120 protein-coding genes, 1 tRNA gene and 1 riboswitch (2 of these 122 running past the window's edge) are annotated in these 115343 nt (G+C 42.9%); of the genes, 23 read left to right on the top strand and 98 right to left on the bottom strand.

Going from position 1 to position 115343, the window contains the following annotated elements; translation table 11 throughout:
• The 8 genes from NSQ26_RS14235 to NSQ26_RS14200 all read right to left on the bottom strand — a co-directional run.
• A protein-coding gene (locus NSQ26_RS14235) for a YIP1 family protein (protein WP_499718652.1) crosses the window boundary here: on the bottom strand, window positions 1-69 show its 5' end (the start). It extends 510 nt beyond the left edge of the window; the window shows 69 of its 579 coding nt (coding positions 1-69); its start codon is at window positions 67-69; its stop codon lies beyond the left edge, outside the window.
• Window positions 70-197: 128 nt separating this feature from the next.
• Window positions 198-365, bottom strand: coding sequence for a hypothetical protein (locus NSQ26_RS14230; RefSeq protein ID WP_499718651.1), 168 nt, complete (start codon window positions 363-365; stop codon window positions 198-200).
• A gap of 131 nt (window positions 366-496) precedes the next feature.
• Window positions 497-1870, bottom strand: coding sequence for a DUF6612 family protein (locus NSQ26_RS14225; RefSeq protein WP_499718650.1), 1374 nt, complete (start codon window positions 1868-1870; stop codon window positions 497-499).
• Between the two features lie 14 nt (window positions 1871-1884).
• Complete coding sequence (locus NSQ26_RS14220) at window positions 1885-2088, bottom strand: hypothetical protein (protein WP_499718649.1); 204 nt, start codon at window positions 2086-2088, stop codon at window positions 1885-1887.
• A 32-nt stretch (window positions 2089-2120) separates the two neighbouring features.
• Window positions 2121-2723, bottom strand: a complete 603-nt coding sequence (locus tag NSQ26_RS14215; protein ID WP_499718648.1) for a T7SS effector LXG polymorphic toxin — start codon at window positions 2721-2723, stop codon at window positions 2121-2123.
• Between the two features lie 61 nt (window positions 2724-2784).
• Window positions 2785-3369, bottom strand: coding sequence for a T7SS effector LXG polymorphic toxin (locus NSQ26_RS14210; RefSeq protein ID WP_499718647.1), 585 nt, complete (start codon window positions 3367-3369; stop codon window positions 2785-2787).
• A gap of 13 nt (window positions 3370-3382) precedes the next feature.
• Entirely contained in the window at window positions 3383-5257 is a 1875-nt protein-coding gene (locus NSQ26_RS14205; protein ID WP_499718646.1) for a DUF6792 domain-containing protein, read from the bottom strand.
• Window positions 5257-5853, bottom strand: a complete 597-nt coding sequence (locus tag NSQ26_RS14200) for a YvcA-related protein (protein ID WP_499718645.1) — start codon at window positions 5851-5853, stop codon at window positions 5257-5259. Before NSQ26_RS14200 ends, NSQ26_RS14205 begins: the two co-directional genes overlap by 1 nt.
• Before the next feature lie 650 nt (window positions 5854-6503).
• On the opposite strand from NSQ26_RS14200, the gene NSQ26_RS14195 reads away from it, so the two are divergent.
• Window positions 6504-7609, top strand: a protein-coding gene (locus NSQ26_RS14195) for an IS3 family transposase (protein ID WP_499718015.1) whose coding sequence is annotated in 2 segments (ribosomal slippage) — window positions 6504-6753 and window positions 6753-7609 — 1107 coding nt in all. Because the reading frame shifts where the segments join, the coding sequence is not laid out codon by codon here.
• On the opposite strand, the gene NSQ26_RS14190 is transcribed toward NSQ26_RS14195, so the two are convergent.
• The 3 genes from NSQ26_RS14190 to NSQ26_RS14180 all read right to left on the bottom strand — a co-directional run bounded on the left by NSQ26_RS14190 (window position 7556) and on the right by NSQ26_RS14180 (window position 9842).
• Window positions 7556-8008: a hypothetical protein gene (locus NSQ26_RS14190; protein WP_499718644.1), complete on the bottom strand. Its 453-nt coding sequence runs from the start codon at window positions 8006-8008 to the stop codon at window positions 7556-7558. The genes NSQ26_RS14195 and NSQ26_RS14190 overlap by 54 nt on opposite strands.
• Before the next feature lie 130 nt (window positions 8009-8138).
• Window positions 8139-8552 (bottom strand): hypothetical protein, encoded by a 414-nt coding sequence (locus NSQ26_RS14185; RefSeq protein WP_499718643.1) that lies wholly within the window; start codon window positions 8550-8552, stop codon window positions 8139-8141.
• Between the two features lie 69 nt (window positions 8553-8621).
• A complete protein-coding gene (locus tag NSQ26_RS14180) occupies window positions 8622-9842 on the bottom strand; it encodes a hypothetical protein (RefSeq protein WP_499718642.1) in 1221 nt (406 codons plus the stop codon).
• Between NSQ26_RS14180 and NSQ26_RS14175 the strand changes: the two genes are divergently transcribed.
• Together NSQ26_RS14175 and NSQ26_RS14170 are read left to right on the top strand one after the other, a co-directional pair.
• The gene (locus NSQ26_RS14175) at window positions 9815-10207 is read left to right on the top strand and encodes a type VII secretion EssA family protein (protein ID WP_499718641.1); all 393 of its coding nucleotides are present in this window, start codon (window positions 9815-9817) and stop codon (window positions 10205-10207) included. The genes NSQ26_RS14180 and NSQ26_RS14175 overlap by 28 nt on opposite strands.
• Window positions 10208-10388: 181 nt before the next feature.
• Window positions 10389-11039: an SMI1/KNR4 family protein gene (locus NSQ26_RS14170; RefSeq protein WP_499718640.1), complete on the top strand. Its 651-nt coding sequence runs from the start codon at window positions 10389-10391 to the stop codon at window positions 11037-11039.
• Between the two features lie 861 nt (window positions 11040-11900).
• Here the strand turns inward: NSQ26_RS14170 and NSQ26_RS14165 are convergent.
• From NSQ26_RS14165 to NSQ26_RS14135, 7 genes are all read right to left on the bottom strand, one after another.
• Entirely contained in the window at window positions 11901-12245 is a 345-nt protein-coding gene (locus NSQ26_RS14165; RefSeq protein ID WP_499718639.1) for a hypothetical protein, read from the bottom strand.
• A gap of 16 nt (window positions 12246-12261) precedes the next feature.
• Window positions 12262-13371 (bottom strand): AimR family lysis-lysogeny pheromone receptor, encoded by a 1110-nt coding sequence (locus NSQ26_RS14160; protein ID WP_499718638.1) that lies wholly within the window; start codon window positions 13369-13371, stop codon window positions 12262-12264.
• A gap of 203 nt (window positions 13372-13574) precedes the next feature.
• Complete coding sequence (locus tag NSQ26_RS14155; protein ID WP_499718637.1) at window positions 13575-13706, bottom strand: hypothetical protein; 132 nt, start codon at window positions 13704-13706, stop codon at window positions 13575-13577.
• The gene (locus tag NSQ26_RS14150; protein WP_499718636.1) at window positions 13703-14842 is read right to left on the bottom strand and encodes an AimR family lysis-lysogeny pheromone receptor; all 1140 of its coding nucleotides are present in this window, start codon (window positions 14840-14842) and stop codon (window positions 13703-13705) included. The genes NSQ26_RS14155 and NSQ26_RS14150 overlap by 4 nt, the downstream gene beginning before the upstream one ends.
• A gap of 687 nt (window positions 14843-15529) precedes the next feature.
• Window positions 15530-15958, bottom strand: a complete 429-nt coding sequence (locus NSQ26_RS14145; RefSeq protein WP_499718635.1) for a YqxI family protein — start codon at window positions 15956-15958, stop codon at window positions 15530-15532.
• 554 nt (window positions 15959-16512) lie between these two features.
• Window positions 16513-16677, bottom strand: a complete 165-nt coding sequence (locus NSQ26_RS14140; RefSeq protein ID WP_499718634.1) for a hypothetical protein — start codon at window positions 16675-16677, stop codon at window positions 16513-16515.
• Between the two features lie 18 nt (window positions 16678-16695).
• Window positions 16696-17859: an AimR family lysis-lysogeny pheromone receptor gene (locus NSQ26_RS14135; protein WP_499718633.1), complete on the bottom strand. Its 1164-nt coding sequence runs from the start codon at window positions 17857-17859 to the stop codon at window positions 16696-16698.
• Between the two features lie 242 nt (window positions 17860-18101).
• Between NSQ26_RS14135 and NSQ26_RS14130 the strand changes: the two genes are divergently transcribed.
• Window positions 18102-18392: a helix-turn-helix domain-containing protein gene (locus NSQ26_RS14130; RefSeq protein ID WP_499718632.1), complete on the top strand. Its 291-nt coding sequence runs from the start codon at window positions 18102-18104 to the stop codon at window positions 18390-18392.
• 65 nt (window positions 18393-18457) lie between these two features.
• Here the strand turns inward: NSQ26_RS14130 and NSQ26_RS14125 are convergent, their stop codons facing one another.
• Both NSQ26_RS14125 and NSQ26_RS14120 read right to left on the bottom strand, forming a co-directional pair.
• Complete coding sequence (locus tag NSQ26_RS14125; protein WP_499718631.1) at window positions 18458-18922, bottom strand: hypothetical protein; 465 nt, start codon at window positions 18920-18922, stop codon at window positions 18458-18460.
• Window positions 18923-19005: 83 nt separating this feature from the next.
• The gene (locus NSQ26_RS14120) at window positions 19006-19413 is read right to left on the bottom strand and encodes a YqxI family protein (protein ID WP_499718045.1); all 408 of its coding nucleotides are present in this window, start codon (window positions 19411-19413) and stop codon (window positions 19006-19008) included.
• A gap of 681 nt (window positions 19414-20094) precedes the next feature.
• Between NSQ26_RS14120 and NSQ26_RS14115 the strand changes: the two genes are divergently transcribed.
• The 5 genes from NSQ26_RS14115 to NSQ26_RS14095 all read left to right on the top strand — a co-directional run bounded on the left by NSQ26_RS14115 (window position 20095) and on the right by NSQ26_RS14095 (window position 22829).
• Entirely contained in the window at window positions 20095-20895 is an 801-nt protein-coding gene (locus NSQ26_RS14115) for a DUF4240 domain-containing protein (protein WP_499718630.1), read from the top strand.
• Between the two features lie 211 nt (window positions 20896-21106).
• A complete protein-coding gene (locus NSQ26_RS14110; protein WP_499718629.1) occupies window positions 21107-21529 on the top strand; it encodes a hypothetical protein in 423 nt (140 codons plus the stop codon).
• A gap of 209 nt (window positions 21530-21738) precedes the next feature.
• A complete protein-coding gene (locus NSQ26_RS14105) occupies window positions 21739-21972 on the top strand; it encodes a hypothetical protein (protein WP_499718628.1) in 234 nt (77 codons plus the stop codon).
• A 91-nt stretch (window positions 21973-22063) separates the two neighbouring features.
• On the top strand, window positions 22064-22297 hold the full coding sequence (locus NSQ26_RS14100; protein WP_499718627.1) for a DUF7447 family protein: 234 nt from the start codon (window positions 22064-22066) through the stop codon (window positions 22295-22297).
• A 157-nt stretch (window positions 22298-22454) separates the two neighbouring features.
• Window positions 22455-22829 carry a hypothetical protein gene (locus tag NSQ26_RS14095; RefSeq protein ID WP_499718626.1) on the top strand — a complete coding sequence of 125 codons (375 nt, stop codon included), beginning with the start codon at window positions 22455-22457 and terminating at the stop codon, window positions 22827-22829.
• A 126-nt stretch (window positions 22830-22955) separates the two neighbouring features.
• On the opposite strand, the gene NSQ26_RS14090 is transcribed toward NSQ26_RS14095, so the two are convergent.
• The 13 genes from NSQ26_RS14090 to NSQ26_RS14030 form a co-directional block, all read right to left on the bottom strand.
• Entirely contained in the window at window positions 22956-23858 is a 903-nt protein-coding gene (locus NSQ26_RS14090; protein WP_499718625.1) for a hypothetical protein, read from the bottom strand.
• 146 nt (window positions 23859-24004) lie between these two features.
• Window positions 24005-24661: a VC0807 family protein gene (locus NSQ26_RS14085; protein WP_499718624.1), complete on the bottom strand. Its 657-nt coding sequence runs from the start codon at window positions 24659-24661 to the stop codon at window positions 24005-24007.
• Between the two features lie 65 nt (window positions 24662-24726).
• The gene (locus NSQ26_RS14080; RefSeq protein ID WP_499718623.1) at window positions 24727-25701 is read right to left on the bottom strand and encodes a hypothetical protein; all 975 of its coding nucleotides are present in this window, start codon (window positions 25699-25701) and stop codon (window positions 24727-24729) included.
• Window positions 25702-25731: 30 nt separating this feature from the next.
• Window positions 25732-26121: a hypothetical protein gene (locus tag NSQ26_RS14075; RefSeq protein WP_499718622.1), complete on the bottom strand. Its 390-nt coding sequence runs from the start codon at window positions 26119-26121 to the stop codon at window positions 25732-25734.
• Between the two features lie 10 nt (window positions 26122-26131).
• Window positions 26132-26932: a hypothetical protein gene (locus NSQ26_RS14070; RefSeq protein WP_499718621.1), complete on the bottom strand. Its 801-nt coding sequence runs from the start codon at window positions 26930-26932 to the stop codon at window positions 26132-26134.
• A 2-nt stretch (window positions 26933-26934) separates the two neighbouring features.
• On the bottom strand, window positions 26935-27963 hold the full coding sequence (locus tag NSQ26_RS14065; protein WP_499718620.1) for a hypothetical protein: 1029 nt from the start codon (window positions 27961-27963) through the stop codon (window positions 26935-26937).
• A gap of 71 nt (window positions 27964-28034) precedes the next feature.
• A complete protein-coding gene (locus tag NSQ26_RS14060) occupies window positions 28035-30059 on the bottom strand; it encodes a T7SS effector LXG polymorphic toxin (protein WP_499718619.1) in 2025 nt (674 codons plus the stop codon).
• A 12-nt stretch (window positions 30060-30071) separates the two neighbouring features.
• Entirely contained in the window at window positions 30072-30335 is a 264-nt protein-coding gene (locus NSQ26_RS14055) for a DUF5344 family protein (RefSeq protein WP_499718618.1), read from the bottom strand.
• 7 nt (window positions 30336-30342) lie between these two features.
• Entirely contained in the window at window positions 30343-30747 is a 405-nt protein-coding gene (locus tag NSQ26_RS14050) for a YwqH-like family protein (protein ID WP_499718617.1), read from the bottom strand.
• Between the two features lie 128 nt (window positions 30748-30875).
• The gene (essC, locus tag NSQ26_RS14045; protein WP_499718616.1) at window positions 30876-35354 is read right to left on the bottom strand and encodes a type VII secretion protein EssC; all 4479 of its coding nucleotides are present in this window, start codon (window positions 35352-35354) and stop codon (window positions 30876-30878) included.
• Entirely contained in the window at window positions 35354-36664 is a 1311-nt protein-coding gene (gene essB, locus NSQ26_RS14040; protein ID WP_499718615.1) for a type VII secretion protein EssB, read from the bottom strand. The genes essC and essB overlap by 1 nt, the downstream gene beginning before the upstream one ends.
• Before the next feature lie 26 nt (window positions 36665-36690).
• Window positions 36691-36939 carry an ESX secretion system protein YukD gene (gene yukD, locus NSQ26_RS14035; protein ID WP_499718614.1) on the bottom strand — a complete coding sequence of 83 codons (249 nt, stop codon included), beginning with the start codon at window positions 36937-36939 and terminating at the stop codon, window positions 36691-36693.
• Window positions 36940-37003: 64 nt separating this feature from the next.
• Complete coding sequence (locus NSQ26_RS14030; RefSeq protein WP_499718613.1) at window positions 37004-37294, bottom strand: WXG100 family type VII secretion target; 291 nt, start codon at window positions 37292-37294, stop codon at window positions 37004-37006.
• 434 nt (window positions 37295-37728) lie between these two features.
• Between NSQ26_RS14030 and esaA the strand changes: the two genes are divergently transcribed.
• Both esaA and NSQ26_RS14020 read left to right on the top strand, forming a co-directional pair.
• The gene (esaA, locus tag NSQ26_RS14025; RefSeq protein ID WP_499718612.1) at window positions 37729-40740 is read left to right on the top strand and encodes a type VII secretion protein EsaA; all 3012 of its coding nucleotides are present in this window, start codon (window positions 37729-37731) and stop codon (window positions 40738-40740) included.
• Window positions 40730-41200: a type VII secretion EssA family protein gene (locus NSQ26_RS14020; protein WP_090774726.1), complete on the top strand. Its 471-nt coding sequence runs from the start codon at window positions 40730-40732 to the stop codon at window positions 41198-41200. Before esaA ends, NSQ26_RS14020 begins: the two co-directional genes overlap by 11 nt.
• A 228-nt stretch (window positions 41201-41428) precedes the next feature.
• Here NSQ26_RS14020 and NSQ26_RS14015 read toward each other — a convergent pair whose 3' ends face one another.
• Entirely contained in the window at window positions 41429-41812 is a 384-nt protein-coding gene (locus tag NSQ26_RS14015; protein WP_499718611.1) for a hypothetical protein, read from the bottom strand.
• Between the two features lie 489 nt (window positions 41813-42301).
• Between NSQ26_RS14015 and NSQ26_RS14010 the strand changes: the two genes are divergently transcribed.
• On the top strand, window positions 42302-42433 hold the full coding sequence (locus NSQ26_RS14010; RefSeq protein ID WP_499718610.1) for a hypothetical protein: 132 nt from the start codon (window positions 42302-42304) through the stop codon (window positions 42431-42433).
• A gap of 316 nt (window positions 42434-42749) precedes the next feature.
• On the opposite strand, the gene NSQ26_RS14005 is transcribed toward NSQ26_RS14010, so the two are convergent.
• The 33 genes from NSQ26_RS14005 to NSQ26_RS13845 all read right to left on the bottom strand — a co-directional run bounded on the left by NSQ26_RS14005 (window position 42750) and on the right by NSQ26_RS13845 (window position 72502).
• On the bottom strand, window positions 42750-43478 hold the full coding sequence (locus NSQ26_RS14005; protein WP_499718609.1) for a peptidoglycan recognition protein family protein: 729 nt from the start codon (window positions 43476-43478) through the stop codon (window positions 42750-42752).
• A 2-nt stretch (window positions 43479-43480) separates the two neighbouring features.
• Window positions 43481-43870: a phage holin family protein gene (locus NSQ26_RS14000; RefSeq protein WP_499718608.1), complete on the bottom strand. Its 390-nt coding sequence runs from the start codon at window positions 43868-43870 to the stop codon at window positions 43481-43483.
• Between the two features lie 61 nt (window positions 43871-43931).
• Complete coding sequence (locus NSQ26_RS13995) at window positions 43932-44951, bottom strand: hypothetical protein (protein WP_499718607.1); 1020 nt, start codon at window positions 44949-44951, stop codon at window positions 43932-43934.
• A complete protein-coding gene (locus tag NSQ26_RS13990; protein WP_499718606.1) occupies window positions 44948-45964 on the bottom strand; it encodes a phage tail protein in 1017 nt (338 codons plus the stop codon). The genes NSQ26_RS13995 and NSQ26_RS13990 overlap by 4 nt, the downstream gene beginning before the upstream one ends.
• An 11-nt stretch (window positions 45965-45975) precedes the next feature.
• The gene (locus NSQ26_RS13985) at window positions 45976-46812 is read right to left on the bottom strand and encodes a phage tail family protein (protein ID WP_499718605.1); all 837 of its coding nucleotides are present in this window, start codon (window positions 46810-46812) and stop codon (window positions 45976-45978) included.
• Complete coding sequence (locus NSQ26_RS13980) at window positions 46805-51430, bottom strand: phage tail tape measure protein (RefSeq protein WP_499718604.1); 4626 nt, start codon at window positions 51428-51430, stop codon at window positions 46805-46807. The genes NSQ26_RS13985 and NSQ26_RS13980 overlap by 8 nt, the downstream gene beginning before the upstream one ends.
• 228 nt (window positions 51431-51658) lie before the next feature.
• Window positions 51659-52015 (bottom strand): phage tail assembly chaperone G, encoded by a 357-nt coding sequence (gene gpG / locus NSQ26_RS13975; protein ID WP_499718603.1) that lies wholly within the window; start codon window positions 52013-52015, stop codon window positions 51659-51661.
• An 89-nt stretch (window positions 52016-52104) separates the two neighbouring features.
• Complete coding sequence (locus tag NSQ26_RS13970) at window positions 52105-52674, bottom strand: major tail protein (protein ID WP_499718602.1); 570 nt, start codon at window positions 52672-52674, stop codon at window positions 52105-52107.
• Between the two features lie 20 nt (window positions 52675-52694).
• The gene (locus tag NSQ26_RS13965) at window positions 52695-53084 is read right to left on the bottom strand and encodes a hypothetical protein (RefSeq protein ID WP_499718601.1); all 390 of its coding nucleotides are present in this window, start codon (window positions 53082-53084) and stop codon (window positions 52695-52697) included.
• Window positions 53081-53455, bottom strand: coding sequence for an HK97-gp10 family putative phage morphogenesis protein (locus NSQ26_RS13960; RefSeq protein WP_499718600.1), 375 nt, complete (start codon window positions 53453-53455; stop codon window positions 53081-53083). The genes NSQ26_RS13965 and NSQ26_RS13960 overlap by 4 nt, the downstream gene beginning before the upstream one ends.
• The gene (locus NSQ26_RS13955; RefSeq protein WP_499718599.1) at window positions 53456-53788 is read right to left on the bottom strand and encodes a phage head closure protein; all 333 of its coding nucleotides are present in this window, start codon (window positions 53786-53788) and stop codon (window positions 53456-53458) included. It lies immediately after the preceding gene.
• Window positions 53775-54065, bottom strand: coding sequence for a head-tail connector protein (locus NSQ26_RS13950; RefSeq protein ID WP_499720082.1), 291 nt, complete (start codon window positions 54063-54065; stop codon window positions 53775-53777). Before NSQ26_RS13950 ends, NSQ26_RS13955 begins: the two co-directional genes overlap by 14 nt.
• Window positions 54055-55056 (bottom strand): Ig-like domain-containing protein, encoded by a 1002-nt coding sequence (locus NSQ26_RS13945; protein ID WP_499718598.1) that lies wholly within the window; start codon window positions 55054-55056, stop codon window positions 54055-54057. Before NSQ26_RS13945 ends, NSQ26_RS13950 begins: the two co-directional genes overlap by 11 nt.
• An 85-nt stretch (window positions 55057-55141) precedes the next feature.
• Window positions 55142-56281 carry a phage major capsid protein gene (locus tag NSQ26_RS13940; protein ID WP_499718079.1) on the bottom strand — a complete coding sequence of 380 codons (1140 nt, stop codon included), beginning with the start codon at window positions 56279-56281 and terminating at the stop codon, window positions 55142-55144.
• Complete coding sequence (locus NSQ26_RS13935) at window positions 56282-57007, bottom strand: head maturation protease, ClpP-related (RefSeq protein ID WP_499718080.1); 726 nt, start codon at window positions 57005-57007, stop codon at window positions 56282-56284. It lies immediately after the preceding gene.
• Between the two features lie 34 nt (window positions 57008-57041).
• Window positions 57042-58241 (bottom strand): phage portal protein, encoded by a 1200-nt coding sequence (locus NSQ26_RS13930; RefSeq protein ID WP_499718081.1) that lies wholly within the window; start codon window positions 58239-58241, stop codon window positions 57042-57044.
• 22 nt (window positions 58242-58263) lie between these two features.
• Window positions 58264-59973, bottom strand: a complete 1710-nt coding sequence (locus tag NSQ26_RS13925) for a terminase large subunit (protein ID WP_499718597.1) — start codon at window positions 59971-59973, stop codon at window positions 58264-58266.
• Window positions 59951-60268 (bottom strand): P27 family phage terminase small subunit, encoded by a 318-nt coding sequence (locus NSQ26_RS13920; RefSeq protein WP_499718596.1) that lies wholly within the window; start codon window positions 60266-60268, stop codon window positions 59951-59953. The genes NSQ26_RS13925 and NSQ26_RS13920 overlap by 23 nt, the downstream gene beginning before the upstream one ends.
• 106 nt (window positions 60269-60374) lie before the next feature.
• Window positions 60375-60710 carry an HNH endonuclease gene (locus NSQ26_RS13915; RefSeq protein ID WP_499718595.1) on the bottom strand — a complete coding sequence of 112 codons (336 nt, stop codon included), beginning with the start codon at window positions 60708-60710 and terminating at the stop codon, window positions 60375-60377.
• Window positions 60685-61446: a DNA-methyltransferase gene (locus NSQ26_RS13910; protein ID WP_499718594.1), complete on the bottom strand. Its 762-nt coding sequence runs from the start codon at window positions 61444-61446 to the stop codon at window positions 60685-60687. The genes NSQ26_RS13915 and NSQ26_RS13910 overlap by 26 nt, the downstream gene beginning before the upstream one ends.
• Before the next feature lie 429 nt (window positions 61447-61875).
• Entirely contained in the window at window positions 61876-62253 is a 378-nt protein-coding gene (locus NSQ26_RS13905) for a hypothetical protein (RefSeq protein ID WP_499718086.1), read from the bottom strand.
• 4 nt (window positions 62254-62257) lie between these two features.
• Window positions 62258-63625 (bottom strand): SNF2-related protein, encoded by a 1368-nt coding sequence (locus tag NSQ26_RS13900; protein ID WP_499718593.1) that lies wholly within the window; start codon window positions 63623-63625, stop codon window positions 62258-62260.
• Window positions 63622-63900 (bottom strand): VRR-NUC domain-containing protein, encoded by a 279-nt coding sequence (locus tag NSQ26_RS13895; protein ID WP_499718592.1) that lies wholly within the window; start codon window positions 63898-63900, stop codon window positions 63622-63624. Before NSQ26_RS13895 ends, NSQ26_RS13900 begins: the two co-directional genes overlap by 4 nt.
• 365 nt (window positions 63901-64265) lie before the next feature.
• Complete coding sequence (locus NSQ26_RS13890; protein ID WP_499718591.1) at window positions 64266-66668, bottom strand: virulence-associated E family protein; 2403 nt, start codon at window positions 66666-66668, stop codon at window positions 64266-64268.
• Window positions 66669-66680: 12 nt separating this feature from the next.
• On the bottom strand, window positions 66681-68618 hold the full coding sequence (locus NSQ26_RS13885; RefSeq protein ID WP_499718590.1) for a DNA polymerase: 1938 nt from the start codon (window positions 68616-68618) through the stop codon (window positions 66681-66683).
• Window positions 68619-68678: 60 nt separating this feature from the next.
• The gene (locus tag NSQ26_RS13880; RefSeq protein WP_499718589.1) at window positions 68679-69221 is read right to left on the bottom strand and encodes a DUF2815 family protein; all 543 of its coding nucleotides are present in this window, start codon (window positions 69219-69221) and stop codon (window positions 68679-68681) included.
• Between the two features lie 17 nt (window positions 69222-69238).
• Window positions 69239-70012, bottom strand: coding sequence for a DUF2800 domain-containing protein (locus NSQ26_RS13875; RefSeq protein ID WP_499718588.1), 774 nt, complete (start codon window positions 70010-70012; stop codon window positions 69239-69241).
• The gene (locus tag NSQ26_RS13870) at window positions 70009-70314 is read right to left on the bottom strand and encodes a hypothetical protein (RefSeq protein WP_499718587.1); all 306 of its coding nucleotides are present in this window, start codon (window positions 70312-70314) and stop codon (window positions 70009-70011) included. Before NSQ26_RS13870 ends, NSQ26_RS13875 begins: the two co-directional genes overlap by 4 nt.
• Entirely contained in the window at window positions 70311-71075 is a 765-nt protein-coding gene (locus NSQ26_RS13865) for a phage antirepressor KilAC domain-containing protein (RefSeq protein ID WP_499718586.1), read from the bottom strand. The genes NSQ26_RS13870 and NSQ26_RS13865 overlap by 4 nt, the downstream gene beginning before the upstream one ends.
• Window positions 71076-71213: 138 nt before the next feature.
• Complete coding sequence (locus NSQ26_RS13860) at window positions 71214-71627, bottom strand: Rha family transcriptional regulator (protein ID WP_499718095.1); 414 nt, start codon at window positions 71625-71627, stop codon at window positions 71214-71216.
• Between the two features lie 60 nt (window positions 71628-71687).
• Window positions 71688-71909 carry a hypothetical protein gene (locus NSQ26_RS13855; protein WP_499718096.1) on the bottom strand — a complete coding sequence of 74 codons (222 nt, stop codon included), beginning with the start codon at window positions 71907-71909 and terminating at the stop codon, window positions 71688-71690.
• A gap of 94 nt (window positions 71910-72003) precedes the next feature.
• Window positions 72004-72225: a helix-turn-helix domain-containing protein gene (locus NSQ26_RS13850; protein ID WP_499718097.1), complete on the bottom strand. Its 222-nt coding sequence runs from the start codon at window positions 72223-72225 to the stop codon at window positions 72004-72006.
• A gap of 67 nt (window positions 72226-72292) precedes the next feature.
• On the bottom strand, window positions 72293-72502 hold the full coding sequence (locus NSQ26_RS13845; protein ID WP_499718098.1) for a helix-turn-helix domain-containing protein: 210 nt from the start codon (window positions 72500-72502) through the stop codon (window positions 72293-72295).
• A 203-nt stretch (window positions 72503-72705) separates the two neighbouring features.
• Here NSQ26_RS13845 and NSQ26_RS13840 point away from each other — a divergent pair, with 203 nt between their 5' ends.
• Entirely contained in the window at window positions 72706-73359 is a 654-nt protein-coding gene (locus NSQ26_RS13840) for a helix-turn-helix domain-containing protein (protein WP_499718585.1), read from the top strand.
• Between the two features lie 23 nt (window positions 73360-73382).
• The gene (locus NSQ26_RS13835) at window positions 73383-74591 is read left to right on the top strand and encodes a tyrosine-type recombinase/integrase (RefSeq protein ID WP_499718584.1); all 1209 of its coding nucleotides are present in this window, start codon (window positions 73383-73385) and stop codon (window positions 74589-74591) included.
• A 94-nt stretch (window positions 74592-74685) separates the two neighbouring features.
• Here NSQ26_RS13835 and NSQ26_RS13830 read toward each other — a convergent pair.
• From NSQ26_RS13830 to NSQ26_RS13805, 6 genes are all read right to left on the bottom strand, one after another.
• Window positions 74686-74758 (bottom strand) — tRNA-Ala (locus NSQ26_RS13830).
• Between the two features lie 83 nt (window positions 74759-74841).
• Window positions 74842-75012, bottom strand: coding sequence for a hypothetical protein (locus NSQ26_RS13825; RefSeq protein WP_176763772.1), 171 nt, complete (start codon window positions 75010-75012; stop codon window positions 74842-74844).
• A gap of 50 nt (window positions 75013-75062) precedes the next feature.
• Window positions 75063-75479 carry a YugN family protein gene (locus tag NSQ26_RS13820; protein WP_499718583.1) on the bottom strand — a complete coding sequence of 139 codons (417 nt, stop codon included), beginning with the start codon at window positions 75477-75479 and terminating at the stop codon, window positions 75063-75065.
• A gap of 97 nt (window positions 75480-75576) precedes the next feature.
• A complete protein-coding gene (locus NSQ26_RS13815; protein WP_499718582.1) occupies window positions 75577-76929 on the bottom strand; it encodes a glucose-6-phosphate isomerase in 1353 nt (450 codons plus the stop codon).
• Window positions 76930-76982: 53 nt separating this feature from the next.
• A complete protein-coding gene (ddlA, locus tag NSQ26_RS13810) occupies window positions 76983-78080 on the bottom strand; it encodes a D-alanine--D-alanine ligase (protein WP_090774840.1) in 1098 nt (365 codons plus the stop codon).
• A gap of 28 nt (window positions 78081-78108) precedes the next feature.
• Window positions 78109-79272 carry an iron-containing alcohol dehydrogenase gene (locus NSQ26_RS13805; protein ID WP_499718581.1) on the bottom strand — a complete coding sequence of 388 codons (1164 nt, stop codon included), beginning with the start codon at window positions 79270-79272 and terminating at the stop codon, window positions 78109-78111.
• A gap of 179 nt (window positions 79273-79451) precedes the next feature.
• Here NSQ26_RS13805 and NSQ26_RS13800 point away from each other — a divergent pair, with 179 nt between their 5' ends.
• Window positions 79452-79685 carry a DUF378 domain-containing protein gene (locus NSQ26_RS13800; protein ID WP_090774838.1) on the top strand — a complete coding sequence of 78 codons (234 nt, stop codon included), beginning with the start codon at window positions 79452-79454 and terminating at the stop codon, window positions 79683-79685.
• A gap of 36 nt (window positions 79686-79721) precedes the next feature.
• Here NSQ26_RS13800 and yugI read toward each other — a convergent pair whose 3' ends face one another.
• Together yugI and NSQ26_RS13790 are read right to left on the bottom strand one after the other, a co-directional pair.
• Window positions 79722-80126: a S1 domain-containing post-transcriptional regulator GSP13 gene (gene yugI, locus NSQ26_RS13795; RefSeq protein WP_090774837.1), complete on the bottom strand. Its 405-nt coding sequence runs from the start codon at window positions 80124-80126 to the stop codon at window positions 79722-79724.
• A 93-nt stretch (window positions 80127-80219) separates the two neighbouring features.
• A complete protein-coding gene (locus NSQ26_RS13790; protein WP_499718580.1) occupies window positions 80220-81359 on the bottom strand; it encodes a DEAD/DEAH box helicase in 1140 nt (379 codons plus the stop codon).
• A 150-nt stretch (window positions 81360-81509) separates the two neighbouring features.
• Between NSQ26_RS13790 and NSQ26_RS13785 the strand changes: the two genes are divergently transcribed.
• On the top strand, window positions 81510-82061 hold the full coding sequence (locus tag NSQ26_RS13785; protein WP_499718579.1) for a cysteine hydrolase family protein: 552 nt from the start codon (window positions 81510-81512) through the stop codon (window positions 82059-82061).
• Between the two features lie 47 nt (window positions 82062-82108).
• Here NSQ26_RS13785 and NSQ26_RS13780 read toward each other — a convergent pair whose 3' ends face one another.
• Window positions 82109-82579: an S-ribosylhomocysteine lyase gene (locus NSQ26_RS13780; protein ID WP_499718578.1), complete on the bottom strand. Its 471-nt coding sequence runs from the start codon at window positions 82577-82579 to the stop codon at window positions 82109-82111.
• Between the two features lie 114 nt (window positions 82580-82693).
• Here NSQ26_RS13780 and NSQ26_RS13775 point away from each other — a divergent pair, with 114 nt between their 5' ends.
• From NSQ26_RS13775 to NSQ26_RS13765, 3 genes are all read left to right on the top strand, one after another.
• Window positions 82694-83515: a YihY/virulence factor BrkB family protein gene (locus NSQ26_RS13775; protein WP_499718577.1), complete on the top strand. Its 822-nt coding sequence runs from the start codon at window positions 82694-82696 to the stop codon at window positions 83513-83515.
• Window positions 83516-83594: 79 nt separating this feature from the next.
• Window positions 83595-83867: a non-specific DNA-binding protein Hbs gene (gene hbs / locus NSQ26_RS13770; protein ID WP_090774832.1), complete on the top strand. Its 273-nt coding sequence runs from the start codon at window positions 83595-83597 to the stop codon at window positions 83865-83867.
• A 260-nt stretch (window positions 83868-84127) separates the two neighbouring features.
• Window positions 84128-85489, top strand: a complete 1362-nt coding sequence (locus NSQ26_RS13765) for an IS4 family transposase (RefSeq protein ID WP_499718298.1) — start codon at window positions 84128-84130, stop codon at window positions 85487-85489.
• Between the two features lie 5 nt (window positions 85490-85494).
• Here NSQ26_RS13765 and NSQ26_RS13760 read toward each other — a convergent pair whose 3' ends face one another.
• Together NSQ26_RS13760 and NSQ26_RS13755 are read right to left on the bottom strand one after the other, a co-directional pair.
• On the bottom strand, window positions 85495-85764 hold the full coding sequence (locus tag NSQ26_RS13760; RefSeq protein ID WP_090774831.1) for a hypothetical protein: 270 nt from the start codon (window positions 85762-85764) through the stop codon (window positions 85495-85497).
• Between the two features lie 22 nt (window positions 85765-85786).
• On the bottom strand, window positions 85787-87274 hold the full coding sequence (locus NSQ26_RS13755) for a leucyl aminopeptidase (protein WP_499718576.1): 1488 nt from the start codon (window positions 87272-87274) through the stop codon (window positions 85787-85789).
• A gap of 177 nt (window positions 87275-87451) precedes the next feature.
• Between NSQ26_RS13755 and NSQ26_RS13750 the strand changes: the two genes are divergently transcribed.
• Window positions 87452-87916 carry a divergent PAP2 family protein gene (locus tag NSQ26_RS13750; protein ID WP_090774830.1) on the top strand — a complete coding sequence of 155 codons (465 nt, stop codon included), beginning with the start codon at window positions 87452-87454 and terminating at the stop codon, window positions 87914-87916.
• Between the two features lie 230 nt (window positions 87917-88146).
• On the opposite strand, the gene NSQ26_RS13745 is transcribed toward NSQ26_RS13750, so the two are convergent.
• Both NSQ26_RS13745 and NSQ26_RS13740 read right to left on the bottom strand, forming a co-directional pair.
• Window positions 88147-88473, bottom strand: coding sequence for a YuiB family protein (locus NSQ26_RS13745; RefSeq protein ID WP_090774829.1), 327 nt, complete (start codon window positions 88471-88473; stop codon window positions 88147-88149).
• 80 nt (window positions 88474-88553) lie between these two features.
• A complete protein-coding gene (locus tag NSQ26_RS13740; RefSeq protein WP_499718575.1) occupies window positions 88554-89762 on the bottom strand; it encodes an NAD(P)/FAD-dependent oxidoreductase in 1209 nt (402 codons plus the stop codon).
• Between the two features lie 241 nt (window positions 89763-90003).
• Here NSQ26_RS13740 and NSQ26_RS13735 point away from each other — a divergent pair, with 241 nt between their 5' ends.
• A complete protein-coding gene (locus NSQ26_RS13735) occupies window positions 90004-90996 on the top strand; it encodes an NAD(P)/FAD-dependent oxidoreductase (RefSeq protein ID WP_499718574.1) in 993 nt (330 codons plus the stop codon).
• A gap of 109 nt (window positions 90997-91105) precedes the next feature.
• On the opposite strand, the gene NSQ26_RS13730 is transcribed toward NSQ26_RS13735, so the two are convergent.
• Entirely contained in the window at window positions 91106-92407 is a 1302-nt protein-coding gene (locus tag NSQ26_RS13730; protein ID WP_499718573.1) for an NCS2 family permease, read from the bottom strand.
• Between the two features lie 54 nt (window positions 92408-92461).
• Window positions 92462-92563, bottom strand: a riboswitch (purine riboswitch).
• Window positions 92564-92808: 245 nt separating this feature from the next.
• Window positions 92809-93945, bottom strand: coding sequence for an IS200/IS605 family element RNA-guided endonuclease TnpB (tnpB, locus tag NSQ26_RS13725; RefSeq protein WP_499718572.1), 1137 nt, complete (start codon window positions 93943-93945; stop codon window positions 92809-92811).
• Window positions 93946-94205: 260 nt separating this feature from the next.
• On the opposite strand from tnpB, the gene aceA reads away from it, so the two are divergent.
• Window positions 94206-95492: an isocitrate lyase gene (gene aceA, locus NSQ26_RS13720; protein ID WP_499718571.1), complete on the top strand. Its 1287-nt coding sequence runs from the start codon at window positions 94206-94208 to the stop codon at window positions 95490-95492.
• 50 nt (window positions 95493-95542) lie between these two features.
• Here aceA and NSQ26_RS13715 read toward each other — a convergent pair whose 3' ends face one another.
• Together NSQ26_RS13715 and NSQ26_RS13710 are read right to left on the bottom strand one after the other, a co-directional pair.
• Entirely contained in the window at window positions 95543-96970 is a 1428-nt protein-coding gene (locus NSQ26_RS13715; RefSeq protein WP_499718570.1) for an ApeA N-terminal domain 1-containing protein, read from the bottom strand.
• A 229-nt stretch (window positions 96971-97199) separates the two neighbouring features.
• The gene (locus tag NSQ26_RS13710) at window positions 97200-99374 is read right to left on the bottom strand and encodes a malate synthase G (protein WP_499718569.1); all 2175 of its coding nucleotides are present in this window, start codon (window positions 99372-99374) and stop codon (window positions 97200-97202) included.
• 180 nt (window positions 99375-99554) lie between these two features.
• Between NSQ26_RS13710 and NSQ26_RS13705 the strand changes: the two genes are divergently transcribed.
• Complete coding sequence (locus tag NSQ26_RS13705) at window positions 99555-100187, top strand: hypothetical protein (protein WP_499718568.1); 633 nt, start codon at window positions 99555-99557, stop codon at window positions 100185-100187.
• Between the two features lie 44 nt (window positions 100188-100231).
• On the opposite strand, the gene NSQ26_RS13700 is transcribed toward NSQ26_RS13705, so the two are convergent.
• The 14 genes from NSQ26_RS13700 to ftsE form a co-directional block, all read right to left on the bottom strand.
• Window positions 100232-100723: an acyltransferase gene (locus NSQ26_RS13700; RefSeq protein ID WP_499718567.1), complete on the bottom strand. Its 492-nt coding sequence runs from the start codon at window positions 100721-100723 to the stop codon at window positions 100232-100234.
• Window positions 100716-101363: a pyrophosphatase PpaX gene (gene ppaX / locus NSQ26_RS13695; RefSeq protein ID WP_499718566.1), complete on the bottom strand. Its 648-nt coding sequence runs from the start codon at window positions 101361-101363 to the stop codon at window positions 100716-100718. The genes NSQ26_RS13700 and ppaX overlap by 8 nt, the downstream gene beginning before the upstream one ends.
• Before the next feature lie 22 nt (window positions 101364-101385).
• Complete coding sequence (gene lgt / locus NSQ26_RS13690; RefSeq protein WP_499718565.1) at window positions 101386-102201, bottom strand: prolipoprotein diacylglyceryl transferase; 816 nt, start codon at window positions 102199-102201, stop codon at window positions 101386-101388.
• Window positions 102182-103129 carry an HPr(Ser) kinase/phosphatase gene (gene hprK, locus NSQ26_RS13685; protein ID WP_090774820.1) on the bottom strand — a complete coding sequence of 316 codons (948 nt, stop codon included), beginning with the start codon at window positions 103127-103129 and terminating at the stop codon, window positions 102182-102184. Before hprK ends, lgt begins: the two co-directional genes overlap by 20 nt.
• Before the next feature lie 171 nt (window positions 103130-103300).
• Complete coding sequence (locus NSQ26_RS13680; protein WP_090774819.1) at window positions 103301-103648, bottom strand: phage holin family protein; 348 nt, start codon at window positions 103646-103648, stop codon at window positions 103301-103303.
• The gene (locus NSQ26_RS13675; RefSeq protein WP_090774818.1) at window positions 103642-103842 is read right to left on the bottom strand and encodes a PspC domain-containing protein; all 201 of its coding nucleotides are present in this window, start codon (window positions 103840-103842) and stop codon (window positions 103642-103644) included. Before NSQ26_RS13675 ends, NSQ26_RS13680 begins: the two co-directional genes overlap by 7 nt.
• An 80-nt stretch (window positions 103843-103922) precedes the next feature.
• A complete protein-coding gene (locus tag NSQ26_RS13670; protein WP_499718564.1) occupies window positions 103923-105005 on the bottom strand; it encodes a DUF4097 family beta strand repeat-containing protein in 1083 nt (360 codons plus the stop codon).
• Window positions 105006-105142: 137 nt separating this feature from the next.
• Complete coding sequence (gene uvrA, locus NSQ26_RS13665; protein WP_499718563.1) at window positions 105143-108007, bottom strand: excinuclease ABC subunit UvrA; 2865 nt, start codon at window positions 108005-108007, stop codon at window positions 105143-105145.
• Window positions 108008-108011: 4 nt separating this feature from the next.
• Window positions 108012-109982, bottom strand: coding sequence for an excinuclease ABC subunit UvrB (gene uvrB, locus NSQ26_RS13660; protein WP_499720080.1), 1971 nt, complete (start codon window positions 109980-109982; stop codon window positions 108012-108014).
• A 204-nt stretch (window positions 109983-110186) separates the two neighbouring features.
• Window positions 110187-111350, bottom strand: coding sequence for a PDZ domain-containing protein (locus tag NSQ26_RS13655; protein ID WP_499718562.1), 1164 nt, complete (start codon window positions 111348-111350; stop codon window positions 110187-110189).
• Window positions 111351-111504: 154 nt separating this feature from the next.
• Window positions 111505-112923, bottom strand: coding sequence for a S41 family peptidase (locus tag NSQ26_RS13650; RefSeq protein WP_499718561.1), 1419 nt, complete (start codon window positions 112921-112923; stop codon window positions 111505-111507).
• Window positions 112924-113043: 120 nt separating this feature from the next.
• Window positions 113044-114345, bottom strand: a complete 1302-nt coding sequence (locus NSQ26_RS13645; RefSeq protein ID WP_499718560.1) for a murein hydrolase activator EnvC family protein — start codon at window positions 114343-114345, stop codon at window positions 113044-113046.
• Window positions 114346-114372: 27 nt separating this feature from the next.
• Window positions 114373-115263, bottom strand: a complete 891-nt coding sequence (gene ftsX / locus NSQ26_RS13640; RefSeq protein ID WP_090774812.1) for a permease-like cell division protein FtsX — start codon at window positions 115261-115263, stop codon at window positions 114373-114375.
• On the bottom strand, window positions 115253-115343 hold the end of the coding sequence (gene ftsE, locus NSQ26_RS13635; protein ID WP_499718559.1) for a cell division ATP-binding protein FtsE. It continues 596 nt past the right edge of the window; the window shows 91 of its 687 coding nt (coding positions 597-687); its start codon lies off the right edge, out of view; its stop codon occupies window positions 115253-115255. Before ftsE ends, ftsX begins: the two co-directional genes overlap by 11 nt.

Genomic DNA, 115343 nt, shown 5'->3' with positions numbered 1-115343 from the left:
TAATTCCTGTTTCATCACTACTCGCGGATTTATCCACACACGCCACCACGAATTCCAATTCTTTTTCATAGTATATCCTTCTCTCTTAAACTGCGAGATGATCACTATTATACTCTCCTCGCAACATCCCGACAGACACAACTCAAAAGTATTCTCCAAATGGCTATTTTGTACTATTCGCAGTATAATATAACAACCTAATGCATGACGTCTTCCTCTAACGAACGCTCATATGCTTCCCGCTGTTTGTTTAGCTTATAAGACACCGCATATATCCCGACAAAAATGATACCACTCAAGGCCCAACCTAAAATCGTGCGGAAAAGCACCAACTTGTTGTACTCTTCAACTCCTTTTTCATACAAATAAATACGCGCCTTCTTCCTTTTCGCATATATTTCGACCTCACAATGATAATCTGTTCTACAAATTATTAAAACCCCCTCCCCAATGTGAATTTACATCGACACTAGGCAGGGCGTAAAAAATCCTATTCTTATGGAGCAAACCCATCTAAATAGCTGTCTTGCATCACCTCGTATGATCCACCTGGATTGCGCCATACGCGTACTTTTATGTCTGTTGGTGGGAGTAGATCATCCTTACTAATTGCTTGATAACGTTCTGCTTGTAACTCTAAATTACGTTTCACAAAGGATTCCTCGTCCTTGATTTTTCCGTTCTGTTGTTCTTGTTGGATTTGTTCTACCATTTCCCATTCAAGGCTCGTAAAATCAATGCCACGTACCGTCAAAAGCACTTCAATATCCTTATCATCAATCGCCCGTGCTTCTACGATTTCATATTCAGTATGAGAAATCGCTGCTAAAAAGCCATCCGCTACTTTTTCAATCTCATCCTCAAGCTGTTCTGAACTGATGTCCATACCATCTATTGGACCCGAGGTGTTTTGCTCGTAAACCACTTTAAAAGTGTCACGCTCGGATATACCCTTCCCTTTATTTTCTTCTTCTGAACCTGGCGCGCGCTTTGCATATTCTTCTGCATTTTGAAAGACTGTCGCTTGGATCATCGCATCAAGGTAATCGGCAGCTTCTTGTTCATATTGCGCTTGTTCTTCCTCGCTCCATTCTGATACACGCGTTTCTTCGGATAAGAAGGAAGGCTTTTCAATCTCGCCAACATCATCATTGTACTTGACGTGCTTGTACTCATAGACCTTGTCTACTTCCACTGTCTCATTTCGACCTGAGTCTTTTATGGTATAAGCGTTCCTCATGTTTACGGTCTGAACCAAGTACGTATCTTTATCAATTTCCCATTCCGCGCCGAATTCAGCCAATAATACTTCTTGCTCACCTATATCTCTATCTAGCTCACTAGCCATTGCTTCAGAATACTTTGATAGGGCGTTGCTCATAACCTTCATTTGTGCATCTTCATCCCCATTATATGTTAATACAAAGGACTCGTCTGTTTCTTTCATATCAAATAGTGAATAAAAGTCTTCATCCAAGGACTTAAAGTGCGCAAATGAATTTTTGCTTTGCTTTTCCCTATTGTCCATTTGCACGCTCAACATGATCTGTTGATCCCTTTGTAAATTCGGTGTTCCCGCAACAATCAAACCTTCTTCATCACGATACAACAGCTCTGCATCATCATAATCAATAGAGATAATTCCCGCTTCAAAGTCATACATTTCAATCGCGTGACGTTCATTTCCCTGGTTTTTTTCACGCTCCATCAGTTGAATTTCTACAGCCGTCACTTCTTCATGAGCCTTTTCCGCGCGCTCCAGCACCTCTGTTGCTGTAAGCGATTTCTCTTCCTTCGTCACTTCTTCTGTCTTATCATTACAAGCCACAAGTAAGAAAGCACTTGCAAGACCAATCCAATATTTTTTCATTGATTTTCCCCTTCTCAGTTAAAAATTCCTGTGCTCTTCGTGAAACGCTTTAAATCCTCCCAATTCCGCTCACACTTATCAACTTCACTCTCAAAATAGGCTTTTTCTAAATCCGATTCGGCACCTGCAGTCAGAACCGCTTTTATTAGCTGCATGTCCACTTCATCCTCGGCAAACGTTTTGTCCAAAGAAGCGTCCATTTCCGCTGTCTTATCCATGAACGCTCTTCCTTTCTATTGGATCAAAGCAACTAGTACATCACTTTCTGTAACTGCTTTAATTTTTCTTTCACTGGAGCCATCAGCTCAACCCCTTTACGATCAAACTGCACCAAATCCCGCAATTTTTCGTTCACTTTCCCACGCAAATTGCTCATTGCCTGTGGTAGATCAGCCATGTCAAACAGCTCAATGTCAACGAATTGCCCTAGCTGCGCAACCATCACCTTGAGCTGTTCTTCAGACTCCCCACTATCTGCGGCTTCTTCAATCTTCTTAATGCCACCAAGCACAAAGTCTTCCAAAAATGCTTCGCAAAAGAAATCATGGTTCTCTTCAATCTTTGATAGCTCGTCTCTCACTTGTTTCAATGCATCGATATATGCTTCACTAGCCCCCATCAACCCGCGTGGTGTCGCGATTCTCTTTGATACATTCTGGACTTCTCTCATCATTTGAACAAATTCAGGATCTTCCTTTTCCAATTCAGGCGCCATGTTCTCCCATTTTGCTCCTAGGGTTCCCATTTTGTTCATCGCTTCTTCCAGTGAGTGAAGTGTATCCAAAGGTTTGGAGTTTTTCTCAATTGCATGATCCAAATACGCACGAAATTCTTTTACGTTTAAAACCCGCACGTCCATCTCCTCCTAAATCAGCTCCAGCCCCGCGCTTTAAGCAGACAGGGCTATTGCTCACTTACACTGAAATATTCCCCGCTTTACCTGACACCCCTTCAACTTTCTCTTCAATCTCAAGCGCCTTTGAAGAGTGATCCTCATCCAATCCTAGTAGCTTTTCTGCTGTGTCTTGTGCATGTTTACGTCCCACCTCAGCTACTTTCAGTTCCGCGTTCATCTGGAATTTTGGTAGCGCGGCCACTTCTTTAAAGTCCTCCACTGTAGCCAAAATTCCTTGAATATCCTTTACACTTTCTTCCACAGCTTCTTCATATGCTGTATACCCATTTGGTACATCAACGGAGAGCACTTCTTCTTTCCATACAGCGTCCTCTCTATCCAAATCAGACATGTCCGATTTAATGGATTCAACCCGCTCACTACACGATTCACTAGATGACTTTGCCTTTTCTACCACTGGCATATGCTCAGATTCGTAACGTTCTTTTAATGCCTCCGAACCTTGACCTTGCATCAAAGCATCAAGTACGCTTGTCTGCTTCATCGCACTTTCCAGCTCTTCTAACTTTTCTATCGCCAACTTTTGAGTGTCCTTCTCTTCATCAAGGAAATCATGTGCTTCTTTAAATTTTAATGCCTTCATTGGTGTGCCTCCTTTAGCTGCCAGCTTGGATCACCCGAGCCAGCTCTTCGTCCTTTTCCCAATACTGAGCAATCAGTAACATTTGTTTCGACACATCGTTTAAAACTTTCTCAGCGTACAGCTTGAAAAAACTCCTGAATTTCTGTGACACTGACACAAGCAGTAAGAATGTGTCGAGATTCGTTACTTTGATTTGGTGGCCGTTCTCTTTGAATGCAAGCACAAGAAGCCCTTCTGCCGCCAGTCTAATGCGGTGCAGGACGGTGAAGCATTCTTTTGTCAACAATAGTCGTGGAGTCAGGCCAGTGCCAAGCGATCCCCCCACCAACCAAAGCGCAGTGAGTGCTGGAGATTTCCCCGTTAGACTTGAAAAAAGTGCGATCATTGATTGATTGGCATTATATTCAGGGTCGTTTAATGTTGCTAGTACGTGGTCAAGCAGGTGTGCGTCTTTGCTTTGTCCTATCATTTCAAGCATCGGTGCTAAATGCTCTCCAATGTTGCCGAAAATCTGTTGAAGAAAGTTATATTGATCGATAAGGTTTTTTATCTCTAAAGCGGCCTGGATAGGGTTATGGGCATTCAGCAAAATCTTCCCTACCGTTATTAACATTGATTGTAGGGTCTGCTCTATCATAGATAGCTCTTGTATAACCGCATCTTTTTGCGTTTCTGTGAGAAAGCCTTCTTGAACAAATGCGCCTAGAATTTCTTCCGCATTCTCACGTAGAAACTGTACCATCTTAATCGCATCTTGTATTTTACCTGGAACAGTTTGCAGCATCGGAATGAACTCTTCTCCTAACTTTTTCCCGAATTCCATTGTTGCTTCCCGTGTACCACCGAAAAAGTTATTAACGGAGTCCATGTTCATCCCTTCCCAAAAATTCCCCCATGAATCGGTCATCTTCGAAAAGGATTGGATCAAACCAAGGTCTAAGCCGATCAGTTCTTCAACCGCCCCATCAAACCCACCTTTATTATAGGCATCTGCCATGGGTGCAAGATACGTTTGTAATTCGCGCACGATTCCCTCTGGGAGATGACTAACGAGAGATTGTAAGCCACCATAACCACTCATAGAATCAATCACATGACGATTACCAAAGTCCATCATGCCAGGTAACGGCAGAATTCCATATAGAACGTCCTCTTGCATTGACAAGTGTTGAATGGAGGACTCGTCCATTTTGTCTCGGTAATATTGTTCACCGAATTTGGCGAGTTCTTTGCGGTTGAGGGAGTAGAGTTCTTCATCGTTCTGAGGATCGATACCAAATTTAGTTGCTACTGCTAGGCTGAATTCCTCATCAATGTAAACCATCTCATGTACATTCACTGGCGCAGGATTGGTAGTATACACCGTGTCATAGTGCGCGTTTGCCAATTGGTGTTTCGTCATTAACCCGCCACCAAGGGAGTGACCTAAGCCATACTTTTTTAACTCTGTTTCAATGCCCTTGTCAGCTATTTCTTTTTCGATCACTTCTAGCATTCCTTCCTCAAAATCCGCCAAATCCTTTGACTGATGATCCACTTTACCAGTTCCGGTTCCAAGAAGATTTTGCATCCAGTCACGAGGTTGTCCATCGCCTTCTTCACCCATTTCGCTACCACGCGCAATCGTGTACGTCTCGTTTATGCCTTTTTCCTCATCATAAATATGAACCACTGCGCCATCAAATCCAGAATAATTGTTCCCCTTCGGTAGGTCACCATGCTCTTTAGATGTATACACCTTAATCGTGGTGCTATCCGGTAAGGGCTCTCCCTTTCCTTCTATATAAATTTTTTTCACCATATCGGCAGTCAAAGTTTTATACTCATCCTGCATCAACCGATTTCGCATCACATCTGTGTCAAATACCTGTGGGTCTTTTCCAGCCATTATTCTTCACTCCCCACAGATTTTTGTTTGAATTGAACAGCTTTCATTAGCTTCTTCGCGCGTTCTTCTGCAAGATCGAGGTCAAGGTCACATGGTTTTGCTTTATCACGACAACTAACTTCGTATGCTAAACTGAGTCCTCGGGAATGCTCATTGGATTTAACATATCCAAAAAAAGAATAAGACGTTCCTTCTTTATCCTCTACTTGAACATGATACTCATTTTTCGCATAATAAATCGTCTTCCCATCAGCTTCAATCTCTTCATATTCGCCTTCATAACTAACACTCCTGGACAGCGACCTCTGTCTAGCCTCAATATCATCCGCGTTTCTAGCGCGTGCATCATATCGCGTACGTACTGATCGAAGTATGTCATCGTCGCTATCAATGAAAAGCGTATCCTCTACCTTGCCAGTTTCATCATCATAGAAATAACGAGATTTTTGCATCTCCCCCGTCACCGGAAATAACATCGTATAACCGCCTGTCTTTGATTCAAATTCATAATACCCGTCTTCCACCTCTTCAGATGACTTCATAAACTCTCTTGTAAACTCGTCTTGAAATGCTGGTGTGTCTGGTTTTGACCCCATAATGTTACAACCTCCTAGTAATAGTGATACGAGTAATAGAGACATGCTGACACGTTTCATTCAAGCTTTCTCCCCCTTCAAAACTTCTCCTAGTGTTTATAGTAAAACATATCATGCAGAAACACTATGAAAACACTTTTTGATGTGCTTATTCATATAGCATTGTTAGTTGCTCCCGTCTCTCTCGTCTGTTTATGACGTCCCTCGCGCACAATAAACATTGTACCCGCAATCATATACAAGACCAGAGGAGAGATACCTAAAATACTATACCCTTGCTCCACGCCCACCCACGTGATAACGATGCCATAGATGACGGCGCTCACAACAAAAAGTACCATAGATCTATTTCGATCCTTCCTCCTCGCCCCTACTGTTGTATACAAAACTGGATGGGTTACACTTAACTGGACAATAATGATGAGGGGTAGCGAGATAGGAATCCAGTTTTAGGGGATATCATCCAAAAAACTAGGAAACTTCAAACGAAGCGACTTTACATTGAGTTCGGGCATGTTAGGCTAGTGGTGTAGCCAATGCTTCACCATAGCTTGGCACTTGGCGAGAAAAACATGCCCGTGGAGGCTCAATGTCAAGTTGCGCCGGTCTCGCACTTTCTCAAACCCTACCAGTTAAGGAGATGATCATGGATGGAAAAACGTCCAAGAAGACAGTTTACTGCTGAATTTAAGGCACAAATGGTCCAGCTATATCACAATGGGAAACCACGAGCAGAAATTGTTCGAGACTATGAACTCACACCATCTTCCCTAGATAAATGGATTAAACAAAGCAAGACATCAGGTTCCTTCAAAGAAAAGGATAATCGCAGCCCTGAAGAAGTCGAGCTGATTGAGTTACGTAAGAGAAATAAGTATCTTGAGATGGAGAATGACATTTTAAAGCAAGCCGCGCTGATACTAGGACGCAAGTAGATGTGATCAAGCAAAATTGTCACAAATATTCAGTTTCAGCAATGTGTCGCGTCCTACAACTCCCAAGAAGCACATACTACTATGTGTCAAAAGAACGACCAGCTGAAGACCCAATCACCGCTCGTGTCGTCGATATTTTTCACGATAATCGTCGTACTTATGGTACAAGAAGGATGAAGGCCGCCTTACAAAAAGAAGGCATTCGAGTCTCACGCCGTCGCATCGCACGAATGATGCGTGAACAGGGGTTGGTTTCCATTTACACAATCACCAACTACAAGCCACAGCGTACTCCTTGTAATGAAGATAACGTGGCAAATGAGTTGAATCGTGAGTTTGATCAACAAGAAGAAAAGAAAGTCATTGTCAGCGATTTAACCTATGTACGTGTCGGGAATCAGTTTCATTACATGTGCGTGTTAGTCGATCTATTCAATCGTGAAATCATTGGGTCAAGTTGTGGACGCAAGAAAGACGCAGCACTTGTGGCAAAAGCATTTGCATCTATTTCAGGTGACTTACGCAAACTACGATTATTTCATACAGATCGGGGATCAGAGTTTAAGAACAAACTAATCGATCAAACGCTTCATACGTTCGGCATCGAGCGCTCTTTGAGCATGAAAGGATGTCCATATGATAATGCCGTTGCAGAAGCGACATTCAAGACGATTAAGACCGAATTTGTCAGGCAATATGTGTTTGAGACGCTGGGTGACCTCGATAGAGAGCAGCGAGATTATGTCCATTGGTTTAACACAAAACGTTTACACAGTACACTTGGATATAACAGTCCGATTGAGTACAAGATAGCCCTCTAAAAATTTGTCCAATTTAGTGTTGCCATTCCAAACCAGTGGTATCAATAACATGAGGACTTGGACAAGACCTACAGCAAATACACCACATATACCTGCACTAATGAGAAAGAATGCTCCGGCGCCTTTTCGACGATTTTTTGTTCTCACAGCAATGATGATCCCTATGACACCTAAAATAATGGAGATAAAACCTATAAACCCGAGTATGATTGCGATTGCCACTCCGAAGCCTTCCATACCCATCTGGAAAAAAGTATCTGCATCAGTCGTAGATTTCTCTTTTTCAATAAAGGACAGGATCATACCCAACAACATCAGACCAAGGAAAGACAATACCCCTATCACAATAAACATAGCCCCACCAAGTACGCCTAAGAAGCGTTCACTCACTTTATTCATTATAAATTCTCCTTTTCACACAACGCCTCACATCAATCCTGTTGCGATTGCCACGCCTTTTGTTTTCGTGTCAACATCTCAATTTCTCTTAACCTCCAATTAATGCCTAGCGTCTCAACTACGCTCAATCCTAATCAGCATCCTGCTTGGCTTTCCAATCTTTTTGTTTCGTTTTCAGATTCTCAAGTTCATTTGACATCCTTAAAATGGTATCCGAATTCATTTCTATATAAGAATTTATGCGTTTATAAGCCTCATCGATGGCTTCTCTCGCATCCTGATAACGTTGATCCCCACCAATTTCATATTTGCTCTCCGCAGAGTTTCGTAAGCTCTCATTGCGATCATTGGTTTTCCCTGCCCAAGATGATGTTGACAGACTCGGTGAGTGTACAAGTGCGACATTCTCATCTAAGGTTCCCTTCTTTAGCACCAAATTCTGAGCCGCCTTTTGCAGTCGTTCTTTTTGTTCTATCAAGTCATCTCTTGCACTTCTCATGTCGCTAAGAGCGCTTTTCTTATCCGCAATTTGTGTCTTATACATATCCACCCCTCCATTTCTATATGTGGCTCCTGTACGACGCATGCCTGCTGCACCGTACAGGAGCGTTTATTAAGTCACGCTTACCATAGCTGTTACCTCTGGGATTTTCATCTTTGTCATTTCCGAGCCACTAACATAATAGCCCATGCCCATTTTTAACCCTGCTGGGTCTTTCGGTAAGTTCTTCAGTACCCGTTGATCACTTGGCTTCACAAGCAAGATGCCTTGGCGCACTTTACGCAACTCTGTCGTGAATTGATCTGGAGACATGAAATCACCTGAATTTCCAGACGCAAGGATTTTCAAACCTAAAGGCGCTGCTTCCCTCATCACACTAACGAGTTTGAATGCTGTTCTCGACATCCCTTTCGCATCAATATCACCTGTCAAGTTGCTCGCCATCTTATCCATATCATCAATGACAAGGAGTGTTGTTTTAAACGTTGGCAGTGTCTCGCCTTTTTCCAGCGCTTTTTTATATGCTTCGCTACGCGCCTCAAACTCCTCTATCAAATCATCAAGCCATGCGAGTGTCTCTTCTTCTGTTTGGATCGAGCGGACATTTGCTTGCTTTTGTTTTAATAGCTTTAATAGCGTATGGGTTGGGCTGTCACAGAGCACAATCTCTTCTATCGTGTTTGATGCCGCATATGAAGAGAGAATCACTTGCATTACATTTGTCTTTCCAATCCCTGCTCGCCCAACCACAACGCAATTGGCGTGCGTGTCAAATGGCACGTAAACTGGCTTGACGGTAATCTCATCCAAACCAACGGGTACCTGTTCCTCTTGTAATTGTGCAAATTTGCTGTGGAAGTCACCCAGTGACAGTTCTGCTGGTAACATCGCCATCGCTTCTGGCCGGTCTTCTTCCTCATATTGTTCATTGATCGCTGTGACTTTTGTTTTGAGTGCGGACCAAAGTTCGGTTTCTGTCTCCCCTGCCACAGGTAAGTACATTTGCGCAAATTCGGTTGTCTTCCGACCAATGAGCACACGCCCTGGGATCGGCTCGACTTCAAATTTTGTTTTCGGAATCACCGTCTGCATATCCGCTTGATCGAGCATATAATGCATCACTTTCATCGGCATGTTGTTTCGTAACGCTGCTTTCACAACCGTTGTCACTTGCGACGCGGTGATCAATAGATAGACGCCATGCGCCTGACCATCACGAGCGAGCTGAACAAAGCGGGCTTCAAGTGGTTCAAACTCTTCTTTGACTAAATCATAGTTATCAACTGCGACATAAATTGCTGGTAATGGCTCTTCCGCTAGCTCGTTGTACATGCGGATGTTACTCATTTCATTCGCAAAGAATAAATCACGGCGGCACTCAATTTCTTCTTCGATATAAAACGGTTGAGAAAATCCCCGAGATCATCCAACAACTACAATTCGCTCCGAAAACAGACTCGGATGAATTGGTCAAAAACATCGCTTTCAATGGTGAATCAAATGACAACATATTAATCGGAGCAACGAACAATTTGCGCTTATTTCAAGGCACAACGCCTTTATCACAACAATTGGCCGACAACGAGAATACGAGTAAACCTTGGCTTATATGGACGTTAGGCATTATTGCAGCTGCATTACTTGTGGGTTGGTTTATATACTTCATCCCAAAATTATCTATCGATGTAGAACAATGAATCTTCATTCCACCTGTCATCTCTTCTAAATGAACGTAGGAAGGTGAAGTGTTAATGCTGCTTGTGTTGTATAAAACGCGTATTTAAAACAAAAAACAGGCCACAACCGTTGCTTTCTCACAAGAATTTTATTACGATAGATTGGTTCAGCTGAAAAGAATCCCGTGGAGGAGGAAAAAACATGATCAATGCTGTCATAAAGAATTTAAAGGAACAACTAAACAAAGAATTTGAACCATTTTTGAACCCACCTGCGACCGAGGGGCAAATAAGACATGCCGAAAAAGAGATGGGGATCATATTCCCAGAAGATTTGCGGAGCCTCTATTTGATTCACAATGGAGAAAATGAATCGGGACCCGGACTATTTTTCGGTCTTCCCTTCCTTTCATTAGACGATATGCTAGATGAGTGGAGAGGATGGCCTAATGCTGAAGAAGAGTGGATGACTGAAATTGATTCCCACTCTGTCCCATCAGGTTGGATCAAAGAACGATATGTTAACCGCTACTGGATACCAATTAGTAAAGACCACGGCGGAAATCATATTGGCATTGATCTAGATCCTGATGAGAAAGGTCACAAAGGCCAAATCATCAATTTTGGTAGCGATGAAGAAGTAAAGTATGTCATTGCTCATCAAATAGTAGATCTTTTATCTTTTATAACGGAGACACTACGAAAAGGAAATTATACCCTTCGTCATGAAGAGGAAGAAGAAGGAGATTATGTGCATTGGGATTATGGTTCCGATGGAGAAAGTACTCACTTTTTAGATGAACTTTCTTCCCTGGAGCTCCCTCTTTTATGTACCGACTCATTAAAAAAATGAAAACAGTCATGATGCCTAACGCTTTTAATGCGATAGAACAATAAGCTGATCCCCCGTGTGTTCACTTCAAAATTGGTCAGACGGGGGGTTTTTGTTGCATATATGCGTTATCATTTGCCGGAATAGACGTAATATGCCTAATTTAATCTCTTTAATTAAACAATAATTGTGCGAAAACACACACAAATCCGGATGATCATCCATCCCTCTCGGTCCCACAGTGTTAACGTTTGAAGTTTTTGGCGGGGGATATGAAGAAGAGACTTGGCTACACCAGGCTAACACGCCCGCCCCTCCATGTAAAATCGCTCGGGTTGAACTTCGAATGATTTACTGGAGTTCTCCCACGAAAATTTGCCCGCTCTTTCCAGGAAGGATGGCAGGCGCTCTTCTAATGAGGACAACTTATTTTTGCTAGGGAGTGTTACAATTTTGCTTGACCGGGTCATCCGTATGAGTCTATCGTTGAATGACCATACTTTTTATACTCATGGTACAAATCTTCAACCACAGGACCATGATCCCACGCGGCAACAGGCTCTTCTACGAAAAAGTTTTAACTGAGTTCGCCACGTATCCGCCACGCATATCCTGATATCAATATTTTCATTACGTATCCAAACCCCTAAAAATGGCTATATATCAAGGTTTTTTAGTGAAGCTCCCAAGCGGACTTGAACCGCTGACCCCCACCTTACCATGGTGGTCAGAGGCGTAGTCATTTCCGCTCAACCCTTATTTTACGGCATTTTCTGTGCACGTAAAAGCCGCATATAACCCCCTAAAGTCAGGATTTAGCAAAAGTTCGCCACGTATTCGCCACGCGCGGGGTGGTTGGTGGCGAACTACGTGGCGAGCTTTTTACCTCTTTCTTTTTTCTATATAACAAACACAAGCCTCGTATTTCTGACCTGTGTAATTATCAACGTACCCTTCCCCATCGTTGCGTATTTTTACGATAACAGTACTTTCAATAAGTGGTTCCTTCTCTTTATCAAAGTAAAGAGTGTCACCTTCCTTTATATGCTTATCTGGTAAATCATTTATTGCGCGCACCTTATGACGAAACTCACACTTCAAAAAATCATCGTAATGTTTTGCAACATCGCTTGATGTTAATACGTCTGAAATTACAACGTCTCCTGCTCGATTCACTCTTCCTAAAAAAACACCTTCCATCGGTGTCTTTTTCTCTGATTTATCCAATGCAATTTCATCCCCTTTAACAGCTCATTAGCTTTTCATCATAAATTGCTACTATTTCCCGTTTGCCCAAATGTACATAATATGCTTTACCTGAAATTAAGAGTTGTTGATAAGCACTTATAATACCTTTAAAATCTCTTGTAGCCATGGAACGGTAAAAATCTGAAATTGCATTCGGTTCCCCAAGAGAATCAAGCACTCGCAATGCTTCTTCATGTTCACCACGAACAATGTATTGGTGTGCTAATTCTTCCTTAACTATATCATTATCATCGTAAAATACTTTCCTGTTGACATTTTTTACAAAAGGTATATCAACACGTATGATTTCATCCCTTATATCGAATAATTCATTTTCCCCATAAATATTGGCTGCCTTTTCCAAACAACTAATACTTTCATCGAAATCATCATACATACATGCCAAACCTTTGACACGCCACGCCTTAGCTACCATTTTCCCACTTGATGCACAACTGGCTATTACTTCATCTGCACATTCAATCGCACCAGCAGTATCATAGCTAATCAAAAGTTTAATATCCTCATAAAAAGCATTAGCTGCAACCATCAATGATTGTTTTACAAAGGAATTCTTCACTTTCAAATCCTTGATCTTAGGTATAGCTGCTTTTACGAGCGCTTCCGCCGTAGTCAATTCTCCGTCTTCATAGTAAATTTTAGCTTTTGTCAACAACACTTTTATTCTAACTTCTTTTGACAAGATTTTCCCATATATATCACGTAATATATCTAATGCTTCTTCAGACGCACCCTCTCCATGTACTTTATATACAGAGACCCAACGCTGGATTTCCGCTTTTTTGTTCTTATGAAGTTTACTCAAACTCGCAATGAGAGGTTGCCTATCGTGGGTAGACGCATATTCAAAAGCACTTAATATACCCATATCCGTATCTAGCGTCAAACAATATTCATCTATAACTTCTAGCCAATTCTCTCCAAATAGGTGTTTGGATAAATGAACAGCATTATGGAAATAGAGAGATCCCCCATTTAAAAATCTCCACAAAACAGACCTATGCCACCCTAACGCAGCAGAAACCTTTGCTTGTGTCATGCCCTTCTTCTCTATGGCGTCTATCACTTTATCAGCTAATTCCAATAGCCCTCCCCCCCCTTTTGTTGTTGCTTAAAAATGAATTAAATAACATTGCAACAAAAATATATCATGATCGAGGTACAAGATCAATGAGCTACACTAAATTACCATTAGTGTAGCATATTTACCATTAATTTACATTATTGATAGGTAGTTAGACAATTAAAAAAAGGGCTCGAAGCCCCCTTATCGGAAAAAGCGATATACTATTTATAATCGGCATGTGACTTGATTTCTGGCATTCCGTGTCCATCAGGTTCAACCTCTGCATTCGATTGCGCACCAAAAGAAATCATACTCATTACAACTACGGTAACAAACAAGAAACGCTTCATCAAACATCGCCCCCCAATTCCTTACGGATAATATGTGCCAAAAACACCCCACGCCCATTTTCAAATTGTTCCATAGCTGACCGCAAGAACTCTTTGTTCTTAGTGGCTTTCCCTTTGTACCACATCAAATGTGGGCTTTCTCTTCCCAAAGATTCCAATTCCTTAATCAATTCAAGTGCATTTTCACAATCACCGCGCACAATATGCTGATGCGCTATCTCCTCGGGAACCACTCCCAAAAGATCAAACGTTTCTCCAAGTGTATTACGAGCGGCTGGATAATATTCACGCTCCAAACACTCTTTATAGAGATGCTGTCCCGTTTCTTTTGCGATGCGCATTGCTTCACCAAAATAATATGAACACTGCTTACGATCCCCTTTGCACATCATGATCAAGCCTAATCCATGATTGGGAGCGACCTTTACTGCTTCCGGTGTGGATTCGTTTACCGTCACCGCTAGATAGTTTTTTTCGGCATTGTCTACGTCTCCTTTTCCATACAAATAGTAGTTACCTACCAACAACAATGCACGGCTTGCCAATACACTTTTTGTGTATCCTGCTTCAAATTCACTTAGTTCATCCACCAAGCCTTGGAGCAGCAAAAACATCTTTTCAAATTTACCTAATTTGGCGTATGCGTTTGTAACTAATATCTTCAAACGCGTTTTTAAAACGGGTTCTTTCACATTAACATCTAGGTTGCGCGCCTCATCAATGATCTCCTCGTAAGTGAATTGATCCTCAAGGACCAACAACACTAAACGGTGCACATCTATCCATTCCGTCAAACGTTCGTCATCTTGATAACGTTCAATAAGTTGATGTAAAATGTCCCGTTGCTGAAAAACCGCCGCGTATTCAAATGAATCCTTGACATGTGGCAGGGAATGCAGAGATAACGTATATTCATTCATCAATTCTATCATTCGAGGTTTCGCCATCTTCTTAGTCGAATACGCTACTTGCTCAAAAGAAAACGCATTCACTTCTTCACGCGCAAGCTGGCGCATTAGTGCTGGTGTCCATTCCTTACCGTTGCCCCATAAATTCATCTGCTTTAGCCGCTCTTCTGTTTCCTTCGTGATCCTACGAAGAGTATCGCCACCAAACAATCCAGCATATTCTATTGCCAAAACATTTGACCTCCCTTGATTTTTGTCTTTCCTTTACGTTTTCGACTGTAAAACCCCCTTTTCCTTCCTTGTTTCCCATTTTTCGTACGACACTTTCTTGCATATTGCGCGTAATTCTTAGGGGATGCCGTCATGTTTTGTCATGCACTTATACATCATTGAAAAATATGTAACTTTCTAGATGATCAACTAATTATTTTGTCTTTATTGTCAACGTGTTTCCCGAATAGCGCCCCTCCCCATAGTAGTACATACAATGTAAAATAAAAAAGCACCTCCATAAAAAAAGATTTATGCACACTTAAATGAAAGTGGTCATTTATAATATGTAACACGACAACAAAAAGCAGGAATTGTATAATTTCCGACCAGACAATAAAAAAATGAGTGTAGTTCTTGTTTACTTTTAGATAAGTTTCAAGAATAACGCTCAATGGCACTAAAATTAAAAACGAAATAAAAAATGCTAACAAAAAATAGGGCAGACTAATCAATTTGACGCCAAAGACCATACTTAAAAAATACACCACTGCAGTACAAACAATCCCAATAAAAACTACAATAGAAACAAGAACCAAAAACATAAGAAGACGCTCTTTGTTCAATATAATAACCTCCAAAGATAAAGTACACCACTCACTATTACACTATGTAATAAATGAGTGGTGTATTCTTCCAAACTATACTCTAAAGAACAATCCAGATAATAACCTTAGCAATGGCTTCTGCGTCTTTCTTAGCAATTCCTGCTTTTCGTAATGCCTGTGTTAAAGCCATCTCTGAAACTGTCTCGATCTCTTCCAAAACATCAGCAATTTTGTGCCGATATTTTAAAACAAGGTCGGCGTTTTTCTTGCTAAATGGACGTAAAGCCTTTTCCAACGCCCATCCACCAGCCCGAAGAAGCGCCGCAATAATTTTGAGCTTAGCATTTACCCGCGCTTCATCTCGAGAAAGCTCGTACCCTTTTTGTGTTTGTGCCAAGTTGATATCATAAGTACGTTGAATCGCCACCACATCTTGATTTTGTGCATTATTTTTAGCATCTGCTAAAGTGGGAACAACCGCGCTAAAAAGTAAAAGAGAGGACAAGCTTGCCAGTGTTACCTTTTTCATTCTTGCAGTCACCCTTTCGGTTTTTTATACCTTACAACAATGCAACCTCTACACATAAAACCATACGACTTTGCGACTATTCGTTATGGCAACACATCCTTTAACATTGTGATAGTATTACAGTTTTTATAGTATAGGACTTTTGACCTATTGTAAATAATAACTTTTCTCTTTTTTCTGTCAAATAAGGACATGTTTCTACACATGGAATCATTTTATTTCCATCTATTTACATTAGATGGATGTCTTTTGTTCTATTAAATGGATATGTATGGTTATTAACTGGGCATTATAACCAAAAAACCACCCCTTGCAACAAGGAGCAGTCCACTGGATGAATACATCATTCATATATATAAAGGTAAATGTGATGTGCATTTAATATATCACAATGAAATTACTAGCGCAACAAGCTTCCTATTAAAACAAAAAGAGAAGGGCAAAAGCCCTCCCTATACCGTAAATCACCTAGGCGGTGACACTTGTATTATAGCACATTAAAAAGAGGGCGAGAAGCCCCCCTGACCAGCTTGTGACTATAAGCGCAAAAAATCTTAGGCTTGCCCCGGCACAGTAGGACCTAAAGGCATAACATCTCCTGCAGAAGCATCTACTGAAAAGCCTGGATTAGATGCCTCTGATACTCCATTGGATCCAACACTCACAAAAGCAAGACTTGCCACAACCATAATAACACAAACACCCTTAATCGCTTTCATAATACCCCTCCTTGTGTTTTAAACTGGAATCCCCATTTCTTCCTTGATAAGCGGAAGTAAGAAAGCTTGATTCTCAACCTCCAACCGTTTTAAAGCATATGCTAGCACATTCTTATCTTTAGTCGCCTTACCCTTGTAGTATTCCAACAAAGCTGTATCTCTACCTTGTGACTCCAATTCCTTAATCATCACAAGTGCTCGTTCACATTCCCCGCGTACAACATACTGATGGATCTGTTCTTCAACGTCCACGTCCTCTACATCAAACTGTTCGCCGGATACATTTCGTAAAAACGGGTAGTCGTTTTTCTTTAGGCGATCTCGATAATCATTCAATCCTAACCGCTCTGCATAGTCAATTGCTTTTTCTAGGTGTGGCAATCCACCACCTTCTTTATACAAAGTTGCCAACGCCAAGCCATGGTGAGCATACGCACGAACCGCTTCAGGAGTCATACTATTATCCAACACATTTGAGTAATATTTCTCAGCCTGCCCTATATTACCCTTTACATAGAGCAGTGAATTCGCTATGCAGAGCATAGCACGACTAGCTAATACACTCTTTGTGAATCCTGGCTTAATACGTAAAAACTGTTCTGGAAGATGATCAATGAGCGACACGGATTTTTCGGGATAACCAAGTCGTTCATATGCGAACATTTCCAACAGTTCCAGACGTGTCTTCAGAACAGTTTCATAAACATGCCCCACCGCATCACGGGATTTACGTATGATGCCTTTTTCCGATAACGAGCCTTCTAATACTTCCAACATCAAATCATAGACAGTCCCCCACTCTTCCAAATCCATGCTTTTGCGGAATCTCTCAACAAGTTTTTTCAATACAGTTTTTTGTTCGAATAACATTGCGTATTCAAAAGCGTCTTTTACATACTCTCGGCTTTGTCCTTCACCTTCCAAAGCAAGCACATATTCGTTCATCAGGGGTACAATGCGGCCTTTCGCCATCTTTCGAACAGAAAGAATTACTTGTTCAAAGCAGATTTTTTCATACATCTTAACGCCATCAGAGTCTTCGCCTCTAGCCAACTCCCACATGATGGATGGCGTCCACACATCTCCATTCTCCCATAACCCCATGTCTTGCAACAATTGTTGGGTCTGTGGTGTTATTGTGCGTACTACATCCAATTCTAAGGGTGAAACATGTTTGGACATACCCATCCTCCTTAGTAATTTTTACAAAAATCTCACAGAGATCCCTGCTTGTTTATACTTTCGTCATCAAAAGCATAAATCCTTGCACAAAATTTATATACTTTTGTCGATTAGATTCGAATTGTGGTTTAACAAAAAGAAAATTCAAACCATGTTGTGTAAAATAGTAAACCGGTAGTGTAATACATAGTAATATATAGTAGAATAAGGAGAAAAGATGATTCAAGGAAAGGAAGTTGCATATGTCTATAAAACCAGATCACTTGCGTTCACTGAGAAAACAACGGAAACTGACACAAGAACAACTTGGGCAAATGCTAGGAGTAACAAAGGTGTCTGTGTCGGGTTACGAGACAGGTAACCGAAACCCTGATACATCTACATTAATAAAAATTTGTGATACATTTAACGTGTCAGCCGATTATTTATTGGGTCGTACTGTTAATGCCACCCTTCCTTTGGCAGACGCGAGTCTTACAGACGAAGAAAACAAACTTTTACGCGAGTATTTAGCGTTTCTACGCTACAAATAGAAATATTTCAGCCATTAACAAAGAATCCCCCTGCTAGAAAATTTCTTTTGCGAGGGGGAGTGCGCCTATTTATTCATCTCATGCCTTTCTGTTTCCATGTCATCTGATTCAATATCATCATTTATTTTCCTTCTAAAGAAGAAATAAACCCCTAACATCAAACATAAGTGTAAGAGCACAAGAGAGAAAACAGGAATTCTTACCCCTTCGTAATTCATTTCAACAATATATATATATATGAAGGATAGCCCCCCATGGATATATATACCCGTTTCATTTTTACTAAATATTTTTGACAGCCAATCTATACCAAAAGAATCAAAAACACGCACGAAAATGTTTACAATCTCAGCAATAACAACGTACAGGACAATAAAAATGCTGAAAAAAAACAGCGAGAAAAACGAGTCTACTTCAATCGCAAGAAACGGAATAAAGGTGAAAAACGTTCCCGCGAGAAAAATAGTTGCAACATACATCAATATAATTGCCGCGAGTACCGCCGTATATCCAATTACTTTTTTATACATTTTTGTTCTCCCCTTCCATTTACTATGTATATATGTTAAGCAAAGCAAGCGCCCTTTAGAACAGGACGCTCTTTATTAACGGTTTACAAGATCCACCCAGCTACAATCTTTGCCAAGGTTTTTGCAGCTTTTTTAGGGATTCCCACCTTCTCGAATCCTGTAGCTATCGCTTTTTCAGATTTCGTCGAGAATTTATCCAGACCATCAGCCATTTTTTTAGAATACTTTTTTACCAGGTTAGCATTCTTTTTACTCAATGGTTTGATGATTTTACTTAGAATATCTCCTCCATGCCTTAACGCCTGTTTAATCGTCCAAAGTTTCCAGCCTTGCTCTTCAATAATATCATCATCATATTTCCCGAGATCATCAAAGTCCCTTTTTAACTCCATGTTCGGGACACCGTCCGTGGAAGCGGATGCAAAAGAAGGCGCAACCAACATAAACATTACCAAAACTGACAAAGAAGCTAAAAACGATTTCATAACCATGAGCAAAATTTCCCCCTTATTATATGTTTGTCATGGTATCAAAATAATACCACAACAAGAATCACAACGTCAACAAATGCATGCACATGAACTTCTTCAATCTACACCATTTTGACCACCCCCTAAACAAAGTATATAGTTAACTTAAAGCATAACGAATAGGCATTTCTTTATTAACTATAAGTTACTCTATAATGCAAGTTTAACACAATATTGATCAATGTCTACAATAAGTTATCTTCTTTTTACGACTTTAAATTACATAATAACCTATTATAAAGTAGTGTTTCTTGACGAATAAAGCATTTTATAGGTATTAATTGTTTTTCTTGATCGTATAAAGTCGTAAAGTTTTTTGTTCGTTCTGTTAATTTTGTGATCATCTAATAGTAATCATAAAAGGTACTGATTGATAAATTATAATCCATTTGAAAATAAACCAACAAATAAAATTTTTACTTCAACATTTCAAGCACTGCCTTCAAAATTTCAGCTGCGCTTCCTTTCCTAACTGTGGGTTTTCTTGCCTTGTGACAGACTGTGCCTAGCGCCCCTTCTTTATTATTTTGGGAAACCCGCAAATAAATATCAGAAAAATCCCCAAAAACCCTTTACATACTATTATTATCATGATATAATAAGTATGTAAGTTAAAGTAAAACATGCGGAGGCGATAAACAAATGAATATGCAGACATTCTGGAAACTCATCGAACAATCAAAGACTAAACCGAAATACGATGGCCTTGGGTCAGAAACCAGAACCAAATGGTTGGAAAATGAATTACTCAATCTAGGTCTTGAAGACGCGGTATACGCTGAGGCGGCAATAGTAAAACTGAGATCAAAAATGTTCTCCAACGATACATTATCTCGAGTTATACGTGACGAGGCGGTGGGAAAAAGAGACCTCCACTTCTCTGACGATATCCTGGACGATATTATATCGGGAATCATCCTAGAAGGGGAAAACGTCTTCATGAATTCACTAAAAGACCCCAATTACTTACGAAATTACTTAGCTAAAGCGGTAACCATCCCGCGCGAAGATGATCTTTTTATGGCAGCGATACGCGCGGTAGATCGGCTGAGTGAAAACGAACAAACTACACACAAAATAAGACTGATCGCGAAAGAACAAATATCTCAAGAAATCTCGAAAACAAAGGAAACAACCGCTGTGTTAGAGGATCTTACTCCTGAAAAGCAACAAGAACTTGCGGAAATGTACTATACCTGGACAGGAATGATTGATTCCCTCGCCTGGTTAGAAAGCACAACAAAGGACATCCCGTATAAAAGAGCAGAAATCAAGGAACTAAAAGAGGGTAAAGATCACCTAAAAAAGGTCATCCTAGAATGGGGATTTAACTTGAACCCTACTAAGGGGCTACAGGACAGTAAGGGAACTATATCCGTACTGACAAGACAAGACCCAAACAGCCCCCACGAACTAAGTTTTATTCTTCAACGAGATAACTAAACTAATTAAAGAATACTAATGATAAAGTGGGGCCTAGTGCCCTGCTTTATTTATGTAAAACATTACCACAATGGCACATCAGCCATGGCGATATTTTTGGAGAAACGCCCAAAATAAATATCAGAATAATGTCTTATAACCCTTTACATTCTATTATTATCATGATATAATTAGTATGTAAGTTAAATTAAAACATACGGAGGCGGTAAACATGAACTACCCATCAAGAGTGGAAGAAGTAAGCAACTACAATCCAAAAATAACGTACACAACATTCGTAGCAGTAGACAAAAAAGACGTAACAGGCTGGAACGGGGCCCTCGGCTGCTTCCGACTAAACGAAGGCTTCGGGATTTTAAACCTATACGAATACCTGATCGACCGGGAGTATTTCTGGCCTAACGGCTGCGATATCAAAATCCTACGCGGTAAATTCGGCGGAGTTGCTACCAACGGAAAAGACATAGCGGAATACCCGGACATAGTCGCCGCGATTGACGCCGAAGAATTTTGCGGGCTACTAGAAACCATATCAGAAATACTAGACATACCGGTACCAAATTTCGGCGAACACGCCCATACCCGGCACGCACTATGGGAACTAGTTAAAAAATACCAACCATGGGGGGCTTAATGCCCCCGCTTTATTTATTCGGTAATAAAGAGACGGTAACATGACTGAAACACTACTACGATTCTGCGACGGGGAAAGCAACTTAAGTTAGATAGACAAAACGAGATCGCGGGCTGTTATTAGGACAGCCCTTCCCGTAACCGTAAGAACAAACTTTACACTCCCTAATTAGTCATGTAAAATATATCATGAAAGGGAGCGTGATATTTATGATTGATAAAGAAGAACTAAGGGAATATCTGAAGGAAAACCTGTTAAATAAACACGAGGCAAGAGCGATAACAGGCCAATCGGCAGACGGCTTTAGACAGTCGGTGGAAACACATAAATTAACGCCTTTTTTTAAGACAGGGACCGGCCCAGGAACAATTAAACTCTATCTAAAGGAAGAGGTTGAAGCGTACGCCGTGCAAGTAAAGGAGCGCAGAAAACGCTATAAGTAATTCTCCGGAAAGGTATAAAAAGACTTTACATACTATTATTATCATGATATAATTAGTGTGTAAGTTAAATTAAACCCAGGAGATGAATCACATGAAACAACGCGAATTTAGCAAAGGGACCATGGACTTATTCCTCGCCGTAGTTGAGACAGAGTCAGGAACAGAAGGGTATTTCATTGTTCAAGAACACTGCGGAACTGACGACGGGCGCTTCTACGTACGACGCCACAACCTTGACACCTCCGCCGGCGACCGCGTGGACGAGTTAGATTTTGACAGCTATGAAGCGGCTGAAGCGCATCTACACAAGATCGTGAAAAAATAGGCAATAGGGGCTCTGCCCCCTGTTGCTCGTCCAATAGTATTTTCCATGCCCTAGCAGCGTTAGTATTGTGTGAAACATCTCCCTTCCTCGGGGTTGTCCCAAGAAGTCTTACCTTTTGGGACAGCCCTGACACAAAGAAAAAAAAGGAGAATGAAAAATGATAGAAAAACTTTACTGGAACATTCGGAAACTTGAAGCAACCGCATCTACAAAAATCGAAGGTCTACACGTATTAGGATATTACTGGAAAGGTAGGATCTTCACTTTGGATAAGGACTCGCTTGAACACATCGAGCGTACGAGAGTGGGCGATGTCGATGACTTTCTCAAAATGAAAGACGTTTGTCACATGATCAATCGGCACACTTTCTCCAACATAACCAGTGACACAAAACATTTTATATATGAAACTTACGATGACGAAGAGCGTTACACACTTACCGTGCTCCAAGGTATTTTTGGCATGCCCGAACACAAACAGTTTCACTTTGATTCATGGGATAGGCTGGTCGAGTTCACAAAGGAGGCCTGAATCACGGGACGTGTATACGGCACATACGCTTACGGGTGCAAAGGCCGTATTTATGAAAAGAAACGCCACTTTCAATCAAAAGTGTAACTATAACATCAATGTCTATCTTTATCGATATCATAAATATCACTTAGAGCGTTTCCTACGAGAGGAATTCTCTCTCCGACTACGTGAAAATATCTGCCGTCCGCGTGGAATTTCATGGGGCACGTGCGAGCTACCCCCATCTTTCCCCGCCAAATATATAGAAATGGTTCTCCTTAATGAAGAAATCATAAACATTCCTCTTCTGCGTTTGTCCAATAATCTACGGTTAAACATCCATCCCGCAACCACTACTGCTAAAAATATCCCGACAAAGGCTATCATAACTAACCATAAAATGTAATCAGCGCCTATTTCACCAATCAATTTTTCGTCTTTCATGGCCTCATCATACAAAATATTGAAAATAGCAATAGAGAAAGCGATAGCAAATGGTGCAATCATCCCCAAAAGAAATGTCGAGTGAGATTCTTCTTTTTTGCTTCTCATTTTTCTTTTCACATACACAAGAACGTATTTTCGTATAATGAAGTCATTCACAGATGCGTTTTCTATCCAACCATAGAACTCTTTTTCAATCAATTGTTTCCTTAACTTATCTAATCGGGACACGTTTCGAGACATGTTCTTTTCTCTTATAACACCATAAGCTTGAAAAACACGACTATTAATAAACCTTATCGCTTCAGCAACAGGTCCCAGAAATATTAATGCAATAATGATTATCGCCCCAAATATTCTCACACCCCCCTCAGGAATAAGATAAATAATTTCTCGTATAATCTCCCCCATAACAGTCATCATCAAAGAATAATATGCAACAAGTAAAACAAACACAGCCGCGTAGTCTTTCCATAGCTGCTTCCTCTCACGTTTTCCCATCGCTGTTTCACAAAGCACTGGACAAGAAATATATAGTGACTTAAAGCTCGTCTTACCCTCTATTTTTTCTAATAGGTCATCCACTTCTTGTTCAACATCCATATGTGCTCACCTCCACGTATATAGTCATTTGACAACTCAAGCGCCGTCTTCATATGTACACCCAGCTCTGTACCATCAAAAAAAGCTAAGCACAACCATTGCTAACACAACACTGTGGACTCAATCTTACAGTATCATGCCAGAAATTAATGCACAACGTCTTTCTCTTCCTCTAACGAACGCTCATACGCTTCCCGCTGTTTGTTTAGCTTATAAGAAACCGCGTATATGCTAATAAAAATGATGCCGCTTAGTGCCCATCCTAAGATTGTGCGGAATAGAACCAACTCGTTATATCCTTCAACGCCTTTGTGGAACAAATAAAAAGCCGTCACTGCCGCATATAACAAGTCTTGAACGACAAAAGCAAGAGTGACAAGGACAAAAATATAAAAAATCCCTTTTTGCCTAAACGCTATGTTTGACTGTTCACGCGAATAACCCGCCGCTTCGGCAAAATCAATCGCAAAGTATAAAAACAGCGGTTTGCGAATCGCAATCGTCCCCAATATTATCAAAGCTGTTGTGGAATTAAACCACACTTTGCTATTCCAGAGGATTGCTTCGGCCGACGGAGATAAAATATTAATAATGAAAGAAACGGCTAACGTAATCACCACGTAAATACCGTAACTGTTTATTCTTTTTGTTAGCGCTAAACGAATGGCAGAGTACACCAATCCTGGAATTGTTGATAATAGCATCGCGTAATAATCGCCGATCATATCACGTCCGTAATTCCAGATCGCTAATGGCAAAACGACAAAGAAAAGGATATCTCCTAATAAAAATTTCCGATTCAATGACAACACGTCCTTCTCAATCGCTAATCTTTCTTTTAGTCCTTATAAAAGACCAGCGATTGTGCCTATTTATCCATCAATAACCCCAGAACTTTCTTCAAGATTTCTTCTTTCTCATCAACACCAGCAGAGTTCGGAATCTCTTTTAACGTGAGCTGAATTTCAAACTGATTCCCTTCATTCGCTAAAAAGTCGGCAATCTTTTTCAGTCGTTTGCTCAAAACATCCCCGCAGTAAGTACCTGACAGCTCTATTGCGTGACTATTCTCTGATAAACCATGAGGCGTGGCATCATTTTTCTCTCCACTCTCCACGACTTCTTCAACTGCCTCTATCGTCGTTGCAGCAACTTCACTACCTGCACTAGATATAACCGCACTCATTGCCTGCCTCTTTGTCTCTTCTTCAATTTCTCGAACTACCTGATCAATTTCCAATCGGTTTTTCTCCGCCCACTTCCTTAATTTATCGCGTAACACGTATACTTTGGCTTTGCTAGCACCAAGCGCTTCTGCTAATTTTGTGCGCTGTTTTTTATACCGCTTTTCATAAACTCCCCACATCAAGTAAAATTGTTGTTTCATTTCAATTCGCATAAAAGTCTCATAATCAGGCACGTTATCCTTGTAGGTTTGCAACAGAGAAAGCGGGATAACAGACTGTTTATATCGCTTCAACTCACGTGGAACGTTGAGTTTCTGGAGCAGCGCATAATATGGCCCTTCACGCATACCCATTTTCTCGCATATATCTTTATTTTTATAAAGACCGCGCCAACGCTCCAGCAATTCCTTTTGTTCTTGTTCTGAGCGCTTTTTAAATTCTTCCAATGGCAGCACATCGTTCATGTTATAAGACCTCACTTCACTTGGTTTTATGTATTCTTTTTTCTCTTTATTTGATAATTGGTCATAGGGAAGACGCATGCCGCCCTTGAAGGTGTGCTTCTTCCCCTTGCCAGCGCGAGAAAAAACACCCGCGCCTGTTTTTTTCTTGCTATGTACATCCTGGAAAAATAGCCGCTCTGCATCACTCTTCAATCGTCGTCCTCCCTTCACTTTGCTGTTCGTTTAACAACCTGAATCCTGCACTTGATCCCGACTATAACGCTTCTTATTTCTTTCATTTACTATCAGCAAAACCCCGACAGCCAAATATAACCCTATTGGTATGGCTGAAAATAACACCAAAGGCCATACTCTTATTAGAAAAACAAGTGAATATGATATTACACTAACAAAAAACATAGTTGCTGCCGCTTTTGGATACTTATTCAAAATCACCACTGCCACAATTCCAATTATCGTAACAATACCAGCGCCAAACACAGAAACAAGATCACTATGGCCCGGTTTCCCATCCATCATGCTTCCAAAGTAAGCTAGTAAAAGAAAAATTGTTCCCAATCCAAAAGTAGAGACCCCTACAATCCCCAAGACAAACGCTACTGGTCGTTTCATGAATTCCCCCTTACCTAAACCAATCATTCAGCCCGTCAATGATCATGCCCAGATACTCGCGTTTCTCCACAGGGTACACATACACTTCTTGTTTCTCTTCAATATCGTGATAATGGATATGCCAAACGAAGTCTTCCGATTCTAAGAGGAACTGCATCTCAAGTAACTCACTTTCATTTTTCACAGCATAATCGGTCTGTAAAAATGAGATATTATCAAACACCAATTTGTTTGCACGATAGTCCTTTAAAAACTGCAAAATCGAACCAGCATATGCTTCTTTCTCGATCAGTTCATCCAATTGTTCTGCGGTGATCTCATGCAACATTTCAAAGAAGTCTACTTCCATCGTAAACCCTTCCAACGCCTGTGTGTCCACCTCTTCTACTTCATAAAAATCATGAAGGAATGTGGTGCGCTGTTCTACATCATCCACCAACTCAAACGAGTGATCTGCCCCTTTACATGTTTGAACAATCGCGTTATCTCCTTCTACATGGTGAAGCATCAACACCGTATTTCCTCGCACACACCGTAAACGCTTGCTTGCTCTCATGAGTGTGTGAATAAAACTCTCAAATTCTTTAATGAGGTTAGATTCTCGTTCACTGTCCCAATAGCCACGGTGCTTGAGCAGTGTCTCCGTGTGTTCTGCAAATCGAACCCGCTCTTCTTCGCTTGAGATTCTTTTACTTGCGTTTAAAATTTCTGCCGCTACTTCCCCATATCCACATAACAAAAATGCCGTTGTCATCTCGTCTGTTGATAGTGTGAAGGCTGTTTGTGCTTGTTCTAACTCTAATTCTGCCATCTTTAATCACTCCTAGTTTTGGTTTCAATTACTTCTTCAATTTCAAATGGGCGCCAATTCCCCTTTTTCTCTTGATACAAGGCTATTACTTTTTCCGACTTTTTGTCGCTGCCCACCACTTCACATAAGAAAAACCCCTCCTTCATGCCTTCTTCTTTGAAAAAGATTAGTTCTTCTTCAGAACCACGAAATAAAATTCTGTTGAAATGATACACACCTTGCTTTCCGTCTACTAACATAATATTATCGGGGAAATCTGTTTCGCCTTTAATACTATAAGCAAAACTTCCTTTTATTCCTTTATATCTAAAGTCACTAGGATAAAACAACACATATCCTGACACCTCGGAATAGATATCTTCAAAACGCCATTTAGTAAACAGTTTAACAAATCCCCATATTAAAACACCAAATACTATTGATAGTACCATAATAACCGTGAACGGACCTACTATTGCATCAGCCACTTCTACCCCATACTGTTTTTCATACCACCTTACATGATTGGGACTATTCCAGCGCCAAAACCCATCTCCATTTATAAGAGGGGGACCCCAACTCAACGCCAACCAAAACAACATCAAAAACACGTACAATTTAAAAACAGCTTTCAAAGAAGCAACAGGAGCGTTCCTCCTCATCACTACTAATACCAAACATATTAGCTGGATAGATAATATCCCTAAGAATATCATTTGGATTAAAGGATATGCAGAAGCCACCTGTAAAGCACATAGTGAGGATACTACTATCGTCCACGTGGCTATGACCGATATCAATGAAAAATACCAAACTTTCCTGTTAAAGAACCGATGAGTTATGTGTATTAAGATCAATCCTACCACAAAGTAACTTCCTAGCAGTATCTTACTCACCAAACGAAAAGATTCCGTTTCAGAAACATAATAGATGTTTATAGCACTAAACACATAAACGAAGATCCCACCAAAAATAAGCAATAAATATCCCGCCAACCTGGCATCCAATCTTTCTACATTTAGCTTCTCGAGAATTTCAGTAAACTTATCCACTTTCTCATCACCTGACTATGAAGATATTTGTACATCCCTCAAAAAGAGGGGGAAAGAACCCCCCTAGTCATTCATCGGCTCATCAACCAAATAAGCCTCTTTTTAGGATCAGACCATATGTCCTTCAAAGTGTTAATCTGATTATTAATCTCCCTTTTTGTTTCCTGCCAATTTTCTTTCACATATTCTTCAATGCTACCTGAGATATTTTCACCAAAATCTCTCCCACGCTCGGTAGCATCACCACCGGTGGATAAGTTGTATCCAGCTAATAAAAATGGGCCCAGCCCATATCCAATACCTGCCCCAATAGCTGCTCCAGCAGCCATACCTACAGGGCCTCCTGGAATTCCAAAAATACCACCCACGATGATACCCGCTCCAGCACCTAAAAGAGGTCCGCTCAAATCTGCAGCAGTACCACCAAGGAAACGGCCTGCTTTCTGCCAAAATGTCTTATCCTTGTTTTCCGATCTCACAAACTCAAGAGAGTTGTCTAAGATGACTACACCGGTGCCAATATAAGGAACTTTTTTCCCGTATTTCATTACAGAATCCCAAGGAATATTTTTTACTCCTTTACCCACACCTTGAAGGGTTGTGGTAACACCTCTTACAACCTTATTATCCATCGTGGCCTTCCCTAAAGCCGCTGTCGCCATTGCTGCTGTTGCCTTCAATTCTGTTATCTTCCTGCCACCCAATTGACTTGCTTTAGCAATGTTTGTCACTGCTGTTGCTGCTGTCTTTGTGGCCAGTCCTTTTACGAAATTTGTGGCAGAGAAAGCTTTTACACCGTTCACAATGCTTCCTGTTGTCCTTGCAATCTCCCGTCCAACTGGAGTATTCGCAAAAGCTGTGCCCAGTTTTGTTACAGTGTTTCTAGCACCTACTGCTGTGCTAATAATGCCTTTACCAATATCACTTTCCGCAAAAGACTTACCAAGTTTTGTAACGCCATCGCTAACAGTCGCCTTTATGCCAGACCATGTTCCTTGAAACGAGTCACCTATCTTTGAAAGAGCTGTCATCCCTTTAGACGGTAGCCCTTTTAGCACATTCACTGTGTCTCCTGCAAAAGACATTGCCCCTCTTGTGACAGGATGTGTGCTCACATACATACCAAAACCATTCACCGCACGACCCATTTCTTTATTCAATGCTCTGCCCGCATACCGCAAACCAGAGGTAAGCGTCGTAAACATCTTCACTTGTTCGTCAAAAAACATCTGAGATTCCATCATCACTCTCACGGTTGTTCCTGTTATTTCTTTACCAAAGCGCTTGCCTATCTCCTTTGCTCCACCCGCGACAGTCACAACGTTCGCCACCATCGATGTCATTGAGAAGAAATCTCCCACCTGATCCCACATCGACGGCTCTTTTGTGCTTTCTACTTCCTCTCTCGTACAGCTTTCACCCTCCACGGTTGGCTTCGGCGCGAATTCATGGAGCGTATTCTCTTCAAAGTGGGCTTTTGCTTCTGTCACGTAGTTCCTTGGCATCACAGGTCCAGCATTCGACCATCTCTCTGCTTGCTTGACCGTGTTTCCGAGCGAGTTCAGATGTGCTTCTACCGCTTTCATGATTGCCGTATTCGTTTTATCAAGACTCTTTAGCTTCTGGTGCACTTGTAAGGCGTCCCTCTTTGCTTGATTAATATCCATTGTCATTGGGGCGCCGCTTAATTTTCCGATGTTCACAATATCTTGAATTGATGCCGCTATCTTATTGACATTGGCAATCCCCTCGTCGGTTGACACCTGTAAACGTTCGAGTCCCTTTGGCATGTCCATAAACCAAAAGTCTTGCCGGACGAGTGCATCCGCGGATTCAAAGCTTAAGATGTTCTTTTTCATTTGTTTAACGGCTTTTGTGAACACGTTGAAAAAACCTCGGAACGTACGTATCGTTGGTAGTTGCACATATTTAAAATGGTTTCGAATTGCTTTTGGACCACCGCCGCTGAACGTGCCGACCATGATCACACGCCGCACTTGCGTTTCCACCGTTTGGAATGTCTTGTCTGCGTCTTCTCTTCTTTTGATGACTTCATCTAAAATGCCGATTGCTTCTTTTACATCGAGTACTTTCACGGTGCACCTCCTTTATTTTATTCGGTTTGCGATTGCCTGATCTTGCAGGCGGTACGTTCGCACTAACCGATCACTCTTGCGCGCAATTTTATTTAGGGATTGGACATATGTCGTCATGTGTTTATTACATGCTTCCTCAGCCGCAATCAAACTATTTAACATATCTAAGTTACATGCGCTTGCTGCGACCTTGCCTGGAGATGTTGCACTACTTGCAGCACTTGAAACACCTTTTAGCGTTTGCACAACAATCGCTTCATTGATTCGAATTTCCATTTAGCATTCAACCTTTCTCTGCATTTTTTTGACGTGTCTCAAGACTACTTATTCGACTTCGAGCACTACTAATTCGGTTTCGCGCGTTAGAAATGTCTGAGGAAATGCGAGACGTTTGTTTGTCGATGGCATTGATCATACTTTGTACCCGTGTGACCAACAGTTGGTTTTTTGTCACCCTGTTGTTACGGAAGAGGGTGTGACGTGCAGCTGCTCTCCCGCGTGTCCTCTCTCCATTGATGACGGGTTGCTTCATAATTAAAGATTTTTGCGCGCTAAACCTACTTTTATAAGTGACCAAACTTTTTCTCGCCGCGGCTAATCGTTTTAGCTCATCTTGCCCCGTTGTAATTCCTCCTTGTAGCGCACCAATTGTATGTTTTAATTGTCTAATTTGCATCGTATAAGGCACTGCGTTTCCCCTCCTTATCTCCTTATTACACCGTTCATTCTATTCACACTTTAAGTATAGTGAAGCACATTGTAACGGTCAAGAATAATTACCGACCCCCTCTAAAGAACAGAGGGGAGTCAGTTCTTTTACGGTGTATAAACTGGTTCTTCTTCCTTCAACATTTCTGGAATTTTCATCTTCGTTTCTTTGCCATTGACAATGTAGTAACCAAACCCTTGTTCTAGCTTCTCTTCATGCACAAATCGTGTGCTTACGAGTGATTGATCTGTTTTCTTCATTACAAGAATGTGTTGACGCACGCTCTTTAATTCACTTACAAAGTCACCAAACCCAGATGTTAGTTCCGCATGGTTTGTCGCTAGCAACACTTTAAAGCCGAGATGCCCCGCTGATTTCATTAAGCTGACAAGCATGGACTCTAGTTTCTTATCATCCTCAAATTCAATGTCACTATCAAGCGTCTCTTTAAATGAAGAATAGCTGTCAATGACAAACATGTACGGCGTGAACGTTGGCATCGGCTTTCCGGCGCTAAGTGCGTCTGTGTAGCTTTTTTCGCGTTCGCTCATGACTTGTTTTGCGGTTTGTAGTTCTTGCCTCATTTGTGCTTCTACATCTGTTGCGTACACGATGCGATCGTGATAGCTAAAGAAAGATAGTGGCCGGTCAAAACCATCAAACACAACCGCTTTTTCTACCCCACGCTCTAAGTAGAACGTCAGCAACACTTTTAACATATTCGATTTCCCACTGTGCGCTTCACCTGCAATGACGAGGTGCGCTCCTGCACTTTCATTGAGGTAGACAGGTTGTACCGTATCTTCGTTTAAGCCGAGCGCAATTCTCTCTTGTTCTTTAATTCGCTTACGGAACGGTACGAGATGTAAATCTTTTGGTAACATCGCCATTTCCTCTGGCAAAGACAATCCTTCATAACGTTTGTTCAATGTTTGGATATGTGCTTTCACGTTGTCAAGCACTTCGCGGTCTGTGTCACCTTCAACTGGTAAAAATGCTTGGCAGAACCAATTCCGGTCTGTCTTAATGATCAACCTGCCTGGAATGGCTTCTAGTTTAAATGGGAGTTGACCAAAGAGTGATGTGACCTCCGAGTCGTCAAGCATGTAGTGACAAATCTTTGTTGTCATGTTCCCCATCATCGCAGGCATAATCGCATTCGGTGAGGTGGCTGTGACGAATATATACACACCGCGCGACTGTCCATCCCTTGAGAGTTGAATAATTGTTTGAACATCATCGTCAAATTCTTCTTTTAACACGTCGAAGTTGTCTATCGCTAAAATGATCGCAGGGAGTGGCTCCTCGCTCACTTCATTGTAAAGGGCGAGCGTACTTACTTCTTGTAGTAAAAATAGTTCTGTTCGACGCTCAATTTCACTTTGGATAAAGTCTAACAGCTTTTCTTTCTTACGGGCTTCATCTATTTTCATGTAGTCACCCGTATGGGCAAGTTGACGTAATGGCAATAATGCACCATTCCCGAAGTCAAGCACATAAAAGTGCACTTGTTCTGGCGTCAAAGCTTCCGTAAACGCTAGTAACATCGTGAGTAATGTCGTTGATTTGCCGTATCCACTCGCCCCAAGAACCAAGACGTTGCCGCTTTTTCCCCATTCGTAACAAACAGGGAATTGGCGTTGACGCTCTGGGTCGTCGATCATTGCAATTGGGAAGGCTTTTCCTTCGTCGTCTACAGCTGGACGTACGAGCCTTTCTCCTAAAGGATCTAACCAAGGACTTTTTGCCGGTACAACCGCCAAATCTTCTGTTGTCGCATTGATTTCCTCGACAACCGCTTCGATTTCCGTCTTTCCTTTTTCTTTCTTTTGTTTCCTAACAGCACTCTGAGAGACACCTTTTAAGCCAAGATCGGTCACATAGAAAATGTCTTCTTCTCCTTCGTGCACTTCGCGTAAATACTGAGCACCAGACCATGCGCTTTGGAAGAGGTCATATTGTTCATTGTTGCCGACCTGTAAGTAGCCTCGTCCTGTTTGGGTAATGGAAGCTGCGTCTTCATTTTTTAGTATTTCTCGTGAATCCTCTGGCGTTTGTACTTTTAAAGCTACTTTAAAGCGAGAGTTACTCCAAATTTGGTCATCAACGACACCGGAAGGCTTTTGTGTCGCCAAAATCAAATGAACCCCTAGGCTTCGACCAATCCGTGCGGCACTGACGAGCTTCTTCACAAACTCATCTTCTTCGTTTTTCAACTCCGCAAACTCATCGGAAATAATGAGTAAGTGTGGCATTGGTTCCTCGGCTGTTCCTTCTTTGTACAATTCCATATAATCGTCTATATGGCTGACTGTATGTTGGTCAAACAACCGTTGCCGTTTTTTCAGTTCACTTTCAATGGATGCGAGCGCCCGTGCACTAAAGTTTGGACTGTCCGCAATGTTTGTAATGACGCCAAGTAAATGAGGCATATTTTTAAATGGCTGTGCCATCCCGCCACCTTTGTAGTCGATTAATAAAAATGCGACTTCGTGTGGATGGTAATTAATCGCTAACGATAAGATGTAGGTTTGTAGGAACTCTGATTTCCCTGATCCTGTCGTTCCCGCAAGCAAGCCGTGCGGTCCGTGCGCTTTCTCATGGATGTTTAATTCTAACAGCTCATCTTTTGACTTAAAGCCGATCGGCGCCGCAAGTGAATCGATGCTATTGTTTTTCGCCCATCTCTCGCGGATCGCTAAGTCTTTTACTTGAGCGACGTAGAACATCTCCATAAACGAGACCATATCAGGGACGGAATGAACCATTCCTTGTTGGTGCTGCAAAGAGAAGAGCGTGCGCGCAAACCGTTCATTTGTTTCACTTTTGTACGTGTCAAACAAGAAACGTTTATGTTCCGCTTCACCGCCACGCATGACGATTTCTCCTTCACGATGGTTGACAGCTTTTACGACTGTACGGATGTGTTCACTCAAGTTTTCTTCTGCGTCCGTAAGGAATACCACAGAAAATCCTAACGATTTGTCCTCTCCTTCGAGATACTCCATGATGGCATGCTCTGCAATGAGCGGACGATTCGCCACAAGGAACACAATATGTGGTGTATAAAGCCTCTTCTCATCTTCGTCGTCCGACTTTTGATCCAAATCCCGCTCGCGAATCATTTGATACAATGGATTTAATAGTTGGTCACATGCTTTTTCATCATAGACAAACCCTTTTGCATGTGTATGAAAAAACTCAAAGTGTGGCAACCAGCGCATCCACGCCCATTTCTCAAATTGTCTTTCGTCCAACACCGCCACAAAACGTAAGTCATGATAGCTATGGGCAAAAGCAAGCTGTCCAACAAGCTGTGACACTTCTCGCTCAACGGTTCTCGGTTTCCCAACATACCCGATTGCACCTTCTGCTAGACTTAACCGAAGCGGCGCATTTTCAATAGAAAGATACGCTTTTTTTAGTTTGTCATAATCAAGAAGCAAGTCATCACGCTCACGCTCTGAAAACTCATCGCGGGCATCTTCTAAACGAAAACTCGTCGGCACTGTTGATCTACCGACACGCACTTCAAGAAAGTCTTCGTCCTTGATCGCTTTTTCATATATGCGCCGATGAATATAGCGAGACATCTCTTTCATCTTTTCAAACGGCGGCAAGTGATACGCGAGTGCATGCTGTTGTTTTTCCTTTAATGCTTGTAATTCATCGTGCTTTTCCTTTAAATAACCTCTATATAAACGCCTTCTAATTTCTTCTTTTTTCTTCTTATGCTTTTTATCTCGGAAATACATGATCACCGCGGTAATAATCATTCCTAACATGATGGGTATTGAAATCAACATAAACCATCCGTTAGGAATCAGTAACGTCGCAAGTCCCATCGCGATAATGATGACTACTTGGGGCAAAATGGTAAGCCACAGCGGTCGCTCATTATCATCATGCTCTTGACTCGGAATCGAAAAAGGCACTTCATCCTTTGGTTCTCGGTAAAGAATACGTGGGGTGCGTCGGTACATTGGATACTGTTGTTGCATCAGAGATGTGGGTGTTTCTACTTGTGAGAATGTCGTTTCGTATGGTTCGAAACTCTCAATTATTAATGTGTCACCATCCATGATCGATAACGCTGCATGCCCGGCTATGACAGCATCACCGTTTAAAATCGGTGTAGGAGATGTCACTTTCTCACCGTTGACGTATAACGGCTGTTCATCTTTTTGCGGATAAAGCTGCCATCTATTTTGATCAGTTTCGTATAAAAGTGTGAATGAGACAGGGAATGGCAACACCATTTGCGCCGAAGACTCACTAGACACTGTGACCATATTGTGATGCCCGATGTAATACTTTTTTATAGGTAATGTGTCATCTATATATAGGAAAGACAATGTTTTACCGTCTATTTCTAACTCACACGATTCCCCAGAAGGGAGTACCTGTAAAGAAACATCCTCACGCATGATGACGCACTGTCCGCCTTGAGACTTTGCTTGTATATCTGTTTTTAAAGAGGAAATACGTAACTTCGCATGCTCCTCAGGTCCCATTGCTATCGGGAGCTCATCAACGGTTGTTTTTTGGACGTATTGGTCATAGAAAACCCATAGTGACGCGGACACTATTCATCACCCCCGTCCTTCTTCTCATCAGCATCCTCTTTTTTACCTTCTCGATCCTTTTCCTCGTTTTGTTCCTCTTCACTTACGTCGCTAGAAGCGGGTTCTGTTTGCGGCTGTAATCGCTCTTCTTCTTGTTTCTTCTCTTCTTCTAGTTTTTCGAGCGCCTGCATGTAGTCTGTAATTTCATTATCGACTTCTTTAATTAAGTCTTCGCGTTCTTTTCCTGACAAGTTTTTATCATTTTTAATTTCTTCACGACGCTTAATTTGGGCATACGCAATCAAGACTTCATCCCCAAGCCCACGAGCAATATCAACAGCCTCTTCATTTTCACCGCGACCAATGGCAATCCAGTAATCAAAATACGGCTCAGCCGCCTGGAGCACAAGGACATTTGTAAGGTTTGCTTTCTGTTCGTCTTTTAACTGTTCTGTCGCAACGTACGCTTGTGCAAGCTGAAATTTCACGACACGCGGCATCACGTTCGGTTTGTATGACTCAAGGATATCAATTACTTCGCTATAATTTTCATTTAAGTACGCACGATGGCTTTCAGTAAATGCTGCTTGTCTTGGTTGTAAAAAGGCAAGCACATACACAGTAAACACAATCGCTGGCACAAGTGCCACGATAAGTCCAATGCCTGTCCACTTTTGGATCGTCCATTTCTTTTTTGGCACTTTATGTAGCACGGCTTCTTCTTTTTCATGAACCTGTATCCATTTAGACACAAGATCACGCAATGCCTCTAACGTTGTTTGTTTCATAAGAGACGTTGCTTTAGGTGACAATTTTAGTACGCCGTTATCATTCATATATTCGTTAAAATGATATTGTCCATCTAAAAGTGCAGATAAGGTCGCTCGTAGTTCCAAAAACAATTTTTCCTCATCTCTTTCATCAGGAGGCATACTGTTTTTAATGCCGTAATGGATCAATACGATGTCAAGTGCTTCACTGACAAGCACATTCTCCGGACAAATGATCAAATGAAGTTTGTCATTACGATGTTGCATGACTTTTTGAATCAATGCCGCAGCAATAAAAAGCCTTGTACTTTCTGTTTTACGCCTAACAGTTCCAAAAGGCGTCAAAGGCGTGTTAGATCTCACTGTGATCACAAAATCATCATCATTTTGGCTGATGGTCCGTGTTGTATAGGCATCACACCCATCTAGTATTTGGGCTTCTAACACGTCATGTAACTTAATTTCTTCATATTGTAATGTAATGGTATAATGGCCATCTTCGGTACGTGCTACTGCAGCGCCTGTTTGTTCTTCTAAATATCTCTTTTTCTTCTCATCCATTTCTATGAGCCACCCCCTTCTCAACTTTATAATATGACGAGTCGATCGCCATTTGTCACTCCTGCGTCAGCAAGAATTTGATCACCTGAAACTGTACACTCTTTATTTTCAACTCGAATAAAATCTCCTTCACGACGCATTTTGGTCATCTTTTCTAAACGCCATATAATGTCTACAAATTTTCTGGCAGTGTATTGATCGGACAAGCGCAGATCAATTTCTTTCTGAGTATAATTTCTTAAATCAACCGTCACTTTTATGTACAATAAAAACACCTCTTTTCAACAAAGAAGCGCAACCACAATCCAAAAAATGAATCGCGATTGCGCTATGACTAAATTAGTATCCGATTTGATTACTGATTTGTTGGTCTGTCGTGCGCATTGTCGTAGCAATACCGTCAGACTGCTTTGCGACAGCTTCTAGCATAACTGCAGTGTTTTTGAAATGCTTTTGTTGATCTTGCCATTGTGCCATGTAAGATGTCGCTGACTTACCTTCCCACATGCTGTGCAATGTGTTGAGGCGCCCTGTGATTTGTTTCATTTGCGTCTGCAAGTTAGTAGCATCTGTACGAAGTTTTCTCGCTTCAGTTTCTAGTAATTCTGGCGTTACTCGAATTTGACTCATGTTGATTCCTCCCATAACTAAAGTGTAGTATATCGTACTACTCATAAATATATTAAATACTGAAACACAAGTCAATCCTTTTCATGGTTTCTTTAGCATTCTTTTCGTTTTATTTCCAAAGTAAGGTTGGATTAGATTATATACCCATTTATGTTTCAATAAAATGGTAGACGCCTTCCAAAAAACAATTCAATCTGATCATAAACCTTCATAATAACGATGGACTGCTTGCACAACCAATAAAAACTTTTCATATTGTATTTTTTAGGATTGTCTCTTTTATAATGTTGCAAAATCAATCATGTTTCCCCCATAATAGACATCAGAGAGAAAGCGCTGTTAATTACACACCCTCACACAAAATTCATTATTTCACTGACATTTTGTTTCTGGTACTATTAATATGACAATTAAAAAAGGAGGCTACATAGACTGTGAAAAACAAGAAAGGCTTGATCACCTTACTTATTGCCATTGCGATCATCGCTGCAACACCGCTCGTCTTTTTTAACTACATTGGTTCTGAACCAATGTTCCAACCGAAAAATACGACCGATCAAATCGCGATTGTCAATGAAGATGAAGGTTACCAAAAGGCGCTTGGTGACGACCTTATTACGTTAGGTCAAAACTTAGTTCAAACGATTCAGGATGAGGAATCTGGGTACGAATGGCCTGTCGTCAGTCGACTTGCCGCGCAATCAGGGATCGATAACAAGGAATACGATGCAGTCATTTTCATCCCGTCCTCATTCTCGCGTGACATTATGTCATTTAAAGAGGCGATCCCAAGTATCACAGATGTTCGTTACGAAATGTCGCCTCACTTAAACGCGAAAAACCAAGAACGTGTGCAGAAAGAATTAGAAGCCGCGCAACAAACGTTAAACGGTCAAGTTACCGCAATGTATTGGCGCTATGTGAGCGAAGAAGTACACGGGGTTCAAACGAATTTTGATGAAGTGCTAGATAAAGAGGTCAATTTCTTAAATGAAATGCACGCCTTTTATGCCCCAAGCTCCAAAGAACTTGGGCAGGAAATCGACCGCCAACGCGAGCGACTTGGACAACTATTTTCTTACTCTAAAGACGCAACCGGGATTGCGGGAAATTCCCATAGCACATTGTCAGAAGGCGATAAAGCATTTGAAACACTTACTAAAAACATTGACACTTACCTCACTTATCAACAAGACTTGACGACTTCCTTACTAGCTACTGATCAAGCAAATGAACAGTTAATCAGTGATTCGTCTACTACGTTCCAAACATTATTGCAAGATGGCGAGAGACGTGTGAGAGAAGGACAAACCCCTTTCCAACCGCAATTAGAGAATAAGGGCGAGAATGTTTATGCTTTCTTAAATCAGTTTCATAATGGAATGAATACATTAAATCAGCAAATGTATGGCTTTGGTGGCAATATGAACACCTCTTTTCATACGTTGAATAGTGAAATTGAACGCCTGCCGAGCACATATGAGCAAGTTATCCAATCTTATAAAAGTGGGAATAGCCGGGACGTATTTGTGTCTACACTCATGTCGACCTTGGCGATGCGTGACGAGGTATTGATCCAACACACGCTCCCATATGATCCTGGCCTTTCGACAATGCCTTTACATCCTTTAGAACCTCTAGAGCCAGACGTGCTTGAAGGGGTACTCGAACATGTGCAATACATTAGAGCATCCCTTGTGGAACTTGAACCAGAAAAGGGTGATGTGAATCCCGATCCAACGCCTGATCCTGACCCCGATCCAACGCCTGACCCACCGGAAGAGTCAGACGATCATAACGCAGACAAACAGGAAACACCTGAAAAAGATGATCCATCCAATAAAGATAATCAAGAAAATGTCTCTAGTCACACCGACAATTCCGCATACGATACTTGGAAGCTGACAATTGAACGTACAGATCAATTAAAAAAGGAACTGGAAGAAGACGTACAAAAAGATATCAACGACAATCGTGAGCTCGTCTCACAATACATTGGGTACCTTGAGGATTTGCATAAGTTGGTAGAATCACTACAAGGTAAAACAAAGGAACTTCCTGAGACACTCCTCAAAAAAGTCCAACAACGTGAAGAAAGAATCTTATCATCTCCACCAGCAAGTGACTTCCAATCTTCATTCGTTGATCCGATTGAAAACCGTGATCCAAATGCACTCATGGATTACTACAACCTTTTAGGACAATTAGAATTGGCCAGTCAGTTATATCGCGCTAGTGGAACGGTTGATAAAGACAATCGCGATAAGGCACTGAAAGATTTTGCTCGTACAGCGCAATTAAAAGCAGGCCTGCAAGACTCCGAAAACAACGTGAAGTCGTTCATGTCCTTAACTGAGGATATTAACAACTTCCAGACATTTTCCGTAGATGCACGTGGCGAAATGGACACACTTCTTCAAGACACGAATACCATTCTCACCAACCTTAGTGCAGAAATAAAAGAAGAACAACAACTTGTTTTATCATTAGCAAATGAAACACGGGAATCTGCCAACAATACGTTAGAGCAGATGAGAAGCAGCCGTCAGCCAATTGAAATTGAACCGGGTCCAGTAGAAGGACTGGATGGCAGTCTTGTGCAAATTAGTCATCAAACCTCTCTCAGTGAAATTGAGCAACTCGGTCAAGCGGTCTCCTCTCTAAGCGAACACCAAGATAACTTAATCGGGTCAACTGAAGACATGTTTACACAAGTGGCAACCGTGCAAAACAAATCAGATGACTTAAATGACCGCTGGAAAAATAGCGTGGGTACGACACAGCTTGTTCATGATGATATGAATAATATTCTTCAAAACGCCATTAACGATGGGTATTACAATGATAATATATACAGCTACTTGTCCAACCCCGTTAACGTTGCTGGTGAGCAAGTTGAAGGACCAGCTGAACCGTTTACCCCACCAGTTGTAATGCTTGTCATTATCTTGCTTGTCAGCTTAATGATTGGTTACTTGGCTCATCACTATAGGGAATTGCCTATTCCAGTGCATCTTTCACTGTATGGCATTTTGTCTATAGCTCTTGGATTAATCATTAGCATTTACGGGCTAAATATTTATAAGATGACTGATGCACAAGCAATTCAGTGGACAATTATTACCGTATTGCTTATACTAGCAACTGCAGGTGTGATTCGACTACTGCTCATGATCGGACCGTGGATGGGTACGCTTGGAAGTGTACTAATCATTTTCTTGTTTACAATCCCATTGCTTGACATGGCGATGCCAAACTTCCATTCCGATAACCCAATAGCAGCATTATTTATGTCCATCCAACATAAAGAGGAAAAGCTGTTTTTCCCAGGTACTGTGATATTAGCAGCGATCACATGTCTTTCAATTGCAATACCTGTAGCTAAACACATTCGCGAAAAACATAAGCTACGCAATGAGGCGGAGGATGAGGAGTATGAGGTTTAAGCATTTGGTTGGTTGTTGCAGTGCAATAGCAATACTATTGACAGTATCCGCCCCCCTCTCTTTTGGGGCTGAAGACGCAACACCTACTAACCCAGCTGAATACCAAGAACGTACAATACGACCAGAACTACGCAAAGATGATACAGAAAAAGATAGTCAAGAACCGACACGTGTACCTGAAGAAGTCAATCAACTTCAGTTTGATCAACCTTTAGAGCAAGAATACAATGAAATGGTTAGCGCACTCTCTTTTACTGGAGAAGACAAATCGACCACAGCAGCCGTTGCTAGTCACATTGGATTATTTCATGTGGCAGACCCTTTACCTCAAGAAGCGCCGCATAACGAAAATGCTTCCGTTGCCTGGCTCCCTTGGGTGTTAGGTACTGTTGTCGCCGGACTCCTTGTGACATTGTTTGTATATATCTTGCCTAAAGGGTTTAGCATGACTGAACAATAAAATTTGCGAACCACCTGCCGTCCGTGGCAGGTGGTTTTCATATTAAAAAGCTGCCCCAAACGGAACAGCTTTTTGCTTTAATTTGTCGTGACGGGAACTCCTCCTCCGGTCACATGTACATCTCTGTTCGTCATTCCAACCGTTAAACATGCCGGGCGCACATAAAAAAGACCCCGCTCAAATGTGAAGTGAGGTCTTACTTGTATGAACGATACACTAATTAATTGCTTAAGTATGTGACTCAGTCCTTGGCGTACCGCCTCCTGTAGGTTCGACCTCTGCATTAGACTCAGCAGTTGGGATTCCAGGACCGGCAAGTGCAACCTCTGTTTGACTCGTAGCCGCTGGATGACCTGGTGATCCCCCTCCATTAAGCTCGACTTGTTGCCTATCAATATCTGGTTTTCCTCCTCCAGTGGGTTCGATCGCGCCATTCCACTTAGCAGTTGGGATCCCGGGACCAGCAAGTGCAGCCTCTGCTTGGCTCGTAGCAGCTGGATGACCTGGTGATCCCCCTCCATTGAGCTCGACTTCTGCAGCTTGTGCGCCACTGGCGAAAACTAGACTAGACGCAATTAAAACCGCGGAAAAAGTACTTTTTATCATTTCCATTATGCTTCTCCTCCTAAATCAGTTCTAGGAAACTCCAGTTCTCGACGAATAAGCGTTGTAAGTATGCACAACTCCTTTTTCCAACTTTCCTCTGCTTACTTCTGCATAATTCTCCAGTTTCGGCTAAATTACTTTCCTGCAGTTGAGTCATTCGACGTTATCAACTGGCATTCCTGCTAATAAATTGACTTTTCGTACGACAATATTCGCAGTAGTGCGTGAGCGCTTTTTTTATTGCTATGGGGATGAATTGAATCACCTCCTATATGTGCATAAATTTGTTGATAAGGTGTGCATAACTTGTTAATTAACCCACAATGAGTACCATTTTTGGCTAGTGAATTAAGTAGATCCTCTTTTCAGAAATAGACAATCAAAGACCTAAGAAGGCAAAACCTCTTATTGAAATCGTGTTTTGTATGATGTTACGATTAAATAGACTGGTTGCACAGTGTCGATTTTGAAAGTATGACATTGCAATTAGGGAGGATGGCATGTAAAGAAGAAATGAACCCAGCATTGTGCTCAGAATTACTGTCTCATGTTCGAGACCAGTTTAAAGATGAAAACTTCGCTTATAATGACACCAATTGTTGGTCGCAAGATTCGGTCGTTGAATAACTAGATTAAAGGGAGGAAAAGAGCTTATGAAGAAAGCCTGTTGCGGAATCATCATTACATTGTTCATTGGTATTTCTACACAAGGGACGGAGGTTTCACCCACTGGGGGCGGGGATAGGAATGATCCATATTCACACGTCCCAAGCACTCCCTCCAAGTAATATTCGCCATTTGGATCACACGGATATGATCACCTTTACGTATATTTATTTTTGATTTACTTCTCCAAAAAAATAACCTCTCAGATTGCCGCATATGAAATAAAAACGACAACCTGAGAGGTTTTGTTCCTTATTTAGTTAAACACCATGATGAGCTACTTACGAGAAATTTTTGCCCCTGTGCTTGGTGCCACATAAATATTACGCTTACCACGCCCAGTTTTTACGGTTACAACGTGTGGATAGGGTTTTCCTAAGACTTCATATGTCAGACCGCCATACCTTGACGGCGTGAGTGACCAATCTGAGTTCTTTTTGGTTGGTGAGACATTAAGTTTGTACGTCCGCCATGTTTTTGCCGTTTTAGGCAAATGGACAAATGTTTTCTTGCCTGTTGAACTTGAACCACTTGATGATGAGCCACCTTCAATTAACCTTTTAAAAGTAGACCATTCGTTAAGCAAGCGTGCTGGGCACTGCTTGCCAGTCCAGTGCTTATGCGTCACGACATTTCCTAATGAAATGCGATGTTCCTTCATTAGTTTCTTAATCAACCATGCCGCGTTTTTTTTCGTCTTTTCAAAGTCACCGTCGCTGTTTACACACAATTCCACTCCGATGCTTTTGTTATTTGCTTCTGCGCCGGCGTGCCACCCCTTCTCGTTTGTAGGAAGGTGCTGGATGATCGTATGATCGTCGACTGTAAAATGCCAAGAAACATCCCTGCCGCCTGCACCATTTTTAAGGTAGCGTGCATGCGATGCTGCATCTGCCCTTTTTGCCGTGTTCGCTGTTTCATGCACCGTGATATAAGACGGTTTGATTTTTGTTCCTGGACGGATAGGTGCCTTTGATGGAATGAAATCCTTTTTGATTGCGACCATTACTACTCACGCTCCTCTTCTTTTTCAAAGTCTCGTAGTTTATCCTTGATGATCGTTGGAATTGGTAATCCAATCTGTGCCGCATTCTCTACGATGCTCAACGCTTCGTTAAGCAAATAGAAAACCACTGTTGCTGTTACAACCATGCCGTTTAGTTCGAGTGCAACGTCAATCACATTGGCCAGAATGATAATCCCAAAAATGCCAATCTTACGGGCATAGCCGATTAGCGATACGCGACTACGCAATTCTTTGTTTTGAATCGCTTTTAAAATGCCTGTCACCACATCAATGGCCATTAACAATAACAACAGGTCTAAAAACTTCACCGACCCAAATAAATAAAGTTTTGCTGCTTCAAGATGATGTAAATTCACAATCAATGTGTCCATTGCTTCACTTCTCCTTTTCTCCATTAAAAAAAGACCTTCTTGGTCTGTATCTATCTCTATATTAAAAAATCTGCCCGCCTGCATAAGTACGATCTGGATTGTCGGCCTTGACGGGGTAATCTGCGCCCATAACGATGGATCGTGCGCATACCAGTACGCGATCATTCGTATGGCCTGTATTGTTTGGGCTAAAGGTCGTCATTCCCGCGAAATTAACACGTACGCATTCAAATTGATTCACAAAATGGGAGAAATACACCCGCCCATTTGACGCACTCGCATAGATGGTAATATTGTTCGTTGATCGCGCTTTGTCCGCAAAATGGCAGAGGTTAACCGCATAATATTTGACACGCTCAAAAAACAGAGTCACAGGTCGCTCTTCCAACTTTAGACCAGAATTCGCTGTATTCATTTGATCAATCCCGTTGATGCGGACATAACCGGCGCAATCAATCGCCATAATCGACCGCACATAAAACCCTGTTGGTTTACCGACCTCAAGCGTTTCTAAATTTGTCGGCAACACTTCGATCGAGGGCGCATTAATATTAGCGATCACCACATCTTCGTCGTACACGGCGGGAGTGCAGACAACATAAACTTTGTTTGCCACCACAAGTGGAATCATAGATACACCTTTTGTAATGGTTCTAAAAGGCTTTTCATACGATCCCTCCCCAGCGCTGTCACTTCCCTTATCACCATCCACATAGATATACAGATCGGACTGATCCGCTCCGTACAGCTGCTTGAGTTGCTTTTGTAAATCAGCGGCGGTCGCCGCAAACTGCAACAATTTCGTATTTGTGTCCTCTGTATCATCTCTAATCTTCGCAAACTCCGCCCGCAAACGTGCCTGTAATGTCTCATACAATTGTTGGTCACTACCGACACGGGCATCTACCACTTCTAGCGAACTGTCACCGCCGCTGTTTAACACCAGATTATCCAACCGCGCGCGAATGTTTGCATCCTCACGATATAACTGAGCGATTGTCTCTTCTAACACTTGCCAGTTGTCATTGGTGTCGTTGCGTAAATCACGATTTAATAGGTTCTGCCACCTCTTTAACCTCATGGTCTCGCTCCTTTCAACGCTTTTGCTAGTTGTACTTGTATATCCAGTATCGTAGCCTTTTCATTAGACAACGTGATTTCTGGCGGGGTTGGTGTAAAAGGATATTTTTTATAACCGACCAGTTGTGTATCTACCGTGAGCCCCATCGGCTCATACACGATCACCCAGTACTCGCCCTTCCTGACGGCTTGATCTCTCTTCAGCGATGTACTAAGTGAAATTGTGGGATAGTCTTGTAATTCACGCGCAAGCTTCGCTCTCATACTTGCTTGATTCGTCATTCGCTCGTCGGTGATCGGGGCTGCTTCGCGAATTCCCCATTTTTTCGCCTGCTCGCTTGTATACGTTACTGGCGTAAAATAGTAACTGCCGTTCTCTTTTTGCTTTCCAAATCCTTTTACACGCGTTTTTAGTTGGGTTGTGTCTACTTGCGCCTGTATGTCGTCGGTATTGTAACGATAACGAATATATTTTCCTGTCTTCTCACCGTACTGATCACGTGCATAAAATGTGAGATGTTTGTTATCTGCCACCATTACAGCATCATAGTCCTTGACGATCTCCAGACATCCATCAAGTAAGTGCTTCCCGCCGAAATTCTCTTGTTCTACTTTGTTAAAATCGCCTACCGTCTCCCATGTAAATCCGCTGCCGTTGCCATCTAGCAAATGACTTAAGCAAGCAGATATGGACAATGTCCCTGACCGCGTTTCAAGTTTAAATAAGTCCTGCATCGTAAAATAAATATGCAGTGCGGTCACGTCTTTTTGGATCGTATCGCCAATTGCTTTTGTCGTCATCTGTTTAATCACAAAGGTTTGCTCGTTAAAAGATACCGTTGATTCATGGGAAATTAAATCAAAGGCAAAAGAATTTTTAGCCGTCTTGACCACGGAAAATTGTATTTGCCATTGGTTATTGAGTGACCATTCCTCCACAAAAGAAGCACGATCAAAATCAGTGAGTACCTCGGCATACGTTTGTTCAAAGTTTGTAATCACGACAGTCTTCATGATGTGCTCCTTTACTGATACAAAAAGCGAAAGAAAAAGCGCGCGTATACTTCCCGAACGCCTTGAATCTCTATTTTGTTCCACCCAGGGCAAAGTCTAATAAGGCCATGGTTCGTGTTGCGCCCCGCGTGAATCCCGTTTCTTTTCGGATACACGCCATCTATCTTAATTTCATCTGCCTTATTAAAGGCTGGCTCATATACAAATACATCAGACGTTTCATGGTTTGTCATCCTCATCTGTCCTTCGCTTTCTCCCTTAATCACAATAACAAGTTCATGCTCCCTTGGATCAATCGCGATATCTCCAGCATTGTAAACAGAAAATTTGTTGGTATGGAACGTGTACGTGAAATCCTCACCAATCAAACCTTGTCCTGTTTGCCATAGCCCTGCATCAAACGTAAATGCATCTTGTGTTGCCCCCACTGACTCTGCGTATCCTTTAAAAGCGTCAAATTCTATTGTCACCGTGGCATCTAGTATGTTGATCCTTGTATACTCAAAAGGCTTCAGGTGCACGAGCCACCGCATGCCTGGCATCTCCGACCATGTAATGTAGTACGCTTCGCGCTGAAAAAATAATTGCCAAATCTCGCGTTGCAACAACACAACATCCACATGGTCTCGACTCGTGATTAAAAAGGTGGCGGTAAGGGTTCGAGGGCCAAAGATCGTCCCCATGTCTAGTGCACCGTCCACACCTTCAAACGTTTGGTAGTTTGTTGCGGGTTGAGGACTGCCCGTGTCAAAATCCACTAAATAATAGCCTTGTCCGCTACCAACTTCTTGTCGTGTGCCGTTTTCAAAGTCTAAACGCAACGTTTGTGTAAGTGACAGTCTACACACCTCCCTGCCATGCTAAGCGCTGATATTGCTTGCCTTGACGACGATTCACATCATCTGTGATCTTCTGACCATCTAAGTAGACGTGTTGATTTTTTAACAACAACTGTTGTAAAAGATCAATTTGTTGTTGCATCATCGCCTGACCTTTTACGAGTTCTGCGACAATGTCCGTGTTGTCGTTTTGCACGTGCACTTGACTGCCATGATCAAGTCCAACAATCTCATTTGTTTTTGCCAGAAGCTGCATCGCTCTGCTTCTTTTCGATCGGTGTAGAGGGATAATCGCTTCTGGCCTATTTCCTTCACTGATCTCAGCCAGTTTATGTTTTAAGCTGAAACCACCATTTTCATATTTTGATGGATTCAGTGGCTTACCACCTCGGCGGACTTCGAAATGGAGGTGCGGCCCGGTTGAATCGCCAGTCGAACCAACCAAAGCAACAGTTTGTCCTGGTTTTACGGCATCGCCCAGACGCACCAAGTTCCGGCTATTATGCGCATAACGGTACTCTAGTCCACCGCCACCTTTGACGATGACAATATTTCCATATCCACCCATGCGACCACTGTAAGAAACACGCCCACCTGATTGAGCCGGGATTCGCGTGCCAGGAGGGGCGGCCCAGTCATCGCCGTTATGAGGCTGAATCTTTCCTGTAATTGGGTGTTTCCGGCGCGGGTTAAAGGATGATGATTTACGAAAGGGAGGTGGGAAGCCATGACCGCCACCGCCTTCCGGCATTCCCTCATTCATTTTCCCATCCACAAACGACACCATCTTGTTCTTTATGAACCCAAACGATCCACGTGCGACTTTCCCGAAGCTACCGTTCATATCCGGCACTTCCACACCCATCGTTTCAAGCACCTTATCGAGAAGTTTTTTTGCGCCATCTGTGACCCAATCCCATACATCGATGGCACTATCCTTCAATGCTGATACGCCACCTTTTACAGTATTTGCAATGTTACTTCCTGTATTTTTAATCCAATCCCATGCCCCAGTGCCTTCCTTATAGGCGGGTAAAGCATGCAAGAGCGCGGCTGTATCACGACCACTTAAAACTTGCGTGCCTTTTGGCAAATTCAAAAGCGTGTCTGTCGATGGAGAAAGTGCCATTTGACCATCTGGATAGCGGATCAATTCCTCTTGCCCGCCATCTCCCACCACCGCTAAGCCGCCAGGGTGTCCCTTTGTTCCTTTGGCGTACTCGGGTAGCTTCCACTTCGGGATTTTTGAATCCACACCAACTTTGTCTAAAATCCAGTTGACCCCGCCGATCACGCCATTGACACCTTTTGCCAGTCCTTCTAGGAGGAGCTTGCTGACTTCTTTGATTCCGCCACCGATGTTTTTTGCGGCTCTTTTCAATCCGTCTCCCATCTTTTTTGGCATGGCTTTAACCGTATCAATCATTTTTGAGATGATCTCTCCGACTTTATTACGCATGCCATTAAAAATATCGATGACGCGTTGCCGCATACTCCCAAAATAACTACGTACGTTGTCTACTGTTCGTTTTACAGGATCCACAATACGGGATCGTATTGCGTCCCAAATCCGTTTGACAGCGTCTCTTAGTGCGGTAAATACAGAGGTTGTCTTGTCTTTCATTGTGGTAAATTGATTTTTTACGAAGCCAACCACGGCGCGGATGATAGTGGAAATAATATTGTTCACTGCCTTAATCACCGTCGTGATCACATTCTTGAATGCGTTGAAGATGCTTTTCGTGACATTGACCATGCCGGTAAAACTGTTCTTGACAAAGTTCACGACAAACTGAATGACTGTAGTAAAAATGGTTTTGATGCCATTCCACATGCCCCGAAAGAACCCCGTGAACATTTGTGCAAAACCAACGACACCTTTTAATAACCGCCCCCAAAACATCAGTTGTATCACGTTCCAGATCGCTTCAATCGCTCCGAAAAAGAGTTGTTTGATTCCTTCCCACATTCCACGAAAATCTCCGGTAAACAACCCTGTGAAGATTTTGATGGCGCCCATAATCACGTTGAGCGCTCCATTGATCACTCCCTTGATGTTCTCCCATACCATCTTGACAACGGATAATATGACATTGAATCCGAATTTAAAGGCTTCCACAACATAGGGCAAGACGGTTTTTCCTATATTAAATAGGAAAGAAAGTAACGGCTTTGCGACTGTCATCACTGCATCAAATACTGCCGTCACAACAGTATTGATCCCTTGAAATGCATTCTGGAGGGCTTGCAAGATTTGTTGTCCATTTTGATCCCAGAAAGCAGTCAACTGCCCGAATTTATCTCGTGCAAAATCGGTCATGACTGACACTGCACTTAAGACGAGTTGTTTTAGGGTTTGAAATACAGTTTTCACACCATCTCCAAACGCCTGAAGCCTTGTTAACAGCTCAGGCGGCAGGATATTTTTCACATTTCCGAGGAGGTCTCCGCTGAAAAACGCTTTAATATTTCCAAAAGCGCGCATGATGGCTACACCAATTTGATTGATGAACGTGCGAAAAGGTTCAATCTTTTTATAGGCGAGCACAAACCCTGCCGCTACAGCTGCTACCCCAGCGACAATCAGTCCAATGGGCCCCGTAAAAGCCAAAAACGCCACACGTAAGCCGCTAAAAATATTGCGAAGGATGCCGGCGACACCGCCCCATTTCCCCATCACGATGGACGCTTTTGCCATCACCCCAGCAATGGATGAAATAGACGCCGCAAATAGTCCAAGTGCTAATACAAGTGGACCAACAGCCGCCGCAAGTCCTGCCACAATCACAGTACCTATTTTCATACCATCTGACATGCCGCCAAATACAGTGATCACGTTTGTGATGTGTACGATCAATTCATTTACCATAGGAAGTAATAAGTCCCCGATTTGCAGTCCAAGGTCTTTCAAATGATTCCATAAGATTTTCAGCTTGGAGGCGGTTGTCTCGTACCTTTCAGCCGCTTCTTTTTCAAGCGCGGTATTCTCTTCCCAGCCGCGGTTTGCGGTTTCTAGCGCATCGTTTGCTAGTTCTCGTGCATTCGATGTACGTAAAATCGTGTCCCTTAGGCGTATCTCTGACATTCCTAAGTCATCAATAATTTGAAACGCTGATTCTCCTTGATCGGATAACTCCCCGAGCCCACCGAGAAACATAAACACAGCTTTAGCGGCGTCCTCTTCAAATGCCTGTTTAAATTCAGATGCAGATACGCCTGCTATATCGGAAAATTGTTTGAGTGACGCACCGCCCTCGTCCACCGCGGCGGCGGTTTCGATGATCAACTTGGAAATCGCCGTACCGCCTGCTTCAGCGTTGATTCCAACTGCTGTTAAAGCAGCGGAAAAACCTAAAATATCAGCTTCTGTCATGCCTACTTGCGTACCAGCACCAGCTACGCGTAGTGCCATTTCTGCAATCTCTGCCTCTGTAGCCGCAAAGTTATTGCCCAGCTCAACGATGCTCGAACCCAAGCGATCAAAGTTTTCCTGCGGCATTTGCGTGATATTGGCAAGTCGGGCAAATGCAAAAGAGGCTTGTTCAGATGTTAAGTCTGACGCAACCCCCATCGCAAGCATCGTTTCAGTAAACCCTAAAACATTTTCTTTTTTGATGCCGAGTTGAGATGCTGCGGCGGCAACTTCGTTGATCTCACTCGTCGCAACCGGAATTTCTTTTGATAAGTCTCGAAACGCTTGTTTAAACACCGAAAATTCCTGTGCTGTCGCGTCTGTGACCTTCTTAAATCCAGCAAAACTGTCTTCAAACTCAATCGCCGCTGCGACTGCCGCTCCAACCCCTGCGACAATTGGCATCGTCACTTTTGTGGTGAGCTCTCTTCCCACGTTCTTTAATTGATCCGCCACCCCGCGCATCTTATCACTAAAGTTCGTAAGTCGGTCGGCCGCATTAACGTAGGCATCGCCAACACCACCAATTTTCTTTTCAAGGTCCCCCAGTTGTGCTTCCATGATCTTGTGATTTGCAATGGCTTCTTTGACAACGACTTGTTGTTCTCTCGTTTCTCGTGCATCTTCACCTTTCACATCTATGAGGTCATTGAGTTTGTCTTTTTCTTTTTCAACGAGCTCACCTTGCAGGTGGTATTGCTCCGACAGCCCCTCTAATGTAGCTTTTGATGCGGCATACTGCCTTCCTTGCATTTGCAACACGGATACTTGTGCCTGCATAGACCGTCCTGCTTGGTCAATTTGTGTTTTCGTATCTTGTGTGCCACGCTTGTAGTCACGCATCGCAATCTCTGCGTCTTCAAGCTGCTTTTGCATCGCTGATTGCTTTGCGACTGCATCGTTGATCTGGGCGGCATAGCGCTGTGCTTCTTTTGAGTTTTCGCCGTAATCATTTTTGGCTTGTTCGTAGCGCTCGTGTAGGATGGCGAGTTGTTGTTCGTTGGTTGCCATGACCTTGGTGAGACCAGCCACTTTGGCTTCCATTGTTTTATAGCCATCACCTGCTTGGCTAATCACCGACATTTTTGCCTTCAACTCATTTTGAGCAGTTTTTAATTGCCGCCGAATAACGTCTAATGACCGCTGAAATTTTGTCCCACTCATATCGAGCTCAATGATCATATTTCCCAGTGGTCTGCCTACCATCGCCAACATTCCTCACCTACCTTGCACGAGTTTCCTATTATATAGTGTTGAAAAAATCTTCCGCGTTCATGAGCTTTCCTTTTGATCTTCTTGTTTGTCTACTTCTTGACGCAGCTTTCGTCTCCATCAATCGCATAAAGCCGTTGATGTCCATACGATCAATTTCATCGTATTTGTAGCCATTTTCCATTAAGTCAAGGTACAAGAGATCTAACTGTTCCAGGTATTGTGCGTACGTTAGATGTTTTTCATCGCTTTCTGATTCTGAACTTTTTTTTCGCCGCCCATGATCTGCGTAACAGCATCCGCTATTTCATCTGCAATTTCACTTGATGTAAACCCACGCCAGATCATCTCGGCAGTCACAACACCGCCATCAAAGCAACTGGCCACAAACTGCACCATCTTCTCGAACATCATGGCTTCGCTTGTTTCTGATGCTTCTGCTTGGATTTGTAAAAGCCTCCGAAGTACACTTGCCTCTATATGTTGCTGCACATACGTATGTTCTTCGCGCTTTACATCTCCGTGTTCATCTAAGACGACTTTTCCTTCGTCATTGCGTACCGCGGGTCTTAATGTCATTGTCAACATTTTAAAACTCCTCTCTTGTCTCCCCCTATGACCATGTAAGCGTGACTTGATCTGCACTCACGCTCTTTTCGGTCAATCCTCGGGGCGGATTAGGGTGTCTCGACGTAACCTTGAAACACATCTTTTTCAAATGCTTCCAGCGTAAAGCCTTCTGTATCAGACCGCGCTTTCCAAAAGGCATAGCCATCACTTCGTCGCGCCACAAAGGTTCCACTAATTTCATCCGTATTAAGTTCTGCGCCTTTATCCGTACTTGTCGCAAGTGATTGATCTGGGTAAGACATTTTCCCTTTCAGTAACGCCAAGTATAGGTCTGAACCTGTACGCGTTGCAGCGGAAAGAATAATTGAAATGTACGGTGCAACCGTTTTTGCGCCGAGCTTTTCAATCCCATTTTCTACTTTGACGCCTAAAATCTTATTTACCACTTCTGTCCCTAAATCAACCACTTGAAGAGTTAATTCAGGCGTTCCTGTCCCAATCGCCGAGACATAGAACGGTGCATTGTTCGCATACGTCGTGTTGACAGGTGCCCCCAAACCAGAAACGCCTGCTTCAATCGCGCCTGCCTCAGCGGTAATATCAATCACTTCTTTGATCTGTTCGGTGTCTCCGTCGTGGATGCCAATTTTAATGCCGTCAAATCCGACACTTGCCATCGTTCATCACCCCTTTATTTTCATGTTTGTAACGTCGTTGTATATCTTCTTGCTAATCTTAGCAGCGAAATATCAGGGTCTTTATCGAGTGCAGAGGTACTAAGCGCCCATTGATGCCCTGACATGACTGCATCTAGTGCATTCCGAATCGGCTTCAACATTTGAATGTCTATTCCCCATACGTCTATTTGCACCGTTTGTCTTAACTGAATCGCTTCATTTGTGGCGAAGCCCGATTGGTACTCACCTATCTCGTTTATTCGGATCATCGGTGCGTTTTCTACCTTTTGATAGTCCTCCGGTACGTCTAGGGTGTAAATAAAATCCGATCGCACAAGGTGTGTGATCGTTTTACTTCCTATTAACAGATCATACACACGCTCCACCGGCAACTTTTCTTTCTCCATCACAAGCCTAGTCCTCTCTTGATTTCTGTCTCCATAATTTCGACGACTCGCGTGGACATTTCTCGTTCCGTTTGAAAGATAAAATGCTGCGGATTCATTTTAATCGTACCCATCTCCACAAAATGTGCACGCCAGTAAGTGTCTTTGCCATAACCGATCACAACGCTTCCATCTTGTTTGACGCCAGAAATTTTCACGTCGTCTTTTAAGTGCTTGCCACGGCTCTTTTTATCTTCCGGCGTGTTTTTTTCTAAGCGATCCGCCACTGCGACCGCCGCGGCGCGTAACGCTTTGTTTCTTACGCGCTTTTCTCGCGCGGCCAACTGTCGCAAATGACGATCGATCTTATCCCCGCCGCGAACCTCTACACTCATTTATGTGACCTCCCTCGCAATAACGGTCATGAATGCTTTATGTTGTAAGTCTGGGTTGATCTGGATAATCTCGTATTGTATCCCTTGATGTTTGATCACCATGTCATTTGTGACCTCTTGCCGTTGTTGATGGCGAACCACAAACGTGACAGTGTTCTCGAGCTTTGTACCAATCGTCGCGGTGACTTCCTTCAAATATTGCGTCATGATCATCGACCAACACGAAAACACCTCTTCATTAGTCGACTGAGGTGTCCCGTGTGGGTCTTTTCTCGCTATTTTCTTGAGAAAAACAATGCGTTCATTCATTTCTCCAGCATCAGTAATGGGCATCACGCCACCCTCTTACTTTTAAAACCAGGGGCACGACACCGTGTGGGATATCATGAAACGGCTTTTCAGACGTGGCAGAGCGCGTTTTGTACCAATGGCTGATTAAAAGGAGCACTGCTAATGTGAACGGCTTACATTCTTCCAGTTGATTCCTTGTCAAAAGCCTATCAACGGCATCAATGACGTAGTGCTCAGCCACCTCTTGTAGGAAAAGCAAGTGGTTGTCATCTTCATCATGATCAATCCGCAGATAGTTCTTAATCGCTTCAAGCTCCATCTTTCTCACCTTTTTCTTCCTTCTCCGGTGGTGGAGCTGGTGGTGCGGTCACTGTCACGGCGCAAGTGGCTGTTTTGCTTGTATCACCTTTAGCAGTAGCCGTCACCGTTGTCTTCCCTGCTTTGACGGCTTTTACTAAACCCTTTGCATCGACTGTTGCAATAGAAGTATCAGCGCTTTTAAATGTCACCGTCTTATCATCGGCGTTATCTGGTTTCACGGTTGCCTTTAACGACTGTGTTTTTCCTTCTTCAAGTTCCATTGTTGTAGGTGCGACACTAATACTTGCGACGGGTACTGGTTTTGCCGTCACAGTGATTTTGGATGTCGCTGTTTTGTTTCCATCCTGTGTTTTTACAGTAATTTGTGCTTCACCTTGCTTCACTGCCGTGACTAAGCCGTCTTTATTTACCACTGCGACTTTATCATCTGATGATGTGTAAGACACCTGTTTGTTCGTTGCATCATTCGGTGCCACTGTCGCTTGTAATTGCACGGTCTTTTCTACTTCAAGTTCCATTGTCGGAGGCGTGACGCTAATACTTGCGACTGGTACTGATTTTGGTGTAACCGTGATTTTTGATGTCGCTGTATGGTTGCCATCCGCTGTTTTCACTGTCACTGTAACTTCACCTTGCTTCACCGCTGTTACCAAACCCGATGTATTGACCGCAGCCACTTTCTCATCCGACGAAATGTAGGACACTTGTTGATTTGTAGCATCAGGAGGTGCCACTGTCGCTTGTAATTGCACGGTCTTGCCTTCTTCAACTGATGCAGTCTCTGGCTTAATGGTCACCCCTGATACAACGACAGCTTTTGTGCGTACAACCAGTTCATCCGACAGCGCCGATTCGCCGTATTCATTCTCACTACTAACCTGATAACGATACGATGTGTCAGGTTTCAAGCCGGTGTCCGTATACGTTTGTTCTGTTACGTTGCTCGCAATCTTCTTTCCATCGCGATACACATGATGCGTTTCTTCCATTGTTCTTGTCCCCCTTCTCCCCTATGACCACTCTAATGCAACTTCTTTCGTGTTGACTTTAGTTGCTGTCAATCGCTGGGGTGGTTTAGGGCGTTGCATTGACTTTTGCAATCCGAAATGCTGATTTTAACTTGATTTGGTGGTCAAACCAAGCCGTGATCACAAACAATTCGATACCTGTCTTCACGTCTTTATCACGATCATAGAGCACCTGCGGATCATAATTGTAATGGCTATACGTAAAGTCTCCTACGATAGGATCGACAGCGGAATCGGAAAACTCAACCGGCTTGCCTAGCACCGTTTCTGGCGGCGCACCATATAAAGTCGCATTTTGATTTGCGAGCACCTCGATGATATCGGAGTAATCTTGGTAGCGCATGACGACCTTGGCATTGTCACGGTAGTCCTCATGCAAGTCGGCAATCGCCGCTTTAATCGCTTTATATTTGTCACTCCCAGTGACTTCTTTAATCCCCGTCGCGTAAAAAGACATGTGCTCTTCGCTTGCTTTCGGTTTTTGTTCAAACGCTACTTTCTTTTCTTTTGCCGCCACGCCAGATTCAAGCGCCTGATCGACCATCTGTACTAAATTCGTGTCCGTTGCGGCAAGAATCGTCTCCGATAAAGGTGCCATCACTTTAAACTTGTGACGACCAAACGTGAGCACATTCCCTTCTGTCTTCAACTCTTTTGCGGTTTCGGTATCGGCAATAAAGTCATCGTCATCAAGCTGGAAACTGACTTTCGGAATCTCTAAGTTCGTCACATTTGTAAACGTGGATACGTTCCGTAACGGGTTCTTCACAAACGGTTCATGCAACAATTCTGTCGTCATCGTCGTAGGCAGGATTTTTTCACCGCCCGTGTTGTTTTGATCCCCTAAGATCGCTTTTGCTTCTTCAGATAATGGTCGTTGACGTGCCGTTGCACGGTATAATTCCGCTTTTGCGGCTTTCATTCTTGCTTTTGGATCGTGCTCATGGGCAATGACTTGCCGTTGTACTGCTTGAAAAGATGCTTTTTGTGCTTTTTCCATCTCATCATGCTTTTCTTTTAATAAGTTGAATCGTGCTTGCATATCATCACGAGAGGTTTTTAATCGTTCTAAGTCTTCTCGCGTCGTCTCCGGATCAACAGCCTTTTCTGTAATTTGAGTGTCTAACGCAGCCAAGTGATCGCCCACGGTTTTTACATTGTTCTTGAGTTCAAATAAGGTCTTCATCTACAGTCCCCCTAAGTATGTTTTCACTGCTTGTGCATTTTCCAAAGCGTTTTTCATGAGCTTTTCACGGAATGACCGATCCTCTGGCAAAGGTTTCTGGTTAAATAGTTCTTTTGGTGTCTTGTCATACCTGCCAACTAGAGATTGTTTCGAAAAAGCAGCCATATCCACAGCTTTTTCAATCGTGTCACAAAATCCATAGTCCACACACTCTGTAGCACTGAGCCAGCTTTCTTCATTTAGAAGCTGCTTAAGTTCATCTTCCGATAACGCTCCCCCAGCGCGATCTACATAACACTGGATCAAGGATTCATTGATTTTCTCAAGTCTATTGGCAGTTTCTCTTAATTCGTTGAAGTCGCCCGCTGTGATCATCCAAGCATTATGGATCATCATCATTGCATTGGAAGGCATATGAATCGTATCTGCCGCCATGGCAATGACCGATGCGACGCTTGCCGCAATGCCATCTACATGCACGTGCACATGAGCTTGGTGACGTTTAAGCATGTTATAAATAGCCACGCCTTCAAACACATCACCGCCTGGGGAGTTAATAAACACATTCAATGTTTGAATGTCTCCAAGCTGATCCAGCTCGTTTTTAAAACTTTTTGCGGAATGTGCTTCGTATCCGCCGCCCCATGAAGCAATCTCTTCATAGAGATATAAATCGGCCGCGCTGTCAGCCTTGGCTTTGAATTGCCAGTATTTCTTTCCTGTCACGTTGCCCCTCACCTCCTTTGCCAAATTAAAAACACTACTCTTCTTGAGTGTGCTTTGTTGGATGGTCTTCATATGTTTTTTGTATTTGCGCCAAAGGCATCAGGTCTTTACTAACGAGTAAAATATCTCCTTCGGGCACCGGTGGCAAGTCTTCATAGCCGCGAATTTCATTCGGCCGCAGCCATGAATTCCGCACGCCTTTTTGGTAAAACTCGCCGCGTGTCTTGATGTCACCTCTTAACAACCCTGCTACATTAAACTTGTGATAATAACCCGCTTTCCGCTCTTCCACCGACAACAGTTTCCGATCAAATTCTTGTTCGTACTGCCGGACAATCGGCATCAATGTATTTTGGACATAGTCTAGATTGGACTGTTCCATGCTGCTATAGCTCACACCGTCTGAAACCCCTAACATATGCTCAGGAACGTTAAAAACGAGTGCGACGCGTGAACGGGTGATTTTCTCAACTTCAAACACTTCTGGCTTGATAAATTCTTTCTTGATCGGTTCAATCTCGACGCCTGGTTCCTGAAATAAGATGCCGCCGTTCTCTTCGTAAAACCTGCGAAAATTCTCGACTACGTGCTGTTTCTTTGCTAAATCCACTTGTGCACCGTATTTCAAGATAAAGGATTCAATCGCACCATTCATTTGTTTCATTGAAAACTGTCGTACTTCAGCGTCATACGTGATCGTGTTATCAAGCACTCGGATTGGGTTAATCCCCAACCATCCGTTTGTATGGATATGTTTTACGTGGATCATGTCCAGATGATGAACGTAATACATATCTACACCTCTTACCTCATACCATAGTTCACCTGTTTCAGCGTGGACGATCGGACGGACATGATCTGGATTCAATACCACAAGCTGTTCAATTTGCCCGTAAACACCAGGAATTTTAATTGCATACCCATTTCCTTTTACATTCCGGTGCGTCTCAAGCAGTCGGATAAAATCAAAAGAGGTCTGATTCGGATTCGGGCTATTTGCGACTAATTCATGCATCGGGTGATCGGGGCTGGCTCGATAATCTTGATAGAGCTTTAACGGTAATACAGACATGGAATTGGCTAGGCGATTGACTGCCGCAAAGATCGTTTCATTTGTGGCGAGCGTACGGTTCTCTACATGAAAGCCACTCCCGATGCGCGTTCTCGTTCGTTGCTTCACGTCCGTTTTCTTTCTCCCTCTAAGTATGTTTTTTAACTTTAACCACGGCTTCAAACAATCACCTTCTCCACTTCACTCACCTACCCATAATATCTTTGATGGATAACACATCAATCTCACCTGCCCCCGCCGGAGATACAAATTGCCCCATCACATGCATATGGGCATTTAACAACGCCGCAAATCCGTCTATTTTACGGTAGCGGTTTGATTTTGTCGGCATGACATTGTTGTTTCGATCCCTTACAAGTTCAACATTGTTGATATACCAGCGTAACAGAGGGTTATTGTTAAAAATCACTTTGCCATCGAGAAACAAATGCTTCAAGTCTTGCATCGCTGGCCCTAGTGTGGCAAAACCTTGGCGCACCACTTCTGTTTCAAAGCCGTTTGCCTCAAGTGCTTTATTCAAGCGAAATGCTTTGGCGGGATCGTAGGCGATTTTCTCAATTTGAAACTGATTCCTCTGTTCTAATAGCCACTGTAAAACCGTTTCTTCATCGATGTAATCTCCTTCGCAAATCGTGAGTAAACCTTGTTCCGACCATTCGCGATACGGGATTTTCTCATTGCCCATTTGTACTTTTTTCCTAGGAATCCACGAATGAGAAATCACAAATACTTCCCCCGTCTCCGTCATCGGAAACTCGAGCACTGCACTTGTGAAGTCCTCGGTTTCTGATAAGTCATATGATGCGACGCACGGCTTCCCGTGAAACAAAGAAGGATCAAGTTGCTTTTTGTTTCGTTTTAACGTGTCAAAATCCAAAAAAGACAGCTTGTTGGCATGAACAAACCAGTTAAATTGTTTGGTGATAAAGTCTGTCCGTTCTTCTGGCGTGCGCTTATCTTTTTGCCAGTCTTCCTGTAAGATTTCAAGATCAAGCGACACGCCCATATTCGGATTGGCTTTGATCCACTTCTCTGGCTGGTCAAATTCTTTTTCACTGTCCAATTCAGCCATATAATAAAAGGTGCGCTCGTCTGTGAGTGCACCTTCTAATACGTCTGCGGCCTGTTCATAATAGTTCACAAGCGGTCCATCTAACTGGTAACCAGCCGTCGTGATATACAGAATCAGCGGTTGCTTTCTCGATCCTCGTGACTTTTTAATGATATTGATGAGACTATAGTCTTTAAACTCATGAATTTCATCAAAAATGCCCAAGTGCGTATTCAGCCCGTCCAGTTTGTCACTGTCCGAGGCACGCGGCTCCATCCTCGAAAAGGTTCTTTTATACAGAATCTCAAATCGTAACGGGGTGTAGTGTTTGCGTAAATGGGGTGACGTTTTCACCATCGCTTTTGCTTCTTCGAAAATGATGCTGGCTTGTTGCTTACTGTTTGCGAGTAAGTAAATATCGGCCCCGTTCTCCCCGTCTTTTCCTAGCGCAAAGTTTGCTAATCCAGAAATCATGGTCGATTTTCCGTTTTTGCGACCAACAAAAATAAGCCCTTCTCGAAAGCGACGGACTCCTGTGTCTTTATGCACCCAGCCATACAATGAACCAATAATAAAGTGTTGCCACGCTTGAAGCACTAGTTTGCGCGTCTCCCCTTTTGATGGGCGACAAAATCGCTCGATAAAGCGAATCGGCTTGTGTGCCTTTTCCTCTAAAAACACCCACGGAAAATAGATTGTCCCTTGTCTTTTAAGATCATTCAAGTGACGCTTGGCAGCTAAAATGTTTTTCTTACTCGCGATAATTTCTCCACTCACCACTTGTTCAGCATATTCCGTCGTTAGCAGTTTAGGAGATGCCTCAATCAAATTTATCAAATTCATCTTCTTCACTGCTTGCCGCGCGTAACTTTTTTCGCTGTGCAGGGGTTAAACCAAGCGATTTCAACAAGTTATTGAGCGTTTGTACAGTTTTCGTCAATTCAATTGAGAGAGGGTTTTTTACCAGATTTGTCGCACCCGCTTTATTCGTGTATGACATCATCAGTTGTGTTTCTTTCAGCTCTTTTTGGAGACGTGCGTAAAAGGCATGGGTTTCTACGTACAAACCAATTAACTCCTCATCGCTTTCTTCGTAAATCTCCCCAAGATATTCTCGTAATTTTTCTGCGGTTGCCATAGTGCATCATTCCCCCCCTCATGTGAAACTCTCCAGCGGTAGAAGCGAAGGCCCCCATCGGTCATTTTACGTCCCACCTCTAACTTTTAGCGTAGGGGCGGGCTTTTCAGTACCTCTCTGGATTACCTTGTTCCACAGACACACGTACATGTCGTTTTTCCATCGGCTTCATTCTGTTTGAGTGCATATGATTATGGCAGCTAAAGCAAAGACTGACTAAGTTTGCTAGATCAAGCGCTAACTCTGGGTGATCTTTCAAATATTTAATGTGATGCACCGTTTGTGCGCTGGTAATTGTGCCATTGTCAAAGCAATGACGACACAGGTGATCATCTCTATTCAAGGCTAACCTTCGCGCTTTTTGCCATGCCTTGCTGTTATAAAATCGTCTTGATTCTTGGTCACGCTTGTACTTGTCATAGTACCGTTGGGACTCGTTCATCTTTCTGTAATGACGCCCCCTGCACCGTATTCTCTAGTCGGTCGTTTGCCATCTTCACGTAGTCTTTTTCCATCTCGAATCCGATAAAGTCTCTACCTAGCTGCTTTGCGGCGACAGCTGTCGTACCGCTTCCCATGCAGCTGTCTAATACAAGGTCACCTGGATTTGTATAGGTCTTAATCAACCACTCAAACAACTCAACCGGTTTTTGTGTCGCGTGTCCACCTTTCACACGCTTGTTTGGGATTTCCAAAATCGTTGTCGGATTACGCTCACCCGTAGGATTCTCGATTGGCATAGGTTTCATCTCACCGTAATTGGTGCTGACGCTATTCGTCTTAGATTTATAAGGCTTCCCTGGTGTTTTTTGTGGGTTATATGTCGGCAGCTTTTTGTAAAACACGAGAATGTCCTCGTGACGCCTCATCGGCATTCGTCTAGCGTTTAAAAAATTCGTTGCGATCTTCTTATCCCAGACCAACGAATAGCGAAAAATGTCCGGCGCGTATGAAATAAGTGCAGTCGCAAACGGTTGCGTGGCCGTCAGAACAATCGCACCGTGGTCTTTTATGATGCGCTTGTACTGTTGCCACAAAAAACCAAGCGGTAGCTGTGTATCCCAGTCATTATCGGTGATCCCGTAAGGTGGGTCGCACAAGATCATGTCGACTGACGCGTCTGGTATTTGTCGCATCCCATGTAAGCAGTCATCGTGGTAAATCTTATTCAAATCCATATCTTCTCTCCTTCAAAAGCATCCGACCCATTTTTTAAGGCAGATGCTCATCTCTATGTTAAGCGCCAGATGCGCGAAATTCTTTGACACAAACACTATACCATCCGAGTCAAGTTCTTGGTATCATCTCGCCTAATCCCTCTGGCGCTCGGATTTCTTTGTCACTGACACTATAGCATGCCAGTCAAGCCCTTGGTATCATCTCACCTAATCCCTCTGGCGCTCGGATTTCTTTGTCACTAATACTGTAGCACATTCAAATCAATACGTGGGTATCATAAAAGTATCAAGTTTTTTGTCCTTCTTCAAAACCAAAAAGCACCCGCCCAAAATAGGACAGATGCCTTTATCTATATCAAACGTCGGGTGCTCGGATTTCTTTGATATTACCACTATAGCACATCAGAGGTGTAATGTGGGTGTAATGTTTTACTTTATTTTTGCGCTCACCTGTTTGATTCGATCAAGAGAATACCCTGTTTCTCTTGCAACGTCCTTTAGTGGCTTGCCTTCCACGTAGCGTTTGTAAGCCACTTGATACTCCAAACCGTCCAGCTGGCTTAGCTTGTACTCGATCTCTTTTTTCTGATACTCCAATTCTTCCAGCCCTTTATGCATCTCGCTCAAACGCTCATTCAGCCTATCCACTCGTGCTGCCGCATTATCAAGCGGCACCTTGTCAAAAAACTTCCCACCGGTCCACCAGTTATCCCTCTCAGCTGTCGTCACCTCGATCAGATCCTTGAGGATACTCACTTGCTTGACTAACTCGTTATACGTTCGAATCACCGCTCGTGTTGTGCTCATGTTGTCATACCTCCGTGTGTATGTTCTCTAGTCTCGCTTTTACCGCAGTAAGCAGTTGATTTTGTCCGGTCGCTTTTCTCTTGAGTGCAGCCATGATGTCTTCGTCTAGCGTGCCTTGTGCCACCAAATGGTGCACAACCACGGTGCGCGTCTGTCCTTGGCGATGCAGTCGTGCATTGGCTTGTTGATACTCTTCGAGAGACCAGGTCAATCCAAACCAGACAATCATATGCCCACCGTCCTGCAAGTTTAGTCCGTGACCAGCGCTTGCCGGATGCGCTAGCATCATCTCAGTCTTTCCCGCATTCCAGTCCTCAATGTCCGCAGGCTTGTCCAGCGTACGCGCTTGTTTAAATCGTGCCTTAATGCGTTCTAAGTCGTGTCGGTATTTATAAAAAACAAGGATAGGATTGCCTTGTGCCTGTTCGTGTATCTCTTGTAGCGCATCGATCTTCGCACTATGTAGCTCTTGCACTTCGTCATCTTCGTCATAGACGGCCCCGTTTGCCAGCTGCACGAGCTTGCCCGCCAATACGGCTGCCGTATCGGCGACAACGTCTGCCGCGTCTGCAAAAGAAAGCAGGAAATCACGCTCCAATCGCTTGTACATCTCCCAGGGCTTTCCGCTCATACGTACAGACACGACATTATCAACTCGCTCCGGCAATTGCAAATAATCTTTTGCGGCCATTGAAATGGCAATATCACCTATACGCTTATAAATCAACTTCTCCGCGCCAGTTTTCAATATCCAGTTATAGACGATATGCCCTTTTCTTGCGCCTGGCAAGAAGTAGGTGTCTCGGTAGGCAGTCATTGTACGCCCCAACCGCTTACCTTGATCCAGCAGATACATTTGCGGCCAGAGATCTAGCAGACTATTTGGTGCTGGCGTACCTGTCAACCCTACAATCCGGTCAATGTACGGCAATACTTTTCGTAACGCTCGGAACCTCTTGGCTTTACTGGACTTGAAACTGGACAATTCATCTACGATCACCATGTCAAACGGCCAGCCTGCTTTGTAATGATCGACCAACCACTCTACGTTTTCGCGATTGATGACATAGATGTGCGCGTCTTGTTCTAACGCCTGCACGCGCTCCTTTTGACTTCCTAGGGCTTTGCTTATCTTGAGATACTTAGTGTGATCCCATTTATCGGATTCTCTTGACCAGGTATCTTCTGCGACTCTTTTGGGAGCTATCACTAGCACACGTGCCACATCAAAATAGTCGTGCATCAATTCACTAACGGCGGTAAGCGTTGCGGCTGTTTTGCCTAAGCCCATATCCAGCAGCAACGCCGTTGCCCGGTTTTGGATGATGTGCTGTATAGCATACTCCTGATACGGATGTGGTGTAAACTTCACGGTCCCACCTCCCTCAGCAATCGGCTGATACTTTCCTCCGAATCAATCACATAGACCTGGCAGCCTAGTTGCTCGAGTTGTTGTTTGCGCTTGAACTGCAAAGCTCTAAGCTTCTGCCCCGGAGCTTTCACCTCGGCGAAAACAATCCGTCCCATCGGAAATATAATCAGCCGGTCGGGCACACCCGACATGCCGGGAGAAACGAATTTCAATGACTTCCCGCCCCATGCTTCCACTCTGTGTTTCAGTCTTTTTTCTAGTTGCGATTCTCTCATATGTTTTTTCCTCTCCAGAGGGTGTTCCCAGAGTTCCCGATGTTCCCCCTAGTCCCTTATATTCTTATTTGTACAATTTATAGAGTATATAGAGTATCTATATATACCTATATACTCTATATTTATATATCTATATACTTTATATAATATATAGTTAACATCAGTAACAATACTATATAAACACCTATACAACAGCAGTTTCAGGCGTTACCCGAGAGGGTTGCCGGAGCGTTACCGCTATCCGAGTGCGGTAACGATTACCCTATAATTGCACCCAAATTGTACCAACTAGCATTTCTGGTAACGCCTGATCCATTTTCCTTAACTGGTAACACGCTTTTCCTTAGCCGGTAACATCACCGAGTCTATTTCACTCGTTTATAAGCCCGTTGAATTCCATAATCTTTTCCAAAACGAAGTTTAGATCCTGTGTATTCCCATCCAGGCATGCGCCGCAATATATCATTGATTTCACGGCTCGTCATAACCGTAAGTTGTTTTGGATCGCCTTGAAATAATTCGACCCAAACTTCCATTGCACAAATTCGGTCTCGAGCTTGCCCACTGCATTTTTCTTTTCCAAAATCCACTCCGTGAAAATAATCTTTTCGGTCTTGAATCGTTCTGTCTGACCAGTTCTCTGGAACGGGGTGCTCGAGGAATGCCTGCACTAACCCAAACTTCTCGTTTTCTTCCCTATGAAGCTCCTGCGCTTCTTCTGCTTGCTCAACCAATGCCCCTTCCAAAATCAATGGCTCCTTGTCTTCATGCCGCCGTACAGCTTCTGCCCACACCTGACCGACTTCATAATCAGTGAGGTCTGTAAACAAACTTTTTGTAGCCTTACTCTTATCTACTTTCACTGGCCAAAACCGGCGGTTTCCTGTTTTATCCCGTAAAAAGTTCGGGTCATTTGTCGTCCCAAAAAAGACGCACTGCCTCGGAAACAACGATACCTGACGACCATAAGCAGCTCGAAATGAATCCTCTTGCTTACTAATAAAGTGCTTTGTAGCTTCCGCCTCTGCCTTTCTCATCGCACTTAACTCGGCCATTTCAATAACCCAAAACCCCTGAACTTGTTCCATCGCTTCTTTGCCTGTCACCGTATTGATAGAATCGCTATGCCACTCCCTTCCCATCAGCTTAATAAGATAACTCTTCCCGACGCCCTGCGCGCCAACCATGACAATCATGTTGTCAAATTTGCGCCCCGGCTCAAATACGCGCGCCACTGCTGCAGTAAAAGCCTTTCTCGTAACAGCCCGTACGTACGGCGTGTCTTCTGCACCCAAGTAGTCAATCAAGAGCGTATCTAAGCGAGGGATGTCATCCCATTTCAACGATGAAAGATAGTCTTTGACTGGATGAAACGCATTTTGTTTTTGTACCTCAATCAAAGCATCATGAATTTTTGCAGACCCGGTAATGCTGTATTTGTCTTCTAGGAAATTGCGCAAACATGCATCATCACTATCTTCCCATGTAACGCCTTCTTTCTTTTTGCGCCAAGGCAAATCGCCTAGAACCTCTAACCTGGAATTAAATGTATTGCGCCCTGTTTTCCCTTTTAACCGTGGATCATTTTGCAATATCAACCGAATGTTAGGCGCTGTACTCAACAAGATTCCTTTTTTGGTATACGAAAGCTTCCCTTTCCACGCTTGATCATCTTCACCCTCTGTTATTTCCCCGAACTCTTCTGATGCTTCCACCAGCTTTTCTTCTGTCAATTGCCGTTTCACATTCTCGTCTTGCTGCACAAAATCAATCATTGCCGCAAACGATGGAAAACGCACAACAGGTGTACCAGGTTCCACGCTATCATCCTGTGCGCCGAATGTATGAATGCGCACAAGGTCAAACGCGTTTACCAACTTTCCGCTCACTGGGTCGGTTCCGTGATGGCTATAAGCAAATGTATCGTTGTCATACAAAACCAACCCGCCTGTCGTGCTTCCATTTCTATACGTATATCGTCCATTGCCTTCCGGCTCATACACATCTGCCAGCATCGTATAAAGGGCTTCTGTTATCGTATACGTGCGGCAGAAAGCACCGATCAACCCTGGCTTCTCATGCGGATCGCCTTGCTTTGCAGCCATCCGTTTCACCACAACTTGTTTCCGGCTTGATTCTGGCCATTCAGTCGGATCACGCCAGTTCTTGTATTTGGCAAGCACTTCATCAGGATTTAAAAACGGCGCGTCCCTGCACTTATAGAAGTACTCTCCATCACTTGGCGTGCTCGGCCAGTACATTAATCTGTGTGGCTCGTATGTCGTATCGTCGAATTTATCGATCCCCAGATCAGCCGCTACACGGCGCGCAATCGGGACGTACTCATCCGGCGTCACTGGACGTGACAACGGGATGATCAAGCGCAAGCGCGGTTTTTCTATCACATGTGAGTGCGTGCTATACACAACGATAGCGTGATTAAAAAAATCGTCTATCAGGCTTAAAATCGGATCGTTTTGTACCAAATGATCGGCATCTAGCGTGATAACCTGCCGCTCGTGTACGTTGTCTGCTTTTCTTCGTCCAGAGGACTTCAACGCTCCACCGATAAAGCCGCCAATGTCTTTTATCTGACCTTGCTCTTTTCTGGACATCTTTTTATATTCATTTACCGTCTCAGCCGTACGGGCTGTTTCTGATAACCGAGTGACCAACTCGAGCCATGTTAACGCCACGTTTTGCCATTTGGTTTCGAATCGGCTTTGGCCCACTGCAATTGTAAGCTGCCCATCATGTTTGAGCTCCACTTCTTACCACCCCTAATCTTTTCTATAGTAATCAGCCACAAAGCCATCTGCAGCTAACGGCAAACCCGGCGCCCAATCAATTTTCCGGCCCATAATCCCCTCTATTTCTTCTAAACTTGTTTCCTCTGACGCTTCAATGACGACTTCATCGTGCACGTGCATCACGATGTCATAGTCTTTTAACCGCATAAGCGATTCCGCTAAACAATCCCTCGCCACTGCTTGAACAATGTTTTCCGTGAGTTTGCCTCCATACGTCCGAAGTCTTACCGTCTTGCCACCAGTACCTGGTCCCTCGTATGTCAATCCCTGCTTGTTAAACTTCTCATCAACTTCAATTCGCGGTCTCACGTAAGCAAGCTGACGTCCCGAAGGCAAACGGATAAACATGATACCGTTCTTCACGACAAATGTTAACCCATGTTTCATGCACACAACTTCTTTTGTTTGTACGGCTTTAATTGCTGATTGTTCTACTTCATACCAAAATCTTTTTATAGCCGGGTTGGATGCGCGCCAAGCGTCTACCAGTGGTTGTAACTCTTCTTCCGGAAGTCCCATATTGACCGCCCCCATCGCTTTCAATGCCCCGACACTACCCTGATACCCGAGCGCCAGTTCCGCGACTTTACCTTTTTGACGCAAGGATTTATCAACATCATCAAGTGGGACGTTGAACATTTCCGCTGCGGATGCTTCATAAATTTTCCCATGCGTCTTAAATACATCTAACCGCCACTGCTCACCTGCTAGCCAGGCAATGACACGCGCTTCAATGGCAGAGAAATCAGAGACTAATAGACGCTTGCCAGAGGCAGGGATGAACGCCGTACGTATCAACGAGGACAGCACGTCAGGGACGTTATCATAGACCATTTCCAATCCTTCTAGCTCGCCCATTTTAAGAATCTTGCGAGCTATATCGGCATTTCTTCCGCTCATGTTTCCGCGCGGCAAATTTTGTACCTGCACGAGCCGTCCCGCCCATCTACCAGTCCTGCTTGCGCCGTAAAACTGCAAAATACCTCGCAACCTACCATCCTTACACTGCCCCCGTTGCATAGCACTGTATTTAGCAGTGGACGTTTTTGCTGTTAGCGCACGTAATTGTAGCGCACGCTTTACATCAGGATTGTTTGTCTCTTTAAATAGCGCTATGGCATCGTCTTTACCTAACTTATCTACCCGCACCCCTTGTTTGTTCATCCATTCTTTTAACTGCGGTAAACTATTAGGATTTTCAACTCCAGTGAGCGCTTGGAGTTCATCTAGCATCTTTTGTGAGTATCGTTCATCCAGCGCAATGGCATGTTGCATGATGGATGTATCTACCAACACGCCTTTGTCGTTGATGCGCTGATCAAGCGCGTAAAGTTGTTGTTCAAAATCTGTCATAGGAAATGGCACCAATTTCTTTCTTATTTCTCTCTCCACCACAACATCTTGCACACAATAAGACTTAAATTGTTCCCATTTCTCTGGGGCGTGTTCAGGAAGGTTTCGTGTTCGACCGCCGTTTGTTTTCGTTGCTTTGCAGGGAATCGAAAAATAAGAAATTAACGCTGTGCCCGCGCGGTCTTTTTGCGCATCCATTTTTAGCACACTTGCGACATTAGCTAGGCTAATTGGCAGCCCAAGCGTTAGCGCATGAACTTGCGTACAGCGCCATTGATGGATTGGTAGGTTAATATTTAAATGTGCCTGCAAACAGACACGTTCAAACTGCGCGTTAAAGGCGGTTTTAATGACGGTTTCGTCTTGTAGGGATGCAAGTACATTGCTTGGTAGCTCTTCTCCTTGCGCCAAATCAATAATTTTCACATCCTCGTTGTCGAATGAATACGCTAGAAGTAATACCTCAAAGTCTATAGCTTCAGCATATTTATACACACCCTGTGTTTTTAGATCAGCGCTTGAGTAAGTTTCTATGTCAATGCTTAAGATTGTCATGTTGTTCCTCCATTTGATTGAAAAAAGAGGCTATGTGGTGCTCTAGCCTCTTTTTCATTGTTACAACAAGTCGTCTAGCTCGTCTGCTAGCTCGTCAAAGTCCTCGAACGCCGAAGAACGACCGCCGAGACGTTCTCCGTCTGCCCACTTCTGGATATTGTTCAAACCTGCCGCAATACCCCGGTTTCCGCTAACGTTATACGCATAAAAGTTCACAGATGCGCGAGCGTAACAGCCGCTGTACACTTCTTCTCTGTCTGTGATTGGATCAAGATTGCGGTCAACAACCTGCGGCCGCGACGCGCTGTTGGCATTGATAAAATAACAACCTTCGTATTCCTTTTTTTCTGGGCGTTCCTCATCTCCATCACGAAGAGGTGTTTTCAGGCGTGGAGGAACCTTGCCATTAAACATTCCGTCCTTCCCGTTTTCTTTTGCCGCCTCGATGGCTTCCTCAATCATCTTAAGCGTCTTTTTATCCGATTTTGGGATGAGCAGAGTCACGCTGTATTTTGCTTTCTGCCCTTCCTCCATTGCATGCGCTTCGAAAAGGTGTACATAGCTCAAACGTACTTTTCCTGTGATTACTTTTGTATTTTTCATGTATAAAACATCCTCTCTCAATTTGTAATAACACTAAATTCCTCTGTCGCTGATTTGCGGCGGTAGGCACCCCATGCCGCGCACATCGACTTTGCTTTGCAAAAGCGACAGTGCTTGCCGGGCACGTACTCTCCCTCACCGGCATGTGCTTTTTTTGCAAGGGGTTTGACCATATGATCCGCCCAGCTGTATAACTCTCTCAGCTTTAATGCATAGACGCTAATATGATCTAACCTTGGCTGCACAATCGTCATCCGTACTGTCTCAATATCATAGACGATGTCATATGTATCGAGCGCACCAAGTGCGTAGAGCATCATCTGCGTGTTTTTTAGCGCATCAACCCGCACGCCTTTTCCATACTTAAGATCGATCACTTCGAGCACACCATCATCAATTAACACCACATCACCTGTCCCAAACCCATCTGGCACCCACCGGCTAAAATCAAGACGTTCTTCAAGGAGAATATGTGGTTTGTCCATTTTGTTATACCGGCTCACCACAAAGTCCACATATGATTTGACGTGGGTTTCCATGTCCTGATTGTAAAAGGAGCTATTCTCCGTAAAATCGTGATGCTCTTTGGCAAACTGATATCCACTGATCTTGCCAAAATGCCGTTGCAGATATATCTCCGCTAGTTCATGGGCCGCAGTTCCTTCTAATGCATATCTACTTGTTTGCTCTACAATACCGTCTTCCAACTTGACTGAAGGCGTACATATCATCCAACGGTGAGCCCCTGATGCACTCAATCTTGCATGCGCTCTGGCGGCATGTTCAGTCATAGCTTGTTGCTCGCTTGTTTGTAAAACTCCTCGAGCTTGTCTGCCGGGAGTTCGGACACTTTGTTAATGCCGAATTCGGCTAGCAGTGCTTTTACCTGTTCCTTTTTACCGTCCGCCACTGCTTGTCCTAATAGCGGGCGGATGTCATCGTCTAGGCTGATCGAGAAAGTTTCAGTTTTGTCCTCTACAGGTGACGCTTGTTTTTCTGCTTCTACTAATGAAGACGTACCTTCTTTTTTCAACTCTCCCACCAATTCCTTGATCACATCTACAAGCTCCGGCGCTTCAATCGTTACCTTCATCCTTCGTTCCCTCCAATTCCTTCAGTTTCTTCTCGCTCCATCAGCGGCACCAATTGTTTCTCTCGCTTTAACAGGTTATAAATAAACCATCTTCCTTCTTGTGTCCAACTGGTGTACAGCACAACCTGACCATAAAGCACTTCCGTCTTGGTTTGCGTGTAACCCTTATTTTGGTATTTGGAGTAAAGCAACCAGCAACCATTCTGCTTGTATTGAACGCCTAGTTCTCTGAGAATGCTATTTAGCAGCCTAGCACTCATCCCATAGTCTTTTGCAATCTGAGAGACCGTTAAAAGAGAGTCGCTTTGCATCACTTTATCAAAGTAAAATGCTTTCGGTTCCATTTCTTGATTTTGTTGTGTCAACAAGAAATTCTTCGTTTCCAGTTTAGCAACTTGCGCATTTGCATAGTCCATGGCTCTTTTCATGATCATCTCTGGGCTATTCCATTTGCGCTCTAAATCCAAAAAGTACTGGCGAGCCTGTTTGCCCTTTTCATTCCGTTGTAGCATTGAGATTTCTTTCGCCATATCAATGGTGATGTGGTGATCAACCTGTTCATAAGTACGCGCTCTTTTTTGAGCGTGTACTTTTTGCGTAACTTCAACGTAATCCACACCTTCCGCAAAGCCATAACCTTTCATGCGCGGATACCAATCTTTGTACGCTGTTTTCACTTCCAAGAACTCGTGTAACTCCCTCCCGCTCACAAGGAGTTGCCCATTCTCGTTTTCCTTCGTTGTGATCAATTCATTCATCATGAACATCCCTCCCGATCTCAACCTGTCTACTTTGTTCCTAAGGGGGGTTTCAATTTGAACCCCCTTGAAAACTCATCCAATTGCTCACGTTCCGATGGTGAATCTCGTATGGATTTGTGTGCCTAACTCTTTTCAAATTTACTCACGCGTCATGAACAAGTTGTTTTCTTCAGCAGCATCTGCTGCTGATCGTAGCGCCTCAACAAGTTTCTGCGGGTTTTTATAAGACGTCTTTGTTTGCAGTTGTTTTTCCATCTCTTCCAACTGAGCAACATAAACCGCACTAAACTCAATACCTTTTTTCCCCGTCAACTTGTGTACGACCATATCACAGCCCTTACGAGTCAATAAGTAATGCTTATAGTTCTTTCCCGCACCTGCTTGATAGGTACTTGCTTGAAAGAAGCTATCAGAAGATAGGGCTGTGCTTTTTCCTAAAACCTCTTTGTAACGGTCGATATCACGTAACAAGTGATCATGCCTTTTCCCAATCATCTCCGCCAGGTCCCGACTATCGACCAACAATTGACCGTTTTTCTGAATCCATTTCAATTCATTTTTCCCCCTTCATTTTGAGGTGTACTCATTTTGACTACCCCCGATTTCATCCACCTACGTTCCTCCAGAGGGGGCCTCAATTTGAGCCCCCCTTGAAAATTGATCCAATCGTTCACTGTTCCGACGGTGAATATTTTTAATCGCTTCTCGTGGATTTGTGTGCTCCAGCGCTTTTCCAATTTGGTCGCGTGTCATGAACAGATCGTTTTCCTCATTGGTATAGAAATTACAAGCAACGCCGTTAAATAATGCTGATTCAACGATTTCAAGGCTCAATACTCCCGCCCCCTTTCATTTTCTTCCCCAACATCTGCCGTTACCCGTAGTGCCTCAGCAAATCCCTGTGGGCTCTTTCGTTACCCCGATAAATCTAGGGACGTAAAACTTTCATCTGTTTAAACTTGCTGTATTCAGTCCCTGGCTCTGGTATGTAGCCCATATGCATATCAAGCCATTCGTCTAAGGCATCTTTCTTGAATAACAGGCGACCACCAAGCTTCAATTTAAGAACGGGCAAGTTGTGCGACTCAATCCACCTACGTACCGTTGATACCGATACCCCTAAATATTCTGCAGCCTCATGTACATTCAAAGTAGTTTTTTCCAACGATATCACCCAACCCAATAATGTTTTATTTAGCAATATACATTTATTAATATTACTTCACAAAAAAAATCTCCTCAAAATCACACCGCAAGCATTCCACCATTTTCTTTGCTACAACCGGTCTTGGGTGTGCTCTTCCGTTTAATATATTACTAAGATGCCCCCCAGTAACATTGATTTTTTCAGCAAGTTCTTTCACACCCATTCCATTCTCAATGGCTTTTTTCCTGATGGCGTCTCCATCTCTAACATGTACTTTCATTTCAAACCCTCTTTCTCGTCGAAGAAACCTTCGGTTTTATTGGTGAATATTTATAAGGTAATAATACCAAGAGGTATAGGTGCCGTCAACAATTTATTTAAATAAACATATCATTGTATACAATTATTTAATAAAATAAGCTTTATTTTTGTATGGTATTATATTATAATGTATGCAAGCTATATAGAAGGGAGGTGTTTCATATGGGCGACATTAGCTTTGGCGAATACCTATTTAACACCAGAACAGAAAAAAAAATGACCATTACAGAGTTAGAGAAGAAATCAACAGTCTCTGGCGGATATCTCTCTCTCATTGAAAACCAAAAGAAAACCCCTAGTGCAAATACGATCAAAAAGCTCGCAGAAGCGCTCGACGTTGACTATGTAGAAATGCTAATACGCGCAGGATTACTGGAAGAAATGAACGCCATCCATCCTGCTATCTTAAACAACCTTCAAAAGAAGACCATTAAAATTCCTTTGCTTTCAGGTATTTCAGCAGACAAGGACATCATTCATGAAGATCATGTGATTGATTATCTACAACTTCCCAAAAAGGGTCACCTAAAAGAAGGGAAAACGATTGCCATTCATATGCCAGACAGCTCAATGAAAGATGCCCGCATCAACGACGGTGACTTATTGATTGTTGAAATCACCGACGAAATATCAGACGGAGACATTATGGTCATGCTTCACAAAAATGAAAGCCCGCTCCTGATAAGAAAAGTAAGGTTAGCAGAGGAAAGTACAGCGTTACTGTTTCCAGCCAACGACATATACGATCCAATTATAACAACCGAGGACAACTTATATGTGATTGGAAAAGTGGCTAAAGTTTTAATCAGCTTATAAATTACAGAAAGGGGTTCATTTCCATGGCTGATGGATCAATCATCGAAGAGGGTAAGGGGAAATATAAATTGGTTGTGGAATTACCTACAACCGTAGACGTAAATGGGAAGAAAAAGAGGAACAGAAGATGCAAGACAATACACGCTTCTGGTCCTCGAGCTGCAAAAAAAGCACTTCAAAAATTTGTGGCAGAAAAAGAGCAAGAATTTGCGGCCGCGGAAAAGAAACAGGAAAGAATCCCTTTTGTTAAATTCGTGGAAGAGAAGTGGTTGAAAAATTTCGCAGAAGATTACTACGCACATACGACGCTAGAAAACTATCTATACACCTTAAACAGCCGCATACTACCTTCATTCGATAGACTTTGGCTGGATCAGATTTCTACAATGCACATTGTAGAATATTTGAAAAAACTATCTGATGATGTAACTCGTAACAACCCAAAGAAGAGCAAGCTCTCTTCTAGCACACTTGAATTTAATTATCGCATATTAAAAAGCATTTTTAAGCAAGCAGTGCTATGGGATTTCATCCAAGACGATCCAATGAAAGGAGTAACCAAGCCCAAAAGAAAGGTAAAGGAAAAACCCGTATATGACACCAACTTAGTGCGTATATTATTCAATTCATTGGAAAAAGAAGACCCACGTTGGCATTGTTTAATATTGTTAACCGTTTCTTCAGGTTTGCGCAGAGAAGAAGTTCTAGGTTTGGAAAGCAAGCACATTGACTATGAAAAAAACATCATACAAATCCAACAAGCAGTGACATATACCAAGAAAGAAGGTTTAGTTGTGGGGGACTTGAAAACAGAGGGGAGCAGAAGAGAGCTTTATATCTCACCTTCTTTGCTTCAATTGCTCTTACAATTAGACAACTATAAAAAAGAAGAAAGGATAACATCAGGGACCAACTGGAGTCCAGGGGCATGCTTTTTATTTTCAGACCAAGACGGAAAACCATTTCATCCTGACTATGTTAGTACTTGGTGGCGCAGATTCACCAAACGTAAAGAGCTACCTTATATCAATTTTCACGCACTACGCCACACAGCAGCAACAGTATTAATAAATCAAGGAGTGCATGCAAAAGTTATCTCAACAATCCTTGGACACACCAATATAACAACCACGATGAACATCTACGGGCATACGTTGAAAGAAGCGCATGAATCTGCTGCCAACGTCTTTGAAAAAATGTATAAAGATAGATCCACCGCCACTTCTGAATGAGTTCGCCACCTATTCGCCACTTGTGTTTCCTGATAACCATGAACAAAATCACTCTCTAGCTCATAAACCCTTATGTATCAATAGTTTCCCAATATGGAGCCTAGGGGGATCGAACCCCTGACCTCCACGCTGCCAGCGTGGCGCTCTCCCAGCTGAGCTAAGGCCCCGTATACTTTTATACTCCACATCCAGTAGAGACACAATAAGTATATCGCTATTGAAATCATTCGTCAATAAAAATGCTCCTACGTTATTTAAAAAATGATAGAACAATATCTAGTACATACCACACAATACCACTTATGACAGCAATAATGAATGCATGTAAAACGATTTCTCTTGTAAACTGTTTTGTCTTTGTGAAGTCTAATAAAATCCAGCCAAAGAAAACGGCGCACGCAACCATTAACGAAGCCAACATCGCTTCTCCCCCTTTTGAAACGTCTCTGGTGATGTAAAAACAAACACTGCTTATGCTAGCAGTGTTTGTTCAAGCTCAGCAACCAAGTTTTGCGTCACCTGTGCATACTTTGGATCAACATCGGCATCGCGGTCGACCGGTGCTTGGAATTGATTGAAGGCACCTGCCATCGTTGCTGGGACAACCCCGCCATCTGCTTGTTCATCGTTCCCTGCTTGATACACGTGATGGAGCAAATACGGCTTCCCTATTTTTACAATCGCACTGCCATCGCCAATCTCACCTTTAACGGCAGAAAAAGGGATGCGCAAAAACGTATAGCCGTCCTCACCAGAAACTTTATAATCATAACATCCATGATCATAATCCCAGTTCCCTCCAAGTGAGTAACCTAATGGCGAGAGTAAACGTTCGAGCTCTTGTAACTGCAACTCATGACCTTCAATTTTAGAATCAATGGTAATCATCTACTTATCATCCTCTATTCAGTCTGTCTCACATACATGAGAGCAACTTTAAAGTAACGTACCGTCACTTTAGTTTGTAACCGGATAGAAAACTTATTCAATCATTTAATCGTGCAGTCAATGCTGCTTTCTCCGCTTCAAAACCAGGTTTGCCAAGCAGCGCGAACATGTTCTTCTTATATGCCTCTACGCCTGGCTGATCAAACGGGTTAATACCGAGCAAGTACCCACTCATCGCAACAGCTTTTTCAAAGAAATAAATCAAATAACCGAAATGGTACTCATCTAAAGTAGGCATTGTAATCATTAAGTTTGGCACACCACCATCCGTATGCGCAAGCAGCGTGCCTTGCAACGCTTGCTCATTAACAAAATCAAGTGTCTTGCCCGCCAGGTAGTTTAGGCCGTCCAAATCGTTTTCAGCTTCCATAATTGGGACACGCTTATTTGAAGAGGTGACATGCACAATCGTCTCAAACAAATCACGTCGTCCGTCTTGCACATATTGTCCTAAAGAGTGTAAATCCCGTGAGAAATGAACTGACGCCGGGAAAATGCCCTTTTGATCTTTGCCTTCGCTTTCACCAAATAGCTGTTTCCACCACTCTGCCAAATCATTTAAATGCGGCTCATACGTGACCATTAACTCAATTGTTTTCCCTTTATTGTATAATGCATTTCGCACTGCGGCATATTGATACGCAGGATTTGATGATAGTGACGGTACCGCACAGTCTGTTCGAGCCGCGGCAGCCCCTTTCATCATTTCGCCAATATTTAAACCACTGACCGCAATTGGAAGCAATCCAACCGCCGTTAAAACAGAGAAGCGTCCACCGACATCATCAGGAATGACAAATGTTTCGTAGCCTTCCTCTGTTGCCAATGTTTTTAAAGCACCTTTCGCTTTATCTGTTGTCGCATAAATCCGCGTACGGGCACCTTCTTTTCCGTACTTTTTCTCTAAAAGAGATCGGAACATACGAAACGCAATCGCCGGTTCTGTCGTCGTCCCAGATTTTGAAATGACATTAATTGAGAAATCTTTATCACTGAGCACATCCAATAAGTCATGCACATACGTTGAACTCATCGTCTGTCCAACAAAAAAGACTTGCGGCGCTTTCCGTTCTTCACGTGGCAATTGATTGAAAAACGAATGATTGAGTGCCTCTAACGCCGCTTTTGCGCCAAGGTAAGAGCCGCCAATGCCTATGACTAATAATACGTCGGAATCGTGTTGAATTCTTGTTGCTGCTTTTTCAATTCGCGCAAATTCCTCTTGATCGTACGCGATCGGCAAGTCAACCCAACCTAGGAAATCATTCCCTGCTCCTGTTTTTTTATGTAACGCTTCGTGAGCTACATCTACTTGTGCTTGTAACATATCTATTTCATGTATTCCTAAAAAGGGTTTTGCTTTGCTGTAATCAAAGTGAATGACTGTCATGACGTTAATTCAATCCTTTCATCGTTCATACACTGCCTCGTCGTTCTTTCCTGCTAAACACGTGAATGCTGCAATGAATTGTTTTGAGCATGGCGCTCCATCGCTAATTCGACCAATGTTGTAATCAATGTTTGATAAGACATCCCGGTCTCTTCCCATAATTTTGGGTACATACTGATCTTCGTGAAACCTGGCAATGTATTAATTTCATTCACCACAATTTCATTTTCCGCTGTTAAAAAGACGTCGACACGAGCGAGACCAGCACAACCAAGTGTTCCATACGCCTGAATGGCGACTTCCTGAATCCGTTTTTCTACACCTTCAGCAAGGTTGGCCGGAATTGCAAGCATGGCGCCATCGTCGTCAATATATTTGGCATCATATGAGTAAAAACCATCTCGTGGAAGGACTTCGCCACAAATACTTGCTCTAGGCTCATCATTCCCTAAAACGGCACATTCAATTTCGCGACCGATCACAGCTGCCTCAACGACCACTTTGTGATCATATAAAAAGGCATCATCAATGGCTTTGTCCAAATCAGCTTTGGTCATTACTTTGCTCACACCAACAGAAGAACCTTGATTCGCTGGCTTTACAAATAAAGGTAAGCCAAACGTCTCAACGAGCTCATCCACATCTATGCTCCTTCGCTTTGCACGCGTATATGCCTGACCACAAGCGACCTGTAAACCTGCCTCACGCAACAGTCGCTTGGCAACATCTTTATCCATGCTCACGGCAGATCCAAGTACATCTGAACCGACAAAAGGGATATTTGCTAAACGGAGCATCCCTTGTAGCGATCCGTCTTCACCAAGTGTCCCATGGACAATCGGAAACACAACATCGACATCGGTCAATGCGCGATAGGATGAAGACACAAGCGCCGTTTTCTCGGCCCCTGGGATCATCGCTACGCCTTGCCCTGACGGTGCAAGTGCAATCGTCGCCGGATCATCAGCATTCATTAAAAAGTGATCCTCATCACTTACATGCCATTTTCCGTCTTGATCAATCCCAATTAAGACGGGCTCATAGCGTTCACGATCAAGCGCATCAATAATATTTTTCGCCGATTGTAATGAAACTTGGTGCTCAGCCGATTTTCCGCCAAAAATGATCCCCACACGCTTTTTTACACCCATATTCAATTCTCCTCCCCACGACATTCATTTACAAAGATGCGTGCAAAATCCGCAGCACATCCGCTCTATCTAGTCTGTAGTAATGACCAAAAATGCCATTCCCACAAGCAATATCGGTGATCTCCTCAAGTTGGTCTTCACTAATGCGATAATCAGCCAAACGCGTTGGTGCACCTAATTCACGCCAAAAAGAAGCTAACTGGTCAATTCCTTCTAACGCCACATCGCGCGCTTCTTTACCATTCGCATCAATCCCAAATACGCGCGTTGCTAATTGTGCGCCACGAGTTGGATTTACATCAACACTTTCACGTAACCAATTCGGGAACAAAATGGCCAATCCACCTGCATGGGGAATATCTGATACAGCTGACACCGCATGCTCCAATATGTGTGTGCCCCAATCGCCTTTTGCCCCCATTTGCGTCATACCATTCAATGCCATCGTTCCACAGTACATCATTGTTTCCCGTAAAGAGACGTCATTTAGATCATTTAACAACGCGGGTGCTGTTTCCAATACAGTTTGCAAAATTGACTCACAAAAACGATCTTGCAATGGTGTATTTTCAGCAGGGTGGAAGTAGGCTTCCAATACGTGACTCATGATATCTACAATTCCGTATACCGTTTGCTCACGCGGTACAGACAGTGTATTCACAGGATCTAAAATCGAGAAGTTCGGAAAGCTAAAAATGCTGCCCCATCCAATTTTTTCGTTTCTTTCCCAATTTGTGATCACCGATCCCGAGTTCATTTCTGATCCCGTCGCTGCAATGGTTAAAATTGTTCCAAATGGTAATGCATCACGAGGGGTCTCCACTTTTGTAATCACATCCCAAATGTCACCATCATGTCTTGCGCCAACTGAAATGGCTTTTGTCGCATCAATGACACTGCCACCACCGACAGCTAAAATAAAACCAATATTCTTTTCACGACAAAGGGCAATGCCTTTTTCTACCGTTGTTAACCGTGGATTCGGTTCAACTCCCGCTAGTTCTGTAACATGACAACCTGCATGAGACAGTTGCTCGAGGACGGTGTCATAAAGGCCATTATGCTTAATGCTCCCACCACCATATACAAGCAACACATTCCTGTCATATACAACCATTTCCTCAACTAACGTCGTTGTCTTTCCTTCACCGAAAATGAGTTTTGTTGGATTATAAAATGTAAAAGCGTCCATGTAGGAATATTCCTCCTTGTTTTAACCGGACTATATTTATGTTACCTTGTTTTGCCCGACGTTGCAAAATATGCTACTTCCATCAAAACACTTGCATAATCTATCCGCAAAAACGTAAAGATATTAGTAAGCACATTATTTTTTGTGTGTCTAACACGTTTTTAGCGGAGGTGAATCACGTGAATGGGTTTCAAAAAACAGCGCTTGTTCTAATCATTATTGGTGCCCTCAACTGGGGATTAATCGGCTTCTTCCGCTTTGACCTTGTTGCCTTCTTATTTGGCGGACAAGCAGCCGTCTTCTCTCGCCTCATTTATGCACTTGTCGGTTTGTCAGGATTATACGCCATTTCTATCTTGATGAGACCTCAAGTAGCCTTCGACGAGGATCATACGACTGAACCACAACGTTAAGCAAAAAGCAGCTAGAAGCTCTAGCTGCTTTTCTGCTTATTTCTTTGCACGTTTATTTAAGTCAGCTTGAATTTCGTTTGACTGTTTTAACCAGTCTTTGAGTTTATCTTCTAACGTATTAAACCCTTGTTGTTTCGTTTGCGTGACTTGCATGCGACGTCCTCCACTGGTTGGACGCGGCTTATTCGCACGTGCAGGGGCTTCTTGTGTCGCGCGAATAGAAAGGGAAATCTTTCCTGATTCTTCATTCACTGACATCACTTTTACTTTCACTTCATCGCCTACACTCAATACTTCGTTAATGTCTTTCACATAACCATGAGCAACCTCAGAAATGTGCACCAATCCTTGCTTCTCGTTATCAATTGCAACAAATGCACCGAATGGTTTAATACCCGTTACCTTTCCTTCAACAATCGTACCTTCTGCGTAATTAGACATACATCACAACTCCTAAATATGTTTTAACCTTTTAATTTTATCATATCTAAAGAAATTGCGCAAAGGGATTGTCGCAGGTTGTCAGCAAGCATATCACTTGCTTATCTTCAATTGCCCATGACGTAACGTCCCTTCACTAAAAATTGTGCCTAGCGTTGCTTCATACTTCTGAACTTTATAAGCCTCACGCGCTTCAAGAAGGGTAATGACTTTTCCTGGTGCATTAAAACGACCCGTTCGACCAGCACGGTGAATGTAACTTTCAACCGTGTTCGGTGCATACACTTGGATAATGTGTGTAATATGAGCAATATCTAAACCGCGAGCTGCGACATCTGTTGCCACAAGTATGGCTGCTTCTCCTTGTTCAAATGCACGAATCGCTTTGCTACGTTCATGTTTATCTCCTTCAGAAGAAAGCGCAACTGCCGCAATACCATGATAACGTAATTTTGCTGTGACTTCATTTAGTTGATCAATTTGGTTGACAAACACAAGCCCTTTTTTAATTGATTCGGCATGAATCACTTTACGGGTAACATCAATGCGTTCTCTCGCAGTCGTTTGGATCACGATGTGCGCCAAAGTATCTGGCAGCAAACCACCGTCCACTTTGATCTCATGAACTTCAGGTAACCAAGCTAAAAGCTGCTTCGCCACATCTGCTTGCACTGTCGCCGATACACATAAAAATTGCGCCGTACGACCAATCCTTTTTCCAAGCATCTCAACCGTGCGCCACGACACCGCTTCATCAACCATCCGATCAACCTCGTCAAGCGCAACCATCGCCACATCGGTTAATTTCAATTTTTTCATTTCGATTAGCTCTAATACACGTCCAGGTGTGCCAATAACAATATGAGGTTTTTGTTTTTTTAATTTGTCGACTTGACGATTGATATTTGTACCACCGATAAATGCTGCTGAAGTAATCGGACCATTTTGTGTCAACGTGCGTACCACTTCCATGATTTGGAGAGCCAATTCTTGTGACGGTGCAATCACAATCGCTTGAACTGCTTTTTTATCAGTTTGTATATGTGCCAAAATCGGTAACACATAGGCAAGTGTTTTGCCTGTTCCTGTTTGTGAACGCGCCAAAATGTTCTTTTTTGCTAACGCCTCTGGAATCATTTTTGCTTGAATTGGGGTTGGGTCTGTCACCCCTTGCGCTTGTAAAACTTCAGAAATCCCAGATGGCAACGTAGTCATTGTAAAATGTTTCAACATCAGTCTTTATACTCCTTTGTACGGACTAAGCCGTTGCTCACTAACCATGCACAATTCGTCCTATCTTCATTGTATGAGCCGAGGCGCTTTGGTCATCCTAATCATAACATATTCCTACTCCTGGAAACGACAGAGAAAGAGAGATGAATCATGACGATCAATCGCTCAAATGATGCACTACTTATTATTGATATGATTAACCCCTTCTCCTTTCACCATGCAGAGCAACTTTATCCGTTTGCTGAAAAAGCCGCATATCAAATTGCTTTACTTAAAAACCACATGAAAAAACGCGGGCGACCCGTGATTTACGTCAATGATCATTACGAACGCTGGCAAGCGGAATTTACAACGCTCGTGCACAATGTCATTGACGCCGATGCGATAGGTTCACCTCTTGCTAAAATTTTAATGCCTTGTGCGGATGACCTATCCGTTATGAAACCAAAATTCTCCGGTTTCTTTGCCACACCGCTTCACTTGTTGCTTGAACACTTGAAAGTGGATACACTCATTTTAACAGGCATTGTTGGCAATATGTGCGTGTTATTTACTGCAAATGACGCATACACACTTGAGTACGAGCTCATTATTCCACGCGATACCATTGCTTGTTTTTCGGAAGAAGATACCGATCATGCTTTGCATCACTTCAAACATTTATTAAAAGCGAATATTTCCCCAACAAACACATGGCTATAAAAAATCGAGCCACCTTTGTCAGGGCTCGATTTTTTTATAATCGGTCATTAAAAAACTTGGGCGAGTGACTTCGTATCTTGTGCTAACCATTTGTTCATTTGTTCTTTCGTCCCAGCTAAGTTGTGCAACTTCGCCTGACCACATTCTTTTTCGGTGGCGGCAGGAATTGACGTCTCCGCTAACGAATATACGAATGTTTTCTCTAACAGCGCGATTACTTCGTCGACTGTTGGTTTCCCACTTACGATTAAATAATAACCTGTTTGGCATCCCATTGGTGACACATCAATAATGTCAAAATGTGCATATTCATCCGCAAAACGACGAATATTGAGCGCAAGTAGATGCTCTAATGTATGAATCACATCCGGATCCAATCTATCTTTATTGGGTTGACAAAAACGGATGTCAAACTTATTCACTTCCCCATCTGTTCCAACATGATGCGTCCCACAATGACGGACATACGGTGCTTTTACAATCGTATGATCAAGCTCAAAACTTTCTACTGATGGCATATTAAACTCACTCCTCTTTTGTTCATGCTTTTATTATAAACGATGACGGATCATTTTGTCGAAACAAAAAGTCTACAATCCCGATCTGAATTAAAATTAGGGGGGGCACCCACAGTGAATTTTCACTCTTTTTTTCGGAAATGGTTTCACAATCTAAAAGACAGTTACATTTTTGACGCTGCCGCCACACTTGCCTTTTATTTTATTTTGGCGATTTTCCCGCTCATGGTTTGTGTGTTAGCTAGTGTATCATTTTTTCGTGTCAATACATACGACGTACATCAATTTATTACTTCCTATGTCCCAGGTGAATTAGGAGATATGTTTGGAAAAATTGTTTTAAACACGATTGGTGATCCAAAAACAGGACTATTTTCGATTGGTATCATTGGTACACTTTGGTCTGCTTCTAATGCCATTAACGCTTTCATTCGTTCCGTCAATCACGCATACAAAATCGAAGAAACGCGTCACTTCCTTCATTTACGTGTCATCGCCATCATTTTAACGATTGGCATGATTTTGTTAATTGTGCTCGCTCTTGCCTTGCCGGTTTTTGGAAATGTGATTTTGTTGTTTTTAGAAGACCACCTCCATTTATCGAAAACAGTTGGCGATTTATTAAGCTCTTTACGATGGGTTGTGACTACACTTATCATATGTGTTGTTTTAAGCGTCCTATACAAAATTGCACCAAATCAACCATTGCGTTGGTATGATGGACTAGCGGGTGCTTTATTTGCAACTGCCAGCTGGCAGCTCATCTCCTTTCTTTTTTCTCTTTACCTTAGTCACTTTGCTCATTACGAAAACACATATGGACCCATTGCTGGTGTCATCGTTCTCATGCTTTGGTTCTATTTTACTGGTATGATCTTAATTATTGGTGCAAAACTCAATGCAACCTTTTATCAGCTGAGGAAAAAAATTGCTTAGAAGATGTATACAATGCGCATAAATGGGTACGATGGTAGCAGAAATGATCACGTTTTAACGATAAAGGAGTGAATGTTAAATGAACAAAACAGAATTGGTACATGCCCTCGCAGAACGAGCCCAACTATCAAAAAAAGATGCTGGAATTGCTGTTAACACCATGTGTGATTTGATTACAGAAGCGCTAAGCAAAGGCGAGACTGTTCAACTCATTGGGTTTGGCAACTTTGAAGTACGTGAGCGTGCTGCGCGAAAAGGACGGAACCCACAAACCGGTGAAGAAATCGAGATTGCTGCGACACAAACGCCAGCTTTTAAAGCCGGAAAACAACTAAAAGAAGCCGTAAAATAAGAAAAAAAGCCTGTTCACAAGAACAGGCTTTTTTTCATGTAAACCACATTATCATTTGATGCAACGCCATAGTGCCAAATACAATATCATTTACTCAACTTTCGCAGGCAAAAAATGCTTCGAGTTTCAGTTATAACAAGGCCTGTCGGCCTATGAAATATGCTCCTTGACATCAGTACTTGAAACATGAAAAGCACCACTTCTTTTAGGTATAATAGAGTTGACTAAACCCAATACCAAAAAGAAGAGGTGCTTTCTCTATGATAACTGAAAGGCATGTAAATGAGCAACTCCCAAATGAAATTAATGTTGTATTATCGGAGCTAGAAATGACAAAGCATTTGCGTCAATCAGGTATTCGGAAGAACTTTGGGTTTAGCTGTAATGTTTTATTTCGCCTTGTATTCGCGCTCATTTTCCACCAAAAAAATTGGTTTGCGCTTTTCACTTCAAAGAAGCGTGAAGATTTTCCTGGAAAAGACGCTATATATCGCTTTTTAAACTATCCAAAGTTTGCTTGGAGAAAGTTTCTTTTATCGCTCAGTACAGCTGTCATTCAAAAAGTCAGCGCATTGACATCAAATGATCGTCCCAAGGTCTTGATTGTGGACGATTCTTCATATGACCGCAATCGCAGTAAAAGGGTCGAACTGCTTGCCCGTTGTTTTGATCATTCTTCCACTAAAAATCGCTTTTATAAAGGATTTCGTATGCTTACACTCGGTTGGTCCGATGGGAACACTTTTATACCTATTGATTTTTCACTACTGAGTTCCAAAAAATCTATCATCAATGGCATCAACGAAGATCTCGATAAGCGTAGTGCTGGTTATAAGCGACGTAAAGAGGGTCTTCAATCCGCTCCTGAACAACTCCCTGGTATGATCGCGCGAGCATTATCGAAAGGCGTTCAGGCTTCCTATGTCTTAATGGACTCGTGGTTTACTCAACAGCCATTGATCAAAGCCATTGTAGATCAAGGAATTGATGTTATCGGTATGGTGAAGAATTCAAAACAGCGTTATCAAGTAAACGGTAAAATGCTATCTTTGAAGGAGCTTTATCACCGTGCAACGCCTCTTCCTGAGAAAAAAGGTGTTCTCCGCTCCATCACGACAACGATGGCAAATGGTGTCACTGTTAAAGTTGTTTTTGTGCGTAATCGGAATAAAAAGCGAGAATGGCTTGCTGTTTTGAGTACAGACTGCACCCTTTCTGAACAGGAGATTATCCGAACTTACGGGATCCGCTGGGATATAGAAGTGTTTTTCAAGACGACGAAGTCGCTCCTCCGTTTGCAAAAGGAGTTTCAAGGGCGTTCGTACGACTCACTTATTAGCCACACAACCATTGTTTTTACTAGATATATCGTGTTATCCTGGCAAAATCGTTGCCACAATGATCATCGGACACTGGGTGGTGTATTTTATGATCTCTGTGATGAGATGCAGGCGCTTGATTGGACTGTTGCGTTGCAACAGTTACTCGAGCTTCTTCATGATGCTTTTGACAAGATTGATAAGCGCGCACAGCGCTTGATCAAAAGTCAACTCTCACATTGGATTGCTGGATTACCCACTTATATCAAGGCTTACATGCCTGATTTGAGGTGCGAAAGTTGAGTCATTTACTTTTTTGTAAACGTTAATGAATGATCACGACGTCCTCTCAATTCATATGAAAGGGTGTCTCCTGGTTGGACAGACAACTGTAACGGCGCAGTGGTCACTCCTTTATTCATTGCGATGAGCGTATGCGTACCTGCTGGCACTTCAATGACCATTTTTTGCCTTCTTTTCAATACACCCATAAAACAATTGTTAATGAATACTTGTGACCGCCGTTTTAATGCGTAAAGTTCTCGCACACATGTAATTTCTACATAAGCAATGTCCATCTGTCTTTTTCCTCTCTAACGTTTACTTGTTTGCACGAATTATATGATGTGCAAGTGTTCGCGCCATCACACCGGTCGCTCCGGCAGGACCGAGCGGTGTGCCTTTTTCTAACCAAGATGTACCAGCAATATCAAGATGTACCCAAGGGGTTTCTTCAACGAATGCACCTAAGAAAAGGCCTGCAGTAATGCTACCAGCTGGACGCCCAGGGGCGTTGTTTAAATCCGCCACATCGCTTGTCTTTAATAGCTTTTCATACGCCTTACCACTTGGGAATTGCCAAATTGGCTCGCCCATTTCCGCGCCTGCTTGACAGAGCTTGCACATAAAGTCTTCATCATTTGTGACGGCGCCCGTCGTTTCATGACCTAGCGCAACGATACAAGCACCTGTTAACGTTGCGACATCTATTAATCGTGTTGCACCTAGTTGTTTTGCATACGTCAAGGCATCTGCTAAAATTAACCGCCCTTCGGCATCGGTATTACGTACTTCAATGGTTTTCCCACTTAAAGAATGTAATACATCTCCTGGCTTCATGGCTTCACCATTAATTAAGTTTTCACTAGACGGGATTACAGCAAGAACATTCGCCGCTGGCTTTTCTGCACCTATAATGTCCATTGCCCCGAGTACTGCCGCAGCGCCGCCCATATCGCCTTTCATTTCGTGCATGCCAGCAGACGGCTTCAATGAGTAACCACCCGAGTCAAACGTTAACCCTTTTCCGACAAAGGCAGTGACACAATCGTCTTTCGGGTTTCCTTCGTAGCGGAGGACGATGAGTTTAGCCGGTTGGGAACTCCCTTGCGCCACGCCGAGAAGTGCCCCCATCCCGAGACGATGCATTTCTTCCTCGTCTAATACTTCATACTCAAACGCATGCTTCATTGCCAAGTCAACAGCGACATCTTCTAAATCGGTTGGTGTCATTTTATTTGCTGGTGTATTCACCAAATGCCGGGCCATATTTGTTCCTTGACCATATGTATAACCACGTTCCGCAAAAAATACACCGTTTTTTTCAAGTGATTCTCCATATAGCGCGACAGAAACTATTTTTGTTTGTGCACCCTCTTCAGCTTCCTTATAGTGGTGCTTTTCATATTGGCTTAACGACAGTGCTTCCCCAATACAAAAAAGCACATCATCTACTGGTGCAGACCCCAAAAATGAGTCCACATCAACACCCACCGTTTCTAATTGATTTTGTTGCAATGCTTGGCCTATTTTACCAATATATAAACGCAAATCATGTTGGTCGCCGTTATAATTTTCCCCTAAATAAATAAGATAAAGCCATTTTGTTTGTGTTTTTCCAAGTGTGGGTACACTAATGAAGTCGCCAATTTTCTTTGTTTGTGCCATTTGCGTCGCTAGCTCTTGTAACTGACCTGATAAACATCCATCTACTTTTCGAAATAAGCTCGTAAGTTGATTTGACGTGACACCAAGTAAAAAGGCATCCTGAACAGTTGTTGCATCCCATTGTTGCTTCATTTCAAACAAATGTCTCATCTCCTCTTTGCATCTTATGCTTTAAAGTATAGCATATCCCAAGCAAAAACAGCGCGAAAAACAGCGACCAGTTTCGTAAAATTGTTTCATCGTATATGGTATACTAGTATTTGTTGGAAAACATAAACGTTACATAATGATTTGCAACATAGAAAGGAGCATCTTTTTATGGATATTTTGTACAACTTTCCCCTTTTATCTGCTTTTCTCGCCATGCTTATCGCTCAATTCCTAAAAATACCGCTCACTTTTTTTGCGACACAAAAAGTCGATTGGTCCTTATTTACAAGTACTGGCGGCATGCCTAGTTCACATTCAGCAGCGGTTACAGCGCTTTCGACAAGCATTGCACTCGAGCAAGGGCTTGATTCTTCGTTGTTTGCTGTTTCCGCCGTATTAGGGATCATTGTCATGTTTGATGCAACGGGTGTCAGGCGCCACGCTGGTTATCACGCAACAGTTTTGAATCAGTTACTAAAAGACTTTAACAAGCTTGTAGAAGAAGTTAAAACATGGCAGAAAAAGGAAAATGAGCAAAAGCTGAAGGAACTACTTGGACATCAACCGATTGAAGTCTTTTTCGGCGCATTACTTGGGATCCTCATTGCAATTGTATTCAACATGGTTGTTTAGATATTAAAAAAATGCCCTTTCTCTTACGCACAATCATCATAAGAGAAAGGGCATTTCCACTTGCATTTAAAAGTGACCCAAGGTCAAATTCGTAAATACGTAAATGGTTGACAACAACGCAGATAAACATAACGCACACATAAACAAACGTAACAACCATTTTCTCATTAGGCTCACACTCCTTCCTTACATCCTTTCCTGTAAGGAAGTGTTTATGCAGGTCTCACTCATTAAAACATTTGGTATCCTGCCTTACGTAACAGCTTCATAATGATTCCAGCTGCAATGGTACCAAACAAACCACTTATTAACACAATAATATCAGCTACATGTAGTGATGCAAAACTAGAGAAAAGTTGTGAAAACGCGTTCCCAGGCTCTTTTACATACAACATATAGGGAGATTTATTCACAATCAATAAAATCACAATTGGATACAAAAATGCCATAATCCAAGTCAAACGTAAAATCATGTTTAACAAAAAACCAATACCAGCAAACAAAATAAAAAACAATAGCACCGATACAAGCAACTGCAAAATATGTACCTGCTCCATCTATCATCCCTCCACATCGCTAGTGTACGAAAAAAGCACCTCGCACGTCAAGGCGAGGCGCTTTCGTACATCGTTACTTATTACAACGGGAATTTCCCTTTTTTTAGCGCGAGCAAGGGGCCACCCAGCATCAGCAATGCCCGATTATCAATCATTTTTTTCATGAAACTCGCTGTGCCACCATACAATTTCTTCGAGCCGACCACACCGATCGCTTCTTTTCCACCAAGAGAAGCAACGGTTCCTTTAATATCCGGTTTAAACGTTGCAAGGTTGCTACCGCCACCAACAAGTGTCATCACATTATGTGCACATGTCTTTGCCATTTGCATCGCAATTTGTGCAGTCGGTGGGTATGGACGATTCGCTTCTTCATTAATGATCAAAGCACAGTCCCCGATAATGAAAACATCATCATGACCTGGTGCGCGTAAATCTGGTTCAACTTTGACACGTCCACGATTTGCTTCAAAACCAGACTTTTCAATGACTGGATTCCCACGTACGCCTGTTGCCCATACAATCGTTTCTGCCTTAATTTCTTCCCCTTCACCAATTTTGACACCTGTCTCGGTCACTTCTTTGATTGGTGTATTAATTTTAAACTCGACACCGCGACTTTCAAGCACATTCATCCCATATTCGACCAATTCAGGATCAAAACCAGGTAGGGCCATTGGCGCTGCCTCAACTACGTATAGACGGACTGCTTCGCGTGGGACATCATACTTTTTGCATAGTTCAGGTACACGCTCTGACAACTCGCCAATAAACTCCATGCCTGTAAAGCCGGCACCTGCAACGACAAACGTCAACCGCCCTTCGTGCTGATCCTCGCCATTGTGATAGCTTGCAAATTGTTTTTCGATATGCCCTTTTACTTGACGGGCACCATTTAATGTCCATTTCGTAAATGCATGTTCGTGCACACCAGGAACGCCAAATGTTTCCGAAACCGCACCAAGTGACACAACGAGGTAATCATAAGGCACTTCACCATCTTTAAGTAAAACTTTCTTCTCTTCACGCTTAATTTCAACAACTTCGTCCTGAATAAAATGAACCCGATTCGTATTTAACACAGTTGAAATTGTCACACGTGCTGCTTCAGGCTCCATCGTCCCAGCTGCTGGCTCATGTAGCCACGTCGTTTGATAATGATAATCGTGTTTGTTCACGAGTGTAATAGACGCATCGTTCGCGCCAAGTTTCTTTGAAAGGGTTACTGCCGTATTCATCCCCGCATAACCAGCTCCAAGGATAACAATTCTTGCCTTCTTCACGCTCATCACTTCCATCTTTTTAATATTCATTCGTCCATGGTAGCATATCAATTTCTTTGTGATCTATTTCACGTTTTTCTTCAAGAAATCGTCACCATCTTCAACACTCTAATGATAGTTGTTTTTTGAATGAAATTCAACCTCTTTTTCTTTATTTTCTAAGGAAATCATCGCCTTTCCTTTTCGAAGCTGGACAGGTCATGTATAATGAGAAAGGATCTCATTTCAAAATGGAGGTGCAACGGTTTTGCACAAGACGAACGAAACATTCGATTTAACCATTATCGGTGGCGGTCCTGCTGGGCTTTTCGCCACATTTTACGCCGGAATGCGACAAATGAACGTACAAGTCATTGAAAGTATGCCGCAATTAGGTGGGCAGCTGTCCGCTCTCTATCCAGATAAATATATTTATGATGTCGCTGGTTTTCCAAAAGTGAAAGCACAAGACTTAATTGATCAACTGGCAAAGCAAGCACAGCAATTCAATCCAACACTTGCTCTCGAGGAAGCGGTTCAGCACTTACACCGTGAAGAAGATGGTTCATTTACGCTCACAACAAATAAAGCGGTTCACAAAACAAAAGCCGTGTTGATCACCGCCGGTGCAGGTGCTTTTGCACCGCGTAAGTTAAAAGTCGCCGACGCAGACCTCTATGAAGATAAAAATATTCATTACTTTATTCGCGATTTATCTGTATTTACTGGTAAACGTGTCGTTGTTGTGGGTGGCGGGGATTCTGCAGTTGACTGGGCACTCATGCTCGAGCCGATTGCAAAAGAAGTGACACTCGTTCACCGCCGTCATGAATTCCGCGCTCACGAGCATAGTGTCGAACTACTGAAAAAGTCATCTGTGAACCTTTTAACACCATATGAAACGACGGCATTGCACGGCGATGAACATGGCGTAAAAGAAATCACTTTCCAAGAAGTGAAAGGTGAACAAACGAAAACGCTCGCTGTCGATGACGTCGTCGTCAACTTCGGCTTTGTTTCAAGCCTTGGACCAATCAAAGAATGGGGCTTAGACATTCACAAAAATGCGATTGTCGTCAACTCTAAAATGGAAACGAACATTCCAGGTGTGTACGCCGCAGGAGATGTGACAACTTACGATGGCAAAGTAAAGTTGATTGCAACCGGTTTTGGTGAGGCACCGACTGCTGTGAATAACGCCAAAGTATTTATTGACCCAAAAGCGCGCGTGTTCCCAGGGCATTCAACCAGTCTTTTTTAAGGAAGAAAAAACCAGTAGCGACACGCTGCTGGTTTTCTTATTTGTATCAATGAATTATTTACTATCTAACCTCAACGGCACTCTCGATATTGAAACAGACTTGATGACATTAATGATGTAAGAAACCTAAATACACAATAAACACAACAGACAACACATACATAAGCGGATGCAATTCGCGCCCGCGTCCTTTCACAACCATCGTTAAGGGGTACAATACAAAGCCTAAGGCAATCCCTGTAGCAATGCTATACGTGAGTGGCATTGTCACAACTGTAAAGAAAACCAGAATGGCAACTTCCATCTTCCCCCAGTCAATAAACCGTAGTGATGTCGCCATCATCACACCAACGATAATTAAGGCAGGTGCAGTGACTTCGGCGGTGATGACACTTAACAACGGTGAGAAAAACAACGCGACCAAAAACAATAAACCCGCGACAATCGCTGTCAAACCAGTACGTCCCCCAACAGCAACACCCGATGACGATTCAACGTACGCCGTTGTCGTCGACGTACCAAACAATGAACCAATCGTTGTCGCACTCGCATCGGCAAATAATGCCCGACCGGCGCGCGGCAAGCGATTATTTTTCACAAATCCGGCTTGCGTCGCGACAGCAAACAATGTTCCGGCCGTATCAAAGAAGACGACAAACAATAACGTTAAGACAACCCCGACCATTTGTAATGTGAATACTTCGGCCTGCCAATCAACCGCAAATGCAGCCAAAAATGTCGGTGCTAAACTTGGTGGTGTTGAAATAACGCCAGCAAATGAGGTAAAGCCTGTCACAACGCCGACGACCGCGGTGAGCGCCAACCCATAAAAAACAGCACCACGAACGCCACGGACAACCAAGATGATCGTCACGACAATCCCAAACAACGACAATAGTGCCCCTGGCTCACTTAAATTCCCTAATGCGACAAATGTACTCTCATTGCTCACAATGACACCTGCATTTTTAAAACCAATAAACGCAATAAATAATCCAATTCCCGCTCCAGCGGCATACTTTAGCTCTTCTGGAATCGCATCAATAATTTTTTCCCGGATTTTAAACAATGTAATAGCTATGAAAATAACACCTGAAACAAACACCGCAAACAAGGCCGCTTGCCACGATAAGCCCATTCCAATCACGGCTGTATAAGCAAAGAATGCATTCAAACCCATTCCTGGCGCAAGCGCGATCGGATAATTAGCGAGTAACCCCATAATAAGCGATCCGACGCAAGCTGCAAGTGCAGTCGCAACAAATACAGCACCCACGTCCATTCCGGCCGCCCCTAAAATTTCTGGATTAACGAATAAAATATAGGCCATCGCGAGAAATGTTGTGAAACCGGCCATAACCTCTCTCCGTACACTTGTACCATTCTCTTCTAATTTAAAAAAACGCACCATCTCTGCCTCCCAAAATGAAATAAACCTCAAGCGATAAACACTTGAGGCAGACATGACGAACCATCATCATGTCGTAGTCAAGCCATTTACGGTAGCTCGGTAGAAACTTGCAGGCCTTATCCCTGCGATTATACGACCATGAAACACAATTTTCTTCATTTTTCTCAGTATAACAAGTGTTTCCTGCGTGGTCAATAAAAAACGAACATTGTTTTGTGGATAACCGTCATTATTCGCCTTTATACAACATGATTGAACTACCCCTCCTTACCGTCCTACGGGACGCTTGAAGAAGGAGATTCTTGGGAACAAAGCGTACTTGTTGCGTATGTCTTTACTAACAGCGGTTGCTCTTCTTTACCAAGCTATCCCCGTAGTCCCTACGGTTCCTCATTCCGTAGTCATCCTAAAGCCTGTAAGCGTAGTCCTTCTGTTAGAATGTTTACGCTCGCATTGATATCGCGATCATGGTGCGTGTGACACATCTGGCAAGTCCACACTCGAACGTCAAGTGACTTCTTGCCGCCTTTATGACCGCAAATAGAACAGGTCTGACTAGATGGATACCACCGATCTACTTTGATGACTTCTCTACCATACCACTTCGCTTTGTATGTTAATTTTGTCACAAAGCTAGACCACGACACATCGGAGATGCTTTTCGCTAATTTACGGTTACGCAACATGCCTTTCGTATTTAAGTCTTCGATACAGATACAATCGTGGTTTTTGATGATATCTGTACTCAGCTTATTTAGAAAGTCATCGCGTTGGTTCGATACGCGTTCGTGTAAGCGTGCTACTTTTTGTTTTTGCTTTTGAACATTCTTCGCTTCAAAAAGATCGATACCGTTCTTCTTCGCATTTAAGGCACGTCTTGACAGCTTCCGTTGTTCACGCTTCAATTTCTGTTCCATTTTTGCTGTGAACTTGTTGTTGTCAACCTTGCGTCCGTCAGAAAGAATAGCAAAATCCGTGATACCCAAGTCAACACCAACAGAAGCGCCTGTTTTTTGTAGTGGCTGCACTTCTACTTCTGCGAGAAAGGATACAAAATACTTGCCACTGGGATTTCTTCGCACCGTAGCATTTAAGATACGACCTTTCACTTCTCGGCTTTTCGCAAAGCGGACGAGACCCAGTTTAGGCAACTTGATTTTGTTGCCTGCAATCGCAATATTCCCGTTTGTTTCCTTTGTTGTGTACGATTGTACCCGATTCTTTTTAGACTTGAAACGCGGTGCATTTGCTTGCTTTTTGAAGAATCGGGTGAACGAATCAGCAAGGTTTTTCAAAGTCGATTGCAGGGCAATGCTGTCCACTTCTTTTAGCCATACTAATTCCTTCTTCAACTTCGGTAATTCAGCAGAACAAGATTTATAAGTCAACCCTTTGCCTGTTTGTTTGTATGTGTTGTTCCATTGACCTAAAAAATGGTTGAACACAAAACGACTACATCCGATGGTTTTGCCAATGAGGATTTTTTGCTTCTGGTTGGGATACATTCGAAACTTATAGGCTTTATGCACGAACTTCACCCTCTCACCTCATTCCTGTCTCAAATCATCTTATACTATGATGATACAACACAGAACATAAGTTCGCAACCGGAAACGAACATGACTTTCAGGCTAACGCCTGACCGACATTCATCTCCCACTTACCTTTTCAGGCTTGAAGTGGGAGTCTTCTGCCGGGGAATGTTAAAAAAATGATTGACCATTCATTTATACTGTAATAGTATAGAGTTATAAATATAATTTTGTATTATAACAGATGCTCAAGGGAGAGATGATGAATGACAAACACAGTAGCAGCCACAACTTTAGAAGCATTTTGGGCAAATGATGCCCGTTGGAAAGGCATTGAGCGCCCGTACTCAGCAAAAGATGTGCTCGCACTACGCGGCTCCGTTAAAATCGAGTACACATTAGCACAATTAGGTGCAGACCGTTTATGGAAGTTAATGCATGAAGATCCATTTGTCCGTGCGCTCGGTGCATTGACTGGTAACCAAGCGGTCCAACAAGTCAAGGCTGGGTTGAAAGCGATTTATTTGAGTGGTTGGCAAGTTGCCGCCGATGCCAATTTATCCGGCAACATGTACCCTGACCAAAGTTTGTATCCAGCCAACAGCGTCCCGCACGTCGTCAAACGCATTAATCAAGCGTTACAGCGCGCCGATCAAATCGAACATGCCGAGGGAAATACGGACCATCATTGGTTTGCACCAATTGTCGCTGACGCAGAAGCTGGGTTTGGTGGGAAGTTGAATGTCTTTGAGTTGATGAAAGGGATGATTGAAGCTGGAGCAGCTGGCGTGCACTTTGAAGACCAGCTTGCTTCTGAGAAAAAATGTGGTCACTTAGGCGGAAAAGTATTAATTCCAACGCGCACCGCTGTGCAAAACTTAATTTCTGCCCGCTTAGCCGCCGACGTTTTAGGTGTTCCGACGATCTTAATCGCCCGGACCGATGCAAACGCTGCTGATCTTCTCACAAGCGATGTTGATCCAGCTGATCATCCGTTTATCGCGAGCGGCGAACGGACGGAAGAAGGGTTTTTCCGGACAAATGCTGGGCTTGACCAAGCGATTGCCCGCGGCCTTGCTTACGCCCCATACGCCGACCTTATTTGGTGTGAAACATCTGAACCGAACTTGGAAGAAGCACAAGCATTTGCTGATGCAATCCATGCAAAATTCCCAGGCAAGCTGCTTGCTTATAACTGCTCGCCTTCATTCAACTGGAAAGCAAAATTAAGTGATGCTGAGATCGAAACATTCCAAGAAAAGCTCGGTGCGATGGGATATAAATTCCAGTTTGTGACACTCGCTGGCTTCCACGCCCTCAACCACAGCATGTTTGAACTCGCACGCGGTTACAACAAACGCGGCATGGGTGCTTACTCAGAGTTACAACAAGCAGAGTTTGATAATGAAGTGAATGGTTATACAGCGACACGCCACCAGCGCGAAGTCGGTACTGGTTACTTTGATAAAGTTGTAGATGTAGTGTCCGGTGGAAAGTCTTCGACAACAGCGATGAGCGGTTCGACAGAGACGGAGCAGTTTACGGAGGTGTGAGTGACATACAACAAGACCCGGTGAGGAATTTTCCTACCGGGTTCTTTAGATTAGTCAATATGATCGATCCTACACCACCTTTCCCAACAGATATCCAAAACTTTCTGTTTATCAACCTGAATTTCTGTCATAAGATGATATTCTAGGACTACAATTAATATATCAATCAATTGGCTCAACTCTTCGCCTTTCTTTGCTTTTTTCTTCAGAGCTCTAGGAAAATGGGTATTGTAATTACGAGTATTCTTGATATCCCTTATTAGTCGTTGTTTATCTGTATTTAAAGGGCGAAAAAGGTGGTAATACCTTGGCCCTTCAGGATGATCGAGGTCAACATCGATTGTAAATAAATCATTTAACCTCTCATGTAAAGTCATTTCATTCGCAAAATGTAATTTTTCTTTAAGCCACGGACGATGTGCCTCAGGTATCGACGCAAGTATCTCGTCCCTTTTTTGGTTAAACTCACTTTGAGGAATTCTGGATTTTTGAGGTCTCATTAATCGATGATATGCCTCTGCCGCTTGAACCACATTCAAAAAGAAGCGCTCTCTTGAGGTTCGATGATATTTAGTAGTCATATATAGATCAATAACTGGAGATAACAAATCATACTTCTCAAACCAGTTGCGCATACATTTATCAAAGCTTTCTTTTATATCCTCCAACTTCAAATATGAATATAAGAGCATCTCATTTTCTTTATCAGTTCCGTTTCTACAAAAATCAATAGCATATCCATACACGTGAGCAATTAAATTAATTGGATCTGCTTTTTGTGAATATGGAAAGACATTTATATACTCAATATAAGAGCTTATGCTAGTACAGAATGTCATAAAGTTCATCACTTTATTTATAATTCTATGAACAGTATTTATGTCTACCTCTCTCCTAAAGATTAAATGAAACTGCTTATTCGCTGATACTTTTAACTCTTTTCCCGATTTATGTCCATAATCAGGTGAAACAGTGTAAAGTATTTGTAATTTAAACTGCTCATTTTCATGAACTACACTCTCTAATTGTTTAGTAGTAATTGTATGTAATGCATCATTAGAAGTTTTTGCCTCTCTATTAAACTTTATATCAATGCTATCTTGATGCGCCCATTTGTCCAGGTTAGTTACTGAAAAAGTTGCTTCCTTAAACCTAATTTCTTCGACACTTGTAAATAAAGCATTCACGAACATATAATGTGAGTGTACTCTATAAATATAATTTGTTTTCCGATGTATAATTGAACTTGATGAAGACCTACACAGGATACATTTGTATAGTGTAAATGCAACTCCATCCATTGTCTTACAAAATATCAACTCAGCTTTGTCCTTAATTTTCACATACTCATCACTGTATAAAGTAAGTTCATGCTTTTTTCTCTCGTTCTTCATTTCTAAATAACCATTCAGTACAAAATCATTATCATCTGTAGATACAGTCCACTTCCCATAAAAAATGCCATCAACTTTACTCATGACTAACCCCCAAAAACATTATAAGGATAATCTTGGGCAACAGAAAGGTTGCCCAAATTTCGAGGAACCAAGGAATACAAGATTAAAGTGCATATTTCATAACTGTAAGAGATTTTTTCCTCCAAGAACTCTTCTTCCGTGCATTAATTATTTTTTCATCGGTATTATAAATAATGCTCCCCATAGAGTAGATGACCATTTTATAGAGAGCATTATTATTTTCACCACACTACTTCGCCTTCACAAACTGCCTCGCTTTCGCTTGCCGTCGCCGTTCATGTAAAATTGGCTCCGTATAACCATTCGGTTGCTCGCGTCCTTTAAAGATTAAATCGCACGCTGCTTGAAAAGCAATCGACTGCCCGAAATCCGCACTCATTGGCTCATACACGGGATCTCCTTCGTTTTGTTTGTCAACAACTACAGCCATTTTCTTTAATGAAGCCATGACTTGTTCGCGCGTGCAAATACGGTGATATAACCAGTTCGCTAAATGTTGGCTTGAAATGCGCAGCGTCGCGCGGTCTTCCATTAATGCGACTTGATGCAAGTCAGGCACTTTGGAACAGCCAATGCCTTGATCAATCCACCGCACGACATAACCGAGGATACTTTGAACATTGTTATCAATCTCTGCTTGAATCTCCTCATCTGTCCATGCCGGTGTAGTAACGATTGGTATCTCTAGCAATTGATCATTGGCTGCATCAATACCAGCAGCAATCATCTTTTGCTGCACATCACGCATGTCAATCTCATGATAATGGAGCACATGTAACGTCGCTGCTGTCGGTGATGGCACCCACGCCGTGGATGCGCCAGCGCGTAGTTGTGCGCCTTTTTGCACAATCATTTCTGCCATTAAATCAGGCATCGCCCACATCCCTTTTCCAATTTGCGCTTTTCCTTGGAAACCAGTTTGTAAGCCAGCTTGTACATTCGCCTGTTCGTATTGTAATAACCACGGCGCCTGCTTCATTTCTTGCTTGCGTCGCATTGGCCCTGCAACAAGTGAGGTATGAATCTCATCGCCGGTACGGTCAAGGAAGCCTGTATTAATAAAAACGATCCGGTCTTTCACTTCCCGAATACACGCTTGTAAATTCAATGTCGTGCGGCGTTCTTCATCCATCACGCCAACTTTTAGCGTATACCGGGGCAAGTCAAGCATATCCTCTACTCGATTAAACAGCGTGTTCGTAAACGCGACTTCTTTTGAGCCATGCATTTTCGGTTTCACGACATACATAGAGCCTTTTTTAGAATTGTAACGAGACCTCACATCATGTTTAGCGATTAAGCTAGTGACGACTGCGTCTAATATCCCTTCAGGAATTGATTGCCCGTCCCTGTCTAGCACTGCGTCTGTCTTCATTAAATGCCCCACGTGACGAATGAGCATGAGCGCGCGACCGGAAAGCGTAAGCGTCTGTCCATCAACGCCTTTATACGTGCGGTCTTCATTTAATGTTCTCGTCATTTCTTTCCCATTCTTTGTAAATGTTGCAGCAAGCGTACCCTTAAGTAAACCGAGCCAGTTGCGATATACCTCGACTTTGTCTGCCGCATCGACGGCTGCGACCGAGTCTTCACAATCCATGATCGTCGTTAATGCCGACTCGATATATATATCTTGCACCCCTGCTCGGTCATTTCTGCCAATCGTTGCCGTGCGATCTATTTGTATTTCTACATGTAGACCGTTGTGTTGCAATAAAATCGCCGTTGGAGAAGCAGAATCTCCTTGGAAGCCACGCCATTGCAACGAATCTTTTAATGTCGTTTTCTTTCCATCTGCGAAAGTCATCACCAATGATTGGTCGGAAATTTCGTAAGAGACGACATCGGTGTGCGAACGCTCACATAAAGGGAACGTATCGTCTAAAAACTTCTTCGCATATGCGATGACCTTTTCCCCGCGGTTTACATTGTAAACACCTGTCCGGGCTGTGCCTTCTTCCTCCGCAATGACATCAGTGCCATATAGCGCATCGTATAAACTGCCCCAACGCGCATTCGCAGCATTGATGGCAAAGCGGGCATTGTCAATGGGCACGACCAATTGCGGTCCCGCAAGCATGGCAATCTCTTCGTCTACATTTTTCGTCCCGATTTGAAAAGGGGCAACTGCCGGCTCCAAATAGCCAATTTTTTGTAAATATCGCTTGTAATCTTCCTTTTCCGTCACCTCATGTTGCTCGTGCCAGTCATCAATTTTTCTTTGCATTGCATCTCTTTCTACTAACAAATTTTCGTTTAGTGGGGTGAAGTCCGCAATGATTGCCGATAATTCCTTCCAAAAATGAGCAGGTTCCACACCCGATTCCGGTAATACTTCTCGCTCTAAAAATTCGTACAACGCTGGATTAATCTGTAAATGACCTACTTGTTGATAAGCTGCCATTTCTTCCTCTCCCTTCATCTTATCACTACAAAGACTACAAAACTATCATCGCACTCTTTCTTATTGTAATATAACAGATTGAATCGGGCAATAGGTGTTATACAATCTTACGAAAACCCTTTCTTTTCCACCTGCTTTCAGTTATAATTTAAACAACCTGTTTAAGGAGGCTTTGCCGCAATGAAAAAACATGTACTCACTTTACTCTCAATAAGCATTGCAAGTACACTTACACTTGCAGCTTGTGGTGGAGACAAGCCAACCGACGCAGAGCCAGAAGAAAACAAGCAAGAGGAAAAATCCGAAAGTAAAGATGCAACGAAAGAAACCGCTGACAAATGGGAACAACAAGTCGGTGACACAAATGAGGACGGTACCATTCGCCTGCTTGCACGTAATGACACAACAGATGCGGTTGAAACTGGACCGGTAAAACTGAACTTCTCGCAAGTGACTGTCAGTGAAGTTTTGGAATGGCCTGAAGAAATGGCAGACATGTATGATTTTGAACCGACCGGTGTGATCCAAATTGACGTTGAAACAGAAAATACCTCTGAAGAAACGATCCAATTTTTCATTAGTCAAGCAAAGATTACAACCGATACGGGCGAACAATTAGAAACTGATATGCTTGCTAGCGACCACATTGACGCGGAATTTATCGGCGCTGTGAAAAAAGATGGCTCACTGCGCTATTTGCTCAAGTCATCTAATCCAAGCGAAGTTACGTCCATCCGTATCCTCGTAGAAGATCCAAAAGACGAAAATATGACATCTATCGGTGACAGTATTGATGTGACCATTTCATTTTAGCATTGAAAAAAGGGACAAGACGCATGATCGTCTTGTCCCTCCTGTTATTCTCGCGCGTCCTTCACCACTTGCATTGGATTCCCTGCCACAAACGTGTTTGCTGCTACATCTTTATGAACAACTGTGCCCGCTGCAACAATTGCCCCATCCCCGATTGTCACACCCGGTAAAATGGTACAATTTGCACCAATCATGACCTCATCGCCGATGACCACATCTCCAAGCCTGTACTCAGCAATCAAATACTCATGTGCCAAGATGGTCGTATTATAACCGACAATTGTGTTGCGGCCAATTTTAATTCGCTCAGGAAACATCACATCCATCATGACCATCAACGCAATCGCTGTCGTTTCACCAATTTCCATTCGTAAAAACGTCCGATATAGCCAATTTTTTAAACGAAAAGAAGGCATAAACCTTGCAACTTGGGTCACCATAAACACTTTCGCCACTTTCCAAAAAGACACCGTCCGGTAAAGCTGCCAAAGACTGTTGGTCTTCTCCACCGGATAGCGCGTTGTTTTTCTACTCACGGTTTGCTCCGACGATCTCTAGTAAATCGTCCATTGTTTTTAACACATACGTCGGTTCAAACGAACGCAAATACGCCTCGCCTTTTATTGCCCAACCGACAGCTGCCGTTTTCACCCCAGCCCGGTGGCCAGCTTCGATGTCATGTGAATTATCGCCCACCATGATCGCTCGCTCTTTGCTCGCACCAAGTTTTTCCAGCGCTAATTCGATAGGTTCTGGGTGTGGCTTCGCATGCGTCACATCGTCTAAGCCGACAACAACATCAAAAAACGGTAACATCCCTTTTAACTGCAATCCCATTAATGCCGTCTTCCGTATTTTTGTTGTGACAATCGCCATTTTATAACCTTGTTCATGCAGTTTCTTTAACCCTTCATATACTCCAGGATAATCACCGACAAGTTCGTCATGCAATGCGTGATTATGGGCGCGGTAACGCGCAACCAATGCATCCGCTTTTTCACGATCAATAGTTAAAAACGTCTCATACAACGGCGGACCAATGAACGAAAGTACCGATTCTCGCGTATACACACCCGGGTATTCCGACTCTAATGTATGCAAAAACGACTGAATGATCAACTCGTTCGTGTCAATCAATGTGCCGTCTAGATCAAATAACAATGTATCCATCGTCACAACTATACATCCTCTCTATTTATCAATCATTTTCCTGGTAACGTGGTGGCACAACGCGTACACGACGGTAAATCCATAACACGAGTGCACAAATAATAAGCACCACAGACATGAACTGTGCAGTTTTCAACGTTTCTCCGATTAAGAGGTAATCCTCCCGTATGCCCTCGATAAAAAAGCGGCCGATTGAATACCAAATGACATACGTGAAAAATAGCTCACCTTGCCGTAAATTCACGCGACGTAACCATAAAATAAATGCCACACCGACCAAGTTCCATAACGATTCATATAAAAATGTCGGATGATAGTATGTGCCGTGAATATACATTTGGTTGATTAACCAATCCGGTAACCATAACCCTTCTAAAAATGATCGTGCAACCGGTCCCCCGTACACTTCTTGGTTCATAAAATTTCCCCAACGTCCAATTGCTTGTCCGATCAATAAACTTGGCGCCGCGACATCAAGAATTTTCCAGAATGGCAGTCCCCGTTTTTTAGCAAATATCATCGTCGTCAACACCGCACCAATGATTGCCCCATGGATCGCAATCCCGCCTTCTCGCAAGTAAAACACACTCACTGGATTGTCAGCAAACTGTTCCCAGCGGAAAATAACGTAATACGCACGTGCGGAAATAATTGAAATTGGTAATGCCCAAACAAGTAAATCCGCAAAGGTATCTTTTGGAAGCCCCCGCTTTACTGACTCTCTTTTCGCCATCCAATACCCAACAATGACACCAAGCATAATGAGCACGGCATACCAATAAATCGCGACAGGACCAAGTTGGATAAACACCCGGTCAAGTGGTTCAATTTGTTCCTCTATCATGATCCTCATCTCCTTTTTCAATGACTTGTGACAATCGTTCAGAAAAATCTTGTGCTGCATTAAAACCAAGCCGCTTCAAACGGAAATTCATCGCAGCCACCTCGATAATGACTGCTAAATTTCGCCCTGGACGTACTGGCACTGTCATTTTCGTAATTTCTGTGTCAAAAATTTTCTTTTTCTCTTCTTCTAAGCCCAATCGGTCATACGCTTTTCCTTGCTCCCATATTTCTAAATCAATACATAAACTAATGCGTTTATGTAAGCGAACCGCACCGGCTCCGAATAATGTCATAACATTGATAATGCCGAGCCCACGAATTTCAAGTAAGTGTTGCAACAGCGGTGGTGGGGAACCAACGAGCGTATCTTCATTATGTTGGCGAATTTCAACAGAATCGTCTGCAACAAGCCGGTGCCCCCGTCTCACAAGGTCAAGCGCCGTTTCACTTTTTCCGACGCCACTCCCACCCGTAATGAGGACACCAATCCCATAAATATCAACAAGCACACCGTGCACAGCCGTCACCGGCGCAAGCGCACTTTCTAAAAAATTTGTTAGACGACTACTTAATTGTGTTGTCGTTGATTGAGACCGAAGTACCGGCACCCCACGCTTTTCTGCCGCTTCAAGTAACTGTTTCGGCGCCTCTAAACCACGCGATAAAATAATGCCTGGTGTGTCATATGTACATAGCTTCGTCATCCGTGCTTTTTTTTCTTGGTCTGACAACGATTGAAAAAAAGACCACTCTGTGCGTCCAATTAACTGCAGGCGCTTTGCTGGATAATATGTAAAGAAACCCGCCATTTCAATACCCGGGCGAGAAATATCACTCGTTGTAATTGGACGATAAATGCCTTCCTCTCCAGCGAGTAGTTCCCATTCAAACCGTTCAATTAAATCATTGGCCGTTACTTTCGACATCCACTTGCCACCCTTTCTACAAATACAACCGTTCTTACAAGACTTCCCTCTGCCACAATATCCATTCGCTTACACTTATTGTAGCACGATTCACAACGAAACACGTAAAAAACTTGTCCACACAAAAATGCCAGAAATCGGCACGATAGACCGATCTCTGGCTTAAAACATTTATTTTTTTGTTAACGGTCGAATAACTAACGCCTGTACAATCGCTAAAATGACTGCACATAAGAGCGCGACCCAAAAGCTTGAAATGATAAACAAGTCTCCCATTAGAAAAGCAGCAAGCAACAATGTCACCGCACTAATAACAAAGGAGAACAAACCGAGTGTCAGCAATGTCACTGGCCAAGCAAAAAAAGCTAAGACCGGCCTCACTGTCCAATTCAATACCGTTAAAACAATACTCGCCAACACCGCCGCACCAATATTCGCTAAATAAAAACCTTCAAGAAACTGTCCCAACAAAAACAAAATGAGCACATTTAAACAGAAACGTATGAGCAGTTTTACCATTCTTCATAGTCTTCCTTTGGAATGATCAAGGCGGCAATCAAATAAAACAAAACAAGCGATCCGACTGAAAAGAGTACAAGCGCCACCATACCTAAGCGGACAAGCGTCGGGTCCAGTCGAAAATAATTCGCCAGTCCGCCACAAACCCCCGCAATCATGCGGCTATCTCGTGAACGTGTCAACCTTTTTCCCATATTCAACCTCTCCTTTCTTACACTTACATATGTGGAAGTCGGGAAATATATTTTCCGACTTCCGCACACACTATGCTCTTTCACTCATCTTCTACAGTGATGGATCCAGTATTTGCAGTTGCCCGGACACGGACGCGTTTTTCCTCACTTGCATTCGATACAATATGCATAAATCGTTGTGCAAGTTCTTTACGTTCTTCCATGACTTCGCTATTTGCTAAACGATTATGGATCGAGCCAACATTTGATTTAAGTTTCGCTTCAAATCGTACTTCAGGCGCCACACGCAATTTCACACTACCTGTCGCAGTTTTCAAGTCGACATACCCAAGTTCAGCAGCTTTTGCTACGGTGTAGTCAATCGTTCCGTTACCCGTTTCGATATCCGCATCTTCTATCAAACCTGTCACTTTTACTGAACCATTTAACGTTTTCGCTTCAAGTAATTTTACCTCGCTTGCTTCACTCGTCACACTACCGTTCATTGTTTCCATTGATGCTTTCTCAGCCGTTAACTGTGACAGTTTAATCGCACCATTCGTTGTCTTCGCCTGGAATGTATTGGCATGAAGTGATGCTGCTTGTAACGTCCCATTAAAAGTGTAAAAAGAAACATCTTGATACTTGTTTTTAGGGACGTGTAACACGGCCCGTACTTTAAATGATTTAGATTTCGTTTTAAATGTGAATGCTTCTTCCGATACGGAAAAGATCGATTCTCTTAAAAAGAGTTCGCGCGCTTCTTCTTCATCTTTTACACGATAAGCTTTGACTTCACAATCGAGTCGTATGCCTGGGTCGTCAGAAGTTTCGACTTGCACAGAACCGTTTTCTAACGCCACAGATAAAGACGCCGGTGTTATTTCATCATGCAAAAATGTATGGTCAAACGCTACAACATGACCAAAATTAAAATCGAGGTCACCATCACGTACTTTTTGGATTGCGGCTTCAAAAAAGTTTCCTATTTTTGATAAAGGGGTTTCGTCTGAGTTGTCACTAAAAATTTTTGACCGCTCTTTTACAGGCGTCACCTTTCCTGGCTCACCTTTTTGTGAATCAGCCGTTTGATCCTGTCCAATGGCTTCAAGCAATCGCGTGCCTTCCTCCGCCGTAATCTTTCCGTCCTCAATCATCTTTAAAATCATCATCCGCTCTTCCATGTCGATCTCCTCCCACTTCTTCTATCATCGATATTTTAGAAGTATGCAGTACGAAACAAAAGCAGTCGCCTCGATGCTAGCCTCTACCAATGTATACGAAAATACTTGCCCTCATGTTTCATCTTTTGATGATTTTTTTACTCAGTAGAAATATGACTGGCAGAAACGGTGCGTGCTTGATCACGTTCGAGCACTGGCTTTAAATATTTCCCTGTATATGAAGCTTCGACCTCTGCCACTACCTCAGGTGTGCCGGAAGCAACAAGCATACCGCCACCGTCACCACCTTCTGGACCAAGGTCAATCACATAGTCAACCGTTTTAATGACATCCAAATTATGCTCAATGACAAGGACTGTATCGCCATTATCAACAATACGCTGTAACACTTTTAACAAACGATCAATATCATCCACATGTAATCCTGTCGTCGGTTCATCTAAAATATATAACGTCCGTCCTGTTGCTCGTTTGTGCAACTGTGATGCCAACTTCACTCGTTGCGCTTCACCACCAGATAACGTTGTGGCCGGCTGACCTAAGCGAATGTAACCTAAACCAACATCAAGTAACGTCTCGATTTTCCGTTTAATTTTCGGGATGCTACTGAAGAAGTTGACGCCTTCTTCTACAGTCATCTCTAACACATCAGCAATTGTTTTCCCTTTATATTTCACTTCCAATGTTTCCCGATTGTACCGTTTGCCGTGGCACACTTCGCATGGTACATACACATCTGGTAAAAAGTGCATCTCAATTTTAATGATGCCATCACCACGACAAGCTTCACAGCGACCACCTTTGACATTGAAGCTAAAACGTCCTTTTTGGTATCCCCTTACCTTTGCTTCATTCGTCATCGCAAACACATGGCGAATATCATCAAATACGCTTGTATACGTAGCTGGGTTCGAACGCGGCGTTCGACCGATTGGTGACTGGTCAATGTCGATAATCTTGTCAATCTCTTCCATTCCAACGATCTCAGCGTGCTTTCCTGGTTTTTCTTTTGCTCGGTGTAATTTTTGCGCCAATGCTTTATGGACAATTTCATTGACAAGTGTACTTTTACCAGAACCAGAGACACCTGTCACCGCAACAAACAATCCAAGAGGGAACGTCACATCGACTTTCTTCAAGTTATGTGCCTCCGCTCGTTTCACTGTGAATGACCGTTCTGTCACTGGGCGCCGCGTCGTTGGAACAGGAATAAATTTTTCCCCAGACAAATAGTTTCCTGTTAACGAATCGGGGTTTGCCATTAATTCTTCCGGTGTCCCTTCTGCTGTCACAACCCCACCATGTATACCTGCTCCAGGACCGATATCAATAATATAGTCTGCAGCGAGCATCGTGTCTTCGTCATGTTCAACAACAATCAATGTATTCCCTAAATCACGCATATGCTTCAATGTTTCGATGAGACGGTCATTGTCGCGTTGATGCAAACCAATGGATGGTTCATCTAAAATATATAATACACCCATAAGTGAAGAACCAATTTGCGTCGCTAAACGAATCCGCTGCGCCTCACCACCTGATAACGTGCCTGCTGCGCGAGCAAGTGACAAATAATTGAGACCAACATTGATTAAAAAACCGAGCCGATCTTCAATCTCTTTGACAACCAATCGGGCAATCGCCCTCTCTTTTTCGGTCAATTGAAGTTGCGCCATAAACGCAGCCGCTTCTGTGCACGACAGCTCACTCACTTCACCAATATGTTTTCCTCCTACAAAAACAGACAGTGACTCTTTCTTTAGTCGGTATCCTTTACAAGCCGGACAAGCTTTTTCTGTCATATAGGACGCCATTTGGTCACGAACATAATCAGAGCTTGTCTCTCGGAAACGCCGGGCTACATTTGCGAGCACCCCTTCAAATACGATCGCATGTTTACGTACATGACCGATTTCATTTTCATAGTGAAAAGGGATTTTCTCAGTGCCAGCCCCTTCTAACAAAATGTTTTGTTGCGACGTTGAAAGAGATGCAAATGGTACGTCCATATCAATGTCGAAGTGCTCACAGACCGCTTGTAATAATTGTGGGTAGTAAGTCGAACTCACTGGTTCCCACGGTAGCAGTGCATGTTCGCGTAATGACCTCGTAGGATCGAGTACAACCAAGTCGCGGTCTACTTCCATTTTCATACCTAATCCATCGCAAGACGTGCACGCCCCGTATGGACTATTAAAAGAAAACATCCGCGGCGCAAGCTCTGGAATCGAAAAACCGCACTCCGGGCACGCATGGTGTTGACTAAACAATAATTCTTCACCATCAATAATATCAACCAACACCCGTCCTTCCGCTAAAGAGAGTGCGGTTTCCAAGGAGTCTGCCAGGCGAGGCTGCACCCCATCTTTGACGACAATCCGATCAATCACAACTTCAATCGTATGCTTTTTATTTTTTTCCAGCACGATTTCCTCATCTAACTGATGCATGTCACCATCAATACGCACCCTGACGTAGCCATCTTTCTTCAACTGCTCTAACGTTTTCACGTGCGTGCCTTTTCGGCCTGTGACAATCGGTGCAAGAATTTGTAGCTTCGTCCGCTCAGGAAAGGCCTCAATGCGATCAACCATTTGCTGAATGGTTTGCGCCTTAATTTCCTGCCCATGACGAGGGCAAACTGGACGACCCACTCTCGCATAAAGCAAACGTAAATAATCATGAATTTCTGTTACCGTGCCGACCGTTGAACGTGGATTGCGACTCGTTGTCTTTTGGTCGATAGAAATAGCTGGAGATAACCCTTCAATTGCGTCCACATCTGGCTTATCCATCTGTCCTAAAAACTGGCGTGCATATGCCGACAATGATTCCACATACCGCCGCTGTCCTTCAGCATAAATGGTGTCAAACGCAAGCGAAGACTTTCCAGAGCCAGATAATCCAGTCAAGACGACAAGCTTATCTCTTGGAATCACAACATCAATATTTTTTAAGTTATTAGAGCGTGCACCTTTCACATATATTCTTTCTTGTGCCACCGTATCAACCCTCCACCTTTAGTTCTAGCAACAAGTCACGCAATTGTGCTGCCCGCTCAAATTGCAATTCTTTTGCTGCTTGCTTCATTTCTTTTTCAAGCTGGGCAATAGTCGTTTGCCGTTCTTTTGTCGTCATTTTTTTCTTCTCACGATATTCCGGTGCATCTTCTGCTACATATGTCGCTTGAATGACATCTGGTACACGTTTTTGAATCGTTTTTGGCGTTAACCCATGTGCCTCATTAAACGCCGCTTGTTTCTCACGTCGCCGTTCTGTTTCACGGATAGCGACCTCCATTGAGTCTGTCTGTTTATCTGCATACATAATGACATGCCCATGTGCATTCCTCGCGGCTCTACCAATAATTTGAATCAACGACCGTTCTGAACGTAAGAAACCTTCTTTATCTGCATCTAATATCGTCACGAGCGACACCTCAGGCATATCAAGTCCTTCTCTGAGCAAATTAATCCCGACAAGCACATCGAACGTACCGAGTCGCAATTGACGAATGATATCAAGCCGTTCTAACGTTTTTATTTCCGAGTGCAAATACCTCACTTTAATACCAAGTTCTTTCAAATAATCCGTTAACTCTTCTGCCATTTTCTTCGTGAGCGTCGTCACGAGCACACGCTCATTCTTTTCAATGCGTGCATGGATCTCACCTAATAAGTCATCTAACTGACCTTTCGTCGGTCGCACATCTATGGTTGGATCAAGCAAACCTGTTGGTCGAATGATTTGTTCAATCATCTCTGGCGTTTTGTCTAATTCATACGGACCTGGTGTGGCTGACACATACGCTGCTTGATTGACTTTCTCCTCAAACTCTTCAAATCGAAGCGGACGATTATCAAGCGCAGACGGCAAGCGAAAACCATGCTCAACGAGCACATTTTTCCGCGCTTGGTCACCATTAAACATCCCGCGGACTTGCGGCAACGTTACATGGGACTCGTCAACAATGAGTAAGAAGTCTTTCGGGAAATAGTCGAGCAATGTATAAGGTGTCGCACCTGCCTCACGTAATGTCAAATGACGCGAATAATTTTCAATACCCGAACAAAAACCCATTTCCGCCATCATCTCTAAGTCATGACGCGTTCGTTGCTCGATCCGTTGTGCTTCTAATAGCTTTCCCGCTTCGCGCAATACATGTAAACGCGCCTCTAACTCTTGCTCAATATTTGCCATCGCTTTTTTCATTTTTTCTTCGCGCGTTACAAAGTGAGAAGCTGGGAAAATGGATACATGTTTTCGTTCTCCTTTTATTTCACCTGTGAGCGCATCGACTTCTGTAATCCGCTCCACTTCATCGCCAAAAAATTCGACCCTGATGCATTGCTCGTCCCGAGAAGCCGGGAAGATTTCAACGACATCGCCACGTACGCGAAACGTTCCACGTAGAAAATTTAAGTCATTGCGATCATATTGAATGTCAACTAATTTCCTTAATAAAGTGTTACGGTCAATCTCCATTCCAACACGGACAGATAATACTAAATCTCGATAGTCTTCTGGAGAACCTAAACCATAAATACATGACACACTCGCAATGATAATGACATCACGCCGCTCTAATAATGCACTTGTCGCTGAGTGGCGCAGCTTATCAATTTCATCATTGATGCTTGCATCTTTTTCAATAAATGTATCCGAGGAAGGAACATATGCCTCTGGTTGATAATAGTCATAATAACTTACAAAATACTCAACCGCATTGTGCGGAAAAAACTGTTTGAATTCACTATAAAGTTGCCCTGCTAACGTTTTGTTATGGGCCATGATTAAAGTCGGCTTATTCACAGCTGCAATGACATTTGACATTGTAAACGTCTTACCTGTCCCTGTTGCTCCAAGCAGCGTCTGGTGTCGGTTTCCAGCATGAATCGAGGAAACCATTTGTTCAATTGCTTTTGGCTGATCGCCTTGTGGTGTGTAATCTGAAACAAGTTCAAACGTCTTTCCCAACACGTTGAAAACCTCCCCTGTCCATCTTTTACAATATCATCGGTCTCGTTCAATGAGACGAAAATTTGTTCTAAACAAACGTTCGCTCCTCATTATAACACAATCTTTTGCAAAATCATACCGTAAACACCTTTATCACATCACACAATGAAAAGCAGCTACCTCGTCACAAGATAGCTGTTTTTCATTACATATCACAACCCATTAAATCACAGAATCGATCCGCTTCTCGTCTCGGCGCACAAGTAAGACACCCATTTGATGGTGCTCTCCATCATAAAGTGCACCTTGCACAAGCCGTAACTCTCCCGCTCGATCACGGATTTTCAACTTACAAAACACTGGATTTTTTTGTAACGCGCCATACAACGTCCGCTCGTCAAAAACAACACATCCATTGACATTCACAATTTCTTCGCCAATCGCAAGCCCCATCTTTGCGGCTGGACTCCCCGGTAAGATGCCAACAATCCGAACGCTTTTTTCCTCTTCTGTAAATAGTGGCGGTTGTTGCTGTTCTTTTCGATAAACGTAGTAAGAGGAACTGGCATGAATGATGCCTATTGATAGCGCGCCGATAAGTGCCAACCACGGTGAAGCATACATGTACAATCCCATAGCCATTAACAACGATAGACAGGCACTTATAAAATATGGGACCGCTTCACGGCGCGCCGCAACTGTAGGCAAAAATGCATGGGTATTTTTTTGGAAACCTAATAAGAAAGGCACGAGTATTGGCTGCACGGATACATCACCAAATGTCATTGCAAAGCCTGGAAGCAAACCTTCTGGAATGAAAACAACAACTGGCAACAACCACAGTCGTTTCATTTGATGAGTACCAATCAACCGCCCTCGTTTACTATAGCTTAATTGCGGTGAAGAAAGTGTCGCACCATTATGTCGAATCAACATACTTTGGGCAAATAACAACAATGCTTGTAAAAGAAACAAACTTGGCAGCCATGCTGCTTCTTTCAGTTGGGTAGTGAACATATTTGGAACTGAAAAGAATGAGAGCACGACAAAGCAACAAAGCACAAGGGACATCGTGTATGCAGGCGTTTGTAATTGCAATGCACGTCCGCAAAAAAACAATATCGGGACAATCGCCAAACCGAGTAATAAGGGTAACGACATTGTGATCCCGAAAGAAATGGTCAAGATTGAGATTGCAAAACCAGCCAACAAACTTGGAAGAACGGTCAGAATAAACTCAGCACGCTTTCCATATACACGTGTATGAAAAGATGCCCGTTCTTTCGCCACTCGTGTTGCCCCAATCATTGCTAAACAGAGTATGCCTACATAAAACAAAGGGTGAACAAAAAAGGTGGCGAGCATCGAAAGAATTGTGTGTATCATGTTCATCCCTACTTTCTAGCAGTGAGCGTAGCGATTGTGACGCGACACCCACCTTTATTTCTAAGATGATTTGTCTTTACTCATTACATCTTTTCGCCACCAGCCTACAATAATCCTTCATATGTTGACAAATAGAGCAAAACGAAACTTGAAATCAGTTGTCACTTTTTAATTTGCTCACAGCTACTTCGATTGCTTTGTTTAACTGCACGTCATTTTTATCATCACGAATGTGCGTCAAAATTTCTTCTTGCAGTCGACTCGCAACATCTTTATTCAGCTCTCCATTGACAGTCAAGTCATGTGCTTGTTGAAAAGTTTCCACTGCCTTCACCGTCTTTTTGTCAAAATACCCATCCGTACGTCCCGTCTCAAAACCGAGTGCAGTTAAAATCTTTTGTGCATGCGCAGTTTGTTCCGAAACCGTATCATACGTTAGTGGTTCTTCAATAGACAACGCTGCTGCATAAAAATAATCGGGATGGTCTTGGGCAATCGTAGGTTCCACACCTTCATGATCAATGACATTGCCACCAGCTGTCAGCCAACGGGATGTCGTAATTTTTAACATGCTACCATCATTCATTTCTATAGGTGCTTGCACCGTTCCTTTTCCGAACGTTGTGTTACCAACGAGTTCATAACCACCGGATTCTTTTAACGCTGCCGCCAAAATTTCCGAAGCAGACGCACTACTTTCATCAATTAAACCGACAATCGGGTAAGGCTTTGTCTCTTTTAATGTCGATGTTTTCACATCCACGTTGCCCGACTTTTTTTCCACTTGCACAATCGGTTCGCCACCTGGGATCAATAAATTGCCGATTTTCTCTGTCTCATGTAAATAACCACCCGGATTGCCGCGGACATCAATAATGAGTCCATCTAATCCTTTTTCCTCTAGTTCACTTAATGCTTCAGCGAACTGTGACGCGACATTCTCAGAAAAAGACGTAATCTGTAGGCGGGCAATTGTTTTCCCATCCCGTTCAAATGATTGTACACGTACAGACTCGATTTTTATTGTATCGCGGGTAATCTCAACTTGAAAAGGGTCACTCGTACCACTCCGCTGAATCGTCAACGTCACCGATGTACCACCTTCTCCGCGGATTTTCGATACCGCCTCGTGCACAGACCAACCTTCAATTGACTCACCGTCAATTTCAACAATCCGATCATTCGCTCGTAATCCTGCTTTTTCCGCAGGTGAGTCACGAAGCGGGCTCGTAATCGTTACGCCCCCGTCTATCAAACCGATTTCAGCACCTATTCCTTCAAAAGAGGATTCTAATGATTGGCGAAATTGTTTAGACGTCTCGCTGTCCATGTAATCAGAAAAAGGGTCTTCTAATGTGGAAACCATTCCTTCAATGGCTCCCTCAATAAGTTGATCACGCGAGACATCATCGACGTAATGTTGTTCAATGGTGTCGAGGGCCTTCGCCAACTTCCCACTAACTTCTTGATCATTCTTTTCTTGTTTCGCAAAGTTTTGCGAGAAAAAGAACGTGCCTATACCTATCATGAGCACAGCTGCAGCTATACATAGCAAAATTCTTCTTAATTTCAATCTTCATCACTCCCATTTGCACGTCTCAAAGATTCCTTCTTTTCATTTTAGTTGGTTATGGGGGTTGTGTCCAACATTAGTTAAAAAGCGCCCCTAGGGGCGCTTTTTAACTAATGTTCTTTACAAATATTTCATCGGATTCACAGCACTCGCCCCAAATCTAAACGGCCCTTCATGAATTTCAAAGTGCAAATGCTGCCCCGTGGAATCACCTGTGCTACCCATCAAACCAATTGTTTGTCCTTGGCTGACACTTTCTCCAGCAGCCACATATCTCTCTTTGAGATGGGCATACAATGTGGTCATTTGTTTCCCATTGACGTTATGCGTAATCGTAATCCAGTTTCCATAGTCATGTCGATAACCAGAATTGGACACCGTGCCACTTTGTGAAGCAATAATTGGGATATGTCCACGACTTGAAAAATCAACGCCATTATGCGGACGACCATTTCTCATCCCAAAGCCAGAGTAAACCCCTACACCAGGTGCTGGATGAATAAATCCAGCTGAAGACGCTGCTGGTGCTGACGAGCCACCACTGTTCCCTCCGCTGCTCGAAGAAGAGCTGCTAGATACAGCGTTTGAAGATGATTTGCTTTTACCATTACTACGGTTCGCCGAAGACTGACCACTTCCACCATTAGACGCAGCCTCTTCTTGTTTATTTAACTCTGCTTGCAATGCTGCCTCTTGGTTTTTCAAGATCTCTTCTTCTGATATAATCTCGCCAAGTTCATTTTCTAATTGTTGCTTCTTTTGGTCGAGATCGCCACGTAGCTTGTCCATTTCTTCACGCTTGGAAACCAATTCTTGTTTCAATGACTCTAGTTCTTGCTTTTGGGCTTCCACTGCCGCTTTCTTCTCTTCTACAGCTGCCTTCATTTCTTGTAATTTTTGCTCGTCAGCAATGTGTTCATCAAGCATATCACGGTCATGTTCTGCAATGGTTGTCATTGTTGTCGCTTTAGAAACGAAATCACCAAAGTTCTGTGAGCCTAGCAATACTTCTAAATAACTTGCATCGCCACCAGATTGGTACGATTCTACTGCACGCTGCTCAATGAGTGCTTTGCGCTCTTCAATCCGCTCTTCAAGAATTTTAATCTCTTCTTGTAGCTCAAGAATTTCATCTTCTAATTTCTTTAACTGCTCTTCTGCTTCAGCTAATTTCTTTTCCGTCTCAGCTTCTTTACTACGGATAGAATCAATCTTTCCTTGAATTTCTTTTAACTCACCATCAAGTTTTGTAATCTCTGACTGCTTCTCTGATACTTTTGTTTCCACCTCTTGTTGCTTGCCTTTTAGATCACTGATTTGGGCATTCACACCGCTATTCGCTACCGCTGGTTGCACCCCACTTGAAATTAAACTACCGGCTACCGTTAATACAACTGCTGCTTTCATCATACGTTTTTTCATCATCTTGATCTCCCTTCGTTATCCCACTTAGATTTTCAAGAATTTCCGTACTGACATCGTACTACCCCAGATACCTACTAACAATCCTACAACCAGTAACAACAAGGAAATTTGCACAATTAACTGTCCCGGTGACAGTAAGGAATACAGTGCGTCACTTGGTGGCGATAGACGCGCATAAGCGTATGTATAGCCAAATCCCATCAATGTGATCGGGATCACGCTCCCTATTACACCAAGCAATGCACCTTCCACGAAAAATGGCCCACGAACAAATCCATTTGTTGCTCCTACTAGTTTCATAATTTGAATCTCTTTTGAGCGTGCCAAGATTGTAAGCTTAATAGTGTTGGCAATTAAAAATATCGCTGTAAATAACAATCCAATTACAACAGCTAACCCAGCAATTCTTGCAAAATTGGTTACCTTGAATAGAGAATCTATATAGGCTTTGCCATACGTCACTTCCTTGATGTGTGCATTTTGACGAATCTCAAGCGCTACTTTTTCCGTAAGCTGTGGAGATGTCGCTGTCACTTCAAGTGCATGTGGCAAAGGGTTCTCGCCTTTGAAACTTTTATATACTTCACCATTCTCTCCTGAAGAGGCAATAAATCTCTCCAGTCCTTCTTCTTTATCAATAAAACGGACGGATTCTACATCATCTAGCGCTTCTACTTCGGCAATGACTTCTTTCACTTTCTCATCGTCTGTACCTGTCTGATAAAAAGCACGGATTTCCACACTATTTTCAACCGTATGGGCAATGTGATTGCCATTTAAAAACATGACAAGGAAAAAGCCCACAATGACGAGCATGACTGTCACAGCACTGACAGAAGCAAACGTCATCCAGCCATTACGTACAAGGTTTTTTGTACCTTCGCGCATATGACGCTTCAACGTTCTAATATTCATATGCGTAATTCCCCCTTGCCTCGTCCCGCAAAATACGACCATCTTCAATGGCAATGACGCGTCTTTTTCTTGTGTTCACA

Origin of the sequence: Bacillus sp. FSL W7-1360, from assembly GCF_038592975.1 — a bacterium.
GTDB lineage: Bacteria > Bacillota > Bacilli > Bacillales > Bacillaceae_D > Shouchella > Shouchella lonarensis.
This window is presented reverse-complemented; position numbering and strand designations above follow the sequence as displayed.

What these genes read in the sequence shown, in the direction of transcription:
- lgt (WP_499718565.1), bottom strand. Translation starts at nt 102,201, where the DNA reads ATGATAGAGGAACAAATTGAACCACTTGACCGGGTGTTTATCCAACTT.
- NSQ26_RS14125 (WP_499718631.1), bottom strand. Translation starts at nt 18,922, where the DNA reads ATGTATAAAAAAGTAATTGGATATACGGCGGTACTCGCGGCAATTATA.
- NSQ26_RS14055 (WP_499718618.1), bottom strand. Translation starts at nt 30,335, where the DNA reads ATGGAAATTCGAATCAATGAAGCGATTGTTGTGCAAACGCTAAAAGGT.
- NSQ26_RS13785 (WP_499718579.1), top strand. Translation starts at nt 81,510, where the DNA reads ATGACGATCAATCGCTCAAATGATGCACTACTTATTATTGATATGATT.
- NSQ26_RS14190 (WP_499718644.1), bottom strand. Translation starts at nt 8,008, where the DNA reads ATGAATAAAGTGAGTGAACGCTTCTTAGGCGTACTTGGTGGGGCTATG.
- NSQ26_RS14225 (WP_499718650.1), bottom strand. Translation starts at nt 1,870, where the DNA reads ATGAAAAAATATTGGATTGGTCTTGCAAGTGCTTTCTTACTTGTGGCT.
- NSQ26_RS14105 (WP_499718628.1), top strand. Translation starts at nt 21,739, where the DNA reads ATGATTGATAAAGAAGAACTAAGGGAATATCTGAAGGAAAACCTGTTA.
- NSQ26_RS13870 (WP_499718587.1), bottom strand. Translation starts at nt 70,314, where the DNA reads ATGAAGGTAACGATTGAAGCGCCGGAGCTTGTAGATGTGATCAAGGAA.
- NSQ26_RS14185 (WP_499718643.1), bottom strand. Translation starts at nt 8,552, where the DNA reads ATGTATAAGACACAAATTGCGGATAAGAAAAGCGCTCTTAGCGACATG.
- NSQ26_RS13895 (WP_499718592.1), bottom strand. Translation starts at nt 63,900, where the DNA reads ATGAGAGAATCGCAACTAGAAAAAAGACTGAAACACAGAGTGGAAGCA.
- NSQ26_RS13705 (WP_499718568.1), top strand. Translation starts at nt 99,555, where the DNA reads ATGAAAAAACATGTACTCACTTTACTCTCAATAAGCATTGCAAGTACA.
- NSQ26_RS13840 (WP_499718585.1), top strand. Translation starts at nt 72,706, where the DNA reads ATGGGCGACATTAGCTTTGGCGAATACCTATTTAACACCAGAACAGAA.
- NSQ26_RS14100 (WP_499718627.1), top strand. Translation starts at nt 22,064, where the DNA reads ATGAAACAACGCGAATTTAGCAAAGGGACCATGGACTTATTCCTCGCC.
- NSQ26_RS13845 (WP_499718098.1), bottom strand. Translation starts at nt 72,502, where the DNA reads ATGAAAGTACATGTTAGAGATGGAGACGCCATCAGGAAAAAAGCCATT.
- NSQ26_RS13680 (WP_090774819.1), bottom strand. Translation starts at nt 103,648, where the DNA reads ATGGTAAAACTGCTCATACGTTTCTGTTTAAATGTGCTCATTTTGTTT.
- NSQ26_RS14000 (WP_499718608.1), bottom strand. Translation starts at nt 43,870, where the DNA reads ATGGACACATTGATTGTGAATTTACATCATCTTGAAGCAGCAAAACTT.
- NSQ26_RS13875 (WP_499718588.1), bottom strand. Translation starts at nt 70,012, where the DNA reads ATGACTGAACATGCCGCCAGAGCGCATGCAAGATTGAGTGCATCAGGG.
- NSQ26_RS13750 (WP_090774830.1), top strand. Translation starts at nt 87,452, where the DNA reads ATGGATATTTTGTACAACTTTCCCCTTTTATCTGCTTTTCTCGCCATG.
- NSQ26_RS13910 (WP_499718594.1), bottom strand. Translation starts at nt 61,446, where the DNA reads ATGGATTTGAATAAGATTTACCACGATGACTGCTTACATGGGATGCGA.
- NSQ26_RS14015 (WP_499718611.1), bottom strand. Translation starts at nt 41,812, where the DNA reads ATGGAAATGATAAAAAGTACTTTTTCCGCGGTTTTAATTGCGTCTAGT.
- NSQ26_RS13655 (WP_499718562.1), bottom strand. Translation starts at nt 111,350, where the DNA reads ATGATACACACAATTCTTTCGATGCTCGCCACCTTTTTTGTTCACCCT.
- NSQ26_RS14030 (WP_499718613.1), bottom strand. Translation starts at nt 37,294, where the DNA reads ATGAGTCAAATTCGAGTAACGCCAGAATTACTAGAAACTGAAGCGAGA.
- NSQ26_RS14115 (WP_499718630.1), top strand. Translation starts at nt 20,095, where the DNA reads ATGAATATGCAGACATTCTGGAAACTCATCGAACAATCAAAGACTAAA.
- NSQ26_RS13915 (WP_499718595.1), bottom strand. Translation starts at nt 60,710, where the DNA reads ATGAACGAGTCCCAACGGTACTATGACAAGTACAAGCGTGACCAAGAA.
- NSQ26_RS14180 (WP_499718642.1), bottom strand. Translation starts at nt 9,842, where the DNA reads ATGTACAACGAGCTAGCGGAAGAGCCATTACCAGCAATTTATGTCGCA.
- ftsX (WP_090774812.1), bottom strand. Translation starts at nt 115,263, where the DNA reads ATGAATATTAGAACGTTGAAGCGTCATATGCGCGAAGGTACAAAAAAC.
- NSQ26_RS13715 (WP_499718570.1), bottom strand. Translation starts at nt 96,970, where the DNA reads ATGAGTAAAGTTGATGGCATTTTTTATGGGAAGTGGACTGTATCTACA.
- NSQ26_RS13740 (WP_499718575.1), bottom strand. Translation starts at nt 89,762, where the DNA reads ATGAGCGTGAAGAAGGCAAGAATTGTTATCCTTGGAGCTGGTTATGCG.
- NSQ26_RS13865 (WP_499718586.1), bottom strand. Translation starts at nt 71,075, where the DNA reads ATGATGAATGAATTGATCACAACGAAGGAAAACGAGAATGGGCAACTC.
- essB (WP_499718615.1), bottom strand. Translation starts at nt 36,664, where the DNA reads ATGGATGAGAAGAAAAAGAGATATTTAGAAGAACAAACAGGCGCTGCA.
- NSQ26_RS14130 (WP_499718632.1), top strand. Translation starts at nt 18,102, where the DNA reads ATGTCTATAAAACCAGATCACTTGCGTTCACTGAGAAAACAACGGAAA.
- NSQ26_RS13945 (WP_499718598.1), bottom strand. Translation starts at nt 55,056, where the DNA reads ATGGAAGAAACGCATCATGTGTATCGCGATGGAAAGAAGATTGCGAGC.
- NSQ26_RS14120 (WP_499718045.1), bottom strand. Translation starts at nt 19,413, where the DNA reads ATGGTTATGAAATCGTTTTTAGCTTCTTTGTCAGTTTTGGTAATGTTT.
- NSQ26_RS13835 (WP_499718584.1), top strand. Translation starts at nt 73,383, where the DNA reads ATGGCTGATGGATCAATCATCGAAGAGGGTAAGGGGAAATATAAATTG.
- NSQ26_RS13905 (WP_499718086.1), bottom strand. Translation starts at nt 62,253, where the DNA reads ATGAGCACAACACGAGCGGTGATTCGAACGTATAACGAGTTAGTCAAG.
- NSQ26_RS14095 (WP_499718626.1), top strand. Translation starts at nt 22,455, where the DNA reads ATGATAGAAAAACTTTACTGGAACATTCGGAAACTTGAAGCAACCGCA.
- NSQ26_RS13730 (WP_499718573.1), bottom strand. Translation starts at nt 92,407, where the DNA reads ATGGTGCGTTTTTTTAAATTAGAAGAGAATGGTACAAGTGTACGGAGA.
- NSQ26_RS14010 (WP_499718610.1), top strand. Translation starts at nt 42,302, where the DNA reads ATGGCATGTAAAGAAGAAATGAACCCAGCATTGTGCTCAGAATTACTG.
- NSQ26_RS14205 (WP_499718646.1), bottom strand. Translation starts at nt 5,257, where the DNA reads ATGGCTGGAAAAGACCCACAGGTATTTGACACAGATGTGATGCGAAAT.
- NSQ26_RS14110 (WP_499718629.1), top strand. Translation starts at nt 21,107, where the DNA reads ATGAACTACCCATCAAGAGTGGAAGAAGTAAGCAACTACAATCCAAAA.
- NSQ26_RS14075 (WP_499718622.1), bottom strand. Translation starts at nt 26,121, where the DNA reads ATGAAACGACCAGTAGCGTTTGTCTTGGGGATTGTAGGGGTCTCTACT.
- NSQ26_RS13955 (WP_499718599.1), bottom strand. Translation starts at nt 53,788, where the DNA reads ATGCCCATTACTGATGCTGGAGAAATGAATGAACGCATTGTTTTTCTC.
- NSQ26_RS14210 (WP_499718647.1), bottom strand. Translation starts at nt 3,369, where the DNA reads ATGAAGGCATTAAAATTTAAAGAAGCACATGATTTCCTTGATGAAGAG.
- NSQ26_RS14005 (WP_499718609.1), bottom strand. Translation starts at nt 43,478, where the DNA reads ATGGTCGCAATCAAAAAGGATTTCATTCCATCAAAGGCACCTATCCGT.
- aceA (WP_499718571.1), top strand. Translation starts at nt 94,206, where the DNA reads ATGACAAACACAGTAGCAGCCACAACTTTAGAAGCATTTTGGGCAAAT.
- NSQ26_RS13710 (WP_499718569.1), bottom strand. Translation starts at nt 99,374, where the DNA reads ATGGCAGCTTATCAACAAGTAGGTCATTTACAGATTAATCCAGCGTTG.
- NSQ26_RS13880 (WP_499718589.1), bottom strand. Translation starts at nt 69,221, where the DNA reads ATGAAAAATACAAAAGTAATCACAGGAAAAGTACGTTTGAGCTATGTA.
- NSQ26_RS13995 (WP_499718607.1), bottom strand. Translation starts at nt 44,951, where the DNA reads ATGAGGTTAAAGAGGTGGCAGAACCTATTAAATCGTGATTTACGCAAC.
- NSQ26_RS14140 (WP_499718634.1), bottom strand. Translation starts at nt 16,677, where the DNA reads ATGAAAGCGATTAAGGGTGTTTGTGTTATTATGGTTGTGGCAAGTCTT.
- hbs (WP_090774832.1), top strand. Translation starts at nt 83,595, where the DNA reads ATGAACAAAACAGAATTGGTACATGCCCTCGCAGAACGAGCCCAACTA.
- NSQ26_RS13670 (WP_499718564.1), bottom strand. Translation starts at nt 105,005, where the DNA reads ATGGAAGAGCGGATGATGATTTTAAAGATGATTGAGGACGGAAAGATT.
- NSQ26_RS14135 (WP_499718633.1), bottom strand. Translation starts at nt 17,859, where the DNA reads ATGTCCAAACATGTTTCACCCTTAGAATTGGATGTAGTACGCACAATA.
- NSQ26_RS14200 (WP_499718645.1), bottom strand. Translation starts at nt 5,853, where the DNA reads ATGGGGTCAAAACCAGACACACCAGCATTTCAAGACGAGTTTACAAGA.
- yugI (WP_090774837.1), bottom strand. Translation starts at nt 80,126, where the DNA reads ATGTCTAATTACGCAGAAGGTACGATTGTTGAAGGAAAGGTAACGGGT.
- NSQ26_RS14020 (WP_090774726.1), top strand. Translation starts at nt 40,730, where the DNA reads ATGAGGTTTAAGCATTTGGTTGGTTGTTGCAGTGCAATAGCAATACTA.
- gpG (WP_499718603.1), bottom strand. Translation starts at nt 52,015, where the DNA reads ATGTTGACAATGACATTAAGACCCGCGGTACGCAATGACGAAGGAAAA.
- NSQ26_RS13950 (WP_499720082.1), bottom strand. Translation starts at nt 54,065, where the DNA reads ATGGAGCTTGAAGCGATTAAGAACTATCTGCGGATTGATCATGATGAA.
- NSQ26_RS14170 (WP_499718640.1), top strand. Translation starts at nt 10,389, where the DNA reads ATGATCAATGCTGTCATAAAGAATTTAAAGGAACAACTAAACAAAGAA.
- hprK (WP_090774820.1), bottom strand. Translation starts at nt 103,129, where the DNA reads ATGTCGAAAGTAACGGCCAATGATTTAATTGAACGGTTTGAATGGGAA.
- NSQ26_RS14145 (WP_499718635.1), bottom strand. Translation starts at nt 15,958, where the DNA reads ATGAAAAAGGTAACACTGGCAAGCTTGTCCTCTCTTTTACTTTTTAGC.
- NSQ26_RS14070 (WP_499718621.1), bottom strand. Translation starts at nt 26,932, where the DNA reads ATGGCAGAATTAGAGTTAGAACAAGCACAAACAGCCTTCACACTATCA.
- NSQ26_RS13790 (WP_499718580.1), bottom strand. Translation starts at nt 81,359, where the DNA reads ATGTTGAAACATTTTACAATGACTACGTTGCCATCTGGGATTTCTGAA.
- NSQ26_RS13805 (WP_499718581.1), bottom strand. Translation starts at nt 79,272, where the DNA reads ATGGACGCTTTTACATTTTATAATCCAACAAAACTCATTTTCGGTGAA.
- NSQ26_RS13960 (WP_499718600.1), bottom strand. Translation starts at nt 53,455, where the DNA reads ATGAGTGTAGAGGTTCGCGGCGGGGATAAGATCGATCGTCATTTGCGA.
- NSQ26_RS13815 (WP_499718582.1), bottom strand. Translation starts at nt 76,929, where the DNA reads ATGACAGTCATTCACTTTGATTACAGCAAAGCAAAACCCTTTTTAGGA.
- NSQ26_RS13780 (WP_499718578.1), bottom strand. Translation starts at nt 82,579, where the DNA reads ATGCCATCAGTAGAAAGTTTTGAGCTTGATCATACGATTGTAAAAGCA.
- NSQ26_RS14090 (WP_499718625.1), bottom strand. Translation starts at nt 23,858, where the DNA reads ATGGATGTTGAACAAGAAGTGGATGACCTATTAGAAAAAATAGAGGGT.
- NSQ26_RS13825 (WP_176763772.1), bottom strand. Translation starts at nt 75,012, where the DNA reads ATGTTGGCTTCGTTAATGGTTGCGTGCGCCGTTTTCTTTGGCTGGATT.
- NSQ26_RS13765 (WP_499718298.1), top strand. Translation starts at nt 84,128, where the DNA reads ATGATAACTGAAAGGCATGTAAATGAGCAACTCCCAAATGAAATTAAT.
- NSQ26_RS13760 (WP_090774831.1), bottom strand. Translation starts at nt 85,764, where the DNA reads ATGGACATTGCTTATGTAGAAATTACATGTGTGCGAGAACTTTACGCA.
- NSQ26_RS13990 (WP_499718606.1), bottom strand. Translation starts at nt 45,964, where the DNA reads ATGAAGACTGTCGTGATTACAAACTTTGAACAAACGTATGCCGAGGTA.
- NSQ26_RS14175 (WP_499718641.1), top strand. Translation starts at nt 9,815, where the DNA reads ATGGCTCTTCCGCTAGCTCGTTGTACATGCGGATGTTACTCATTTCAT.
- NSQ26_RS13970 (WP_499718602.1), bottom strand. Translation starts at nt 52,674, where the DNA reads ATGGCAAGTGTCGGATTTGACGGCATTAAAATTGGCATCCACGACGGA.
- NSQ26_RS14220 (WP_499718649.1), bottom strand. Translation starts at nt 2,088, where the DNA reads ATGGATAAGACAGCGGAAATGGACGCTTCTTTGGACAAAACGTTTGCC.
- NSQ26_RS13745 (WP_090774829.1), bottom strand. Translation starts at nt 88,473, where the DNA reads ATGGAGCAGGTACATATTTTGCAGTTGCTTGTATCGGTGCTATTGTTT.
- NSQ26_RS13940 (WP_499718079.1), bottom strand. Translation starts at nt 56,281, where the DNA reads ATGAAGACCTTATTTGAACTCAAGAACAATGTAAAAACCGTGGGCGAT.
- NSQ26_RS13920 (WP_499718596.1), bottom strand. Translation starts at nt 60,268, where the DNA reads ATGGCAACCGCAGAAAAATTACGAGAATATCTTGGGGAGATTTACGAA.
- NSQ26_RS13645 (WP_499718560.1), bottom strand. Translation starts at nt 114,345, where the DNA reads ATGAAAAAACGTATGATGAAAGCAGCAGTTGTATTAACGGTAGCCGGT.
- NSQ26_RS13925 (WP_499718597.1), bottom strand. Translation starts at nt 59,973, where the DNA reads ATGAATTTGATAAATTTGATTGAGGCATCTCCTAAACTGCTAACGACG.
- NSQ26_RS13820 (WP_499718583.1), bottom strand. Translation starts at nt 75,479, where the DNA reads ATGATTACCATTGATTCTAAAATTGAAGGTCATGAGTTGCAGTTACAA.
- ddlA (WP_090774840.1), bottom strand. Translation starts at nt 78,080, where the DNA reads ATGGGTGTAAAAAAGCGTGTGGGGATCATTTTTGGCGGAAAATCGGCT.
- NSQ26_RS13980 (WP_499718604.1), bottom strand. Translation starts at nt 51,430, where the DNA reads ATGTTGGCGATGGTAGGCAGACCACTGGGAAATATGATCATTGAGCTC.
- NSQ26_RS13675 (WP_090774818.1), bottom strand. Translation starts at nt 103,842, where the DNA reads ATGGGAAAAAGGTTGACACGTTCACGAGATAGCCGCATGATTGCGGGG.
- NSQ26_RS13885 (WP_499718590.1), bottom strand. Translation starts at nt 68,618, where the DNA reads ATGACAATCTTAAGCATTGACATAGAAACTTACTCAAGCGCTGATCTA.